Annotated in this window: 110 protein-coding genes and 1 riboswitch (2 of these 111 only partly in view); of the genes, 35 read left to right on the plus strand and 75 right to left on the minus strand. The window is 71.3% G+C overall.

The features are described 5' to 3' along the window. The 11 genes from lgt to hisI form a co-directional block, all read right to left on the minus strand. Positions 1–561 carry the 5' portion of a prolipoprotein diacylglyceryl transferase gene (lgt, locus tag IG99_RS01535; protein ID WP_037668764.1) on the minus strand. 432 nt of this gene lie to the left of the window's left edge, so only the first 561 of its 993 coding nucleotides appear in the window; the start codon lies at positions 559–561; the stop codon falls past the left edge of the window. Between the two features lie 84 nt (positions 562–645). Then, a complete protein-coding gene (locus IG99_RS01540; protein WP_037668765.1) occupies positions 646–1,422 on the minus strand; it encodes a DsbA family protein in 777 nt (258 codons plus the stop codon). An 88-nt stretch (positions 1,423–1,510) separates the two neighbouring features. After that, positions 1,511–2,326 carry a tryptophan synthase subunit alpha gene (trpA, locus tag IG99_RS01545; protein ID WP_037668767.1) on the minus strand — a complete coding sequence of 272 codons (816 nt, stop codon included), beginning with the start codon at positions 2,324–2,326 and terminating at the stop codon, positions 1,511–1,513. Continuing rightward, a complete protein-coding gene (gene trpB / locus IG99_RS01550) occupies positions 2,323–3,606 on the minus strand; it encodes a tryptophan synthase subunit beta (protein WP_037668769.1) in 1,284 nt (427 codons plus the stop codon). Before trpB ends, trpA begins: the two co-directional genes overlap by 4 nt. Positions 3,607–3,671: 65 nt before the next feature. Next, positions 3,672–3,905 (minus strand): tryptophan biosynthesis modulator TrpM, encoded by a 234-nt coding sequence (gene trpM / locus IG99_RS51890; protein ID WP_078947481.1) that lies wholly within the window; start codon positions 3,903–3,905, stop codon positions 3,672–3,674. 22 nt (positions 3,906–3,927) lie between these two features. Next, positions 3,928–4,737 (minus strand): indole-3-glycerol phosphate synthase TrpC, encoded by an 810-nt coding sequence (gene trpC / locus IG99_RS01555; RefSeq protein WP_037668771.1) that lies wholly within the window; start codon positions 4,735–4,737, stop codon positions 3,928–3,930. 143 nt (positions 4,738–4,880) lie between these two features. Next, positions 4,881–5,369 (minus strand): DUF2752 domain-containing protein, encoded by a 489-nt coding sequence (locus IG99_RS01560; protein WP_037668774.1) that lies wholly within the window; start codon positions 5,367–5,369, stop codon positions 4,881–4,883. An 85-nt stretch (positions 5,370–5,454) separates the two neighbouring features. Continuing rightward, positions 5,455–5,706, minus strand: a complete 252-nt coding sequence (locus IG99_RS01565; RefSeq protein WP_037668776.1) for an HGxxPAAW family protein — start codon at positions 5,704–5,706, stop codon at positions 5,455–5,457. A 174-nt stretch (positions 5,707–5,880) separates the two neighbouring features. Next, positions 5,881–6,531, minus strand: a complete 651-nt coding sequence (locus IG99_RS01570) for a TIGR02234 family membrane protein (RefSeq protein ID WP_037668778.1) — start codon at positions 6,529–6,531, stop codon at positions 5,881–5,883. Between the two features lie 80 nt (positions 6,532–6,611). Further along, entirely contained in the window at positions 6,612–8,090 is a 1,479-nt protein-coding gene (locus tag IG99_RS01575) for an anthranilate synthase component I (RefSeq protein ID WP_037668779.1), read from the minus strand. 11 nt (positions 8,091–8,101) lie between these two features. Next, the gene (gene hisI, locus IG99_RS01580) at positions 8,102–8,554 is read right to left on the minus strand and encodes a phosphoribosyl-AMP cyclohydrolase (protein WP_051864880.1); all 453 of its coding nucleotides are present in this window, start codon (positions 8,552–8,554) and stop codon (positions 8,102–8,104) included. Between the two features lie 84 nt (positions 8,555–8,638). Here hisI and IG99_RS01585 point away from each other — a divergent pair, with 84 nt between their 5' ends. Both IG99_RS01585 and IG99_RS01590 read left to right on the plus strand, forming a co-directional pair. After that, positions 8,639–9,274: a TIGR03085 family metal-binding protein gene (locus tag IG99_RS01585; protein WP_037668782.1), complete on the plus strand. Its 636-nt coding sequence runs from the start codon at positions 8,639–8,641 to the stop codon at positions 9,272–9,274. A gap of 29 nt (positions 9,275–9,303) precedes the next feature. Then, complete coding sequence (locus tag IG99_RS01590; RefSeq protein ID WP_037668786.1) at positions 9,304–9,702, plus strand: VOC family protein; 399 nt, start codon at positions 9,304–9,306, stop codon at positions 9,700–9,702. A 7-nt stretch (positions 9,703–9,709) separates the two neighbouring features. Here the strand turns inward: IG99_RS01590 and IG99_RS01595 are convergent, their stop codons facing one another. The 10 genes from IG99_RS01595 to hisD form a co-directional block, all read right to left on the minus strand. After that, positions 9,710–10,966, minus strand: a complete 1,257-nt coding sequence (locus tag IG99_RS01595) for an MFS transporter (protein ID WP_037668790.1) — start codon at positions 10,964–10,966, stop codon at positions 9,710–9,712. Positions 10,967–11,000: 34 nt separating this feature from the next. Continuing rightward, positions 11,001–11,591 (minus strand): ArsR/SmtB family transcription factor, encoded by a 591-nt coding sequence (locus tag IG99_RS01600; RefSeq protein WP_037668792.1) that lies wholly within the window; start codon positions 11,589–11,591, stop codon positions 11,001–11,003. A 132-nt stretch (positions 11,592–11,723) separates the two neighbouring features. Next, positions 11,724–12,479, minus strand: a complete 756-nt coding sequence (gene hisF / locus IG99_RS01605; RefSeq protein ID WP_037668794.1) for an imidazole glycerol phosphate synthase subunit HisF — start codon at positions 12,477–12,479, stop codon at positions 11,724–11,726. Next, positions 12,476–12,877, minus strand: coding sequence for a RidA family protein (locus IG99_RS01610; RefSeq protein ID WP_037668796.1), 402 nt, complete (start codon positions 12,875–12,877; stop codon positions 12,476–12,478). The genes hisF and IG99_RS01610 overlap by 4 nt, the downstream gene beginning before the upstream one ends. Then, positions 12,874–13,599, minus strand: a complete 726-nt coding sequence (gene priA, locus IG99_RS01615) for a bifunctional 1-(5-phosphoribosyl)-5-((5-phosphoribosylamino)methylideneamino)imidazole-4-carboxamide isomerase/phosphoribosylanthranilate isomerase PriA (RefSeq protein ID WP_037668797.1) — start codon at positions 13,597–13,599, stop codon at positions 12,874–12,876. The genes IG99_RS01610 and priA overlap by 4 nt, the downstream gene beginning before the upstream one ends. After that, complete coding sequence (gene hisH, locus IG99_RS01620; RefSeq protein ID WP_394297955.1) at positions 13,596–14,240, minus strand: imidazole glycerol phosphate synthase subunit HisH; 645 nt, start codon at positions 14,238–14,240, stop codon at positions 13,596–13,598. The genes priA and hisH overlap by 4 nt, the downstream gene beginning before the upstream one ends. Beyond that, complete coding sequence (locus tag IG99_RS49465; protein ID WP_037668799.1) at positions 14,231–14,395, minus strand: hypothetical protein; 165 nt, start codon at positions 14,393–14,395, stop codon at positions 14,231–14,233. Before IG99_RS49465 ends, hisH begins: the two co-directional genes overlap by 10 nt. Beyond that, a complete protein-coding gene (gene hisB, locus IG99_RS01630) occupies positions 14,392–14,994 on the minus strand; it encodes an imidazoleglycerol-phosphate dehydratase HisB (RefSeq protein WP_037668801.1) in 603 nt (200 codons plus the stop codon). Before hisB ends, IG99_RS49465 begins: the two co-directional genes overlap by 4 nt. Next, the gene (locus IG99_RS01635) at positions 14,991–16,100 is read right to left on the minus strand and encodes a histidinol-phosphate transaminase (protein ID WP_037668804.1); all 1,110 of its coding nucleotides are present in this window, start codon (positions 16,098–16,100) and stop codon (positions 14,991–14,993) included. The genes hisB and IG99_RS01635 overlap by 4 nt, the downstream gene beginning before the upstream one ends. Further along, positions 16,097–17,422: a histidinol dehydrogenase gene (gene hisD, locus IG99_RS01640; RefSeq protein WP_037668806.1), complete on the minus strand. Its 1,326-nt coding sequence runs from the start codon at positions 17,420–17,422 to the stop codon at positions 16,097–16,099. The genes IG99_RS01635 and hisD overlap by 4 nt, the downstream gene beginning before the upstream one ends. 168 nt (positions 17,423–17,590) lie before the next feature. On the opposite strand from hisD, the gene IG99_RS01645 reads away from it, so the two are divergent. The 4 genes from IG99_RS01645 (at position 17,591) to ybaK (ending at position 21,639) form a co-directional block, all read left to right on the plus strand. Further along, complete coding sequence (locus IG99_RS01645) at positions 17,591–19,168, plus strand: oxidoreductase (protein WP_037668808.1); 1,578 nt, start codon at positions 17,591–17,593, stop codon at positions 19,166–19,168. A 158-nt stretch (positions 19,169–19,326) separates the two neighbouring features. Beyond that, positions 19,327–20,370, plus strand: a complete 1,044-nt coding sequence (locus IG99_RS01650; protein WP_037668811.1) for a hypothetical protein — start codon at positions 19,327–19,329, stop codon at positions 20,368–20,370. A gap of 11 nt (positions 20,371–20,381) precedes the next feature. Next, a complete protein-coding gene (locus IG99_RS01655) occupies positions 20,382–21,122 on the plus strand; it encodes an LON peptidase substrate-binding domain-containing protein (RefSeq protein WP_037668813.1) in 741 nt (246 codons plus the stop codon). 16 nt (positions 21,123–21,138) lie between these two features. Further along, positions 21,139–21,639, plus strand: coding sequence for a Cys-tRNA(Pro) deacylase (gene ybaK, locus IG99_RS01660; RefSeq protein ID WP_037668815.1), 501 nt, complete (start codon positions 21,139–21,141; stop codon positions 21,637–21,639). Between the two features lie 147 nt (positions 21,640–21,786). Here the strand turns inward: ybaK and IG99_RS01665 are convergent, their stop codons facing one another. The 4 genes from IG99_RS01665 to IG99_RS01680 form a co-directional block, all read right to left on the minus strand. Continuing rightward, a complete protein-coding gene (locus IG99_RS01665) occupies positions 21,787–22,482 on the minus strand; it encodes a DUF2567 domain-containing protein (RefSeq protein ID WP_037668820.1) in 696 nt (231 codons plus the stop codon). 34 nt (positions 22,483–22,516) lie between these two features. Continuing rightward, positions 22,517–23,335, minus strand: a complete 819-nt coding sequence (locus tag IG99_RS01670) for an ABC transporter permease (RefSeq protein ID WP_037668823.1) — start codon at positions 23,333–23,335, stop codon at positions 22,517–22,519. A 76-nt stretch (positions 23,336–23,411) separates the two neighbouring features. Beyond that, positions 23,412–24,431, minus strand: coding sequence for an ABC transporter ATP-binding protein (locus tag IG99_RS01675; protein ID WP_051864834.1), 1,020 nt, complete (start codon positions 24,429–24,431; stop codon positions 23,412–23,414). Between the two features lie 143 nt (positions 24,432–24,574). After that, a complete protein-coding gene (locus IG99_RS01680) occupies positions 24,575–25,798 on the minus strand; it encodes an NYN domain-containing protein (protein WP_037668826.1) in 1,224 nt (407 codons plus the stop codon). 225 nt (positions 25,799–26,023) lie between these two features. Between IG99_RS01680 and IG99_RS49470 the strand changes: the two genes are divergently transcribed. After that, a complete protein-coding gene (locus tag IG99_RS49470; protein WP_199815434.1) occupies positions 26,024–26,185 on the plus strand; it encodes a hypothetical protein in 162 nt (53 codons plus the stop codon). A 95-nt stretch (positions 26,186–26,280) separates the two neighbouring features. Here the strand turns inward: IG99_RS49470 and dnaE are convergent, their stop codons facing one another. Then, the gene (dnaE, locus tag IG99_RS01685; RefSeq protein WP_037669589.1) at positions 26,281–29,820 is read right to left on the minus strand and encodes a DNA polymerase III subunit alpha; all 3,540 of its coding nucleotides are present in this window, start codon (positions 29,818–29,820) and stop codon (positions 26,281–26,283) included. Between the two features lie 180 nt (positions 29,821–30,000). On the opposite strand from dnaE, the gene IG99_RS01690 reads away from it, so the two are divergent. From IG99_RS01690 to IG99_RS01705, 4 genes are all read left to right on the plus strand, one after another. Beyond that, positions 30,001–31,326 carry a DUF2252 domain-containing protein gene (locus IG99_RS01690; protein WP_037668827.1) on the plus strand — a complete coding sequence of 442 codons (1,326 nt, stop codon included), beginning with the start codon at positions 30,001–30,003 and terminating at the stop codon, positions 31,324–31,326. 68 nt (positions 31,327–31,394) lie between these two features. Beyond that, on the plus strand, positions 31,395–32,087 hold the full coding sequence (locus IG99_RS01695; protein WP_037668828.1) for a hypothetical protein: 693 nt from the start codon (positions 31,395–31,397) through the stop codon (positions 32,085–32,087). A 75-nt stretch (positions 32,088–32,162) separates the two neighbouring features. Then, positions 32,163–32,975, plus strand: a complete 813-nt coding sequence (locus IG99_RS01700) for a thioredoxin domain-containing protein (RefSeq protein WP_037668830.1) — start codon at positions 32,163–32,165, stop codon at positions 32,973–32,975. Positions 32,976–33,066: 91 nt separating this feature from the next. Next, a complete protein-coding gene (locus IG99_RS01705; RefSeq protein ID WP_037668832.1) occupies positions 33,067–34,737 on the plus strand; it encodes an alkaline phosphatase D family protein in 1,671 nt (556 codons plus the stop codon). Positions 34,738–34,757: 20 nt separating this feature from the next. Here the strand turns inward: IG99_RS01705 and IG99_RS01710 are convergent, their stop codons facing one another. Next, positions 34,758–35,327 carry a dienelactone hydrolase family protein gene (locus IG99_RS01710; RefSeq protein ID WP_037669592.1) on the minus strand — a complete coding sequence of 190 codons (570 nt, stop codon included), beginning with the start codon at positions 35,325–35,327 and terminating at the stop codon, positions 34,758–34,760. Between the two features lie 116 nt (positions 35,328–35,443). Here IG99_RS01710 and IG99_RS01715 point away from each other — a divergent pair, with 116 nt between their 5' ends. Beyond that, on the plus strand, positions 35,444–36,625 hold the full coding sequence (locus IG99_RS01715) for a mechanosensitive ion channel family protein (protein ID WP_078947482.1): 1,182 nt from the start codon (positions 35,444–35,446) through the stop codon (positions 36,623–36,625). A 36-nt stretch (positions 36,626–36,661) separates the two neighbouring features. On the opposite strand, the gene IG99_RS01720 is transcribed toward IG99_RS01715, so the two are convergent. The 6 genes from IG99_RS01720 to IG99_RS44055 all read right to left on the minus strand — a co-directional run bounded on the left by IG99_RS01720 (position 36,662) and on the right by IG99_RS44055 (position 42,947). Next, on the minus strand, positions 36,662–37,402 hold the full coding sequence (locus IG99_RS01720) for an SDR family NAD(P)-dependent oxidoreductase (RefSeq protein WP_037668835.1): 741 nt from the start codon (positions 37,400–37,402) through the stop codon (positions 36,662–36,664). Between the two features lie 58 nt (positions 37,403–37,460). Continuing rightward, a complete protein-coding gene (locus IG99_RS01725) occupies positions 37,461–39,047 on the minus strand; it encodes a Na+/H+ antiporter (RefSeq protein WP_037668836.1) in 1,587 nt (528 codons plus the stop codon). Between the two features lie 73 nt (positions 39,048–39,120). Further along, positions 39,121–39,591, minus strand: a complete 471-nt coding sequence (locus tag IG99_RS01730) for a GNAT family N-acetyltransferase (protein ID WP_037668837.1) — start codon at positions 39,589–39,591, stop codon at positions 39,121–39,123. Next, positions 39,588–40,532, minus strand: coding sequence for an RluA family pseudouridine synthase (locus IG99_RS01735; RefSeq protein ID WP_037668838.1), 945 nt, complete (start codon positions 40,530–40,532; stop codon positions 39,588–39,590). Before IG99_RS01735 ends, IG99_RS01730 begins: the two co-directional genes overlap by 4 nt. Before the next feature lie 38 nt (positions 40,533–40,570). Continuing rightward, positions 40,571–41,275, minus strand: a complete 705-nt coding sequence (gene lspA / locus IG99_RS01740) for a signal peptidase II (RefSeq protein ID WP_037668840.1) — start codon at positions 41,273–41,275, stop codon at positions 40,571–40,573. 79 nt (positions 41,276–41,354) lie between these two features. Further along, positions 41,355–42,947, minus strand: a complete 1,593-nt coding sequence (locus IG99_RS44055) for a TraR/DksA family transcriptional regulator (RefSeq protein WP_078947483.1) — start codon at positions 42,945–42,947, stop codon at positions 41,355–41,357. 604 nt (positions 42,948–43,551) lie between these two features. On the opposite strand from IG99_RS44055, the gene ileS reads away from it, so the two are divergent. After that, the gene (gene ileS / locus IG99_RS01750) at positions 43,552–46,710 is read left to right on the plus strand and encodes an isoleucine--tRNA ligase (protein ID WP_037668841.1); all 3,159 of its coding nucleotides are present in this window, start codon (positions 43,552–43,554) and stop codon (positions 46,708–46,710) included. Positions 46,711–46,889: 179 nt separating this feature from the next. Here ileS and IG99_RS01755 read toward each other — a convergent pair whose 3' ends face one another. From IG99_RS01755 to rsmH, 16 genes are all read right to left on the minus strand, one after another. After that, positions 46,890–48,071, minus strand: coding sequence for a DivIVA domain-containing protein (locus IG99_RS01755; RefSeq protein WP_037668843.1), 1,182 nt, complete (start codon positions 48,069–48,071; stop codon positions 46,890–46,892). Positions 48,072–48,127: 56 nt separating this feature from the next. Continuing rightward, positions 48,128–48,412 carry a YggT family protein gene (locus IG99_RS01760; protein WP_037668845.1) on the minus strand — a complete coding sequence of 95 codons (285 nt, stop codon included), beginning with the start codon at positions 48,410–48,412 and terminating at the stop codon, positions 48,128–48,130. Between the two features lie 74 nt (positions 48,413–48,486). Beyond that, entirely contained in the window at positions 48,487–49,128 is a 642-nt protein-coding gene (locus tag IG99_RS01765; RefSeq protein ID WP_037668849.1) for a cell division protein SepF, read from the minus strand. A 126-nt stretch (positions 49,129–49,254) separates the two neighbouring features. Continuing rightward, complete coding sequence (locus IG99_RS01770; protein ID WP_037668853.1) at positions 49,255–49,974, minus strand: YggS family pyridoxal phosphate-dependent enzyme; 720 nt, start codon at positions 49,972–49,974, stop codon at positions 49,255–49,257. A gap of 6 nt (positions 49,975–49,980) precedes the next feature. Beyond that, positions 49,981–50,709, minus strand: a complete 729-nt coding sequence (gene pgeF / locus IG99_RS01775) for a peptidoglycan editing factor PgeF (protein ID WP_037668855.1) — start codon at positions 50,707–50,709, stop codon at positions 49,981–49,983. Further along, positions 50,706–51,899 carry a cell division protein FtsZ gene (ftsZ, locus tag IG99_RS01780; protein ID WP_037668857.1) on the minus strand — a complete coding sequence of 398 codons (1,194 nt, stop codon included), beginning with the start codon at positions 51,897–51,899 and terminating at the stop codon, positions 50,706–50,708. Before ftsZ ends, pgeF begins: the two co-directional genes overlap by 4 nt. A 288-nt stretch (positions 51,900–52,187) precedes the next feature. After that, positions 52,188–52,982, minus strand: coding sequence for a cell division protein FtsQ/DivIB (locus IG99_RS01785; protein WP_037668860.1), 795 nt, complete (start codon positions 52,980–52,982; stop codon positions 52,188–52,190). A 25-nt stretch (positions 52,983–53,007) separates the two neighbouring features. Next, entirely contained in the window at positions 53,008–54,096 is a 1,089-nt protein-coding gene (murG, locus tag IG99_RS01790) for an undecaprenyldiphospho-muramoylpentapeptide beta-N-acetylglucosaminyltransferase (RefSeq protein WP_037668862.1), read from the minus strand. A 6-nt stretch (positions 54,097–54,102) separates the two neighbouring features. Further along, positions 54,103–55,464, minus strand: a complete 1,362-nt coding sequence (gene ftsW, locus IG99_RS01795; RefSeq protein ID WP_037668864.1) for a putative lipid II flippase FtsW — start codon at positions 55,462–55,464, stop codon at positions 54,103–54,105. Between the two features lie 151 nt (positions 55,465–55,615). Further along, positions 55,616–57,040, minus strand: a complete 1,425-nt coding sequence (gene murD, locus IG99_RS01800) for a UDP-N-acetylmuramoyl-L-alanine--D-glutamate ligase (RefSeq protein ID WP_037668865.1) — start codon at positions 57,038–57,040, stop codon at positions 55,616–55,618. Beyond that, positions 57,022–58,095 (minus strand): phospho-N-acetylmuramoyl-pentapeptide-transferase, encoded by a 1,074-nt coding sequence (mraY, locus tag IG99_RS01805; RefSeq protein WP_037668867.1) that lies wholly within the window; start codon positions 58,093–58,095, stop codon positions 57,022–57,024. The genes murD and mraY overlap by 19 nt, the downstream gene beginning before the upstream one ends. Then, positions 58,092–59,507 carry a UDP-N-acetylmuramoyl-tripeptide--D-alanyl-D-alanine ligase gene (locus IG99_RS01810; RefSeq protein WP_037668868.1) on the minus strand — a complete coding sequence of 472 codons (1,416 nt, stop codon included), beginning with the start codon at positions 59,505–59,507 and terminating at the stop codon, positions 58,092–58,094. The genes mraY and IG99_RS01810 overlap by 4 nt, the downstream gene beginning before the upstream one ends. Before the next feature lie 4 nt (positions 59,508–59,511). Continuing rightward, complete coding sequence (locus tag IG99_RS01815; protein ID WP_037668869.1) at positions 59,512–61,182, minus strand: UDP-N-acetylmuramoyl-L-alanyl-D-glutamate--2,6-diaminopimelate ligase; 1,671 nt, start codon at positions 61,180–61,182, stop codon at positions 59,512–59,514. A gap of 26 nt (positions 61,183–61,208) precedes the next feature. Beyond that, the gene (locus tag IG99_RS01820; RefSeq protein WP_324606124.1) at positions 61,209–63,158 is read right to left on the minus strand and encodes a peptidoglycan D,D-transpeptidase FtsI family protein; all 1,950 of its coding nucleotides are present in this window, start codon (positions 63,156–63,158) and stop codon (positions 61,209–61,211) included. Between the two features lie 181 nt (positions 63,159–63,339). After that, complete coding sequence (gene ftsL / locus IG99_RS01825) at positions 63,340–63,828, minus strand: cell division protein FtsL (RefSeq protein ID WP_037668873.1); 489 nt, start codon at positions 63,826–63,828, stop codon at positions 63,340–63,342. 63 nt (positions 63,829–63,891) lie between these two features. Beyond that, positions 63,892–64,848, minus strand: a complete 957-nt coding sequence (gene rsmH, locus IG99_RS01830) for a 16S rRNA (cytosine(1402)-N(4))-methyltransferase RsmH (protein ID WP_078947484.1) — start codon at positions 64,846–64,848, stop codon at positions 63,892–63,894. A gap of 282 nt (positions 64,849–65,130) precedes the next feature. On the opposite strand from rsmH, the gene IG99_RS01835 reads away from it, so the two are divergent. The 4 genes from IG99_RS01835 to IG99_RS01850 all read left to right on the plus strand — a co-directional run bounded on the left by IG99_RS01835 (position 65,131) and on the right by IG99_RS01850 (position 70,871). Beyond that, complete coding sequence (locus IG99_RS01835) at positions 65,131–65,739, plus strand: beta-class carbonic anhydrase (protein ID WP_199815435.1); 609 nt, start codon at positions 65,131–65,133, stop codon at positions 65,737–65,739. Positions 65,740–65,974: 235 nt separating this feature from the next. Then, positions 65,975–67,009: an AAA family ATPase gene (locus IG99_RS01840; RefSeq protein WP_037668882.1), complete on the plus strand. Its 1,035-nt coding sequence runs from the start codon at positions 65,975–65,977 to the stop codon at positions 67,007–67,009. Continuing rightward, positions 67,009–68,370, plus strand: a complete 1,362-nt coding sequence (locus IG99_RS01845; RefSeq protein ID WP_037668885.1) for a DUF58 domain-containing protein — start codon at positions 67,009–67,011, stop codon at positions 68,368–68,370. Before IG99_RS01840 ends, IG99_RS01845 begins: the two co-directional genes overlap by 1 nt. Continuing rightward, complete coding sequence (locus tag IG99_RS01850; RefSeq protein WP_037668886.1) at positions 68,367–70,871, plus strand: transglutaminase TgpA family protein; 2,505 nt, start codon at positions 68,367–68,369, stop codon at positions 70,869–70,871. Before IG99_RS01845 ends, IG99_RS01850 begins: the two co-directional genes overlap by 4 nt. 263 nt (positions 70,872–71,134) lie before the next feature. Here IG99_RS01850 and IG99_RS01855 read toward each other — a convergent pair whose 3' ends face one another. The 3 genes from IG99_RS01855 to IG99_RS01865 form a co-directional block, all read right to left on the minus strand. After that, the gene (locus IG99_RS01855) at positions 71,135–71,524 is read right to left on the minus strand and encodes a DUF3040 domain-containing protein (RefSeq protein WP_037668887.1); all 390 of its coding nucleotides are present in this window, start codon (positions 71,522–71,524) and stop codon (positions 71,135–71,137) included. A gap of 277 nt (positions 71,525–71,801) precedes the next feature. Beyond that, the gene (locus IG99_RS01860; protein ID WP_037668888.1) at positions 71,802–72,572 is read right to left on the minus strand and encodes a methyltransferase; all 771 of its coding nucleotides are present in this window, start codon (positions 72,570–72,572) and stop codon (positions 71,802–71,804) included. Positions 72,573–72,783: 211 nt separating this feature from the next. Beyond that, positions 72,784–73,347, minus strand: a complete 564-nt coding sequence (locus IG99_RS01865) for an SAV_6107 family HEPN domain-containing protein (protein ID WP_037668890.1) — start codon at positions 73,345–73,347, stop codon at positions 72,784–72,786. A gap of 164 nt (positions 73,348–73,511) precedes the next feature. Here IG99_RS01865 and IG99_RS01870 point away from each other — a divergent pair, with 164 nt between their 5' ends. The 4 genes from IG99_RS01870 (at position 73,512) to IG99_RS01885 (ending at position 78,844) form a co-directional block, all read left to right on the plus strand. Beyond that, on the plus strand, positions 73,512–74,279 hold the full coding sequence (locus tag IG99_RS01870; RefSeq protein ID WP_037668892.1) for an ATP-binding cassette domain-containing protein: 768 nt from the start codon (positions 73,512–73,514) through the stop codon (positions 74,277–74,279). Further along, entirely contained in the window at positions 74,251–76,335 is a 2,085-nt protein-coding gene (locus IG99_RS01875) for a YhgE/Pip domain-containing protein (protein WP_037668894.1), read from the plus strand. The genes IG99_RS01870 and IG99_RS01875 overlap by 29 nt, the downstream gene beginning before the upstream one ends. A 44-nt stretch (positions 76,336–76,379) precedes the next feature. Continuing rightward, positions 76,380–77,009 carry a TetR/AcrR family transcriptional regulator gene (locus IG99_RS01880; RefSeq protein WP_037668896.1) on the plus strand — a complete coding sequence of 210 codons (630 nt, stop codon included), beginning with the start codon at positions 76,380–76,382 and terminating at the stop codon, positions 77,007–77,009. Positions 77,010–77,356: 347 nt separating this feature from the next. Next, on the plus strand, positions 77,357–78,844 hold the full coding sequence (locus IG99_RS01885; RefSeq protein WP_037668899.1) for a phytoene desaturase family protein: 1,488 nt from the start codon (positions 77,357–77,359) through the stop codon (positions 78,842–78,844). Positions 78,845–78,895: 51 nt separating this feature from the next. Here the strand turns inward: IG99_RS01885 and IG99_RS01890 are convergent, their stop codons facing one another. The 6 genes from IG99_RS01890 to IG99_RS01915 all read right to left on the minus strand — a co-directional run bounded on the left by IG99_RS01890 (position 78,896) and on the right by IG99_RS01915 (position 83,792). After that, positions 78,896–79,870 carry an SCO2102 family sporulation regulator gene (locus IG99_RS01890; RefSeq protein WP_037668901.1) on the minus strand — a complete coding sequence of 325 codons (975 nt, stop codon included), beginning with the start codon at positions 79,868–79,870 and terminating at the stop codon, positions 78,896–78,898. A gap of 56 nt (positions 79,871–79,926) precedes the next feature. Continuing rightward, a complete protein-coding gene (metF, locus tag IG99_RS01895; protein WP_037668902.1) occupies positions 79,927–80,850 on the minus strand; it encodes a methylenetetrahydrofolate reductase [NAD(P)H] in 924 nt (307 codons plus the stop codon). Between the two features lie 120 nt (positions 80,851–80,970). After that, positions 80,971–81,618 carry a thiamine phosphate synthase gene (gene thiE, locus IG99_RS01900; RefSeq protein ID WP_037668905.1) on the minus strand — a complete coding sequence of 216 codons (648 nt, stop codon included), beginning with the start codon at positions 81,616–81,618 and terminating at the stop codon, positions 80,971–80,973. Positions 81,619–81,690: 72 nt separating this feature from the next. Beyond that, positions 81,691–82,056, minus strand: coding sequence for an Rv2175c family DNA-binding protein (locus tag IG99_RS01905; protein WP_037668907.1), 366 nt, complete (start codon positions 82,054–82,056; stop codon positions 81,691–81,693). 70 nt (positions 82,057–82,126) lie between these two features. Then, positions 82,127–83,386, minus strand: coding sequence for an NAD(P)/FAD-dependent oxidoreductase (locus IG99_RS01910; protein ID WP_078947485.1), 1,260 nt, complete (start codon positions 83,384–83,386; stop codon positions 82,127–82,129). A gap of 43 nt (positions 83,387–83,429) precedes the next feature. Next, complete coding sequence (locus IG99_RS01915) at positions 83,430–83,792, minus strand: hypothetical protein (protein WP_037668912.1); 363 nt, start codon at positions 83,790–83,792, stop codon at positions 83,430–83,432. 51 nt (positions 83,793–83,843) lie between these two features. Next, positions 83,844–83,955: riboswitch (TPP riboswitch) on the plus strand. On the opposite strand from IG99_RS01915, the gene thiO reads away from it, so the two are divergent. The 6 genes from thiO (at position 83,953) to IG99_RS01945 (ending at position 89,698) form a co-directional block, all read left to right on the plus strand. Beyond that, entirely contained in the window at positions 83,953–85,122 is a 1,170-nt protein-coding gene (gene thiO, locus IG99_RS01920; protein WP_037668915.1) for a glycine oxidase ThiO, read from the plus strand. Its footprint overlaps the riboswitch before it by 3 nt. Next, positions 85,119–85,331: a sulfur carrier protein ThiS gene (thiS, locus tag IG99_RS01925; protein WP_037668918.1), complete on the plus strand. Its 213-nt coding sequence runs from the start codon at positions 85,119–85,121 to the stop codon at positions 85,329–85,331. Before thiO ends, thiS begins: the two co-directional genes overlap by 4 nt. A gap of 3 nt (positions 85,332–85,334) precedes the next feature. Next, on the plus strand, positions 85,335–86,129 hold the full coding sequence (locus IG99_RS01930) for a thiazole synthase (protein WP_037668919.1): 795 nt from the start codon (positions 85,335–85,337) through the stop codon (positions 86,127–86,129). Positions 86,130–86,231: 102 nt separating this feature from the next. Further along, complete coding sequence (gene pknB / locus IG99_RS01935; protein WP_037668922.1) at positions 86,232–88,163, plus strand: Stk1 family PASTA domain-containing Ser/Thr kinase; 1,932 nt, start codon at positions 86,232–86,234, stop codon at positions 88,161–88,163. Between the two features lie 56 nt (positions 88,164–88,219). Beyond that, positions 88,220–89,098 (plus strand): deoxyribonuclease IV, encoded by an 879-nt coding sequence (locus tag IG99_RS01940; RefSeq protein ID WP_037668924.1) that lies wholly within the window; start codon positions 88,220–88,222, stop codon positions 89,096–89,098. Between the two features lie 75 nt (positions 89,099–89,173). Beyond that, positions 89,174–89,698, plus strand: a complete 525-nt coding sequence (locus tag IG99_RS01945; RefSeq protein ID WP_037668926.1) for a DUF4396 domain-containing protein — start codon at positions 89,174–89,176, stop codon at positions 89,696–89,698. A gap of 10 nt (positions 89,699–89,708) precedes the next feature. On the opposite strand, the gene IG99_RS01950 is transcribed toward IG99_RS01945, so the two are convergent. Further along, positions 89,709–90,341, minus strand: a complete 633-nt coding sequence (locus tag IG99_RS01950; protein ID WP_037668929.1) for a sulfite oxidase-like oxidoreductase — start codon at positions 90,339–90,341, stop codon at positions 89,709–89,711. Between the two features lie 180 nt (positions 90,342–90,521). Here IG99_RS01950 and bfr point away from each other — a divergent pair, with 180 nt between their 5' ends. Further along, positions 90,522–91,001, plus strand: coding sequence for a bacterioferritin (gene bfr, locus IG99_RS01955; protein WP_037668932.1), 480 nt, complete (start codon positions 90,522–90,524; stop codon positions 90,999–91,001). Between the two features lie 12 nt (positions 91,002–91,013). Here the strand turns inward: bfr and IG99_RS01960 are convergent, their stop codons facing one another. Further along, positions 91,014–91,259, minus strand: a complete 246-nt coding sequence (locus tag IG99_RS01960; RefSeq protein WP_037668934.1) for a (2Fe-2S)-binding protein — start codon at positions 91,257–91,259, stop codon at positions 91,014–91,016. 134 nt (positions 91,260–91,393) lie between these two features. Next, positions 91,394–92,746, minus strand: a complete 1,353-nt coding sequence (locus IG99_RS01965) for a class II 3-deoxy-7-phosphoheptulonate synthase (RefSeq protein WP_037668937.1) — start codon at positions 92,744–92,746, stop codon at positions 91,394–91,396. Between the two features lie 93 nt (positions 92,747–92,839). On the opposite strand from IG99_RS01965, the gene IG99_RS51895 reads away from it, so the two are divergent. Together IG99_RS51895 and IG99_RS01970 are read left to right on the plus strand one after the other, a co-directional pair. After that, positions 92,840–92,905 carry a trp operon leader peptide gene (locus IG99_RS51895; protein WP_107055812.1) on the plus strand — a complete coding sequence of 22 codons (66 nt, stop codon included), beginning with the start codon at positions 92,840–92,842 and terminating at the stop codon, positions 92,903–92,905. Positions 92,906–93,019: 114 nt separating this feature from the next. After that, entirely contained in the window at positions 93,020–94,897 is a 1,878-nt protein-coding gene (locus tag IG99_RS01970) for an anthranilate synthase family protein (RefSeq protein WP_037668938.1), read from the plus strand. Positions 94,898–94,913: 16 nt separating this feature from the next. On the opposite strand, the gene IG99_RS01975 is transcribed toward IG99_RS01970, so the two are convergent. From IG99_RS01975 to IG99_RS01990, 4 genes are all read right to left on the minus strand, one after another. Further along, a complete protein-coding gene (locus IG99_RS01975) occupies positions 94,914–95,942 on the minus strand; it encodes a 6-phosphofructokinase (RefSeq protein ID WP_037668940.1) in 1,029 nt (342 codons plus the stop codon). Positions 95,943–96,059: 117 nt separating this feature from the next. After that, positions 96,060–96,737, minus strand: coding sequence for a response regulator (locus IG99_RS01980; RefSeq protein ID WP_037668942.1), 678 nt, complete (start codon positions 96,735–96,737; stop codon positions 96,060–96,062). Then, positions 96,734–97,978 (minus strand): MacS family sensor histidine kinase, encoded by a 1,245-nt coding sequence (macS, locus tag IG99_RS01985; protein WP_037668943.1) that lies wholly within the window; start codon positions 97,976–97,978, stop codon positions 96,734–96,736. The genes IG99_RS01980 and macS overlap by 4 nt, the downstream gene beginning before the upstream one ends. A gap of 34 nt (positions 97,979–98,012) precedes the next feature. Continuing rightward, the gene (locus IG99_RS01990) at positions 98,013–98,783 is read right to left on the minus strand and encodes a lysophospholipid acyltransferase family protein (RefSeq protein WP_037669600.1); all 771 of its coding nucleotides are present in this window, start codon (positions 98,781–98,783) and stop codon (positions 98,013–98,015) included. 146 nt (positions 98,784–98,929) lie between these two features. Between IG99_RS01990 and IG99_RS01995 the strand changes: the two genes are divergently transcribed. Together IG99_RS01995 and IG99_RS02000 are read left to right on the plus strand one after the other, a co-directional pair. Next, positions 98,930–99,709, plus strand: a complete 780-nt coding sequence (locus IG99_RS01995) for an alpha/beta hydrolase (protein WP_037668944.1) — start codon at positions 98,930–98,932, stop codon at positions 99,707–99,709. Continuing rightward, positions 99,702–100,304: a hypothetical protein gene (locus IG99_RS02000; RefSeq protein ID WP_037668946.1), complete on the plus strand. Its 603-nt coding sequence runs from the start codon at positions 99,702–99,704 to the stop codon at positions 100,302–100,304. Before IG99_RS01995 ends, IG99_RS02000 begins: the two co-directional genes overlap by 8 nt. A gap of 19 nt (positions 100,305–100,323) precedes the next feature. Here the strand turns inward: IG99_RS02000 and IG99_RS02005 are convergent, their stop codons facing one another. From IG99_RS02005 to IG99_RS02030, 6 genes are all read right to left on the minus strand, one after another. Further along, on the minus strand, positions 100,324–101,079 hold the full coding sequence (locus IG99_RS02005) for an endonuclease/exonuclease/phosphatase family protein (RefSeq protein ID WP_037668948.1): 756 nt from the start codon (positions 101,077–101,079) through the stop codon (positions 100,324–100,326). Positions 101,080–101,229: 150 nt separating this feature from the next. After that, complete coding sequence (locus tag IG99_RS02010) at positions 101,230–102,183, minus strand: ROK family glucokinase (RefSeq protein WP_037668950.1); 954 nt, start codon at positions 102,181–102,183, stop codon at positions 101,230–101,232. Between the two features lie 55 nt (positions 102,184–102,238). After that, positions 102,239–102,751 (minus strand): DUF5304 domain-containing protein, encoded by a 513-nt coding sequence (locus IG99_RS02015; protein ID WP_037668952.1) that lies wholly within the window; start codon positions 102,749–102,751, stop codon positions 102,239–102,241. A gap of 56 nt (positions 102,752–102,807) precedes the next feature. Continuing rightward, a complete protein-coding gene (locus tag IG99_RS02020; protein WP_037668954.1) occupies positions 102,808–103,980 on the minus strand; it encodes an ArsA family ATPase in 1,173 nt (390 codons plus the stop codon). A 280-nt stretch (positions 103,981–104,260) separates the two neighbouring features. Continuing rightward, a complete protein-coding gene (locus tag IG99_RS02025; RefSeq protein WP_037668955.1) occupies positions 104,261–104,701 on the minus strand; it encodes an SRPBCC family protein in 441 nt (146 codons plus the stop codon). A 109-nt stretch (positions 104,702–104,810) separates the two neighbouring features. After that, entirely contained in the window at positions 104,811–105,566 is a 756-nt protein-coding gene (locus IG99_RS02030) for a metallophosphoesterase family protein (RefSeq protein WP_037668958.1), read from the minus strand. Between the two features lie 357 nt (positions 105,567–105,923). On the opposite strand from IG99_RS02030, the gene IG99_RS02035 reads away from it, so the two are divergent. Beyond that, positions 105,924–107,720 (plus strand): AMP-dependent synthetase/ligase, encoded by a 1,797-nt coding sequence (locus IG99_RS02035; RefSeq protein WP_037668961.1) that lies wholly within the window; start codon positions 105,924–105,926, stop codon positions 107,718–107,720. Between the two features lie 19 nt (positions 107,721–107,739). Here IG99_RS02035 and IG99_RS02040 read toward each other — a convergent pair whose 3' ends face one another. Together IG99_RS02040 and IG99_RS02045 are read right to left on the minus strand one after the other, a co-directional pair. Continuing rightward, positions 107,740–109,356 (minus strand): GMC oxidoreductase, encoded by a 1,617-nt coding sequence (locus IG99_RS02040; RefSeq protein WP_463607301.1) that lies wholly within the window; start codon positions 109,354–109,356, stop codon positions 107,740–107,742. Positions 109,357–109,544: 188 nt separating this feature from the next. Further along, positions 109,545–110,687, minus strand: coding sequence for a glycosyltransferase family 4 protein (locus tag IG99_RS02045; protein WP_037668963.1), 1,143 nt, complete (start codon positions 110,685–110,687; stop codon positions 109,545–109,547). A 102-nt stretch (positions 110,688–110,789) separates the two neighbouring features. On the opposite strand from IG99_RS02045, the gene IG99_RS02050 reads away from it, so the two are divergent. Continuing rightward, positions 110,790–112,028, plus strand: a complete 1,239-nt coding sequence (locus IG99_RS02050) for a glycosyltransferase family 87 protein (RefSeq protein WP_037668965.1) — start codon at positions 110,790–110,792, stop codon at positions 112,026–112,028. Here the strand turns inward: IG99_RS02050 and IG99_RS02055 are convergent. Next, complete coding sequence (locus tag IG99_RS02055) at positions 111,989–113,311, minus strand: MATE family efflux transporter (RefSeq protein ID WP_037668967.1); 1,323 nt, start codon at positions 113,309–113,311, stop codon at positions 111,989–111,991. The two genes, IG99_RS02050 and IG99_RS02055, sit on opposite strands and share 40 nt — an antisense overlap. Positions 113,312–113,392: 81 nt before the next feature. Here IG99_RS02055 and IG99_RS02060 point away from each other — a divergent pair, with 81 nt between their 5' ends. Next, positions 113,393–113,923 (plus strand): PadR family transcriptional regulator, encoded by a 531-nt coding sequence (locus IG99_RS02060; RefSeq protein WP_037668969.1) that lies wholly within the window; start codon positions 113,393–113,395, stop codon positions 113,921–113,923. Here IG99_RS02060 and IG99_RS02065 read toward each other — a convergent pair. Next, positions 113,911–114,915, minus strand: the 3' portion of a protein-coding gene (locus IG99_RS02065; protein ID WP_037668970.1) for a lipoprotein. Its footprint extends 186 nt past the window's final position; 1,005 of the gene's 1,191 nt are visible here — the last part of the coding sequence; its start codon lies off the right edge, out of view; it ends in the stop codon at positions 113,911–113,913. The two genes, IG99_RS02060 and IG99_RS02065, sit on opposite strands and share 13 nt — an antisense overlap.

Raw genomic sequence — 114,915 nt, forward strand, 5'->3', positions numbered from 1 at the left:
GATGCACCACAGGGACTCGTAGAGGAAGGTCGGGTGGTAGTAGCCCGGCACCCGGCCGTCGGCCGAGGACGTGATGTGCAGCGCCCACGGGAGGTCGGTCGGCTTGCCGTACAACTCCTGGTTGAACCAGTTGCCCCAGCGGCCGATCGCCTGCGCGAGGGCGATACCGGGTGCGACGGCGTCGGCGTAGGCGGGCATCGGGATGCCACGGCGGCGGCAGCCGATCCACGCACCCAGCGCGCCGAGCGCGATCGCGCCCCAGATGCCGAGGCCGCCCTCCCAGATCTTGAAGGCGTCCACCCAGTCACGGCCCTCGCTGAAGTACAGCTCGTAGTCCGTGATCACGTGGTAGAGCCGACCGCCGAGCAGACCGAAGGGCACGGCCCAGACCGCGATGTCGGCCACCGTGCCGGTCCGCCCGCCCCGGGCGATCCAGCGCTTGTTGCCGAGCCAGACGGCAACGAAGACGCCGATGATGATGCAGAACGCATAGCCGCGCAGCGGAATGGGGCCGAGGTGGATCACCCCGCGCGACGGGCTGGGAATGTAGGCAAGTTCCATGGCAAGGTCGACGCTACCGTGCCGGGCCGGACGCACGGCAGGCAGCCCGGCTACGGCTCCATAACGGGCGGGTGAGAAACGGTCTCACCCGTTGTCGGCGTCCTCCACCATCTTCTTGAACTTCTGCGGCGTCATCGACTGGTCCTGGTAGATGTTCGCTCCGTTGAGCAGAACGGTCGGCGTGCCGTTGTACCCGCTGGTCCGGAAGGCCTGGGCGGACTTGTCGACCCAGCTGTCGTGCGTGCCGTTCTCGACGCAGGTGCGGAAGGCGGGGGTGACGAGTCCGTCGACCTTGCCGGCCAGCTCGATCAGCTTGGCGTTGTCGGCGTAGGCGTCGTCGGTCTCCTGGGGCTGGTTCTCGTACAGCACGTCGTGGTACGCCGGGAACTCGCCGGTGTCCTGGGCGCAGGCCGCGGCGTTGGCAGCCTTGCGGGAGCCGCTGCCGCCCATGTTGCCGTCGATGATCGTGGCCAGGTGGTAGTCCACCTTGAGCTTTCCGGCGGCGGTGAGCTCGTGGATCGTCGAGCGGTATCTGTCCTCGAAGCCCTTGCAGGCGGGGCAGCGGAAGTCCTCCCACACCGTGAGCGTGGACTTGGCGCTCTCCTTGCCGACGGGGATCGCGAGGGCGTCCTTGCCCTTCGCTCCGGAGGGCGCGACCACGGGGCCGGCCTTGTCGCCGCCCTGGTCCTTGCCGGCGTTCGCGGCGAGGACTCCGATGACCGCGGCCAGACCCAGCACACCCACCACGCTCGCGCCGACGATCAGCGTCCGGCGCCGCCGCTCCGCGCTCTTCTGCTTCTCGCGCTCGACCGCCAGCCGCTCCCGGGCGGTGCGCTTCCCATCACGATTCTTCTCGCTCACACCCCCAGAACGAACCGGGGAGGCGCAGCGCGCCTCCCCGGTCCCAGGTCCACCCGTACGAGGGACCCGCGGCGGTCCCCCCGCTCTCCTACGCCTGGCCGCGCACGCCCTTGGCCAGCTCACCGGCGAGTGCGCGGACCGCCTCGAGGCCGGCCGCGTGGTCCGGGGCGTCCAGCATCCGCTTGACGAACGCGGATCCGACGATCACGCCGTCGGCGAAGCCGGCGACCTCGGCGGCCTGCTCGGCGTTGGAGACGCCGAGGCCGACGCAGACGGGCAGGTCACCGGCGGCCCGGGTGCGCCGCACCAGGTCCTCCGCCTGTGCGCCCACCGACTCGCGGGTGCCGGTGACGCCCATGAGCGAGGCCGCGTAGACGAAGCCGCTGCCCGCCGCGGTGATCTCGCCGAGCCGCTGGTCCTTGCTGCTCGGTGCCACGACGAAGACCGTCGCGAGGCCGTGCTTCTCGGCGTGCTCCCTCCACAGCGCCGCCTCCTGCACGGGCAGGTCGGGCAGGATCGCCCCGGCCCCGCCCGCCTCGGCGAGCTCGGCGGTGAACCGCTCGACGCCGTAGCGGTCGATGGGGTTCCAGTACGTCATCACGAGCACCGGCTTCCCGGTGGCCCGGTGGGCCTCCCGGACCGTGCGCATCACGTCGGCGATCCTGACGCCGCCGCGCAGGGCGATGTCGTCGGCGGTCTGGATGACCGGGCCGTCGAGGACGGGGTCGCTGTGCGGCAGACCCACCTCGACGACGTCGGCGCCGCCGTCGAAGACGGCCTTGATCGCCTCGATGCCGCCGTCCACGGTCGGGAACCCGGCCGGGAGGTAGGCGATGAGCGCGGAGCGGCCCTCGGCCTTGGCGGCTGCGAGGGTGTCGGACAGCAGCTGAATGTTCCCGCTCACTTGGCGTCCCCCTCGATCTCGGCGGTGCCCGAGGCGTCCTCGGCGACCTCGGCGTCGGTGTCGTACAGCCCGAAGTAGCGGGCGGCGGTGTCCATGTCCTTGTCGCCGCGGCCGGACAGGTTGATCACGATCAGCCCGTCCTTGCCCAGTTCCCGGCCGACCTCCAGGGCGCCGGCGAGAGCGTGGGCGCTCTCGATGGCCGGGATGATGCCCTCGGTCTGCGACAGCAGGCGCAGGGCCTGCATGGCCGCGTCGTCGGTGACCGCGCGGTACTCGGCGCGGCCGCTGTCCTTGAGGTAGGAGTGCTCGGGGCCGATGCCCGGGTAGTCCAGACCGGCCGAGATCGAGTACGGCTCGGTGATCTGGCCCTCGTCGTCCTGGAGGACGTAGGAGCGCGAGCCGTGCAGGATGCCGGGCTCGCCGGCGGTGAGGGTGGCCGCGTGCTCGCCGGTCTCCACGCCGTGGCCGGCCGGTTCGCAGCCGACGAGGCGGACGGAGGCGTCCGGGATGAAGGCGTGGAAGAGGCCGATGGCGTTGGAGCCGCCGCCGACGCAGGCGACGGCCGCGTCGGGCAGTCGTCCGGCGCGCTCGAGGAGCTGGCGGCGGGTCTCGACGCCGATGACGCGGTGGAAGTCGCGGACCATCGCCGGGAAGGGGTGCGGGCCGGCCACGGTGCCGAACAGGTAGTGCGTGTGGTCGACGTTGGCGACCCAGTCGCGGAAGGCCTCGTTGATGGCGTCCTTCAGCGTCCGGCTGCCGGACTTCACGGCGACGACCTCGGCGCCGAGCATGCGCATGCGGGCGACGTTGAGGGCCTGGCGCTCGGTGTCGATCTCGCCCATGTAGATGGTGCACTCGAGACCGAACAGCGCGCAGGCGGTGGCGGTGGCGACGCCGTGCTGTCCCGCACCGGTCTCGGCGATCACGCGGGTCTTGCCCATGCGCTTGGTGAGCAGGGCCTGGCCGAGGACATTGTTGATCTTGTGGGACCCGGTGTGGTTGAGGTCCTCCCGCTTGAGGAAGACCCGGGCGCCGCCGGCGTGTTCGGCGAACCGGGGCACCTCGGTGAGGGCGCTGGGGCGGCCGGTGTAGTTGACGAGCAGGTCGTCGAGCTCGCGGGCGAACTCGGGGTCGGCCTTGGCCTTGTCGTACTCGACGGCGACCTCGTCGACGGCGGCGACGAGGGCCTCCGGGATGAACTTGCCACCGAACGCGCCGAAGTAGCCGGCGGGGTTGGGGGTCTGACCCTCGGGGTCAGGGATGAAGAACTCGCTGGGCATGCGGAAACCTCACGGTGAGTCTTGTTGAAAACCGATCGCCGTGGGGGGCGGGTAGTCGGACGACCTCAGGCCGTGGGTGGCTGGTCGCGCACACCCGGCGGTAGCCGCAAATCGAACAGAGTCCCGCGCCCCTGGGTGGGCCATCGCATGCCATTGACCTGCCCGGGTTCGTCTCCGATGACGTACCGGACCCTGCGGCCGTGCACCCGCCGGGCAGGCGCACGGCAGCCCCGCGGACGGCAGCCACGCGCGAGGCGGGCGTACCGGTCCGTGGCCGTCACTGGGGTCGTCGGTGTCATCGGGGGCAAGCCTAGCGAATGATCAGCCCCGGCCGTGCCGGAGTGCGGGGTGCTCGCCCGCGGCGACCAGGTCGGCGACCGCGGTCTTGGGGTCGCGGCCGGTGACGAGGGACTCGCCGACCAGGACGGCGTCGGCGCCGGCGTTGGCGTAGGCGATGAGGTCGTGCGGTCCTCGGACGCCGGACTCGGCGACCTTGACGACGTGTGCGGGGATCTCGGGGGCGACCCGGTCGAAGGTGCCCCGGTCGACCTCGAGCGTCTTGAGGTTGCGCGCGTTGACGCCGATCACCTTCGCGCCCGCGTCCACCGCGCGCTCGACCTCGTCCTCGTCGTGGACCTCGACGAGCGGGGTGAGGCCGATGGAGACGGCACGCTCGATGAGCGACTCCAGGGCGGGCTGTTCGAGGGCGGCCACGATCAGCAGCGCCAGGTCGGCGCCGTAGGCCCGGGCCTCCCACAGCTGGTACGCCGTGACGATGAAGTCCTTGCGCAGTACGGGGATGTCCACGCGCGCGCGGACGGCCTCCAGGTCGGCCAGCGAGCCGCCGAAGCGGCGCTGTTCGGTGAGGACGGAGATGACGGCGGCGCCGCCCGCCTCGTAGTCGGCGGCCAGGCCCGCGGGGTCGGCGATCGCGGCCAGCGCGCCCTTGGAGGGGCTGGAGCGCTTGACCTCGCAGATCACCTTGACGCCCTCGCCGCGCAGCGCGGCCACCCCGTCCTTGGCGGCGGGAGCCTTGGCCGCGCGCTCCTTGAGCTCGTCGAGGCTGACGCGCGCCTGCCGCTCCGCGAGGTCGGCACGGACTCCGTCGATGATCTCGTCGAGCACACTCACGCGAGCGGCCCCCTTCCAGACGGTTGACTGTTCAAGTGGTTCCGGCAGCCGAAACCCATGGTCACTGCGATGGTATCCGCAGGACGGCGCAGGCCTCGCATCAGGCCGAGGCCGGTCCCACTACCTGGACATTCCGGTCGCGATCAAGGATGAAGCCAGCCACCGAACGGCAGGTTCCGGACAACGGTGAAGACCAGCAGCAACGCTCCGACGGTCCACAGCCGCGCAGACCCGACATCGACGCGCAGCGGCCGTCCGCGCACCACGCGAACCACCCACACGGCCCACAGCACGGCGAAGCCCAGATAGGCGACCACGGCGGCCGCGTTGTCCTGGAGGGCGGTCAGGAAGTCCCCGTGGATGAAGGCATGGGCGCTGCGCAGGCCGCCGCAGCCGGGGCAGTAGATGCCCGTGTAGCGCAGGAGGGGGCAGACGGGGTAGTGGCCGGGTTGGTTGGGGTCGACGGCCCCGACGTAGGCGAAGGCGCCGGCGACGGCCGCGAGGACGCCGGCGGGGACGGCGAGGCGCGCCAGGGCGCTCCCGGTCGCCGGTGGCGGTGACTGCGGTGGGAGCGGTGGGAAGGGTGGTTGCGGGGGCACCACTCTCCGGCTGTCGGGGTTCACGCCTCGCATTGTGCCCCGCCCGGCTCCCGCACGCGCGCAGGGGCGGTCCGGCAACCGTGGTGCCGGACCGCCCCTGCGTACAGCGGTGCGGAGATCAGCTCTCGGCGCCGGCCGGCTCGGGCCTGGCCGCGACCTGGTGGACCGGGTGGGCCGTCTTCGGCTGGCCGAGGCCCATGGCGCGCATGACACCACCGACGACACCGCCGAGGGCCACGATCACCATGCCGGCCCAGAAGCCCAGCGGCTGGGCCATCACCATGAACGTGCCGGCGACGGCGAAACCGATGATGGCGATGGTGACACCGGTCCAGGCGGCCGGGGTGTGTCCGTGGCTGCTGCCCGCCATGACTTGCTCCTCGTTGCTGTGTACGTGTCGTACAGGTCTGAGCCGGCGTCTCGGAGCCGGACGTTCGCGGTCCATTGTCCCGTACGCGCGCGCGTGCCCGGAGCGGGGGTGCGTTCCGGTCGCGTCTGATTCACCACATCGGGACAGTTCATCGGATTCTCGGCTCCACGGGCCCTAGGCCGGGTCCATGCGCGTCGGGTCCTCGCCGCGGTCCAGGGCCTTCCAGAGGTCCTCGGGACGGTCGGGGTCGACGGCCGGGGCGGCGCGGCGCGGGCGGGGGGCGCCGCCCCGCTCGTAGCGGCCGGACATCGCGGGCCACAGGCGGCCGTAGCGCAGAGCGAGCAGGCCGGCCAGGAGGATCAGGACGCCGCCCGCCGCCGCGACGTACGGCCAGGCGGTGTGGCTGAAGGCGGACACGGTGGAGGCGGTGTCGCCGGAGGCCTTGGCCGCCTGATCGTCGAGCGCGGAGCGGTCCGAGGCACCGAGCAGGGCGGCGGCGACCGTCCCGACACCGGAGAGCGCGAGCACCGCGGCGACCAGGTGACGGCCGGCCCTGCGGACGGCGAAGACGGCGACGAGGGCGGCGAGGCCCACTATGGCGAGCGCCGCGGGGACGCCGGTGACGTCACTGCCCCTGGCGGTCAGGGGGAAGGATCCGCCGGCCACCGTCGCCGTGCCCTCGGACCAGCGCTGCCTGGTCGAGAGGAGGGCCACGGCCGCGCCCAGCGCGCCGCACAGCAGGGCGAGGGCGAGACTCCGGCGGCCGGACCGGGCGGGCGCGGCGGATTCGGAACGGGGGTCAGGTACGGCAGTCACGTACCCCACTATCGCCTGAACCCCGGGCGAACCGTCACCCGGGGCTCACGTGAGAAGCGCCCCACTTTTCCGCACGTGCCGCAAGCGCCCTACTTGCCCAGTCGGTTGGCCGTGTGGACCGCGCGCAGGACCGCCGCCGCCTTGTTGCGGCACTCGGTGTCCTCGGCGACCGGGTCGGAGTCGGCGACGATGCCGGCGCCGGCCTGCACGTAGGCGGTGCCGTCCCGCAGGAGGGCCGTGCGGATGGCGATGGCGGTGTCGGAGTCGCCCGCGAAGTCGAGGTAGCCGACACAGCCGCCGTACAGGCCGCGCCGGGAGGGCTCGAGTTCGTCGATGATCTGCATCGCGCGGGGCTTGGGCGCGCCGGAGAGGGTGCCCGCCGGGAAGCACGCGGTCAGCACGTCGAAGGCGGTGCGGCCCCGGGCGACCCTGCCGGTCACCGTCGAGACGATGTGCATGACGTGGGAGTACCGCTCGACGGACATGAAGTCGACGACCTCGACGGAGCCCGGCTCGCAGACCCGCCCCAGGTCGTTGCGGCCCAGGTCGACGAGCATGAGGTGCTCGGCGCGCTCCTTGGGATCGGCGAGGAGTTCGTCGGCGAGGGCCTGGTCCTCCTGCGGGGTGGCGCCGCGCCAGCGGGTGCCGGCGATGGGGTGCACCATCGCCTGCCCGTCCTCGACCTTCACCAGGGCCTCGGGGGACGAGCCGACGACGTCGAACCCCTCGAAACGGAAGAGGTACATGTACGGCGACGGGTTGGTGGCCCTGAGCACCCGGTAGACGTCCAGCGCGCTCGCGGTGCAGGGCGTCTCGAAGCGCTGGGAGGGGACGACCTGGAACGCCTCGCCCGCGCGGATCCGCTCCTTGATGTCCTCGACGGCCCGCCGGAAGTCGGGGCCGCCCCAGAGCGCGGAGTACTCGGGGAGCTCGGAGGGCGGGAGGACGGCCGGGGGCTGGGCGACGGCGCGGGAGAGGTCCGTCTCCATGGCGTCGAGGCGGGCGACCGCGTCGGCGTAGGCCTCGTCCACGCCGGTGTCGAGGTCGTTGTGGTTGATCGCGTTGGCGATCAACAGGACCGAGCCCTCCCAGTGGTCCATGACGGCGAGGTCACTGGTGAGGAGCATGGTCAGCTCGGGCAGCCTGAGGTCGTCGCGCTCACCGGGGCCGATCTTCTCCAGGCGGCGGACGATGTCGTAGCCGAGGTAGCCGACCATGCCGCCGGTGAAGGGCGGCATGTCCTCCTGGTGGGGGGTGTGCAGGGCTTCGATGGTGGCGCGCAGGGCGGCGAGCGGGTCACCGTCGACGGGGACGCCGACCGGCGGGACGCCGAGCCAGTGGGCCTGCCCGTCGCGCGCGGTGAGGGTGGCTGCCGACCGGACGCCCACGAAGGAGTACCGGGACCACGAGCGGCCGTTCTCGGCGGACTCCAGCAGGAATGTGCCGGGGCGTTCGGCGGCGAGCTTGCGGTACAGCGCGACCGGGGTGTCGCCGTCGGCGAGGAGCTTGCGGGTGACCGGGATGACCCGTCGGTCGGTGGCCAGCTTGCGGAACGTCTCGAGGTCCATGGCGGCTGACCTTACTGATCCGAGCCGGCGGCGTTGGAATCAGCGCCGTCCTTGAGCAATACGTCCTCGTCGAAGCAGGTCCGCGCGCCGGTGTGGCAGGCGGCACCGACCTGGTCGACCTTGACCAGGACGGTGTCCGCGTCGCAGTCGAGGGCGACGGACTTGACCCACTGGAAGTGCCCGGAGGTGTCGCCCTTGACCCAGTACTCCCGGCGGCTGCGCGACCAGTAGGTGCAGCGGCCGGTGGTGAGGGTGCGGTGCAGCGCCTCGTCGTCCATCCAGCCGAGCATCAGCACCTCACCGGTGTCGTACTGCTGGGCGATGGCGGGGAGGAGCCCGTCGGCGCTGCGCTTGAGGCGCACGGCGATCTCCGGGTCGAGGCGACTGGATTCAGCACTGTGGCGGGCAGCGCCTCGATGAGGGGCGGTGGCCGGGTGACGGGTGGGCGGGGGCGTGCTGGTCATGGGTGCCATTGTGCCGCGCGCCACTGACAGGTACGGCGTGGTGTCCACTGAGTGGATGGTCGGACAGGGTCGTAGGCTGGCCGCATGTCGACCTTCGCCAAGCGTGAACGGCTCCTTCTCGCCGACCTCTTGGAGACCGCCGGTCCCGATGCCCCCACCCTCTGCGAGGGCTGGCGGACCCGCGAGCTCGCCGCGCACGTGGTGGTGCGCGAGCGCCGCCCCGACGCGGCCGGCGGGATACTGATCAAGCAGCTCGCCTCCCGGCTGGACAAGGTGATGGAGGAGTTCGCGGCCAAGCCGTACGAGGAGCTGATCCAGCTGATCCGTACCGGCCCGCCGCGTTTCTCGCCCTTCTCCCTGAAGCAGGTGGACGAGGCGTCGAACATCGTCGAGTTCTACGTCCATACGGAGGACGTGCGCCGCGCCCAGCCGGACTGGACGTCGCGTGAGCTGGACCCGGTCTTCCAGGACTCCTTGTGGTCGCGCCTGGAGCGCACCGCCCGTCTGATGGGCCGTGGCTCTCCGACGGGCCTGGTGCTGCGCCGCCCGGACGGCCGTACGGCGGTCGCCCACCGCGGCACGCCGGTCGTGACGGTGACGGGTGAGCCGTCGGAGCTGGTGCTGTTCCTGTACGGCCGGCAGAACGCCGCGAAGGTGGGTCTGGACGGCGACGAGGACGCCATCGCCGCGGTGCACGAGGCGAAGCAGCTCGGGATCTGACGAATCCGAAGCGATCTGAGAGGCGCCACATGATCAAGGTCGCGATGACCAGTGTGTACGTCGACGACGTCACGAAGGCCCACGCCTTCTACACGGACGTCCTGGGCTTCGAGACCCGCACCCACATGGACCTCGGCGGCGGCACACTGTTCGTCACCGTCGGCGCGGCCGAGGGGGCCCAGCAGGACCTCCAACTGCTGCTGGAGCCCGGCCAGGGCCCCATCGCGGAGCCGTACCGCAGGGCGGTGCGCGAGGCGGGGCTGCCCTGCATCGTCTTCTCCGTGGACGACCTGGACGCGGAGTACGAGCGGCTGCGCGGCCTGGGGGTCCACTTCACGCAGGCCCCACAGGAGCAGGGGCCGGTCGTCACGGCCGTACTGGACGACACGGTGGGCAATCTGGTGCAGCTGGCGCAGCCGAAGGGGTAGGGAGCTTTCAGCTGGGCAGTTCCGCGCGGCGCAGTGGGCCGGAGGTCAGGGCCACGACGCCGCTCAGGGCGCAGACCGCGGCGCAGGCCGTGTAGACCGGGCCGGTGCCCCAGAGGGCGACCGCCCAGCCGACCAGCGGGAAGGTGAGCGGGGCGACGCCGAAGCCGACCAGTGTGGAGACCGAGGTGACGCGGCCGACGTAGGCGGTGCCCGCCCTGCCCTGGACCAGGGCTCCGGCCAGGGCGCCGGACAGCCCCGCGAGGAGTCCGATGAGCAGGGCCACGCAGATGGCGGCGGCGACGGAGGGCACCCGCGCGAGGGCGCCGATCGCCACGGCACCGGCGAGGGCCATCACCCCCATCACGCGTCCGGCGCGGGCCAGTCGCCCGCGCCAGGCGAGCACAAAGGACGCGGCCCCTGCGCCGACCCCGAACCCGGCGAGCACCCAGCCCATGCCGGACGAGCCCCAGCCGCGCTCCTGGGCGAGCAGCGTCAGTCCGAGGTTCATCGGCCCGACGAATCCCAGATCCCCGAGCGCGATGGCGAGAATGAGCGGCAGCAGCACCCGGTCCCGCCGAATGTGCCGCAGCCCGCCCCGCAACTCGTCGAGAACGGCGCCCCGCGCCTTCTGACCGCCGGACGCCCGTGCCGCTCTGCCGTCCCCGGCCCTGACGGTCAGCAGTACCGGCAGGGACACACCGATCAGGAGGGCGGCGAGGCCGAAGGCCGCCACCGTGCCGCCGAGGGTGACGGCGAGGCCGCCCAGAGGGGCGCCCAGGACGTTGGCGAGCCGGACGGCGAGCCCGCGCATGCCCTGGACACGGGCGAGCTGTCCGCGGCCGGTGATCCGGGCGGGCAGGGCACCGGCGGCGGGCAGGAAGACCGCGTCGACGACGCCGAAGAGCACGGCCACCGCGCCCAGCGCCCACAGGCCGGGGCTGGTGACGAGCAGGAGTAACGCCGCGGTGAGCACGAGGGCGCAGCGCACACCGGTGCTGCCGACGACGACCCGGCGCGGCCCGTAGCGGTCGGCGACCACTCCCCCGCCGAGCATGAGCAGGGCACGCGGCACGGCGCTCGCCGCGGTCACCAGGCCGGCCTGCGCGGGGGTGCCGGCCTGGACGGCGGCCCAGGACAGGGCGAGGTAGTAGACGTTGTCGCCGATCGCCGACGAGGTGTATCCGCCGAGCCAGCGCAGGACGTTGGGGTCCCGGTGGGCGGGGGTCTCGGCGACGGGGGGCGAGGGCAGCAGGGTCGACGGCATCGGGAGCCTCTCGGACCGGGAATCGGACAGGGAATCAGACACGGAACGGGAACGCGTACGTGTGCACCGCGACGTTCTCGCGGCCCTCGGTGTCGCCGGCTGCGTCGGCGGCCCGGCCCTGGTCCTCGTACCTGCGCAGGAGGGCGAGCATCTCCCGGTTCAGCTCGGTCAGTTCGTCGGCCGTCAGCCGCAGCGAGCTCTCGGAGGACTGCGCGGCCGCGTTCCACTGCTCACCCCAGTGGGTCCGCTCGTCGAGGAAGCGGCGGTACATGTCGGCGCGCTGCTCGAAGAAGAGCCGGCTGGCGGCGGTGTGCGCGGCGGCCTTCTCCGGTGCGTCGCGGAAGTCCTCGTCGCGGACGGTCACCCCGTCCGAGGCCGGCTGCCACCAGCGCTCCCGGCCGTCCGCGCTCTGTGCGGGCGCCTCCTCGATGAGCCCGTGCTCGGCGAGCTTGCGCAGGTGGTAGCTGACCAGCGAGACCGCCTCGTCAACCTGTTCGGCCAGCTGGGAGGCGGTGGCGACACGTGCGATGGTCAGCCCGCGCATGAGCTGCATCCGCAGGGGGTGGGCCAGCGCCTTGAGCGTGCCCAGGTCGGTGATGCGGCGGTCCCGCTCCTTCGATGACATGCCCCCACCGTAGATAGGAAAGGAAAATTGCACAATATATTTTGCGCAACTTACCTTTCGTATCTGGTCATGCGTGCGCCCCGGCCACCAAGTGGCCGGGGCTCACAAGGACTCACATCGGACCCGGACGCGTCACCGCACGGCGTGGCCCGCCTCGCGCAAGGTCTCCTTCACCTGGGCGATCCTCAGGTCGCCGAAGTGGAAGACCGAGGCCGCGAGCACCGCGTCCGCGCCCGCGCCGACGGCCGGTGGGAAGTCGGCGAGCTTGCCGGCGCCGCCGGAGGCGATCACCGGGACCGTCACGTGCTTGCGAACGGCGGCGATCATCTCCAGGTCGTAGCCGTCCTTGGTGCCGTCCGCGTCCATCGAGTTGAGCAGGATCTCCCCCGCCCCCAGCTCGGCGGCCCGGTGGGCCCACTCGACGGCGTCGATACCGGTACCCCGGCGGCCGCCGTGCGTGGTGACCTCGAAGGACCCGGACTCGGTGCGCCGGGCGTCGACCGACAGCACCAGCACCTGCCGGCCGAAGCGCTCCGCGATCTCCTTGATCAGCTCCGGACGGGCGATGGCGGCCGTGTTGACGCCCACCTTGTCGGCGCCCGCCCGCAGCAGCTTGTCGACGTCCTCGGACGCGCGCACACCGCCGCCGACCGTGAGCGGGATGAATACCTGCTCGGCCGTGCGGCGCACCACGTCGTACGTCGTCTCGCGGTTGCCGGACGAGGCGGTGATGTCCAGGAACGTCAGCTCGTCGGCGCCCTCGGCGTCGTACACCTTCGCCATCTCGACGGGGTCGCCCGCGTCGCGCAGGTTCTGGAAGTTGACGCCCTTGACGACCCGGCCGTTGTCCACGTCCAGGCAGGGGATGACTCGGACCGCCAGGGTCATGCGTTCACGGCTCCTCTGAATGCTTCCACTTCCACCGACACCAGCACGCGCGGGTCGATGAAGCCGTCCACGACCAGCACGGTCGTGGCCGGCCGCACGGAGTCGAACAGCTCCTTGTGCGCCCGCCCCACCTCTTCGACGTCCCGCGAATGCGCCAGGTACACGCGCGTGCGGATCACGGACTCGGCACCGAGCCCGAACTCACCGATCGCCTCGAGCGCGGTGGTGAAGGCCACCTTGGCCTGCTCGTAGGGGTCGCCCTCCCCATACAGCACGTCGCCCTTGAAGGCCGTCGTGCCCGCCACCACGACACGGTCGCCCGCCGCCACGGCTCGTGCGAAACCGAAGGACTCCTCCCAGGGACTTCCGCTCTGCACCCGCCGCACGGCATCGCTCATGAGGACACAACCTCCAAGGCCTCTTCAAGGGTGAACGCCTTCGCGTACAGCGCCTTCCCGACGATGGCGCCCTCGACACCGACTGGTACCAGTTCGGCGATGGCCCGCAGGTCGTCGAGCGACGACACGCCACCCGAGGCCACGACCGGGCGATCGGTCGCGGCGCAGACGTTCCTCAGCAGCTCCAGGTTGGGGCCCTGGAGCGTGCCGTCCTTGGCGATGTCCGTCACCACGTAGCGGGCGCAGCCCTCCTTGTCGAGACGGGTCAGCGTCTCGTAGAGGTCGCCGCCGTCGCGGGTCCAGCCGCGGCCGCGCAGGGTGGTGTCGCGGACGTCGAGACCGACGGCGATCTTGTCGCCGTGCTCGGCGATGACCTTGGCGACCCACTCGGGGGTCTCCAGGGCGGCCGTGCCGAGGTTCACGCGCTTGCAGCCGGTGGCCAGGGCCGCGGCGAGGGTGGCGTCGTCGCGGATGCCGCCGGACAGCTCCACCTTGATGTCCATCGCCTGGGTGACCTCGGCGATCAGGGCCCGGTTGTCACCGGTGCCGAACGCGGCGTCCAGGTCCACCAGGTGCAGCCACTCGGCGCCCGCCCGCTGCCAGGCGAGGGCGGCCTCCAGCGGGGAGCCGTAGGACGTCTCGGTCCCGGACTCGCCGTGCACGAGGCGGACGGCCTGGCCGTCGCGTACGTCGACGGCGGGGAGGAGTTCGAGCTTGCTCACAGTGTTCCGATCCAGTTGGTGAGGAGCTGGGCTCCGGCGTCGCCGGACTTCTCGGGGTGGAACTGCGTGGCCCACAGGGCGCCGTTCTCCACGGCGGCCACGAAGGGCTTGCCGTGGGTGGACCAGGTGACCTTGGGGGCGGCCATCGCCGCGTTGTGGGTCTCCAGGTTCCAGTCGTGGACCGCGTAGGAGTGCACGAAGTAGAAGCGCGCGTCCGCGTCCAGGCCGGCGAACAGCTGGGAGTCGGCGGGTGCCTCGACCGTGTTCCAGCCCATGTGGGGCACGACGTCGGCCTGGAGCGGCTCGACCGCGCCGGGCCACTCGTCGAGGCCCTCGGTCTCGACACCGTGCTCGATGCCGCGAGCGAACAGGATCTGCATGCCGACGCAGATGCCCATCACCGGGCGGCCGCCGGACAGCCTGCGGTCGATGATCCAGTCGCCACGGGCGTCGAGCAGTCCCCGCATGCAGGAGGCGAAGGCGCCGACGCCGGGCACCAGCAGCCCGTCGGCGTTCATGGCCTTGTCGTAGTCACGCGTGATCTCGACGTCGGCTCCCGCGCGCGCGAGGGCACGCTCGGCGGAGCGGACGTTGCCGAAGCCGTAGTCGAAGACGACGACGTTCTTGGCGCTCAATTCCACACCTCCAGCCTCAGGACACCCGCGACGAGACACATCGCGGCGCCGATCGAGAGCAGCACGATGAGGCTCTTGGGCATCTGCTGCTTGACGAAGGAGTAGATGCCGCCGGCCAGGAAGAGGCCGACGACGATCAGAAGGGTCGACAGCCCGTTCACAGCGCGCCCTTCGTGGAGGGGAGGATGCCGGCCGCGCGCGGGTCGCGCTCGGAGGCGTAGCGCAGGGCCCGCGCCAGGGCCTTGAACTGGCACTCCACGATGTGGTGCGCGTTGCGTCCGTAGGGCACGTGCACGTGCAGGGCGATCTGGGCCTGGGCGACGAAGGACTCCAGGATGTGCCGGGTCATCGTGGTGTCGTACTCGCCGATCATCGGCGCCATCTTCTCGGGCTCGGTGTGCACGAGGTAGGGGCGGCCGGAGAGGTCGACGGTGACCTGGGCGAGGGACTCGTCCAGCGGGACCGTGCAGTTGCCGAAGCGGTAGATCCCCACCTTGTCGCCGAGGGCCTGCTTGAAGGCGGCGCCGAGCGCGAGGGCGGTGTCCTCGATGGTGTGGTGCGAGTCGATGTGCAGATCGCCCTCGGTCTTCACGGTCAGGTCGAACAGACCGTGCCGGCCGAGCTGGTCGAGCATGTGGTCGTAGAAACCGACCCCCGTCGACACGTCGACCTTGCCGGACCCGTCGAGGTCGATCTCGACGAGGACGGACGTCTCCTTGGTGACTCGCTCGACTCTTCCAATGCGACCATCGCGAGTCATGTGCTCTGCTCCTTCTTGAGTTCACGTACCGCGTCGAGAAACGCGTCGTTCTCCTCCGGGGTTCCGGCGCTGACCCGCAGCCACCCCGGGATGCCGTTGTCCCGGACCAGGACGCCCTGGTCGAGGATCTTCTGCCAGGCCGTGTGGGAATCCTCGAAGAGGCCGAACTGCACGAAGTTCGCGTCCGACTCCACGACCTCGTAACCGGTCGCCCGCAGCTCGCTCACCAGCCGGTCCCGCTCGGCCTTCAGCTGCTCGACGTACTTGAGCAACGTGTCGGTGTGCTCCAGCGCGGCCAGCGCGGTCGCCTGGGTGACGGCCGACAGGTGGTAGGGCAGCCGTACGAGCTGGACGGCGTCCACGACCGCCGGGTGCGCGGCGAGATAGCCGAGGCGCAGGCCCGCCGCCCCGAACGCCTTCGACATCGTCCGTGAGACGACGAGGTGGGGGCGCCCCTCGATGAGCGGCAGCAGCGAGTCGCCGTGGCTGAACTCGACGTACGCCTCGTCGACCACGACCATCGAGGGCTTCGCCGCCTGCGCGGCCTCGTACAGCGCGAGGACCGTCTCGGGCGGGACCGCGTTGCCCGTGGGGTTGTTGGGGGTCGTGACGAAGACGACGTCGGGCTTGTTCTCGGCGATCGCCCGTTCGGCGGCCGCGAGGTCGATCGTGAAGTCCGCGTTGCGCGGACCGGAGATCCAGCCCGTGCCGGTGCCGCGCGCGATGAGTCCGTGCATCGAGTACGACGGCTCGAAGCCGATCGCGGTACGGCCCGGCCCGCCGAAGGTCTGCAGCAGTTGCTGGATGACCTCGTTGGAGCCGTTGGCGGCCCACACGTTGGCCGGCCCGACCTCGTACCCGGTGCTGTCGGTGAGGTACCGGGCGAGCTGGGTGCGCAGCTCGACGGCGTCGCGGTCCGGGTACCGGTTGAGGTCGCGGGCCGCCTCACGCACCCGCTCGGCGATCCGCTCGACCAGCGGCTCGGGCAGCGGGTAGGGGTTCTCGTTGGTGTTCAGCCGTACGGGGACGTCCAACTGGGGCGCGCCATAAGGGGACTTGCCGCGCAGCTCGTCCCGTACGGGGAGATCGTCGATTCCGAGGTTCACTTGCTCGTCGGTACCTTCCACCCGAACCGTGCCTTGATCGCCGCGCCGTGCGCGGGCAGGTCCTCCGCCTCCGCCAGCGTGACCACGTGGTGCGCGACCTCGGCCAGCGCGTCCTTCGTGTAGTCGACGATGTGGATGCCGCGCAGGAAGGACTGGACCGACAGGCCCGAGGAGTGGCAGGCGCAGCCGCCGGTGGGCAGCACGTGGTTGGAGCCGGCCGCGTAGTCGCCCAGCGAGACGGGCGCCCAGGGGCCGACGAAGACCGCGCCCGCGTTCTTCACCCGGTCGGCCACGGCGGCGGCGTCGGCGGTCTGGATCTCCAGGTGCTCCGCGCCGTAGGCGTCGACCACGCGGAGGCCCTCGTCGACGCCGTCGACCAGGACGATCGCGGACTGCCTGCCCTTGAGGGCCGGGACGATCCGGTCGTCGATGTGCTTGGTGGCCGCGACCTGCGGCTCCAACTCCTTCTCCACCGCGTCCGCCAGCTCCACGGAGTCGGTGACCAGCACGGCCGCCGCGAGCGGGTCGTGCTCGGCCTGGCTGATCAGGTCGGAGGCGACGTGCACCGGGTCGGCGGTGGAGTCCGCGAGGATCGCGATCTCGGTGGGGCCGGCCTCGGCGTCGATGCCGATCTTGCCGGTGAAGTAGCGCTTGGCGGCGGCGACCCAGATGTTGCCGGGGCCGGTGACCATGTTGGCGGGCGGGCAGGACTCGGTGCCGTACGCGAACATCGCGACGGCGGTGGCGCCACCGGCCGCGTACACCTCGTCGACGCCGAGCAGCGCGCACGCGGCCAGGATCGTCGGGTGGGGCAGCCCGTCGAACCCGGCCTGCGCGGGGGAGGCGAGCGCGATCGACTCCACGCCGGCCTCCTGCGCCGGTACGACGTTCATGATCACGGAGGACGGATAGACGGAACGGCCGCCGGGGGCGTAGAGCCCGACCCGCTCCACCGGCACCCACTTCTCGGTCACCGAACCGCCCGGGACGACCTGGGTCGTGTGGGTCGAACGGCGCTGTTCGCGGTGGACGAGACGGGCGCGGCGGATGGACTCCTCCAGGGCCGCGCGGACGGCGGGGTCGAGCTCGTCCAGGGCCTTGGCCAGGGCTTCGGCCGGAACCCGTACGGACTCCAGGCGCACTCCGTCGAACTTCTCGGCGAAGTCGATCAGCGCCGCGTCACCCCGATGATGCACGGCTTCGCAGATCGGACGCACCTTCTCGAGGGCGGCCGAGACGTCGAAGTCGGCTCGGGGCAGCAGGTCGCGCAGGGCGGGGCCTTCGGGAAGGGCGTCGCCGCGCAGATCGATTCGGGAGATCACATGCCCAATTCTCTCAGAACCCGAATGCGGGTCGTCCGCGCGTATCAATGGCTGATACAGAACATGGCCGGAACCCGGAAGATCCCCTTCACCTCTTGCGTTCGGGACGTCACTCAGTGGGCATGAACGAGTGTACGAACACGATGCGTGACTGGAGGGGCGTGAAAAGTGACTGAGGGTGCCGGCACCCGGGACGGGAACCTGCCGGAAGAACTGACCGCCACCGAGGCCGGCATGTGGCAGGCGTTCCGCAACGGCACGGTGTACGACCTGAGCAGCGGGGACACCGTCGTCGACGATCCGCACGGCGGGCACCCGTGGGGGCCGGCCCGGACCGTACGGGCCCGCATCGTGGCCTGGCTGCTGCTCGACGGCCCGCCCGCGCTCGCCGGGCGGGTGTCCTCGCTGAAGCTCACCGGCGTACAGATCAGCGGCACCCTGGACCTGGCGGGCGGCACGGTGGTGCCCTACGTCGAGCTGAAGCGCTGCCGGTTCGAGCGGGAGGTGCTGCTGCCGGAGGCCCGCTTCACCACCGTGCGCCTCGTGGACTGCTCGGTGCCGCGCCTGGAGGCGGCGCGGGTCCACACGGAGGGCGACCTGCACCTGCCGCGCTGCCGCTTCCACAACGGCGTACGGCTCACCGACGCCCACATAGGCACCGACCTGCTGCTCAACCAGGCGATCGTGTACCGCGACCGCAGCGGGCGTTCGATCGCCGCGGACGGCATGAACGTGGGCCAGGACCTCCAGGCCGAGCTCCTCGAGTCGCACGGCGAGCTGAGCCTGCGCGGCGCCACCGTCGGCGTCTCGCTGAGCCTGCGCGGCGCACGGCTCGCCAACCCGTACTCGCGACTCGCGCTGAACGCCCCGCAGCTCACCGTGGAGCGCACGCTGTACCTGACCCCGGCGGGCATCGGCGGCCAGACGCTCAGCGGGACGACGCCGGCACGCGGCACCCGCGTCCAGCGCTTCGAGTGCCAGGGCGGGGTGCGCCTGGACGACGGGCGGTTCGGGGACGCCGTCGACCTCCAGCAGGCCCGGTTCGCCTTCACCGACGAGCAGGAGCTGTCGCTGCGCCGGGTGCAGACGCCCGAGCTGCGCTTCCTCGGGGAGCGGCCGCCGCGCGGGCGGGTGGTGCTGTCGGGTGCGCGGGTGGTCAACCTCGTCGACCGGGCGAGCAGTTGGCCGGGCCCCGGAAACCTGCACATGGGCGGCTTCACGTACGAGGCCCTGGTGCCGAGGGGGCCGTTCCCGCTGGCGGAGCGGCTGGAGTGGGTGGCCGCGGCGACCGCCGAGTACAACCCGGAGCCGTACGAACGGCTCGCCGCCGTGCTGCGGGAGGGCGGTGAGGACGAGGACGCGCGCGAGGTGCTGCTCGCCAAGCAGCGCCGCCGCCGCGAGACGCTGCCACCGGCCGCGAAGCTGTGGGGGTACGTGCAGGACTGGACGGTGGCCTACGGGTACCGGCCGGGCCGGGCCGCGGTGTGGATGGCGGTGCTGTGGGCGGCGGGCTCACTGGCCTTCGCGCACGCCGCCCACCCTCCGCTCGACGGGAAGGGGCACCCGCCCTGGAACCCCGCCCTCTTCGCCCTCGACCTGCTCCTGCCGGTCATCGACCTGGGCCAGGTCGGCCAGTGGCAGCTGAGCGGCGGCTGGCAGTGGCTGGCCGCCGCACTGATCCTGCTCGGCTGGATCCTGGCGACGACGGTGGCGGCGGGGGCGACCCGGCTGCTGCGCCGCAGCTGACGGCCCACGAGCTTCGTGAAACCCCGGGAAAGTGAAGGGAACCAGGAGGGGTGAACACATGAAGAACACTCACCTTTTACCCTCCCTTGACTGGAGCACGTACAACTTTCGGCAGGTTCTGTGAACCCCCTGGCGCCTCCCGGACCTGCGGCTTTTCAATGGACGGCACCATGGCTCTGCTGCCCCCGTTCATCCGCGCCTCCCGGATGACCAGGATCCTCGCGCACTCCGCCGTCGTGCCCTCCCCGGCCGACGACGGGGCGCTCCTCGACGCGCCCGACGGCCGCCTCGGACCCGCCCTGGTGGCGGCCGGGCGGGGCGCGTACGAACCCGCCGCCGAGCTGCTCGCCGTCACCCGTGAGAGAGCCGAGTGGGAGGAGCGCGACCGGTACGCGACCCGGCTCGCCGCCTTCGCGCGCTCTCGTGCCGAGTGGCTGGACCGCTGGCGCGCCACCGCCCCGCGCGACCCCGACGCCCTGGTGGTCGCCGCCCAGCTGGCCGTGGACCGCGCCTGGGGGTCCCCGGCCCGGACCGAGCTGCTGCGCGAGGTGAGTCCGCTGATCACGGCGGCCGCCCAGGCCGACCACCGCGACCCCGTGCCGTGGCGGATCGCGCTGGACCACGCGCGCGGCAGCAAGGCGGGCCACCCGTACTTCGAGGAGCTGTGGGAGGCGGCGGTCCGCCGGGCCCCGCACCACTTCGGCTGTCATGTCGCGGCGTTGCGGTATCTGGCGACCGCCTGGCACGGCTCGCACCGCGAGTGCATGAACTTCGCCGACCGGGCCGCCCAGGACGCGCCCGCCGACTCCCTCCTGCAGGCGCTGCCGGCGCTGGCGGCCTTCTCCTACCTGGCCGACGGCTGCGGGCCGGGGGTGCCGCGCGCACGGCTGGACGAGGCGGTGGACCGGGCGATCGCGCTCTCCGCCCGGTTCCCGGCGGAGGACCCGTGGTCGGCCGAGCTGCGCAACCTGCTGGTGTACGTCCTGGTACGGCTGACCCGCTGGCCGGAGGCCCTGGAGCAGCTGCGTCTGACCGGGCCGTACGCCACGTCGTTCCCCTGGGCCTGGGAGTCCGACGACCCGCTGGGCCGTTTTCTGGCGGTCCACGATGAGGTGCGCGAGGCCGTCATGCACGGGCTCACACCCACCCCGTGGCATCCGAGGAGCGGGCACGGCGGACACGTGCGGTCCCTGGGCCATTAGGCTCTTGCGTCGTGACCACCGTCCGGCTGCCGCTCTTCCCCCTCGACTCGGTGTTGTTCCCGGGGCTCGTGCTTCCGCTCAACGTCTTCGAGGAGCGCTATCGCGCCATGATGCGCGAGCTCCTGAAGGCCCCCGAGGACGACCCACGCCGATTCGCCGTCGTGGCGATCCGCGACGGCCACGAGGTGGCCACCACCTCGCCGGGCATGCCGGACCAGACGGCGCTGCCCGAACGCGGGCCGGCCGCCGGGTTCGGCGCCGACCCGGCCAAGGCGTTCCACGGCATCGGCTGCGTCGCCGACGCGGCCACGATCCGGGAGCGCGCCGACGGCACCTTCGAGGTGCTGGCGACGGGGACGACCCGGGTGCGGCTGCTGTCGGTGGAGGCGTCGGGCCCGTTCCTCACGGCGGAGCTGGAGGAGCTGCCGGAGGAGCCGGGCGACGAGGCCGGGGCGATCGCGGAGGGCGTGCTGCGGGCGTTCCGCCAGTACCAGAAGCGGCTGGCGGGCGCACGGGAACGGTCACTGACGGGCGGTACGGAGCTGCCCGACGAGCCGTCCGTGGTGTCGTACCTGGTCGCGGCGGCGATGATGCTGGACACGCCGACCAAGCAGCGTCTGCTCCAGGCGCCGGACACCGCGTCCCGCCTGCGCGACGAGTTGAAACTCCTTCGCTCGGAGACGGCGATCATCCGTAATCTGCCGTCGTTGCCCGCGTCGGACCTGACGCGCGGCCCGACGAGTCTGAACTGAGGCCGGGGACCCCTCGATGGCGAAGAAGGCGAAGAGGCAGCAGCAGTCGGGCGGCACGCCCGCGACGGTGGCCCTGACGACAGCGGGCGTGGACTACACCGTCCACGCCTACGAGCACGATCCTGCCCACCCCTCCTACGGCGAGGAGGCGGCCGAGGCGATGGGTGTCTCCCCCGACCGCGTCTTCAAGACCCTGGTGGCGGACGTGGACGGCACTCTCACGGTGGCAGTCGTCCCGGTCGCGGGCTCCCTGGACCTCAAGGCGCTCGCCTCGGCGGTGGGCGGCAAGCGGGCGGCCATGGCCGACCCCACCCTCGCGGAACGCACCACCGGCTACGTCCGGGGCGGCATCTCCCCCCTGGGGCAGCGCAGGAAACTCCCCACGGTCCTGGACGCGTCGGCTTCGTCCCACGCCACGATCTGCGTCTCGGCGGGCCGCCGGGGCCTGGAGGTGGAACTCTCCCCGGACGCCCTGGCCAAGCTGACGAACGCGGTACTGGCCCCGATCGGCCGCTGAATCACCCCGTGGGGCACTCCAGCCCGTCCGGCGTCCGAGGACGAGGCCGCAGGCCGATGGGGTCCGGGGACGCGGCCCCCAGGGACGGGAAGGGCAGGGGCGGCGGGGGGCGAAGAACGCCTGCCCAGGGCCGCCGTGCCCGCACCCCTAGGCCGGCGGCGCCCCGTAGGGAACCTGCTCCGGCTCCGGATCCCGAGGCCCGAACAGCGCCGTCAGCCCCACGTGCACCAACAACCCCGCAAGCGACCACGCCAGCAACGCCCCCTTCGCCCCCAGCCGCAACGGCGCCGAGAACGTCACCCCCTTGCCCACCTGCTTGGCGTGCGCGATCACGTCCGACGTGGGCCCGAGCCACACCCCGACCCGCCATGCCAGCAACGACCCCAGCAGCCCCCCGACGGCCAGCGCCACCACCAGCGGCACTCCCCCACGACGCCGCCACAGGAACACGGCCACCGCACTCACGGCTCCGAACACCAGCGCCAGCAGAGTGAACGTTCCGTCGACGCCCACCGCCTGCTCGCCCTCGGTGTCCTTGACGAGCACGACCCAGCCGCCGTCCTCCAGCACCGCGCCGACCAGTGCCACGTGCGGCGCCAGCCACCACCACAGCACCCCGAGCAGCGCCCCGCAGAGCGCCACCACCACGGTCACCACGGCGGCCTCTCGCACTTCGGTCTTCATCCCGGGCCCGTCCTGTTCGTACACGGCGTCATGCGGCGCGGACGCCACACCCGTATACCCGGCGGGCGCCGGCGGCCACGCCTTTCCGGACGACGACTGCGCGGAGTGCGCGGTCTGCGAGGAGGGTTCGTGCGGAGGCGGAGTCAGTGGTGCGGTCACCCTGACATCGTGCCAGGCGCGCCTGTGCGGCGCGTCACCGGACGGCGGCCCGACGGTACGCCCAGGTCGCGACGGCCAGCGAGACGACCCCGACGCCGGCGCACACGGCGAGATCGCCGAGGACGTACGCCCAGTCGGGGTGCGGCCCGAAGGTGCGTGCCAGGGCCTCCACGCCGTACGTCGACGGCAGCAGGTCCCGCGCGAGGCGCACCACCTCCGGCATCCGGTCGGCCGGCAGCACCCCGAGGAGCAGCGCCGCCGACATGCCCAGCTGCCCGAGCAGCGTGGCCAGCTCCGGCCGGGGCGCGAGCAGCCCCAGGGCCGCGCCGAGCCCGGACAGCGCGGCGCCCGCGAGCGGGATCACCGCCAGGAGCACCCACAGGTGCGTCAGCGGCAGCCCGAACAGCACACACCCGAACACGGCGGTGACGACGGTCCCCGGCACGGTGAAGGAGGCGTACGCCCCCGCCGCGCCCAGCACGACCGCCGCCGGCGGCACGGGCAGGGTGGCGTAGTGGTCGAGGCCCCCGTTGGCCCGCAGCTGCCCGAAGTACTGGGCGAGCAGGTTCAGCGCGACGAAGGCGACGACGAGCACCGCCGACCCGGCCACCACCGACTCCGCCTCGCTCCCGCCGTCCACGACCCCGCGCATCATGATCAGGATGCCGACCGACTGGAAGGTCGCCACGAACAGCAGCGGGATGCGCGCCACCCGGGCCCGCGAGAGCTGCGCCCGGTACACGGCCACCAGCGACGGCCACAGCCGCGCCCGCGGCCCGAGCTCGGCGGCCGGGGCGGCGGACCGCCCGGCCCGCGCGCTGCCCGGCACAACCTCGGCGGGTACGACACTCACGTCGCGCAGCTCCTCTTCGCTTCGGCCTCAGGGCCTGTCGTAGCGCTGTTCCGTACGGATCCGGAGGCTCGCGTGCTCATGCCTTCACCAGCCCCTGTCGGGTGGCGCCGCCCAGCGCCAGGTAGACGTCCTCCAGGCTCGGCGTGGCCAGCGTGAAGTCGTCGAGCGCGGCGAACGCGGCGCCGCCGGTGACGGTCGCGACGACCGCGCGGGCCTCCTCGGGGGCCAGCCGCAGCGTCCAGCGGCGTCCGGAGGCGACGGCCCGGTCCCGCAGCACGGCGACCTCCGGCACCTCCAGCGGCGCCCGCTCGCGCCACACCAGCTCCACCCGTACCTCGTCGGCGACCTGCTCCTTGAGCCCGGCGGGCGTGTCGCAGGCGATGACGCGCCCCTGATCGAGGACGGCGACCCGGTCGAGGACGGTCTCCGCCTCGATGACGTTGTGGGTGACGAGCAGCACGGTCGTCCCGCGCTCCGCCCGTCGCCGGTCGACGGCGGCCCACACGGCCCGCCGTGCCACCGGGTCCATCCCGGTGGTGGGCTCGTCGAGCACGAGCAGCGGCCGCTCCCCGACCAGCGCGGTGGCGAAGCAGGCCAGCCGCCGCTGCCCGCCGGACAGTTTCTTCAGGGGCCGCCCGGCGATCGCCGTGAGGCCCAGTTCCTCCAGTACGGCGTCCCGCTCGGCGCGGGCCGGCCGGACGTCCAGGCCGCGCAGCCGCGCGGTCGTCTCGGCGGCGAGGGCCACGGTCAGCTCGTCGAGGGCGGAGGATTCCTGCCCGAGGTAGGCGAGGATCCGCGCGGCGCGCTCGGGGTGGCGCACGATGTCGTGCCCGAGGATCTCGACCGTGCCGGTGTCGGGCCGCATCAGGCCGGTGAGCTGGCGGACGAGGGTGGTCTTGCCCGCCCCGTTCGGACCGAGCAGCCCGAAGATCTCACCCCGCCGGACGTCCAGGGCCACGTCGTCGGTGGCCCGGATCTCGGGGGTCCCGGGAGCGCCGCGGCGGCCGCGTACCGCCGGATAGGTCTTCGTCAGCCCGCGCACGGCACACGCGACCTCGTCACTGTGCCGGATCACCGGTGCCGCGCGCGTACTCACAAGGGACGAGACTACGGGGTCCAGCGGCCCGGCCCGCTTTCGGGTGGGCCCCCGGCCGCGAATCCGCCGGTCACGACAAACCACCGCAACGCCGCTCAACCACGGCGTGGCGGCCCGGTGGTGCCGACGTCACCGCGAGCGGTTCACTGCTCCCCGGCCGGCACCCGCTCGGCGGCCGTGCGCACATCGACCTCCCGCCAGAACCCGGCCCGGATCGCATAGCGGTCGTGCTCGTCGATCTGGTCGTCCTTGTGGGCCAGCAGCCCGAACCGGGCCGCGTACCGGAGCAGCTCGCCATCGACGCGATGCGGGATCCGGGGGTACATGGTCGACAGCTTCTGGAGGTGGCTCTGGTCGCCGAGCCGCTCCATCCACCGGCGTGCGAAGACCTGTCCCACCTCGTACGGGTCCCCGCCCACGGTGGTGATGTCCTCCTCCCGGTCTGCCCACCGCTGCTCCGCCGTGGTCAGCTGCGCGAGCGTCGGCATGGAGGCGACCTCGGGCGGTTCCGCCGCGCCGCCGGGCCGGTCGACCCAGCCCTTGTCGGAGGACCAGCGCAGGGTCGCGGTCGCGGGGTGCTGCGCGGGGTGCGCTCCGTGCGAGCGCAGCGCGGCCAGGTCCTTGGGGGTGGGGACGCCCTTGGTGGCGTGCCCGCGCTCCTGGGTGCCGTTCTCGGAGGCGGTGGCAGCGGGGGTGTGCTCCCGCTCCTCGGCGGGCCGCTCGGCGGCGGGGGCGAGCGCGGAGTCGGGCAGCGGCGCGGAGAGGATCGCGGCGATCTCGGGGCGCGGCGCGGGCGGCGGCGCGCAGATGCCGCCCAGATCCTTGGCCCGTACGGCCTTGGTGATCCACGCGCGGTCGAGCACGCGCCGTTCGTCGGCCTCGGCGACGAGGTCCTCGGACTGGTTGTAGTCGCCGTCGGCGGCCTGCACGGCCCACAGGTGTACGGCCACCCCGTGTTCCTTGGCGGCCATCATGCCCGGCAGCAGGTCACCGTCGCCGGTGACGAGGACGACGTCGGAGCAGGCGCGGTTGCGGGCCAGCTCGGTGAGCTCGGCGTGCATGGCGGCGTCCACGCCCTTCTGCGCCCATCGGCCGTCGCTGCGGGTCAGGGCGCCCAGCCGGACGGTGACCCGGGGCATGACGCGCAGGCGTCGGTGTTCGGGCTGGGGGACGCGGTCGGGGGCGCCGTCGAACCAGTAGATGCGCAGCAGGGGGCGCTGCGTGTCCGATTCGGCCTGCTCGCGCAGCCCCTGGATCAGGGCGGCGTGCTCGACGGTGATGCGGGACCGCGAGGGCTCCCCTGCGAGGAGGCTGGCGGCGGCCCCCAGCAGATACCCGGCGTCCACCAGGACGATGCAGCGGTCCACACGACTCACCCTCTTCCCGGGAGGTTTGCTTCGGGCCTGCTTCGAGTCTGCCCGACGGCGCGGGGGTTAACGGCCGGAACTCGATCTTCGGCGTGGCGTTTCGGGGCCGCGCTCTCCGACCAAGGCCTGTCACACACGGTAATTATCCGAAATGCGTCACTTGCCAGCCTATGTGAATCTGGTCCCGGCCCTGGCCCCTAGATCACCCACAGGAGGCAGATCACCATGGCCAAGAACAAGAACCGTGACCGCAAGCAGTCGCAGTCCGACCGCGGGCAGCAGGCCCCGCAGTCCGTGATGGAGCCGCAGAACGAGCAGCACGCCGCCCAGGTGCCCCCTGGTGACCTGGCGCACAAGGGCCGTCAGAAGCGCTTCGGTCACAACTGATGTCTGCGTAAAGGGCTGTTGCAGCCCGAGCACCGTGAGGGGCGCATCCGGTCTCGGATGCGCCCCTTCGTGTGATCACTCCTCCGTGGAGGTCCTCAGCCGGCCAGGCAGGACGGGCCGAGCAGCACCTTCAGGTCGCCGAAGAGCGCCGGGTCGGGCTTGACCCGGTGCTTGTCCAGGCGCAGCACCGTGGTCTTCGTCGGGCCCTGGAGCTTGATGCGGACCTCGCTGTCGCCCCGGTGGTGGCTGAGGATCTCGCCGAGGCGGCTGACCATCGGTGGGGTGACCCGGGTGGCCGGGATGGTGAGGACGACGGGCGCGTTGGTGCCCGCGTTGGACAGGTCGGGGACCTGGAGCTCCATCGCGACGAGCCGCGGCACGTCCTCGCGCTTGTCGAGGCGGCCCTTGACGAACACGACGGCGTCCTCGACGAGTTGGGTCGAAACCAGCTGGTACGTCGCCGGGAAGAACATGCACTCGATGGAGCCCGCGAGGTCCTCGACCGTGGCGATCGCCCAGGCGTTGCCCTGCTTGGTCATCTTGCGCTGCAGGCCGGAGATGATGCCGCCGATCGTCACCACGGCTCCGTCGGCGTGCTCACCGCCGGTGAGCTGGGCGATGCCCGCGTCGGCCTTGTCGGACAGCACGTGCTCCAGGCCGAACAGCGGGTGGTCGGAGACGTAGAGGCCGAGCATCTCGCGCTCCTGCGCGAGCAGGTACGTCTTGTCCCACTCGTCGTCGGTGAAGGTCACGTCGAGTCCGAAGCCGGGCTCGCTGCTGGTCTCCTCCCCCATTCCGCCGAAGAGGTCGAACTGGCCCTCGGCCTCCTTCCGCTTGACCGCGACCACGTTGTCGATCATCGGCTCGTACTGTGCGGTGAGGCCCTTGCGGGTGTGGCCCATGGAGTCGAAGGCGCCGGCCTTGATCAGGGACTCCGTGGTGCGCTTGTTGCAGACGACCGCGTCGACCTTGTCGAGGTAGTCCGGGAAGGAGGTGTACTTCCCCTTGGCCTTGCGGCACTTGATGATCGACTCGACGACGTTGGTGCCGACGTTGCGGACGGCGGACAGGCCGAAGAGGATCACGTCGTCGCCCTGGGCGGCGAAGTTGGACATGGACTCGTTGACGTTCGGCGGGAGCACCTTGATGCCCATGCGGCGGCACTCGTTGAGGTAGACGGCCGACTTGTCCTTGTCGTCCTTGACGGACGTCAGCAGCGCCGCCATGTACTCGGCGGGGTAGTTCGCCTTCAGATAGGCGGTCCAGTACGAGACCAGGCCGTACGCGGCGGAGTGCGCCTTGTTGAAGGCGTAGCCCGCGAAGGGGACCAGCACGTCCCACAGCGCCTGGATGGCCTCGTCGCTGTAGCCCTTCTCGCGGGCGCCCTTCTGGAACAGGACGAAGTTCTTCGCCAGTTCCTCGGGCTTCTTCTTGCCCATCACACGGCGGAGGATGTCGGCCTCGCCGAGCGAGTAACCGGCGATGATCTGGGCGGCCTTCTGCACCTGCTCCTGGTAGACGATCAGGCCGTAGGTGACCGCCAGGACCTCTTCGAGGGGCTCCTCCAGCTCCTTGTGGATCGGGGTGATCTCCTGGAGCTTGTTCTTGCGGAGCGCGTAGTTGGTGTGCGAGTCCATGCCCATCGGGCCGGGACGGTAGAGCGCGGAGACGGCGGAGATGTCTTCGAAGTTGTCGGGCTTCATCAGCCGCAGCAGCGAGCGCATGGGGCCGCCGTCGAACTGGAAGACGCCGAGGGTGTCGCCGCGCTGGAGCAGTTCGAAGGTCTTGGGGTCGTCCAGCGGGAGGCTCAGCAGCTCCAGGTCGACGCCCTTGTTGGACTTCACCATCTTGACGGCGTCGTCCATGATCGTCAGGTTGCGCAGGCCGAGGAAGTCCATCTTCAGCAGGCCGAGCGACTCACAGCTCGGGTAGTCCCACTGGGTGATGGTCACGCCGTCGGTGTGCCTCACCCACACAGGAACGTGCTCGGTGATGGTCTCGCTGGACATGATCACGCCGGCGGCGTGCACGCCCATCTGCCGGACCAGGCCCTCGACGCCCTTGGCGGTGTCGATGACCTTCTTCACGTCCGGCTCGTTCTCGTACATCCCGCGGATCTCGCCCGCCTCGCCGTAGCGTGGGTGCGAGGGGTCGGTGATGCCGTTGAGGTCGATGCCCTTGCCGAGGACGTCGGCGGGCATCGCCTTGGTGAGACGGTCGCCCATCGCGTACGGGTAGCCCAGCACGCGCGCGGAGTCCTTGATCGCGTTCTTGGCCTTGATCTTGCCGTAGGTGCCGATCATGGCGACCTTGTCGGCGCCGTACTTCTCCGTCACGTACCGGATGACCTCGACGCGTCGGCGCTCGTCGAAGTCGATGTCGACATCGGGCATGGAGACGCGCTCGGGGTTGAGGAACCGCTCGAAGATCAGGCCGTGCGGGATCGGGTCGAGGTCGGTGATGCCCATGGCGTACGCGACGATCGAACCGGCCGCGGAGCCTCGCCCCGGGCCCACCGCGATGCCGTTGTTCTTGGCCCACATGATGAAGTCGGCGACGACGAGGAAGTACCCCGGGAACCCCATCTGGATGATGACGTCCATCTCGTACTCGACCTGCTTCTGCCGGTCGTCGGGGATGCCGCCGGGGAAGCGGCGCTCCATGCCGCGGCGGACCTCCTCCTTGAACCAGCTGACCTCGGTGTAGCCCTCCGGGATGTCGAACCTCGGCATGAGGTTCTTGGCCTCGAACATGCCGGTGGTGTCGATCTGCTCGGCTACCAGGAGGGTGTTGGCGCAGCCCTCCTGCCAGGCGTCCGAGGAGTCGATGGCGTACATCTCGTCCGTGGACTTCAGGTAGTAGCCGGTGCCGTCGAACCTGAAGCGGTCCGGGTCGGAGAGGTTCTTGCCGGTCTGGATGCACAGCAGCGCGTCGTGCGCGCTCGCCTCGTGCGCGTACGTGTAGTGCGAGTCGTTCGTCACCAGGGGCGGGATGCCGAGCTTCTTGCCGATCTCCAGCAGGCCGTCGCGGACCCGGTGCTCGATGTCGATGCCGTGGTCCATCAGCTCCAGGAAGTAGCGGTCCTTGCCGAAGATGTCCTGGTAGTCGGCGGCGGCCTTGAGGGCCTCGTCGAAGTGGCCGAGGCGCAGCCGGGTCTGGACCTCCCCGGAGGGGCAGCCGGTGGAGGCGATGAGCCCCTCGGACCACTGGGAGATGGTCTCCTTGTCCATCCGGGGCCACTTCTGCAGCCAGCCCTCGGCGTACGCGTCGGAGGAGAGCCGGAAGAGGTTGTGCAGGCCGGTCTTGTTCGCCGCCCAGATCGTCTTGTGGGTGTAGCCACCGGAACCGGAGACGTCATCCCGTTTCTGGTGCGGCTGGCCCCACTGGATCTTGCGCTTGTTGCGGCGCGACTCGGGCGCGACGTACGCCTCGATGCCGATGATGGGGGTGATTCCGGCCTTCTGCGCGGAGTGGAAGAAGTCGTACGCCCCGTGCAGGTTGCCGTGGTCGGACATGGCGATGTGTGTCATGCCCATCTCGTTGCAGGCGTTGAACATGTCCTTCAGCCGCGCGGCACCGTCCAGCAACGAGTACTGGGTGTGGACGTGCAGGTGCGTGAACGGCGGCTTCGACACGGTTTCGGCCTCCAAGGAAAACGTACTTTTACGGATGCCCGACCGGCGGCGGACGGTCCGGCGACAGCGTCGAAGTCTATGCCTCGACTCTGACACTCAGCGGGCACCTCCGCGTACCTTCGTGCGTTGGACACGGCAGAGACACTGTCGTGCACGTACCGCACCAGGAGGCACCCAGCGATGTCGGTTCCGCAGCTCAACGACGAGCACCGCGGCGAGGAGATCCTCGCCGTCTTCGACACCGCCTTCGGCGAGCTCCTGGCCGCCGACCCGGCCGCGTTCCGCGTGAAGTTCCGGAAGATGGCGGCCTCGGCCTTCGCGTTCTACCGGGGCACGGCCGCGCTCTTCTACCACGACCAGGACGCGGAGAAGCGGGGCGGCCCCTACCTGGACGAGCGCACCTCGCGCGTGTGGATCCACGGCGACCTGCACGCCGAGAACTTCGGCACCTACATGGACGCCAACGGCCGGCTGATCTTCAACGTCAACGACTTCGACGAGGCCTACGTCGGCCCCTTCACGTGGGACCTGAAGCGCCTGTCCGCCTCGATCGCCCTCATCGGGTACGCGAAGGCGCTCAGCGACGAGCAGATCACCGAACTGGTGCGGGTGTACGCGGGCGCGTACCGCGAGCGCATCCACGCCCTGTCCACCGGCGCCAAGAGCGACGAGGTCCCGCCCTTCACCCTGGACACCGCCCAGGGCCCCCTCCTGGACGCGCTGCGCGACGCCCGCTCGCTGACCCGCTTCGGGCTGCTGGACTCGATGACCGAGATCCGTGACTTCGAGCGCCGGTTCGCCGCGGGCGGCGGCTCCATCGAGCTGGACGCCGCCACGCGCTACAAGGTCCTCGCCGCCTTCGACGGCTATCTGGAGACCCTCCCGGAGACCTCTCTCGCCCGCCCGGACTCCTACCGGGTGAAGGACGTGGTGGGCCGCCGCGGCATCGGCATCGGCTCCGCGGGCCTGCCGTCGTACAACATCCTCCTGGAGGGCCACAGCGACGCCCTGGAGAACGACGTCGTGATCTACATCAAACAGGCCCAGACCCCGGCCGTCTCCCGGCACATCACGGACCCTGAGATCCGCGGCTACTTCCAGCACGAGGGCCACCGCACGGTGATCTCCCAGCGCGCCCTCCAGGCGCACGCGGACCCGTGGCTGGGCTGGACCGAGCTGGACGGCGCGGGCCAGCTGGTCGCCGAGGTCTCGCCGTACGCGGTCGACCTGGACTGGGGCGACATCGACGACCCGGAGGAGATCGCGGGCGTCGTCGCCGACCTGGGCCGGGCCACGGCCACGATGCACTCGGCCGCCGACGACCAGTCCGGCGAGTCCCTGGTGCCCTTCTCCACCGAGCGGGCCATCGACGCGGCGATCGCGGCCGACGAGGAGGGCTTCGCGCCGCTCCTGGTGGAGTTCGCGCACAGCTACGGCGCACGCGCGCGTGCCGACCACCAGATCTTCGTGGACCTGTTCCGCAACGGCCGGATTCCGGGTCTGTGACGGAACGGGTTCTCACAGGCACCCTTTAGGGGTCTCTTACAGGACCACGTGACACACTCTCCTCCGCTATGGACATATCCGGGACCCACCTCAGAGTCGTACGCGCGGCGCTGTTCACGGCACTCGTCGTGACGCTCAGCACCGCGTCGCACGTGCTGCTGTCGCGGGCCCCGCTGCCGCTGAACACGGTGGCCGCCGTCGCGGTCGCCGTGTTCGTGCTCGCGTACACCCTCGCGGGCCGCGAGCGCGGTTTCGGGCGGATCGCCGCCCTGCTGGTACCGCTGGAGCTGGCGGCCGACACCCTGTTCACCACCGGCCAGCACGTCTGTTACGGCCCCGCGGGCGGCCCGGTCGCCGGCCCCCTGCGCTCGGTCGGCTGGAACGTCCTGTGCGGCGGCGCCACCGACGTGGGCACCCCGCTGGCCCAGGTGCCCGGCGCCCACGGCGACCGGCTGGCCGCCCTGCTCGCCCACGCGGACCCGGCCACCGCCTGGCTGCTGCTCGGCGCGCACGTCGGCGTGGGCTTCCTGGCCGCCGCCTGGCTGCGCCGCGGCGAGCGGGCGCTGGCCCAGGTGCTGCGGGCGGTGACCGCGACGACCTTCCGGCCGCTGCTGCTGGCCTTCGCCTCCGTGGGCGTGCGGCTCACCCCGCAGGTCCGTCGCCTGCCGCGCCCGGTCCGCCGTACGGCGACCGCCCGCGAACTGATCCTCGTGCACTCCCTGGGACGGCGCGGACCGCCGTGCTCGGCCGCTGTCGCCTGACAGCTGCCCGAGCGCCACCAGTCCCCCATACGTACTCCGCACACGACGTGTGCGTCCCCTACGGAGATCACCACCATGAGCAAGCGGAACAGCCAGGCCTCGAAGAACGCCGCCCGTGAGCGGCTGCGCCAGGAGCGCGAGCGTCAGGCCAAGCGGAACAAGATCAAGCGGCAGGCCATCGTGGCCGGCTCCGTGGTCGGCGTCCTCGCGATAGCCGGCGGCATCAGCTACGCGGTCGTCCAGGGCAACAAGCCCAGCTACTGGGAGGCCGCGAAGGACGACAAGCTCGTCAAGCCGGCCAACACCACCGGCACCGACGGCACCACCGTCGTCTACGGCAAGAGCACCGCCAAGAAGACCCTCGTGATGTACGAGGACCCGCGCTGCCCGATCTGCGCCCAGTTCGAGCAGACCGTCGGTTCGACGGTCGAGAAGGACCTCGATGCCGGCAAGTTCAAGATCCAGTACGTGGGCGCCACCTTCCTCGACGGCAACCTGGGCGGCGAGGGCTCCAAGAACGCCCTCAGCGCCATGGGCGCGGCGCTCAACGTCAGCTCCGATGCCTTCAAGGAGTACAAGACCGCGCTGTACTCGGCGAAGTGGCACCCCAAAGAGGACGACGACAAGTTCAAGGACGACGCCTACCTGATCAAGGTGGCCGACACCGTCCCCGCGCTGAAGGGCAACGCGGCCTTCCAGAAGGCCGTGAAGGACGGCACCTACGACAAGTGGGCGCTGGACATGTCGAAGACCTTTGACAAGAGCGGTGTCCAGGGGACTCCGACGCTGATGATGGACGGCAAGAAGCTGACCGGCTCCGACGGCAAGAACGCGCCGATGACGGTGGCCGACTTCAACACCGCGATCGAGGCGGCGCTGAAGGGCTGACGCGGGCCTGAGCCGACCTCAAGCCGAAGAGCGGGCGAACTTTTCCAGTTCGCCCGCTCTTCGGCCGTACTGGTCAGTAATCTGATCGCCCGTGACCAGTCCTTACAGATCATCCGAGAGCGCCCACCCCGTCAACTCGCTTGCGCCGCGCCGCCGTACGGTCGTCAAGGCCGCGGCAGCCACCGCCGTCCTGGCAGGTCCCCTCACCGCCGCGCTGCCCGCCCGGGCCGCCACCGACGCACCCGCCTTCCTGCACGGTCTCGCCTCCGGCGACCCGCTGCCCGACGGCGTCCTGCTGTGGACCCGGGTGACGCCGACCACCGAGGCGATACCCGGCTCGGGGCTCGGCCCGGACACCGAGGTCAGCTGGACCGTCGCCACGGACAAGGCGCTGAAGAACATCGTCGCCAAGGGCTCCGTCACGGCGACCGCCGCATCCGACCACACCGTCAAGGCCGACGTCCGAGGCCTGGAACCGGCCACGGACTACTGGTTCCAGTTCTCGGCCGGCGGCACGGACTCACCGGTGGCGCGTACCCGCACCGCGCCGGCGGCGAACGCCTCCGTGGCGGGCCTGCGCTTCGGCGTGGTCTCCTGCGCCAACTGGGAGGCCGGCTACTTCTCCGCCTACCGCCATCTCGCCGCACGCGGCGACCTGGACGCATGGCTGCACCTCGGCGACTACATCTACGAGTACGGCACCGGTCAGTACGGGACGCGCGGCACCGTCGTACGGCAGCACGCGCCGGCCCACGAGATCCTCACGCTCGCCGACTACCGGACCCGGCACGCCAAGTACAAGACGGACCCGGACCTCCAGGCGCTGCACGTGAAGGCGCCGGTCATCGCGATCTGGGACGACCACGAGTTCGCCAACGACGCCTGGTCGGGCGGCGCGGAGAACCACACCGAGGGCACGGAGGGCACCTGGGCGGCGCGTCAGGCGGCTGCCAAGCAGGCGTACTTCGAGTGGATGCCGGTCCGCACGGCCGTCGCGGGCACCACCTACCGCCGGCTGCGCTTCGGCAAACTCGCCGACCTGTCGCTGCTCGACCTGCGTTCCTTCCGCTCGCAGCAGGTCGGCGTCGGCAACGGCTCGGTCGACGACCCGGACCGTACGCTCACCGGGCGCGCCCAGCTCGACTGGCTGAAGGCGGGTCTGAAGGCGTCCGACACCACCTGGCGGCTGGTGGGCAACTCGGTGATGATCTCGCCGTTCGCCATCGGCTCCCTCTCCGCGGACCTGCTCAAGCCGCTCGCCAAGCTGCTGGGGCTGCCGCAGGAGGGCCTGGCCCTCAACACCGACCAGTGGGACGGCTACACCGACGACCGCCGTGAACTGCTGGCCCACCTGCGCTCGAACGCCATCCGCAACACCGTCTTCCTGACCGGCGACATCCACATGGCGTGGGCCAACGACGTGCCGGTGGACGCCGGGACCTACCCGCTGTCGGCGTCCGCCGCCACCGAGTTCGTGGTCACCTCGGTGACCTCGGACAACCTCGACGACCTCGTGAAGGTCCCCGAGGGCACGGTCTCGGCGCTCGCCTCACCGGTCATCAAGGCCGCCAACCGGCATGTGCACTGGGTCGACACCGACCGCCACGGCTACGGGGTCCTGGACATCACCGCCGACCGAGCGCAGATGGACTACTACGTCCTGTCCGACCGCACGAAGGTTGACGCGGCCTCGGCCTGGACCCGCTCGTACCGCACGCGCAGCGGCACGCAGAAGGTGGAGCGGACGTACGACCCGGTCTAGGTATGACGACCCGCAACCTGTCAGAGGGTTTCGAGGAAGCCGAGTGCCACCCGCCAGGTGGCCTCGGCGGCCTCCTCGTCGTAGTCCGGCAGGTCGGGGTCGGTGTACAGGTGGCCGGCCCCGGCGTACCGGTACACCTCCACGTCGGCGCCCGCTCTGCCCATCTGGAGGTACCAGGCGCTGAGCCAGTCGTCCGTCTCGAACGGGTCCGGCTCGGCCACGTGCAGCTGGACCGGCAGTTCGTCGACGGACGTGTTCGGCGCGAGGTCCGAGGTGCCGTGCAGGAGCAGCAACCCGCGCGCCTTCTCGTCGCCGAGGGCGAGGGTCTGCGCGACGGAGGCGCCGAGCGAGAACCCCGCGTACACGAGCCCGCGCTCCGAGTAGGGGGCGGCCGCCAGCACCGCCCGCTTCAGCAGTTCGTCCTTGCCGATCTCGTCGTTGAAGGCCATGCCCTCCTCGACCGTGTCGAACGTGCGCCCCTCAAAGAGGTCCGGCGTCCACACCTGGTGCCCGGCGGCACGCAGCCGGTCCGCCGCCGCGCGCACCGCGGGACGCAGTCCGAAGGTCGAGTGGAAGAGCATGATGTTCATGAGGCCATGGTGCCAGCCGGTGTCGGCCGGGCCGGGCCGGGCCGGCGGCACGATCGTGTTCCTCTTCACAAAAGCCACATGTTCACGGCCCCGCTCGGCCGGTTACGTTCGAAGGCATGGAGATTCTACTCCGCCCCCTGATCGTGGTCGGCGGCTCGCTCGCCCTGACCCTGCTCATCGGCTGGGCCACCGACCGACTGCTGTGCAAGGCCGACACCCGGCACCCCGAGACGCCCCTGTGGGGGCTGTTGCGCCGCGGCCGCATCCCGTACCAGCTCGTGCTGTGCGCGGCGATGCTGAGAGGGTCGTACGACGAGGCGGAGCTGCTTCAGGAGCACCAGGTCGGCATCGGCCGGACGCTGACGCTGGTGCTGATCGGGTCGGCGGCGTGGCTGGTGATCCGGATCGCGGCGGCGATCGTCGAGACGTCGTACTCGCGCTACGCGCGCATGCACCACGACGCCGCCCGGGTCAGGCGTGTGCGGACCCAGGTGACGCTGATCATGCGCGTGGTCTCCGCCGTCGTCGGTGTGGTGGCGGGGGCTTCGATGCTGCTGACGTTCCCCGCGTTCCGCGCGGCGGGCGCCTCGCTGCTGGCCTCCGCCGGAATCCTCGGCATCGTCGCCGGTGTGGCCGCCCAGTCCACGCTGAGCAACCTGTTCGCCGGACTTCAGATCGCCTTCGGCGACATGGTGCGCATCGGCGACACGGTCGTGGTGGACGGCGAGTGGGGCACCGTCGAGGAGATCACGCTGACCTTCCTGACGGTTCGGACATGGGACGAGCGCCGGATCACCATGCCGGTCTCGTACTTCACCTCCAAGCCGTTCGAGAACTGGTCGCGCGGCACGCCGCAGATGACCGGCATCGTGTACTGGCACGTCGACCACACGGCACCGGTGGAGGCGATGCGCGACAAGCTGAAGGACATCCTGCGCGAGTGCCCGGCCTGGGACGGCCGCGCCTACGGTCTCGACGTCACGGACACCACGCCGAACACCATGCAGGTGCGTGCGCTGGTGACGGCCAAGGACGCGGACGACATCTGGACGGTCCGGGTGAAGGTCCGCGAAGGGATGATCCGCTGGCTGTCCCAGGAGCACCCGTACGCGCTGCCCCGCGTCAACACGGCGGACGCGGTACTGCCGCCGAGCCGGACCAACGGCGACCGGCCCAACGGCAGCAACGGCCACAGCGACGGTGGCTACGGCAACGGCGACCGGAGCAATGGCGACCGGTCCCGCGGCGGCTCGTCGCGCGACGGTTCCCGCGAGGGCGCGGTACCGCGTCGCGCGTAGGAGCCGCCGCGCACGGGGCGCCGGCGGAGAAGGCCGTCAGTGACCGCGCTCCGCGCCTCCGTTGACCTGGACGACCTGTGAGGTGATGTGCCCGGCGCCCGGGGACGCCAGCCAGTGCAGAGTGGCGGCGACGTCCCCGGGCGTACCGGCACGCCCGGTGGAGGTCTCGCCGACGAGCCGCTCCCGCCGGGCCTCGTCCATCCGGCCCCCGAAGAACTCGGTGTCCTCGATGTAGCCGGGCGCGACGACGTTCACGGTGATACCCCGCGGCCCCAACTGCCGCGCCAGGTCATGGGCGTACGGGTGCAGTGCGGCCTTGGCGGCGCCGTACGCCCCGCTGCCGGACCCTCGGTAGGCGGCGATGGAGCTGAGGAACAGCACCCGTCCCCCGGGCTCGGCGAGCCGTTCCTTCAGGGCTTCCGTGAGCAGCGCCGCGGTCAGGACGTTGAGCCGGAAGTTCACGGTCCACTGGTGGGCGACCGCCTCGAGCGGGTCCTCGTCGTCGGGCTGGGGCTCCAGCTGCCCGCTGCCTCCGGCGCTGTGGATGAGCACGTCCACGGCCCCGAGCTCCCGGGCCACGAAGTCGGCGACCCCGCGCACCCCGGCCGGATCGCTGAGGTCGGCGGCGTAGGTCAACACCCCCGGCACCCCGGCCTTCTCCAACACCTCGGCGCGCCGCCCGAGCAGCAGCACGCGATCCCCTTCCGCGGCGAACTCCCGCGCCGCCGCAAGCCCAATTCCTGTTCCACCGCCACTGATCACAACATTCCTAGCCATAACAACCCACCCTACAAAGGCCGGGCGGACAGCCCCGGGACCCGGGGGGGCATTTCCCTCACCGCAAGCTGCGCACGTCCAGATGCCGAAGCACCCGGTCCACCACCTCCGGGTCCGCTCCGGGCTCACTCCGCGCCGCCACCACCTCATGCCGCGCGGCGCTCAGCATCTCGCCCTGAATACGCCGGATCCGCTTCAGCCGCCGCACCCGGTGCTGGTGCCCCTCCCGGCGCTCGTCCTCGCCCATGTCCGGGCTGATCCGCAACCCGATGTCGAAGGCCCGCCGCACCATCTGCTCGGACAACTCCTCCGGCAGCTCCTCCTCCGCCTCGATCTCCCGCAGCCTGCGCTTCGCCGCCTTCGCCGCCCGTACCGCCAGCGCCTTCTCGAAGTCCTTCTCGCGGTCCGTGTCCGCCCGCACCCCGAGCCGCCGCACCAGCCAGGGCAGCGTGAGCCCCTGCAACACCAGCGTCACCATGATCACGCCGAACGCGATGAAGACGATCTCGTCGCGGTTGGGGAACGCCGTCCCGTCGTCGGTCTCCAGCGGAATCGCCAGCGCCAGCGCCACCGAGGCGACCCCCCGCATCCCCGACCACCACATCACGACGGTCTCCCGCCAGCCCATCGGGATGTCCTCGTCGTGGTCCTTGCGGGCATGCAGCCGCTTGGTCAGCCACGTCGCCGGCAGCAGCCAGGCCAGCCGTACGAACACCACCACGACCACGATCGTCGCCGCCCACCCGAGCATCTCGCCCCACCGCCCGGACGCCGTCCGGATCGCGTTGTGCAGCTCCAGACCGATCAGCCCGAACGCGACACCGGTGACGAGCGTGTCGACGATGTCCCAGAAGGTGTGCCCGGCGAGCCGCGTCATCACGTCGTCGGGATCGGTCGCGTACTCGGCGAGGAACAACGCGGTGGTGAGCACGGCGAGTACGCCGGACCCGTGGAACTCCTCCGCCATCACGTAGGAGGCGTACGGCACCAGCAGGGTAAGCCCGATCTGCAGGGTCGCGTCGCCCAGCAGGTCCATCAGCTTGTTGGCGCCCCAGCCCAGCCCGACCCCGACCGCCACGGCGACCACGGCGGACAGCACCAGGTCCAGCCCCGCCTTCCACGGCGAGAAGGAGCCGCTGACGGCGGCGGCGATCGCCACGTGGTACAGCACGATGGCCGTCACGTCGTTGAAGAGCCCCTCGCCCTCCAGTATCGACACCAGCCGGCGCGGCAGCCCGAGTTGCCCGGCGACGGCGGTCGCGGCCACCGGGTCGGGCGGCGCGACCAGCGCCCCGAGCGCCAGCGCGGCGGCGACGGGCAGCCCCGGCACGATCGCGCTCGCGACGGCGGCCACACAGCAGGTGGTGACGAACACCAGCGCCACGGCCAGCAGGAAGATCGGCCGTTTGTTGGCCGTGAACTGCCGCCAGGACGTGCGCCGTACGGCGGCGTACAGCAGCGGGGGCAGCAGCAGGGGCAGGATCAGATCAGGGGGGACGCTCACGTTCGGCACGAAGTCGAGCACCGCGAGCACGATCCCGAGCAACGTCATCAGCACCGGCGCCGGCAGCCCGAAGCGATCCCCCACCGGGACGCTCACCACGGCCCCGAGCAACAGGACGAACAACAGGGCCAGCTGATCCACGCTCAGCGCTCCACACGGTAGACGTCAACGGACAGACCTCAAGCCTGCCACGTCGCGCCCGTACGCCCTCGGCTCAGAGCACGCGCCGCATCGCCCGGTGCGGTATGCCCGCGTCCGGAAACTCGGGTCCGTACGCCTCGTACCCCAACCGCTCGTAGAAACCCAGCGCCTGCGTCTGCGCGTGCAGATCCACGGCGGTCAGGCCGCGCGCGCGGGCCGCCTCCTCGACGGCCCGCACCAGCGCCGCCCCGACACCGAGTCCGCGCGCCGCCCGCGCCACGGCGAGCCGCCCCAGCGACCCGACCGACGGGTCGCCGCCGGTCTTCGCGGCGGCGGCCTCCCCGAACAGCAGCCGTCCGGTCCCGAGGGACACCCCGTCCTCCCGGACCGCCAGCACATGCACCGCCTCGGCGTCGTACGCGTCGTACTCGATCTCCCGCGGGACGCCCTGCTCGGCGACGAAGACCTCCTTGCGCACCGCGAAGCACGCCTCCCGGTCGGCGGGATCCTCGGCGACGCGCACCTCGTACGCGGGCGGACTCACGCGTACGTCTCCTCACGGACCTGGTCGAGGGCCTTCTGGAGGTCGGCGGGGTAGTCGCTCTCGAACTCGGCCCACCGGCCGTCGCCGGGGTGCTCGAAGCCCAGCCGTACGGCGTGCAGCCACTGGCGGGTCAGGTGCAGCCGCTTGGCGAGGGTCGGGTCGGCGCCGTAGGTGAGGTCGCCGACGCAGGGGTGGCGGTGGGCCGCCATGTGCACGCGGATCTGGTGCGTGCGGCCGGTCTCCAGCTTCACGTCGAGCAGGGAGGCCGAGCGGAACGCCTCGATCAGGTCGTAGTGCGTGACGGACGGCTTGCCCTCGGCCGTGACCGCCCACTTGTAGTCGTGCTGGGGGTGGCGGCCGATGGGCGCGTCGATGGTGCCGCTGGTCGGGTCGGGGTGGCCCTGGACGAGCGTGTGGTAGCGCTTGTCGACCGTGCGCTCCTTGAACTGGCGCTTCAGCGACGTGTACGCGTACTCGGACTTGGCCACCACCATCAGGCCGGAGGTGCCCACGTCGAGGCGGTGCACGATGCCCTGGCGCTCGGCGGCGCCGGAGGTGGAGATGCGGTACCCGGCTGCGGCGAGGCCGCCGATGACGGTGGGGCCGCTCCAGCCGGGCGAGGGGTGGGCGGCGACGCCGACCGGCTTGACGATCACGACCACGTCGTCGTCGTCGTGCACGATCTCCATGCCCTCGACCGGCTCCGCGACGACCTGCACGGGGGCGGGCGCCTGCGGCATCTCGACCTCCAGCCAGGCCCCGCCGTGCACCCGCTCGGACTTCCCGACCACCGAGCCGTCGACCGTGACCTTCCCCGCCGCGGCGAGCTCGGCGGCCTTCGTACGGGAGAAGCCGAACATGCGGGAGATGGCGGCGTCGACGCGCTCGCCCTCCAGGCCGTCGGGCACGGGCAGGGTGCGGATCTCGGGAATCGTGCTCACCCGTCGAGTATGCCGGACGGGTCCGACTGCCCCGGCACTCAGTCCTTGTGGACGGTTCCGTCCGGGTCGAGGCCGCGGAAGGACAGCAGCACGATCAGGATGCCACCGCACACGATCGCCGAGTCGGCGAGGTTGAACACCGCGAAGTGCTTGGGCGCGATGAAGTCGACCACGGCGCCCTCGAAGACGCCCGGCGAGCGGAAGATCCGGTCGGTGAGGTTGCCGAGCGCCCCGCCCAGCAGCAGGCCGAGGGCGATCGCCCAGGGCAGGCTGTAGAGCTTGCGGGCGAGCCGGGCGATCACCACGATCACGGACGCGGCGATCACCGTGAAGATCACGGTGAAGGCCTCGCCGAAGCCGAACGCGGCGCCCGCGTTGCGGATCGCCTCGAACTTCAGCCAGTCCCCGATGATCTCGATCGGCGCGTGGTGCTCCAGCTTGGCGACCACGATCAGCTTGCTGACCAGGTCCAGGGCGTACGCGAAGGCCGCGACCGCGAAGAGCACGGCGACGCGCCGCCGGCCCCTGGGCCGCGCGCCGGCGTCGTCCCGCTCCTCGGCACCGGTCACCGTCGACGCCCCGCCGGTGCCGGAACCGCCGGTGCCGGAACCGCCGGCCGGGGACGCGGTCCCCTCGGCACCGGACCGCGCCTCCGACGCGGCCCCGTCGCCGGGCCGCTCCTGCTCGGCCCGTGCCGCGTCCGGGGTGTCCGGCGTACCGATGATGCGCTCCGCCTCTGCCACGTGAGTCCCTCAACCTAGGTACCTGACTGAGGACGAGGGTACGGCACGCCCCGCGCCAGGACCCGCCGGGCGCCGCAGGTCAGTACCGGCGCTCCTGCTTCTGCTTGCACTCGACGCACAGCGTGGCCCGCGGGAAGGCCTGCATGCGGGCCTTGCCGATGGGATTGCCGCAGCTCTCGCACAGGCCGTACGTGCCCGCGTCCAGCCGTTCCAGGGCGCGCTCGGTCTGGATCATCATCTCGCGCGCGTTGGCGGCCAGCGCCATCTCGTGCTCGCGCGTGATGTTCTTGGTGCCGGTGTCCGCCTGGTCGTCGCCCGCTCCGTCCCCGGAATCTCGCATGAGGCCCACCAGGGACGCCTCGGACGCCTCGATCTCCTCGCGCAGCCGTGTCGCCTCGGACTGCAACTCGGTGCGCGCCTCGTCGACCTCTTCCGTCGTCCAGGGGTCCTCACCGGGGCGCACCGCGAGCTCGCCCGGCTCCACCGCGCCGACGCGTGCCTTGGGTACGGCGGTCTGCGCCGCCGTGGCCGTGCCAGGAGTCTTCTTCGCAACCACGTCCGTGGCTCCCGTCTGCTCCGCGGCCTGGGCCGCGCCCACTCTCTTCGACGTTCTCTTCTTGGCCGCGCCCTTCGGGGCGCCGCCCTTGCCCGCGCCGCCCTTCCGCACGGCACCCTTCGCCTCGACTGCCGCACCCGCTGTCGCGACCTCTTCCCCGCCGGCCGCCTTCGAAGCACCGGTCTTCCTCCCGGCCGCCTTCGCCGCCGTGGCCCTCTTCCCGGCCCCCTCCTTCTCCCCCACGTCCACGACCTCCACGGCGGCCCGCTTCTCCGCGGCGGTGGCCTTCTTCCCGCCCGCCTTCTTCGCGGTCACCTTCTTCGCGGCGGCCTTCGAGGCGGCGGGGGTCTTCGAGGCGGCGGCGGTCTTGGTGGCGGCGGCAGTCTTGGTGGCGGCGGCAGTCTTGGTGGCGGCCTTCTTGGCAGCGGCCGTCTTCGGGGCAGCCGTCTCGCTCGCGGCCTTCTTGGCAGCGGCCGTCTTCTTCGCAGTGGTCTTGGTGACAGCGGCCTTCTTCGACACGGCCTTTGTGGAAGCTTCCTGCTTCGCGACGGCCGTGGTGGAGTCCGTCTCCTGCCCAGCCGTTCCCTGCCGGCCCGCCTTCTTCCCAGCCGTCTCCATCCCGGCCGTCTCCTGCCCAGCCGCCTCCAACCCGGCCGCTTCCTGCCGGGCCGTCTCCTGCCCAGCCGCCTCCAACCCGGCCGCTTCCTGCCGGGCCGTCTCCTGCCCAGCCGCCTCCATCCCGGCCGCTTCCTGCCGGACCGTCTCCTGCCCGGCCGCCCCCAGCCCGGCCGCCCCCAGCCCGGCTGCCTTCTTCCCTGCCGCCTTCTTCCCTGCCGCCTTCTTCCCGGCCGGGAAGCTCACCGCTGTCTCAGTGGCGACCGTCTTCACCGCCGCCGCCTTCGTGGCGGCCTTCTTCGCCGCCGTCCTCACCCGCTTCAGTGGCGAGGCCGAGGTCGTCGGCGTCGCCTCAGGAGCCACGCGTGTCCCATGAGCCACCTCGGCGGCCGCCTGAGTGCTCTTCTTCCCGCCGACGTCCTTGGCCGCACCGCCGGAGGCCTTGGCACGCGTGGACCTGCCCGACGCCGACTGCTCTACGGCGGTCTTCTTACCCACCATGCCGCGGCCCCTTCACATATTGTGATCTTGCACGCGAATCGTGCTGGGACGATAAATCGACTTGAGTCCCGCGGCAACGGGGCACGCCGCCCGATTCGCCCGCCCCGCGAGTACCACGCGACAAGCCTGCCTGCGTTGTGCCCAGCTCCCCGCCGGGTAATCCGCCGAGCTCACGCTCCTGGAATCCGGACAGACGCGCCGCTCCATCCGGGGCACCCCGGCCGCCCGCCCGGCCCGGCGACCAGGGCCCGGGAAAACCGGTCCGCCCCTGTCCGTCCGGCGCCGTACACTGGGCGGAGCGAAAAGCGTGGATGGGGACGAGTAGCGGCGTACGCAGCCCAGAGCGACCCGGGGACGGTGAGAGCCCGGGGGCGAGCGCGACGTGAAGATCACCCCGGAGCCGCCGGAAGAAAGCCCCAGCCGATCGGCCAGGGCCGGTAGAACCGGCATCGCGACCCCAATGAGGGGGCTCACCCGTGCACAGGAAGTACGGGCGGGCCAAGGAGGGTGGTACCGCGGGAGCGCGCCGCACACGGCGTCGACAGGAAGAACAGCTCTCGTCCCTCCGACGGAAGGCAGCAAGTCCGCCGGAGGAAGCTCGCTGATGACAACGCCGACGTACCGCCAGGTGCCCGCCCAGGTCGACCTGCCCGCGCTCGAGCACGCGGTGCTCGACTTCTGGCGCGAGCAGAAGATCTTCGCCAAGAGCCTGGAGCAGTCCGAGGGCCGCCCCGAGTGGGTGTTCTACGAGGGCCCGCCCACCGCCAACGGCATGCCCGGCGCCCACCACATCGAGGCCCGCGTCTTCAAGGACGTCTTCCCCCGCTTCCGCACCATGCGCGGCTACCACGTGGCCCGCAAAGCCGGCTGGGACTGCCACGGCCTCCCGGTGGAGCTGACGGTCGAGAAGGAGCTCGGCTTCAGCGGCAAGAAGGACATCGAGGCGTTCGGCATCGCCGAGTTCAACGCCAGGTGCCGCGAGTCCGTGCTGCGCCACACCGACGCCTTCGAAGAGCTCACGACCCGCATGGGCTACTGGGTCGACCTCAACGACGCCTACGTCACGATGGACCCCGAGTACATCGAGTCGGTCTGGTGGTCGCTCAAGGAGATCTTCAACAAGGGCCTGCTGGTCCAGGACCACCGTGTCGCCCCCTGGTGCCCGCGCTGCGGCACCGGCCTCTCCGACCACGAGCTGGCCCAGGGCTACGAGACGGTCGTCGACCCGTCCGTGTACGTCCGTTTCCCGCTCACCTCCGGTCCGCTCGCCGGCGAAGCCGCGCTCCTGGTGTGGACGACGACCCCCTGGACCCTGGTGTCCAACACGGCCGTCGCCGCGCACCCCGAGGTCACCTACGCCGTCGCGACCAACGGTGAGGAGAAGCTCGTCGTCGCCGAGCCGCTCCTCGAGAAGGCGCTCGGCGAGGGCTGGGAGACCACCGGGCAGACCTTCACCGGCGCCGAAATGGAGCGCTGGACCTATCAACGACCGTTCGAGCTCGTCGAGTTCCCGGCGGAAGCCCATTACGTCGTCAACGCCGAGTACGTCACCACCGAGGACGGCACGGGTCTGGTCCACCAGTCCCCCGCCTTCGGTGAGGACGACCTCAAGGTCTGCCGCGCCTACGGCCTGCCCGTGGTGAACCCGGTCCTCCCGGACGGCACCTTCGCCGCGGACGTCCCCCTCGTCGGCGGCGTCTTCTTCAAGAAGGCGGACGAGAAGCTCACCGAGGACCTCCAGCAGCGCGGCCTCCTCTTCAAGCACATCCCGTACGAGCACAGCTACCCGCACTGCTGGCGCTGCCACACCGCGCTCCTCTACTACGCGCAGCCGTCCTGGTACATCCGAACCACCGCGATCAAGGACCGCCTCCTCCAGGAGAACGAGAACACCAACTGGTTCCCGGAGAGCGTCAAGCACGGCCGGTACGGCGACTGGCTGAACAACAACATCGACTGGGCCCTTTCCCGCAACCGCTACTGGGGCACCCCGCTGCCGATCTGGCGCTGCGAGGACGACCACCTCACCTGCGTCGGCTCGCGCGCGGAGCTCACCGAGCTGACCGGCGCCGACCAGTCGGAGCTGGACCCGCACCGCCCGTTCATCGACGACGTCACCTTCGCCTGCCCCAAGGACGGCTGCGGCCGGACGGCCACGCGCGTGCCGGAGGTCATCGACGCCTGGTACGACTCGGGTTCGATGCCGTTCGCGCAGTGGGGCTACCCGTACAAGAACAAGGAACTCTTCGAGTCCCGCTACCCGGCACAGTTCATCAGCGAGGCCATCGACCAGACCCGCGGCTGGTTCTACACGCTGATGGCGGTCGGCACCCTGGTCTTCGACAAGACGTCGTACGAGAACGTCGTCTGCCTCGGCCACATCCTCGCCGAGGACGGCCGCAAGATGTCCAAGCACCTGGGCAACATCCTGCAGCCGATCCCGCTCATGGACCAGCACGGCGCCGACGCCGTGCGCTGGTTCATGGCGGCCGGCGGCTCCCCCTGGGCGGCCCGCCGCGTCGGTCACGGCACCATCCAGGAAGTCGTCCGCAAGACGCTCCTCACCTACTGGAACACCGTCGCCTTCCAGGCCCTCTACGCCCGCACCTCCGGCTGGGCCCCGTCCCAGGCCGACCCCGCCCCGGCCGACCGCCCGCTGCTCGACCGCTGGCTGCTGTCCGAACTGCACGCGCTCACCGACCAGGTCACCCAGTCCCTGGAGGCCTACGACACCCAGCGCGCCGGCAAGCTCCTCTCGGCGTTCGTCGACGACCTGTCGAACTGGTACGTCCGTCGCTCCCGGCGCCGTTTCTGGCAGGGCGACAAGGCGGCCCTGCGCACCCTGCACGAGGTCGTCGAGACGGTCACCCGGCTGATGGCCCCCTTGACCCCGTTCATCACCGAGCGGGTCTGGCAGGACATGATCGTGCCGGTCAGCCCGGGCGCTCCCGAGTCGGTGCACCTGTCCTCCTGGCCCGAGGCGGACCTGTCCGCGATCGACCCGGAACTGTCGCGGCAGATGGTGCTGGTGCGCCGCCTGGTGGAGCTGGGCCGTGCCACCCGCGCGGAGTCGGGGGTTAAGACCCGCCAGCCGCTGCGGCGCGCCCTGATCGCGGCCACCGGCTTCGGCACCCTCTCCCCCGAACTGCACACGCAGATCACCGAAGAGCTCAACGTCGAGTCACTGGCCTCCCTCTCGGAAGTCGGCGGCTCCCTGGTCGACACCACGGCGAAGGCGAACTTCCGCGCCCTGGGCAAGCGCTTCGGCAAGCGCGTCCAGGACGTGGCGAAGGCCGTCGCGAACGCCGACGCGGCGGCGCTGTCGCTGGCCCTGCGTGAGGGCACCGCCTCGGTGGAGGTCGACGGTGAGACGATCACCCTCGCCCCGGACGAGGTGATCATCACGGAGACCCCGCGCGAGGGCTGGTCGGTCGCCTCCGACTCCGGAGCGACCGTCGCCCTGGACCTGGAGATCACCGAGGACCTGCGCCGCGCCGGTCTCGCACGGGACGCGATCCGCCTGATCCAGGAGGCCCGCAAGAACAGCGGCCTCGACGTGGCGGACAGGATCGCCCTGCGCTGGACGGCGAGCGACCCGGCCGTCGCCGAGGCGCTGGCCGAACACGCGGGCCTCATCGCCGACGAGGTCCTGGCCACGGTCTTCTTGAATGAGCAGAGCGGCCAGGGCGAGGCGGACGACAGCTACGGCACCCCGTTCACCGACGAGGGCCTGACGCTGACCTTCCGCCTGCGCAAGGCGTAACCGGTAACCCGAAGGCCCGGCCCCCCGGAAGGGGGCCGGGCCTTCGTCGTACCCGTCCGTCATGCCTGGTGGACGCAACGCGCGTAAAAAGGGCGAGGCCCCGGAGAAATTCCGGGGCCTCGCCCTGAACGCTGCCGACGCCTACGGCGTACTACCAACCGTCAGTGGAACTCCAACCGTCAGTTGTCGTCCTCGTCGATCAGGAACCCACGCATCGGCGAGGGAGCCTGGCCCATCGGCGACGGACCCTGCGGCCGCACCGGCGCCATGGGCTGGGTCATGGCGGGCGTCATCTGCTGCTGACCGCCGTAGGACGGCGCGGCGGGAGACGGCGCGCCACCCATGCCCTGGTTGCCGCCGTACGACGGGGCGCTCGCGCCGGCCGGAGCCATGGAAGGCGCCGGGGACGGCGGGAGGGAGGCCGTGGCCGGGGTGCGCGGCGGGGCGAGCGAGTCGTCGGCCTGGGTCTCCAGCTGGCGCAGCTGCGACTCGAGGTACGACTTCAGGCGCGTGCGGTACTCGCGCTCGAAGCCGCGCAGGTCCTCGACCTTGCGCTCCAGCGTGGCGCGGGCGGACTCCAGGGAGCCCATGGCGACACGGTGCTTCTCCTGCGCGTCCCGCTCCAGGGCGTCGGCCTTGGCACGGGCGTCACGCTCGAGGCCCTCGGCACGCGAACGCGCCTCGCCCACGATCTTGTTGGCTTCGGAGCGGGCCTCGGCGATCGCCTGGTCGGCGGTCTGCTGGGCCAGCGAGAGGACACGGGCGGCGCTGTCGCCACCGGGGCCCTGACCGGGGCCGCCCATCGGACCGCCCATGGGGCCGCCCATCGGACCGCCCATCTGTTGCTGCATGGGGGGCTGGCCGCCCATCGGGCCCTGACCCATGGGGCCCTGACCCATCGGACCCTGGCCCATCGGACCGGGACCCTGGGGACCGCCCTGACCACCGCCGGGACCGGCGGGCAGCTGCGGGGCACCGCTCGGCAGCTGGGGCGGGCCACCCATGGGGCCACCCATCTGCTGCTGCGGCGGGCCCGATATGCCGGCGGGCACTGGAGCGCCGGGACCTCGCATGCCCTGCTGCGGCATGCCCTGCTGCGGCATACCGCCGCCCTGCTGAGGCATACCGCCGCCCTGCTGCTGATCCTGCTCCGGCGGCTTGCGCATGTTCTGCTGGTTCTGGGCAGCAGCGCGCGTGGCCGCGGCCAGTTTGGCGCGCAGGTCCTCGTTCTCACGGAGCAGGCGGGTCAGTTCGGCTTCGACCTCATCGAGGAAGGCATCGACCTCGTCCTCGTCATAGCCTTCTCGGAGGCGGACGGTCGTGAACTGCTTGTTCCGCACGTCCTCGGGGGTCAACGGCATCTCTTCACCTCAACGTAGTCGTCGGCATTCGGCAAGACGGTAGGTCACATCGCTCATCACAGCCGGCTCACGATCGAGATCAGGATGTAAACGATGATCATCAGTACGAAGAAGGACAGGTCGAGCGCCACGCCCCCGAGACGCAGCGGCGGGATGACCCGCCGCAGAAGCTTGAGCGGTGGATCGGTGACAGTGTAGGTGGCCTCCAGAACGACCACCATCGCCTTGCCGGGCTGCCATGAACGGGCGAACTGGAAGACGTAGTCCATGACCAACCGGAAGATGAGCACGATGAGGAACACCATCAGCGCGATGTAGATGACATCCAGGACCACGCTCATGATCGGTGCGTACCTCTCCCCTGCTCACATACTGCCGTCTTGCTGCCGTGTACTGCTGTTTCCGGTCGTGCGTCTCAGCTCTGGTTGAAGAACCCGCCCTCTGCGATGCGGGCCTTGTCCTCCGCCGTGACATCGACGTTAGCAGGCGACAACAGGAACACCTTCTGCGTCACCCGCTCGATACTGCCGTGAAGACCAAACACCAAACCGGCCGCAAAGTCGACAAGTCGCTTCGCATCTGTGTCGTCCATCTCAGTCAAATTCATGATCACCGGCGTGCCTTCACGGAAGTGTTCCCCGATGGTACGGGCCTCGTTGTAGGTCCGGGGGTGAAGTGTGGTGATCCGGTACGGCTCTCGTTCCGACACGACCTTGGGCATGATCACCGGTGCGTTCTTCTCCAGGCTTGCGCGTTCTTGTGTGATGGATGCCACGGGCGCGATGCGCGCCGGACGCCCGGATTCCGCGCCGAGCGAAGCGGAATGGGGCACGGGATCGCGCGGCGCCGGGGGCTGTACCACTCGCACCGGTTCGTCCCTTTGGGACTGGTGTGCACCGTGCGACTGGTGGGACGGCTCGTGCCGTCGGTGGTCCCGCTCGGGCTCCGGGTCCAGTTCGGGTTCGAAATCATCGTCGGGGTCGAATCCTCGGCCGTCGTACCCATCGTCCTCCACGAGGCCGAGGTAGACCGCCATCTTGCGCATCGCGCCGGCCATGCTCTTGGTCCTCCGCTCTGTGGTGGATCGGCTGACGACTGCCAAGTCCCGCGATCCACGTGGCCCTTGTCCGCCTTTAGACGGTAATGACCATATTTTCTGCTGTGGTCCGACTTCTTGGCGACGTTACCCGAGCCTGGCGCGGACTCCGAGTACCGCGGTGCCGATGCGCACATGTGTCGCTCCGGCCGCCACAGCCTGCTCGAGGTCCGCACTCATCCCTGCCGACACCATGTTGGCAGCCGGATGGGTCCGGCGCAGGTCAGTCGACAAATCCATCAACCGCTCGAAGGCCGCTTGTTGGCGTCCCGCATACTCGCCGGTCAACGGCGCGACCGTCATCAGTCCGTCGAGCCGCAGCCCCGGAGCCCCGGCCACCAGATCGGCCAACTCCGCGATGGCGCCGGGCGCCACGCCACCGCGCTCACCCCGCGCGCTCTCGCCGGCGTCGAGTGCGACCTGGAGGAGGCAGCCCACCTCGCGCCCGGTGCGTACGGCCTCCCTCGACAGGGCCGTGACCAGCTTGGAACGGTCGACGGACTGCACAAGACCGGCATAACCGACCACGGACCGCACCTTATTGGTCTGCAACTGACCCACGAAATGCCAGGTGAGGGGCAGATCCGAGCACTCGGCGGCCTTCGGCGCCGCGTCCTGGTCGCGGTTCTCGGCGACGTGCCGCACGCCGAGTTCGGACAGCAGCCGCACATCGCTCGCCGGGTAGGTCTTGGTGACCACGATCAGGGTCACCTCGTCACGCTCCCGCCCGGCGGCCGCGCACGCGGCGGCGATGCGCTGCTCGACCTTCGCCAGATTTGCGGCGAGTTCGCCCTTACGGTCCGTCATGTCCCATCAGCCCAGCCAGACATATCCCGCGAGTCGCCCCGTGGTGCGGTCGCGGCGGTACGAGAAGTGATCATCCGACTCCAGTGTGCACACCGGCGACTGCTCCCGGTCGCGCACCCCGAGCCGTTCGAGCTGGGCGTGCACTCCGGCGGCGACGTCCACGGCGGGCGTGCCCCAGCTGGTCTCGGCGTACGCCGCCGGCTCCACGTCGGCGACCTCGGTGCGCATCGCCTCCGGCACCTCGTAGCACCGGCCGCAGACGGCGGGCCCGGTGCGGGCGACGATCCGGGCGGGGTCGGCACCGAGTTTCACCATCGCCCGCACGGCGGCGGGGACGACCCCGGCGATCATGCCGGGCCGGCCGGCGTGGGCCGCGGCGGCCACCCCGGCGACCGGGTCGGCCAGCAGCACCGGCACACAGTCGGCGGTGAGCACGGCGAGGGCGACTCCACGCGTGGCCGTCACCACCGCGTCGACCCGGGGAACGGTCTCGCCCTGCCACGGTCCGTCGACCTCGGCGACGTCGTTGCCGTGCACCTGGTTCATCCACACGACGAGGCCCGGGTCGAGGCCGAGCGACTTGGCGGCCAGTTCCCGGTTGGTCCGGACGGCCTCGGGGTCGTCACCGACCGCGCCGCCGAGGTTGAGCTCCGCATACGGAGCGGCGCTCACCCCACCCCACCGGTCGGTGAAGGCGAAGTGCGCGCCGCTCGCGCCCTCGCGCTGTCCTATCACTTCAGGAAGTCCGGTACGTCCAGCTCCTCGGCGGCGCTGTCGTAGGTCCGCGACGGCGGGACCGGCGGGCCGGACGGGAGGTCGGCCACCGGCTCCGGCGCGGGCTCGGCCTCCTCCTTCGGGGTCACGCTGCCGAGCGAACCGAAGGACGGGCGGCTCTCGGGCTGCCGTACCGGAGTCGGCTCGTCGCGGCGGGCCGAGGCGGAGGACGAGCCGAGGACGGTGTCCCGCTTGGCGGGCGGCTGGCCCCCGTCGAAGCCGGCCGCGATCACGGTGACCCGGACCTCGTCGCCGAGGGCGTCGTCGATCACCGCGCCGAAGATGATGTTGGCCTCGGGGTGGGCGGCCTCGCTGACCAGCTGGGCGGCCTCGTTGATCTCGAACAGACCGAGGTCGGAGCCGCCGGAGATGGAGAGCAGCACGCCCCGGGCACCGTCGATGGACGCCTCGAGGAGCGGCGAGGAGATCGCCATCTCGGCCGCGGCCACCGCGCGGTCGTCGCCGCGGGCCGAGCCGATGCCCATGAGGGCCGAACCGGCCTCGGACATGACCGACTTGACGTCGGCGAAGTCGAGGTTGATCAGACCGGGGGTGGTGATCAGGTCGGTGATGCCCTGGACACCGGAGAGGAGGACCTGGTCGGCCGACTTGAACGCGTCGAGGACGGAGACCTGACGGTCCGAGATCGACAGCAGCCGGTCGTTCGGGATGACGATGAGGGTGTCGACCTCTTCGCGGAGCTCGGCGATGCCGTCCTCGGCCTGGTTCGCGCGCCGCCGTCCCTCGAACGTGAACGGGCGGGTGACCACGCCGATGGTGAGAGCGCCGAGGGAGCGGGCGATGTTCGCCACCACGGGCGCGCCGCCGGTGCCGGTGCCGCCGCCTTCACCGGCCGTCACGAAGACCATGTCGGCCCCCTTGAGGACCTCCTCGATCTCCTCGCGGTGGTCCTCGGCGGCCTTGCGGCCGACGGCCGGGTTCGCTCCGGCGCCGAGTCCGCGGGTGAGTTCACGGCCGACGTCGAGCTTGACGTCGGCGTCGCTCATCAACAGCGCCTGCGCGTCGGTGTTGATGGCGATGAACTCGACGCCCTTGAGACCGACCTCGATCATCCGGTTGATGGCATTGACACCACCGCCGCCGACACCGATGACTTTGATGACTGCGAGGTAGTTCTGCGGTGCTGCCACGTCGAAGGCCTCTCGCCTCGAGTTACGGGTCGTCGGATCACGGGAGCGCGCTGCGCTTCGCGATGCGACGACTGATGCCGAATGGGACGGTCCGTAGTGCCGACCCGAACCCTAACGCTGAAGTTTAGGGTTACCAGTGTGTCTGTTCCCTGGAGTCTTCTGAACAGGACACTAAGTCGACAAGTGGCGCCCGTTCAACGAACACGCCGAACCTCCCGTTTTTCTTTTCACCCTATGTGATCAGCCGTAGCCATGCCCAACCAGGGTGCTGGCCTGCGCGAATGTGCGTCAACTCATTGATGACGCCGGGGCGGTGGGAACGCTGACGTCGAAGTGCCGCGCATCCGGGGCGGCTTTCATGAGAGCGCCGAGCGTACGGGCCTTGGCGGCACCCTCCTCGCCGCTCCCCCAGTCGACGGTGCGTCCGCCGCTCAACTCCAGCGAGATGGCGTCGTAGGAACTCACCTTGACCACCCCGGTCTCGTGCGCGACGGCGGCCGGGAGGGCGCCGGCGACCCGGACGGCCTCGCGCACCAGCCGGTCCTCACCGAAGCGCCGCAGACTCGCCGTGGCGGAACCGGAGGAGGGGATGGCCAATTCCAGCGCGGGCACGCCTTTCGGAGCTTCGGAAACCGTGGCGAAACGGACGCCTGCCTTGTCCACTTCGATGAACTTTCCGGCTTTTTGGACAATCAGAACGGGAGTGCGCTCGACCACTTTCAGACCGATTCCATGAGGCCAGGAACGGGTGACCTCAACGGTGTCAATTCGGGGCAATTTCTGACGCAATCGTGCCTCGATCGCTCCGAGGTCGACGGAAATCAACGGTTCTCCGAGCGGTACCTCGGCGGCCTCGCGCACCTCCCCCAGGGTCAGCACGCGCGTACCGGAGACGGACACCCGCTCCACGCGGAACCACTGGGTGCCGTACAACGCACCCAAGCTGCCGGCGCCCAGGAAGACGAGAGCGATCGCAAGGATGATGATCACACGAAGTCGGCGTCGCCCCAGGCGCCGGACGAGGGGCGGGCCGGACGACTCCTGCTGGCGTTCCCCGCGCTCCGCGGTGGTCGGTCCGGCCACGTTCCTGCCCTCTCGTCACACGTGCCTAACGGCGCGAGGCGATCGCCTCGTACACCATGCCGACGAGCAGGTCGTCGGCGTCCCGGCGGCCGAACTCGCCCGCGGCGCGGGACATCTCGTACAGCCGGTGCGGGTCGGCGAGCACGGGCAGGACGTTCTCCCGAACCCAGTCGGGCGTCAGTTCCGCGTCGTCGACGAGGAGGCCGCCGCCGGCCTTCACCACCGGCTGGGCGTTCAGCCGCTGCTCGCCGTTGCCGATCGGCAGCGGGACGTAGGCGGCCGGCAGCCCGACGGCGGAGAGCTCGGCGACGGTCATCGCGCCCGCGCGGCAGAGCATCATGTCGGCCGCGGCGTACGCGAGGTCCATCCGGTCCAGGTACGGTACCGGGATGTAGGGGGGCATTCCCGGCATCTGCTGGACGTGCGGCAGTTCGTTCTTCGGGCCGACCGCGTGCAGGATCTGGATCCCGGCCTGCTGGAGCCAGGGGGCGACCTGCTGGACCACCTCGTTGAGGCGGCGGGCGCCCTGGGAGCCGCCGGAGACGAGCAGGGTCGGCAGGTTGGGGTCGAGGCCGAACATGTGCCGGGCCTCGGGGCGGGCCGCGGCGCGGTCCAGGGTGGCGATGGAGCGGCGCAGCGGGATGCCGATGTAGCGGGCGTCGCGCAGCTTGCTGTCCGGGGTGGAGACGGCGACCCGGGCGGCGTACCGCGAGCCGATCTTGTTGGCCAGGCCGGGGCGGGCGTTCGCCTCGTGGATCACGATCGGCACGCCGAGGCGCTTGGCGGCGAGGTAACCGGGCAGGGCGACGTACCCGCCGAAGCCGACGACGGCGTCCGCCTTGGTGCGCTCCAGGATCTGCTCGGCGGCCTTGATCGTCCCGCGCAGCCGGCCCGGGACGGTGATCAGCTCAGGGGTGGGCTTGCGCGGCAGCGGCACCGCGGGGATCAGCGCGAGCTCGTAGCCCCGCTCGGGGACGAGCCGGGTCTCCAGGCCGCGCTCCGTGCCCAGGGCCGTGATCCCCATGGTCGGATCCTGCCTGCGCAGGGCGTCCGCGAGGGCGAGCGCGGGCTCGATGTGGCCGGCGGTCCCTCCACCAGCGAGTACGACATGCACCGAAATTCACCGCTCTCCGGACGAGCGCGCCGCCGAGGCACGCCGTCGCATCGTGTTCCATCTCCGAGGCCCCCGGCCGAGCCCGGGACCTCCCGCCCGCTTTCTACCAAAGCGAGGTTGCCGCATCGCAAGCGCCGCCCGCGCAGCGGGTTCGTCGCGCGCGAAGGCGATCAGCAACCCGATGGCGAACATGGTCGGCAACAGGGCGGATCCTCCGTAGGAGAACAGCGGGAGGGGGACTCCGGCGATCGGCAGCAGGCCGAGCACCGCACCGACGTTGATCACGGCCTGGGCCGTGATCCAAGTGGTCACGCCTCCCGCGGCATACCTGACGAAGGGGTCCTCCGTGCGTCCGGCCACGCGGATACCCGCATAGCCTAGAGCCGCGAAGAGGGCGAGCACCGACAGCGTCCCCGCGAGGCCCAGTTCCTCACCGGTGACGGCGAAGATGAAGTCGGTGTGCGCTTCGGGGAGTTGGCCCCATTTTTCCACACTCGCGCCGAGCCCCGAGCCGAAGATCCCGCCGGAGGCCAGGGCGTAGATGCCGTGCACGGCCTGCCAGCAGTCGGCGGCGCCCGAGCGGGGCTCGGTGGCGCCGATGCAGGCGAGCCGGGCCATGCGGTTCGGGCTGGTCTTGATGAGGATCACACCGATCAGCGCGGCGACCGACAGCACCCCGGCGAACAGCCTGGTCGGGGCGCCGGCCAGCCACAGCAGGCCGAACAGGATCGCCGTGAGGATGATCGCCGTTCCCATGTCGCCGCCGAGCATGATCAGCCCGAGCAGCAGGAAGGAGACCGGTACGAGCGGCACCAGCATGTGCTTCCACTGGGTCAGCAGCTTCTTGTCCTGCTTGCGGGCGAGCAGGTCGGCGCTCCACAGCACGAGCGCGAGCTTGCCGAATTCGCTGGGCTGGATCTGGAAGGAGCCGCCGAGCGAGATCCAGTTCTGGTTGCCGTTGACCGCCATCCCTATCCCCGGCACCTGCACCAGGGCCATCAGGAAGACGGCCCCGGCGAGGATCGGGTAGGCCAGCGCCCGGTGCAGCTTCACCGGCATCCGGGAGGCGACCAGCAGCAGGACGGTGCCGATGGCGGCGGCCAGGAACTGCTTGCGGAAGAAGAACGAACCCGGCAGCGACATCTGCAGCGCGGTGATCTGGGAGGCCGAGTAGACCATCACCAGACCGAGCCCGGTGATCAGCAGACTGCCGCCGAGGATCAGGTAGTACGCGGTCAGCGGCCGGTCCCAGGCGCGCCGGGCCCGATGGTACAGGGTGATGAGTGGGTTCTCGCGCGGTGCGCGGGGGGCGGGGGGCCTGCTGACCCGCCGCTGAGCGGGCGGCCGCCCGGTACGGCTACCGGGCATCAGCGGCTCCCCGGCAGTCGTGTACCGCGTCGGGGAGAGGCCGGCACATCCCCGCGTCACCGGCGGACACCCGCCGGTGGCATCCGGACCACATCCGAGTCACGCGTCCCTCCAAGGGTCCCGATGCACCCGTCGTGGCGTAGACCCGCCGTCAGGTGCCCGCGCCGAGTTCGCGAACGGCCTCCGCGAACGCGTCACCGCGCTTGTTGTAGTTGGCGAACATGTCCATGGAGGCGCAGGCGGGGGCGAGAAGCACCGTGTCGCCCGCGACCGCGAGCCGCTGCGCCTCCTGGACGGCCTGGAGCATCGCCCCAGTGTCGGTCCGGTCGAGGTCGACGACGGGTACTTCGGGGGCGTGTCGCGCCAGGGCTTCCCGGATGAGCGCACGGTCGGCGCCGATGAGGACGACCCCGCGCAGCCGCTTCGCCGACTTGGCGACCAGCTCGTCGAATGTCGCGCCCTTGGCGAGTCCGCCCGCGATCCACACGATCGACTCGTAGGCCGCCAACGAGGCCTCCGCCGCGTGCGTGTTGGTGGCCTTGGAGTCGTCGACGTAGGCGACACCGTCCACGTCGGCCACGTGCGCGATGCGGTGGGCGTCCGGGGTGAAGGCCCGCAGGCCGTCCCGTACGGCCTTGGCGGGCACTCCGAAGGCCCGGGCGAGGGCCGCGGCGGCGAGGGCGTTGGCGATGTTGTGCGGGGCGGGCGGGTTGATGTCGGAGACCTCGGCGAGCTCCTGGGCGTTCTTCTGCCGGCTCTCGACGAAGGCGCGGTCGACCAGGAGGCCCTCCACGACGCCGAGTTGGGAGGGGCCCGGGGTGCCGAGGGTGAAACCGACGGCCCGGCAGCCCTCCTCGACGTCCGCCTCGCGCACCAGGTCCTCGGTGGCCTTGTCGGCCACGTTGTAGACGCAGGCGACCCGATTGCCCTCGTAGATACGGCCCTTGTCCTTGGCGTAAGCCTCCATGGAGCCGTGCCAGTCGAGGTGGTCCGGGGCGAGGTTGAGGACGGCGGCGGAGTGGGCGCGCAGGGAGGGTGCCCAGTGCAGCTGGTAGCTGGAGAGCTCCACGGCCAGGACGTCGTACTGCTCCTCGCCGAGGACCGCGTCGAGCAGGGAGACGCCGATGTTGCCGACGGCGGCCGTGCGCAGGCCCGCCGCCTTCAGGATGGAGGCGAGCATCTGGACGGTCGTGGTCTTGCCGTTGGTGCCGGTGACGGCCAGCCAGGGCGCGGCGTCCGGGCCGCGCAGCCGCCAGGCCAGCTCGACGTCGCCCCAGACCGGCACGCCGGCCTCGCGGGCCGCCGTGAACAGCGGCTTGTCCGGCTTCCAGCCGGGCGCGGTGACGATCAGGTCGGTGCCCTCGGGCAGGGTCGCCCCGTCGCCGAGGCGCACGGTGATGCCGAGCGCCTGGAGTTCGGCGGCCTGCTCACGCGCGCGTGTGTCGTCGCCGTCGTTGACGACGGTGACCTTCGCGCCGAGCCCGTGCAGCACCTTGGCCGCCGGGATCCCGGAGACGCCGAGCCCGGCGACGGTGACGTTCTTCCCCTGCCAGTCGGTCACTTGTCCGCTGCCCATCCCGCGTAGAAGAGGCCCAGTCCGACGATCACACAGATGCCCTGGATGATCCAGAAGCGGACCACCACAAGGACTTCGGACCAGCCCTTGAGTTCGAAGTGATGCTGAAGTGGCGCCATGCGGAAGACCCGCTTGCCGGTCAGGCGGAAGGAGCCGACCTGGATGACCACCGACATGGTGATGAGCACGAACAGGCCGCCGAGCAGCGCGAGCAGCAGCTCGGTGCGGGAGCAGATCGCGAGGCCGGCGAGCACACCGCCGAGCGCCAGCGAACCGGTGTCACCCATGAAGATCTTGGCCGGCGAGGTGTTCCACCACAGGAAGCCCAGGCAGGCGCCCATCAGCGCGGCGGAGACCACGGCGAGGTCGAGCGGGTCGCGCACTTCGTAACAGGCGTTCGGGTTGGTCAGCGTCTCGCCGTTGGCGCAGGACTCCTGGTACTGCCAGACGCCGATGAAGGTGTAGGCACCGAAGACCAGGACGGACGCGCCGGTGGCGAGGCCGTCGAGACCGTCGGTGAGGTTCACGCCGTTCGACATCGCGAGGATCATGAACAGCGCCCAGACCACGAACAGCACCGGGCCGATGGTCCAGCCGAAGTCCGTGATGAACGACAGCTTCGTCGACGCCGGGGTGTTGCCGCGCGCGTCCGCGAACTGCAGTGAGAGCACGGCGAACGCGATACCGCCGAGCAGCTGGCCGGCCATCTTCGCCTTGGCCCGCAGACCCAGCGAACGCCGCTTCACGATCTTGATGTAGTCGTCGAGGAAGCCGACCAGACCCATGCCGAACATCAGGCCGAGCACCAGCAGACCCGAGTAGGTCGGCGGCTTGCCCGTGATGAGCTTCGACAGGAAGTACGCGGCGATCGTCGCCATGATGAAGGCGATACCGCCCATCGTCGGCGTACCGCGCTTGCTGGCGTGCTCGCGCGGGCCGTCGTCGCGGATGTACTGGCCGTACCCCTTGCGCGCGAGCAGCTTGATCAGCAGCGGGGTGCCGACCAGGGTCAGGAACAGACCAATGACTCCTGCGAACAGGATCTGCTTCATCATCGGGCGGCAACCTCACCCTCGGTACCGGTCTCGACGAGCGCCTGCGCCACGCTCTCGAGCCCGACCGAACGGGACGCCTTCACGAGGACGACGTCTCCCGTGCGCAACTCGCTGCGCAACAGGTCGATCGCCGCCTGTGCGTCGGACACGTGCACCGACTCCTCACCCCACGAACCCTCGTTATATGCGCCCAGTTGCAGCCAGGAGGCTTCGATCCCCCCGACCGCGACGAGCTTGCTGACGTTGAGTCGGACGGCGAGCCGTCCGACCGCGTCGTGCTCGGCGAGCGCCTCGTCCCCGAGCTCGGCCATCTTGCCGAGCACCGCCCAGGTCCGCCGCCCCTGGCCCATGGCCGCGAGCGCGCGCAGAGCGGCCCGCATGGACTCGGGGTTGGCGTTGTAGGCGTCGTTGACGATGGTCACGCCGTCCGGGCGCTCGGTGACCTCCATCCGCCAGCGGGAGAGGGAGCCCGCCTCGGAGAGCGCGGTGGCGATCTCTTCCGCGGACATGCCCAGCTCATGGGCGACGGCGGCCGCGGCGAGCGCGTTCGACACGTGGTGCTCACCGTACAGGCGCATGGTCACATCGCTGCACCCGGAGGGTGTGTGAAGGCTGAACGCGGGCTGTCCAGTGTCCGTGAGTCGCACGTTCTCGGCGCGTACGTCCGCTTCGTCGGACTCTCCGAAAAGGACCACCTTCGCCTTCGTACGGGAGGCCATGGCCCGGACCAACGGGTCGTCGGCGTTGAGGATCGCGGCGCCGCCCTCCTCCGCCGGCGGAAGGGCCTCGACGAGTTCGCCCTTCGCCTGTGCGATCTGCTCGCGGCCGCCGAACTCACCGATGTGGGCGGTTCCGACGTTGAGGACGAGGCCGATCTTCGGGGGCGTGAGTTCGGCGAGATAGCGGATGTGGCCGATGCCGCGCGCGCCCATCTCCAGGACCAGGAACCGTGTCTCCTCGGTGGCGCTGAGGGCGGTCAGGGGCAGCCCGATCTCGTTGTTGAGGGAGCCGGGCGTCCACACCGTCGGGGCCTTGCGCTGGAGCACCTGCGCGATGAGGTCCTTGGTGCTGGTCTTGCCCGCCGAGCCGGTGAGGGCCACCAGGGTCGTGCCGAGGCGGGCCACGACGTGCCGGGCGAGGGCGCCGAGGGCCGTCTGGACGTCGTCGACGACGATCGCGGGCACGCCGACGGGGCGCGACGCCAGAACGGCTGCCGCGCCCGCCTCGACCACTGCCGGTGCGTAGTCGTGGCCGTCGACCCGCTCGCCGACGAAGGCGGCGAACAGGCTGCCGGGCACCACCTCACGGGAGTCCCGGACCACCGGCCCGGTGACCTGCACCGACGAATCCGGTATGTCGTGTGTCTGCCCGCCGACGGCTGCTGCGATCTCGGCGAGGGAGAGGGCGATCACAAGTTCATCCCTGGGTCTTCTGGATAGCTTCGCGAAGCACCTGGCGGTCGTCGAAGGGACGCACCACCCCGGCGATGTCCTGGCCCTGCTCGTGGCCCTTGCCCGCGATCAGCACGGTGTCCCCGGGCTGCGCGCGGCCGACGACGGCTTCGATCGCCGCGGCGCGGTCCTCGAACAGCAGCACCTCGCCACGCTCGTGCGAGGGCACGGACGCGGCGCCCTCGAGCATGGTGGCGAGGATCGCCAGCGGGTCCTCGGAGCGGGGATTGTCGGAGGTCAGTACGGCCGTGTCGGCGAGGCGGGCCGCGGCGGCGCCCATCGGGCCGCGCTTGGTGCGGTCCCGGTCGCCGCCGCAGCCGACCACGATGTGCACCCGGCCCTTGGTGACCTTGCGCAGGGCCCGCAGCACCGACTCGACGGCGTCCGTCTTGTGGGCGTAGTCGACGACCGCGAGGTAGGGCTGCCCGACGTCCACGCGCTCCAGGCGCCCCGGCACACCCGGCACGGCGGCGACGCCGTCGGCGGCGGTCTGCGGGTCGAACCCGGCGCAGGCGAGGGCGACGACGGCGGCGAGGCTGTTGGCGACGTTGAACGGGCCCGCCAGCGGCGACTTGGCGGAAACGCGCCGGCCGTCGGGGCCGACGATCGTGAACGTCGAGTCCAGCGGGCCCACCTCGACGTCCTCGGCGCGCCAGTCGGCGTCGGGGTGGCCCTCGGCCGAGTAGGTGACCACCGGGACGGTGGCCTCCCGCACCAGCCGCCGGCCGTAGTCGTCGTCGAAGTTGACCACGCCGAGTTTGCTGCGTTCGGGCGTGAACAGCTGTGCCTTGGCCTGGAAGTAGTCCTCCATGCCGGAGTGGAACTCCATGTGCTCCGGGCTGAGGTTGTTGAAGACGGCGATGTCGAAGACGCAGCCGTCGACCCGGCCGAGGACCAGAGCGTGGCTGGAGACCTCCATGGCGACCGCCTCGACGCCGCGCTCCCGCATGACCGCGAACAGGGCCTGCAGGTCGGTGGCTTCGGGGGTGGTGCGCTCGGACTTGATGCGCTCGTCGCCGACGCGCATCTCGACCGTGCCGATGAGGCCGGTGGCCCGTTCGGCCGCCCGCAGGCCGCCCTCGACGAGGTAGGCGGTGGTGGTCTTGCCCGAGGTTCCGGTGATGCCGATCTGGAGCAGGTCGCGGCCCGGGTGACCGTAGATCGTGGCGGCCAGCTCGCCCATCCGCGCGCGCGGGTCGTCGACGACCAGGACCGGCAGGCCGGTGGCCGCGGCGCGTTCGGCGCCCGTCGGGTCGGTGAGCACGGCGACCGCGCCGAGGCCCGCGGCCTGGGTCACGAAGTCTGCGCCGTGCAGGCGGGCGCCCGGCAGGGCGGCGTACAGGTCGCCGGGGCGGACGGCGCGCGAGTCATGGGTGATGCCCGTGACCTCGGCGGCGCTCCCCGGCTGCTCGGCACCCAGCTGATCGGCGAGCTCCGCGAGGGGTGCGGCGGAGACCCGGACCGGCCTGGGCGGTCCCGGATATGTCACGGGGTGGCCCTTCTGGGTGGTTTGGGACTGATCAGCGTGTGGCACGGCGGTGAGCGTACCGGGCGTACCCGCTCCGGAGCGAAGCGAGGGCGTGGGCGAGGGGGCGGACGGAGTGCGGTCCCCGGGATCGGGAGTGATCATGGTCACGGAGCGTTCCTGGCTGGTTGCGCTGATCAGGGTCGGTAGGAGACGGGCAGCTTGGCGGCCTTCGCACCGGTGGGCGGGATCTGGAGCGTCTTGAGCGCGAACTCCATCACCTGCTTGTAGACGGGGCCACAGATCTGGCCACCGAAGTAGCTGCCCGTGGTCGCGTTCTGGATGGCGCAGTAGACGGTGATGCGGGGCTTGTCGGCGGGGGCGAAGCCGGCGAAGGACGAGGTGTAGCCGTGGTACTTGCCGGTGGCCGGATCCACGCGGTTCGCCGTACCGGTCTTGCCCGCCACCCGATAGCCGGGGATGCGCGCCTTGGTTCCCGTTCCTTCCTCGTCGTCCACCACCGACTCCAGCATCTGGGCGAGCGTCTTCGCCGTCTTCGCGCTGACGACCCTTGTCTTCTTCGGCTTCGCGGCGGGATCGAAACGTCCGTCGGGTCCCTTCGTGCCGCGCACCAGCGTCGGTTCGACGCGTACGCCGCCGTTGGCGATCGTCGAGTAGACCGACGCCGCCTGCATCGCGTTGATGGACACACCCTGGCCGAAAGGAATCGTGTACTGCTGCGAGGTCGACCACTTGTCCGCCGGCGCGAGGATGCCCTTGGTCTCGCCGGGGAAGTCGAGTCCGGTGTAGCCGCCGATGCCGAACTTGCGCAGGTAGGAGTAGAGGACCTGGTTGGCCTGCTTCTGCGTCTTGCCGAGCTGGCCGGTCGCCAGGATGGTGCCGATGTTGCTGGACTTGGCGAGCACGCCGTTGAGCGTGAGGTACCAGGTCGGGTGGTCGATGTCGTCCTTGAAGAGCCGGTCGCCGCGGTGCAGCCGGTTGGGCACGACGACGTGGGTCAGCGGTGTCGCGGCGTCCTCCTCCAGCACGGCGGCCATCGACATGACCTTGGCGGTGGAGCCGGGCTCGTAGGCGTCCTGGAGCGCCGCGTTGCCCATGGCGGCCGAGTTGGCCTGGGAGAGGTCGTTGGGGTCGAAGCCGGGCGAGTTCGCCATGGCGAGGACCTCGCCGGTCCGGGTGTCCTGGACGACCACGTAGCCGCGGTCGGCCTTGGACTCCTTCACCTGGTCCGTGATGGCGTTCTGCGCGGCCCACTGGATGTCGCGGTCGATGGTGAGCTCGACGTCGGACCCGGGCACGGCGGGCGTCTCGGTGGAGCCCGCGGTGGGCACCTGGCGGCCGCCGGACTGGGCGTAGCGGATCTTGCCGTCCTTGCCGGCCAGCAGCCCGTTCAGCTGCTGTTCGACACCGCCGCCGCCCTTGCCCTCGTCGTTGACCCAGCCCAGTATCCCGGCGGCCAGGTCGCCGTTGGGGTAGACGCGTTTGCTGCTGGAGACGGAGAAGACGCCCGCGAGGACGTTCACGGTGGAGGGGTCGGTCTTGCCCTTGGCGACCAGTGCGGTGCGCAGGTCCTTGATCTGCTTCCAGACCTGCGGGGTCTGACGACGGGCCAGCATGACGTACTGGCCCTTCGTCTTCAGCTTCTTGGTCAGCGTCTCCTGGTCCTGGCCGAGGATCGGCGCCAGCAGGGCGGCCGCCTGCTCCGGCCCGTCGCCGACCTTGAGCTGCTTGCTCGTGAACATCGTGGGGTCGGCCGTGATGTCGTAGGCGTCGACGCTGGTGGCCAGCGCCACGCCGGAGCGGTCGGTGATCCCGCCGCGCTCGGCGGCCAGGACGTAGCCGACGTAGCGGTTGCGCTCGGCCTTGGCCGCGTACGTGCTCGCGTCGACCGCCTGGACCTGCAGCAGCCGTACGACGAAGGCGACCATCACCAGGGTCAGCGCCAGACCGACCAGGCGCAGCCGGGGGCGGGGACTGCCGAGCCGGATGAGGCGGGGGGCACCGGAGCGGGGCCGGCCCGGGCGGCGGGCCGGGCGGGCCCCGGGCCCGGGGCGCCGCTGGTTGCCGGGGCGGGCAGGCCGGGCGGGGCCGGGCACACGGCGGCGCGGCGGTTCCCTGTCGGACACTTCCGTCACCTGCCGGGGGTCGTGGTGGGCGGGGAGGGCGGGGCCGGCAAGCCCGGCGCGAGAGCCACGGCCACAGCCGGAGCCTTCACAGCGGACACGCCCGCGAACATGCGCCTGGCCACAGAGGCCACGGCGGAACACGACACGTGACCGCGCGGCGGTTCCCTGTCGGACACTTCCGTCACCTGCCGGGGGTCGTGGTGGGCGGGGAGGGCTGGGCCGTGGTGGAGGCGGCCGCGGTCAGCGCCTCGGGGGCGAGGACCAGCGGGGCGCTCATGGACGTCCGGGCACCGCCGGCGGCGGGGGCGGGGCTGGGGACGCCCTTGACGGTGCCGTCGGGGTCGAGGAACGCGGGGTCGCCGCCGGGCAGCATGCCGAGCTCGCGGGCGCGCCGCTGGAGGGCCTCGGGGGCGGAGTAGGCGTCGATGTCCCGCTGGAGTGCCTGTTCCTCGTCGGTGAGGTTCTTGGTGTCCTGCTGGAGGTCGTCCATCTTGAACGCGCCCTCGCTGAGCGCGGAGTTCAGCATCAGCAGCCCGATGAGGCCGCCGCCGAGGAGGAGGACGACGAGGAGGACGAAGGGCGTGCGGGCCGCCTGTCCGGGGCCCGTGGCCCCGGGGAAGAGCCGTGCGAGGCGGGCAGCTCTCCCCCTCAGTTCGGGTTTCCTACTCACCCGCCCTCCCTCGAGTTCGAGTTTCCCACCCGGCCGCCCGCCCCTTGGCCTGCGTCACGCTCGTCACTCGATGGACTCCCTGATGCGCTGGGCCCCGCGCAGCCGCGCGGGGGCCGCCCGCCGGTTCTCGGCGACCTCTTCCTCGGTGGGAAGTTCGGCACCGCGCGTGAGCAGCTTGAGCCGGGGCTGGTAGCGCTCGGGGACGACCGGCAGTCCGGGCGGGGCGGTGGAGGCGGCGCCGGCCGCGAAGACCTGCTTCACCAGGCGGTCCTCGAGCGAGTGGTACGACAGGACGGCGATCCGCCCGCCCACGTCGAGCGCCTTCACGGCGGCCGGGATCGCGCGCTCCAGGACGGTCAGCTCGCCGTTGACCTCGATGCGCAGCGCCTGGAAGGTGCGCTTGGCCGGGTTGCCGCCGGTGCGCTTGACGGCCTGCGGGAGCGCGTCCCGGATCAGCTCGACGAGCCGTGCGCTGTTGCTGAACGGCTCCTTCTCGCGCTCGCGCACGACGGCGGCCACGATCCGCTTGGCCTGCTTCTCCTCGCCGTAGGCGCGCAGGATCCGCACGAGTTCGCCTGGCGGGTAGGTGTTGAGGACCTCGGCCGCGCTGACACCGGCCGTCTGGTCCATCCGCATGTCGAGGGGAGCGTCCTGGGCGTAGGCGAAGCCGCGGTCGGCCTCGTCGAGTTGCATGGAGGAGACGCCGAGGTCGAACAGGACACCCTGCACGCGCGCGATGCCGAGCCGGTCGAGTACGTCGGGCAGCTCGTCGTAGACCGCGTGCACGAGCGTGGCGCGCTCCCCGTGGGGCGCCAGGCGCTCGCCGGACAGGCGCAGCGCCTCCTTGTCGCGGTCGAGGGCGACGAGCCGGGCCTCCGGGAAGCTCTCCAGCAGCGCCTCGCTGTGGCCGCCGAGGCCCAGCGTGCAGTCGACGACCACCGCTCCCGGCTCCTGCAGCGCGGGTGCCAGCAGGTCCAGGCACCGCTGGAGCATCACCGGGACGTGTCGACTCTGGCTCAAGGGGCCCTCTCAGGTCCGGCACGGGCCGTACGCGAGGCCGAGCCGTACGTACGCGCCGCGCACGTGGGGAGATCTCCGGCGGGCTCGCCGGGTCCCGGGGAATTCAGTCCAGCAGGGAGAGCCTCGCCTCCCGCTTCGCGTCACTTTAGTGCACCGTGTCACACGGTCAATCAACCGGCCCGCGCGTGGCGGACGGACCCGAGCACCACGTGACGAACCGGTCGGAAACACCCGTGTGGGCGCGCTCTCGCCACCCTTGTGGATTACCTCACACAGGCCGTCATGACGGACTTTTTCCCCTCTCACAACAGGACCGGAACGCCTGTGACCAGTACCGTCATGCTTATGACGACCTCCGCATCCGTTCCCACCACGTCCGAAGGCGCCATAACGACCGGCACCGTCACCGACCGTCTCGTCGAGGCGAACGAACGGTACGCCGCCGCGTTCACCGACCCCGGCATGGACGCCCGCCCCGTCCTCCGTGTCGCGGTCGTGGCCTGCATGGACGCCCGTATCGACCTGCACGCCGCGTTGGGCCTCGAACTCGGTGACTGCCACACCATCCGCAACGCGGGCGGAGTGGTCACCGACGACGTGATCCGCTCGCTCACCATCAGCCAGCGCAAGCTCGGCACCCGCAGCGTGGTCCTGATCCACCACACCGGCTGCGGCCTGGAGGCGATCACCGAGGACTTCCGCACGGAGCTGGAGATGGAGGTGGGCCAGCGCCCCGCGTGGGCGGTGGAGGCCTTCCGGGACGTCGACCAGGACGTGCGGCAGTCGATGCAGCGGGTGCGCACCTCGCCGTTCATGCTGCACACCGACGACGTGCGCGGCTTCGTCTTCGACGTGAGGACGGGCATGTTGCGCGAGGTCGACCCGGCGTAACCGTTCCACGTCACGCTCGTTTCCCGGCAACCTCCCGCCCCTCGCCCCGCATAAGGCGTTAAGACCGACATATCGCGGGCAGTTGTCCACAGGCGAGTGACACGAATCGGTAACGGCAGCAAGAATGCCGGTGTGACACCACTGAGTTTTTCTCGGCTGGTGTCCGTGATTCGGGGTGGGCCGGTCCGCAGAGCAAGGCGTCGGCCCGGAGAAAGAACGGGCCGAGGAGGGCCGGGTGACGACCTATGACGAGCGTGCGAGCCTTACAGATCTGACTGCCACCGTGGAGCGGGTCCGCAGTTCTGTGGAGCAGGTGATCGAGGGCAAGCCCGAGGTCGTACGGCTTTCGCTGACCGTGCTGCTCGCCGAGGGACATCTTCTGATCGAGGATGTCCCCGGCGTGGGCAAGACGATGCTCGCGAAGGCGCTGGCGCGGTCCATCGACTGCTCTGTGCGCCGGATCCAATTCACGCCCGACCTGCTCCCGTCGGACATCACGGGTGTGTCGATCTGGGACCAGCAGCGCCGGGACTTCGAGTTCAAGCCGGGCGCGATCTTCGCGCAGATCGTGATCGGCGACGAGATCAACCGGGCTTCGCCCAAGACACAGTCGGCGCTCCTGGAGTCCCTGGAGGAGCGCCAGGTCACCATCGACGGGGAGACCTACGAACTGCCCAGTCCGTTCATGGTGGTGGCCACGCAGAACCCCGTGGAGATGGAGGGTACCTACCCGCTGCCGGAGGCCCAGCGCGACCGCTTCATGGCGCGCGTCTCCATCGGGTACCCGAGCGCGGAGGCCGAGCTGCAGATGCTCGACGTCCACGGCGGCATCAGCCCCCTGGACGACCTCCAGCCGGTGGCGCACGCGCACGAGATCCAGAAACTGATCGACGCCGTCCGCGGCGTCCACGTGGCCGACGCGGTCCGGCGGTACGCGGTGGACCTGGTGGCCGCCACCCGCACCCATCCGGACCTCAGACTCGGCGCCTCGCCGCGCGCCACGTTGCACCTGCTGCGTGCGGCGAAGGCCTCCGCCGCCCTCACCGGCCGTGACTACGCGCTTCCGGACGATCTGCAAGCGCTTGCTGTCCCGGTTCTGGCGCACCGTCTGCTGCCCACCGCGCAGGCCCAGCTCAACCGCCGTACGGCCGAACAGGTCGTCCATGAGATCCTCCAGCAGACCCCCGTCCCCGCGGCCCCCCAGCAGCAGGGCTACGGCGGCCTGGGCACCGGTGCGCAGGCCTACGGCCGGCCGCCGCGGAGGCTGTGATGACCTCCGGCAGTACGGGGCAGGCGGAACCCGGCCGGGGGGAGAAGGGCGGTGTCCGCACGGCTCTGGCCGGCCTCACCACCCGCGGACGCTCCTTCCTGGCCGCCGGGGTCGCCGCCGCGATCTGCGCCTACGTCCTCGGCCAGGCCGACCTGCTCCGCGTCGGCCTGCTGCTCGCCGTGCTGCCCCTGGTCTGCGCGGCCGTCCTCTACCGCACCCGCTACCGGGTCGCCGGCAGCCGTCGGCTCTCCCCCGCGCGCGTCCCCGCGGGCAGCGAGGCCCGGGTCCACCTGCGGATGGACAACGTCTCCCGGCTGCCCACCGGCCTGCTGATGCTCCAGGACCGGGTGCCGTACGTCCTCGGCCCGCGCCCCCGCTTCGTCCTCGACCGGGTCGAGGCGGGCGGCCGCCGGGAGGTGTCCTACCGGGTCCGCTCCGACCTGCGCGGCCGCTACCCGCTGGGCCCGCTGCAACTGCGCCTGAACGACCCGTTCGGCCTGTGCGAGCTGACCCGCTCGTTCGCCACGTACGACACCCTGACGGTGATCCCGCGCGTGGAGGCGCTGACGCCGGTGCGCTTCGGCGGTGAGGCCAAGGGCTACGGCGACGGGCGGCAGCGCTCGCTCGCCCTGGCCGGCGACGACGACGTGATCCCGCGTGAGTACCGCCACGGCGACGACCTGCGCCGCGTGCACTGGCGCTCCACGGCGCGCTACGGCGAGCTGATGGTGCGCCGCGAGGAACAGCCGCAGCGCTCCCGCTGCACGGTGCTCCTCGACACCCGGGGCGTCGCCTTCCAGGGCGCCGGCCCCGACTCCGCCTTCGAGTGGGCGGTCGCGGGCGCCGCGTCCGTGCTGGTGCACATGCTGGAGCGGGGCTTCTCGGTACGGCTGCTCACCGACACCGGTGACTCGGTGCCCGGTGAGGGCGCCGACGGCTTCGCCGGCGCGAACCAGGAGTCGGCCGACGCGGCCGGCCTGATGATGGACACCCTCGCCGTGATCGACCACTCGGACGGCACCGGCCTGTCCCGCGCCTACGACGTCCTGCGCGGCGGCGGCGAGGGGTTGCTGGTGGCGTTCTTCGGCGACCTCGACGAGGAACAGGCCACGGTGGCGGCCAAGATGCGTCAGCGCAGCGGCGGTGCCCTCGCCCTCGTGCTGGACAGCGACACCTGGGTGCGTGAACCGAACGCCCCGGCCGGACCGATGGACAGGACGGAGGAGCGGCTGCGGATGCTGCGCGAGGCGGGCTGGACGGCCCTGAGCGTGCCGCGGGGCACTCCGCTGAACGATCTGTGGCGGCAGGCGGACCGAGAGCGTGCGGGCGTCGTGACGGCGAGTGGGGAGGCGGCTTCATGAGCGGGCGGGCACGACTGACGCTGTGCGCCTGGGCGGCCACCCTGATGGCCTCGTGCGCCCTGCTGCCCCTGGTCGACCCGATCACCTGGATCATGCAGGCGGCCGTCCTGCTCGGGATCCAGGCCGGGGTCGGCGCCGCCACCCGCCGCGTGCCGCTGGCCCGGCCGCTGACGGTGGCCGCGCAGGCCGTCGTCACACTGATGCTGCTGACCCTGACGTTCGCCCGGCAGCAGGCGCTCGCCGGGCTGATACCCGGCCCCGAGGCCTTCCGGCACCTCGCCGACCTGTTGCAGCAGGGCACGGACGACGTCGCGCGGTACGCGATCCCGGCGCCGCTGTCCGACGGCATCCGGCTGATGCTCATCGGCGGTGTACTGGTCATCGGCCTGCTGGTGGACACCCTCGCGGTGACCTTCCGCAGCGCCGCCCCGGCCGGTCTGCCGCTCCTCGCGCTGTACTCCGTCGCCGCGGGGCTGGCGGACGGCGCGGCCGACTGGCTGTGGTTCCTCGTAGCGGCGGGCGGATATCTGATGCTGCTGCTCGCCGAGGGGCGGGAGCGGCTCTCCCAGTGGGGCCGGGTCTTCGCCGGACCGGCGCGCCCCGGCGACGGCCGGCCCGGCCCGGTGGCGCCCGTGCGCACCGGGCGCCGCATCGGCGCGGTCGCGCTGGGCGTCGCCCTCGTGGTGCCTCTGATGCCGCTGCCCGCGATCGAAGGTGGCCTGCTGGACAGCGCCCGCACCGGCGTCGGGGTGGGGACGGGCGGCGGGGGCACCATCTCCGCGGTCAACCCGCTGGTGTCGCTGCGCGACAGCCTGAACGTGGACCAGGACCGCCAGGTGCTCTCCGTGCGGACCAGCACGTCCGACATCTCCGACCTCTATCTGCGGATCGTCTCGCTGGACGACTTTGACGGCACCACCTGGAAGCCGTCCAAGCGGCACATCGCCGCCGTGCCGGACGAACTGCCCACGCCCCCCGGGCTGGGGCCGGACGTCCGGCGCTCGAAGGTCCGCACCCAGATAGCGGCCGCCGACTGGTACGCGCAGGACTGGCTCCCGATGCCGTACCCGCCGAGCAGCGTGAAGATCAAGGGCAACTGGCGCTACGAGCCCGTCGGCATGACCCTCGTCGGCGACCACGGCCAGAAGACACGCGGCGCGACGTACGAGGTGACCAGCCTCGACGTGGAGCCGACGGCGGAGCAACTCGAGGCCGCGCCTGCGCCCCCGCAGACCTTGAAGAGCGAGTACACCAAGGTGCCGGGCTCGCTGCCCTCGGTGGTGGCCCGCACCGCCCGTGAGGTGACCAAGGGCTCGACGAACGACTACGAGCGCGCGGTCAAGCTCCAGGACTACTTCGCCGTGACCGGCGGCTTCACCTACGACACCGAGGTGCAGGTCGGCACCGGGCCAGACGCGATAGCCCGCTTTCTGCGGGACAAGCAGGGCTTCTGCGTCCACTTCTCCTTCGCGATGGCCGCGATGGCCCGCACGCTCGGCATACCGGCGCGGGTCGCCGTGGGCTTCGCGCCCGGCTCCCCGCAGGCGGACGGTTCCGTGTCGGTGGGCCTGAAAGACGCCCACGCCTGGCCCGAGTTGTACTTCGAAGGTGTGGGCTGGACCCGCTTCGAGCCGACCCCCAACCGCGGTACGACGCCGACGTACACGCTCCCGGACACCCCGGGCAGCACCGTCCCCGACCTGCCGCAGGCCTCGCGTCCGGCGGACGCGTCCCAGTCGGCGGCGCCGTCGGCGAGCTCCAGCTGCTCGGCCCAGCAGAAGAAGGTCGAGGGGTGCAGTGGCGCGTTGCCGCTTGACCCGACGCAGACGGACGACGCGGGCACGCCCTGGTACAAGATCCTGTGGTGGACGTTCCTGGGCGTCGCGGCGGTGGTCCTGCCGTTGCTGCCGATGCTGTGGCGCCTGAGAAGGCGCTCGGTGCGGCTGGCCTCGGCCCAGCACACGGCGTCCGCCACCGGGCCGGGCCGGGTGGGCGGCAAGGAACGCCGGGACGAGCAGTACACGGGTGAGATCTCGATGGAGGCGCCGCCCGGCGAGGTGGCATCGGGGCAGGTCACGCAGGTGGCCGTCGGGCACGTCCTGGCGGTCTGGCGCGAGCTCACCGACACGGCCTGGGACTACGGCATCCCGCCGGACGATGCCCTGACGCCGCGGAAGGCGGCGGCCCGGATCGTGCGGCTCGGAGAGCTCGACGAGCCGACGGCCACGTCGGTGCACCGGGTGGCCGGAGCCGTGGAGCAGGTACTGTTCGCGCCCCACCCACAGGCAGAGACGGGGCTGGCCGACGACGTGCGGCGGCTGCGGAGCGCACTGCGCGCCAAGGTCAGCTGGACCACGAGGCTGCGCGCCGTCGTGGCGCCCCGCTCGGCCGTGCGCGCCGTGTGGGACCTCTCCGACCGCTGGACGTCCTACAAGGCCCGCTGGGCCACCCGCTGGGCGAACCTGCTGCGCCGCCCCTCGGGGCAGCAGAGCGGCGGCTGAGTAAGGCGAGGCGCGGCCGACGGACGATACGGCGAGCGGCCCCACTCCGGGATTTCCCGGGGCGGGGGCCGCTCGGCGTGGCACCGAGCCCGAGCCGGTGTCGGTGGCTTCGGTGTCGGTGGTCTTGTCTTGGTGTCAGTGCTCTTGGTGTCAGTGCTCTTGGTGTCAGTGGTCTTGGTGCCGGTGCGTGCCAGAGGGGGTGACCACCTGGTGGTGGTCACCCCCTCACTGCGTCTGTGTGCAGGGAGCCGTGAGGCGGGCCGTTACTGGCCCTGCTCGTCTCGGCGGCGCTGCCAGCGCTGCTCGATGCGGTCCATCACGGAGCGCTTCGGGCGGCTCTGACGGCGGGCGTGCGGAGCGCCGGCAGGCTGTTCACCCGGCTTGGGAGCCTTGCGCCAGCCGGTCACGGCTAGCACGGCACAACCCAGCATGACCAGGAAGCCCACCACGCTGAGCCACACCTGCTTGGCGACCATGCCGGCCATGAGGAGCGCGATACCTACGAGGAAGCCCGCGACCGCCTGGTAGACCCGTCGCCGGGTGTACGTACGCAGCCCACTTCCCTCGAGCGCTGTCGCGAACTTGGGATCTTCGGCGTACAGCGCTCGCTCCATCTGCTCGAGCATGCGCTGCTCGTGCTCCGAGAGCGGCACGGAGTCCTCCTCATCGTGCAGTCGCCGGGGCGACCCGGGGGGTCCCTTCAGGATAGGCAGGGAATCGCCCCCGTGAAACCCGCCCCTCTACGCCAATTGGCCAACCGGAATCCGCCATGAACGTCCCGGCTCACTGAAGATTCCATTCCCCAGCAGCCGACCCGTCATGCCGGGTGGTCTCCCTCGATCATACGGCGCACAGCGCCCGAACGGGGGGCCTGTGGCGTACTCCATCCGCAGCCGAGGCGCTGATCAGCGCTACGCCACGGGAGGCGGCTCACGCCTCGGCGGCACCCCGCGTCTCACCGAGGACGTGGAGCTGCGTGGCCACGGAGTGGAACGCCGGGAGCTCGGCCGCGGCCTCCTCCAGCTTCAGCAGTGCCTCCAGGGCGCCGGGCTCGGTGTCCACGAGGACGCCGGGGACGAGGTCGGCGAAGACGCGCACACCGTGCACGGCGGCGACGGCCAGGCCCGCCCCCTCGACCAGCGCGGTGAGCTGGTCGGCGGTGAAGCGGCGGGGGACGGGGTCGCCCGTGCCCCAGCGGCCGTCGGGGTCGTCGAGGGCCTGCCTGGCCTCCTTGAAGTGACCGGCGAGGGCGCGCGCGAGCACGGCCCCGCCGAGACCGGAGGCGAGCAGGCTGAGGACGCCCTCGGAGCGCAGGGCGGCCACCACGTTGCCGATGCCCTCGGCCGGGTCGTCGACGTACTCCAGGACGCCATGGCACAGCACGACGTCGTACCGGCCGCGCTCGACCACCTCGAACAGGCCGTGGGCGTCGCCCTGGACGCCCTGCACACGGTCGGCGACGCCGGCCTCGGCGGCGCGGCGCTCCAGGGCGAACAGCGCGTTGGGGCTGGGGTCGACGACGGTGACCCGGTGGCCGAGGCGGGCGACGGGCACGGCGAAGTTGCCGCTGCCGCCCCCGGTGTCGAGGACGTCCAGCGACTCCCGGCCCGTGGCCTTGACCCGGCGGTCGATGGCCTCCTGGAGGACCTCCCAGACCACGGCGGTACGAAGGGCGGCGCGGGGTCGCATCGGGTCCGACACGGCAGTTGACTCCTCGGCGCGGCACCGCCTCTTGCGCGGCGGAGCGAACGGGCTGCCCTCCCCTCCCGGTCACACCGGCGAGGGGAGGCTTGGCTTCAGGCGCCCTCCACCCTATTGCCTCCGACGCCCGACCTGGTCACCCCCGCACCGCACACTCCCGAGCGTCTCGCACGACGGACCACGTCGCGATGCCCCACTGCCCCCAGGGCGGTCAGCCCGCGTCCGGCATCACCGTCCCGGCGTGCGGGTCGCCGCCCTCCCCCGGGTCCTGGCGTAGCTGCGGCAGGACCGGCTGGAGCACCAGCATCCGCTCGACCAGGCGCAGGAACATCGCCACGTCGCGTATGAGGTCGTCGGCGTCCCTACGGCTCGCCGCGCCCTCGATGCCCGCCTCGGCCCGGGCCCGGCGCCGGGCGCCGGAGGCGAACAGCGCGCTCCACTCGGTCAGTTCGGGCGCGATCTCGGGAAGCACTTCCCAGGCGCTCCGGATGCGGGCCCGGCGCCGGGACGTGGGTTCGGGCCGGCCCCGGGCGGCGAGCACGGCGGCCGCGGTGCGCAGGGCTGCCAGGTGTGCCGTCGCGTAGCGCTCGTTGGGCGTTTCGAGGACGGCCGCCTCGTGGAGTCCCGCCCGGGCCTGGGCGAGCAGGTCGAGGGCGGCGGGCGGGGCCGAGGACCGGCGCAGCACGGGATGTACGTCGCTCGCCGGTCCGGTCAGTGAGGGGGCAGGGCCGGTGGCGCGGCGCCGGCGGGCGGCGGCTGCGTGGTGGCTGGCCATGACGAACCTCCTGTCGTCTGGGTGACGGCACGCCCTGCTACGAGGTGCCGTATGTGCCCATCGTGAGGTATGGCACTGACAATCCGTTCTGACCTGGGCTTTTGCTTCGATCGAGTGTTCGCGTTAGTTTTTGCACTGACCAGTCAGTTCAATTTGTTCGAGGGATGGCCATGGGGGGAACCCAAGGCGGCCTGACCGTCGCTGCCCGGGACTTCGGGCTGAAAGGACCCCGCGGATGGGCGTTCCGCGGGGTCACCGTCGATGCGGAGCCCGGCTCGCTGATCGCGATCGAGGGGCCGTCGGGCTCGGGGCGCACGAGCCTGCTGCTCGCCCTGACCGGGCGGATGAGGCCCACGGAGGGGAGCGCGGCCGTCGGCGGCCATGAGCTGCCCCGGCGGATGGCGGCCGTGCGCCGCGTCAGCGCGCTCGCCCATGTCCCGGGTGTCACCGATCTCGACCCCGCCCTGACCGTGGGGGAGCACCTGCGCGAACGGGCCCTGCTGGAGCGGCGCTTCGGCGGCACCGTACGCGAACTGCTGCGGTCGCGCGCCGAGCGCGGGGCCGAGGCGGCGTTGCGCGTCGACGCCGCGCTGGCCGCGGCCGGCCTCGACCGGGAGGCGCTGCCCAAGGGACCCAGGACCGCCGTACGGGACCTGGAACGTGTGGAGGCCCTGCGCCTCTCCGTCGCCCTCGCTCTCGTCGGCCGCCCACGACTGATCGGCGTCGACGACACGGACCTCAAACTCTCCGACGCCGAACGGACCGAGGTCTGGGCCCTGTTGAGGTCGCTCACCGAGACCGGGACGACGGTCCTGGCGGTGTGCAGCGAAGCCCCGGACGGCACGGTCGTCGTACCGACCGGCGCGCCGCAGAAGTCCCCTGAGGAGAAGGAGGAGATCGCCGATGCGGTCGCCGAGACTGGCAGCGCTTGAGCTCAGGCGGTTCGGCCGGGGCAGGCTCCCGCGGGCGGCCCTGGTGGCGCTCCTCCTGCTGCCCCTGCTGTACGGCGCGTTGTACCTGTGGTCCTTCTGGGACCCGTACGGCCGTCTGGACCGTATCCCCGTGGCGCTGGTGAACGACGACAAGGGGGCGACGGCCGACGGGAAGGAGATCCGCGCGGGCGACGACATCACCCAAGGCCTGCGCGCCAGCGCGGTCTTCGACTGGCGCGAGGTGAGTGCCGCACAGGCGCGCGCGGGCCTGGAGGACGGCACGTACTACCTGTCGCTGACCATGCCGGCAGACTTCAGCGAGCGCGTCGCCTCCAGTGCGGGCGACTCCCCCGAGGCGGGCGCGCTCCAGGTGCGGACGAACGACGCGAACAACTACATCGTCGGGCAGATCTCCCGGACGGTCTTCAGCGAGGTGCGCACCGCGGCCTCCACTAAGACGTCGCGTACCTTCCTGGACAAGATCTTCGTCTCGTTCTCCGACATCCACGGCGAGACGGTGAAGGCGGCCGACGGGGCCGACAAGCTCAAGGGCGGTATCGGGAAGGCCGAGGAGGGCTCCAAGGACCTCGCGGACGGACTGAAGGACGCCGAGGACGGCAGCGGCAAGCTCTCCAAGGGCCTGAAGAAGCTCAACAAGGGCGCGGGCACCTTGCAGGACGGTTCCAAGAAGGTCGCACAGGGCACCCAGGCGCTCGCCGACAAGGTCAACGGGGTGGCCGGCAAGGTGGGGCCGTTCCTGAAGGACAACGAGAAGTCCATCGAGGACACCGCCCAGTTCGTCGCCGACTCGGCCGGGGCGATCCGCGACGGCCTGGACGACCTCGTGAAGCAGGCCCCCGTCGCCGCCGAGAACGCCCGCGCCGACTCCGACGACCTGAACGACGTCTACAAGACGCGCTGCGAGACCCCGGTGCTGCCGGACGCCGCCTGCTCCGACCTGAAGAAGGCGAAGGACGCGGCGGCCGACGTGGCGACCGTCGCCGAGGACCTCGACACACTGGTCACGGACCAGCGCGAGGACCTGAAGAAGCTCGACACCCACCTCGAAACGCTTCAGAAGCAGGCCCAGTCGCTCGCCGACCGCGCGCCGCACCTCTCCGCGGACCTCGACGACGCCGTCACGAAGATCAACGACCTGAACGACGGAGCCAAGAAGGTCGCCGCGGGCGCGAAGAAGCTGCACACCGGTCTGGGCACCGCCAAGACCGGAGCGGTCGACCTGGACGAGGGCGTCGGCAAGCTGAAGACCGGCGCAGACGACCTCAACGGCGGCATGTTCAAGCTGGTCGACGGCTCCGGCGAACTCGCCGGCGGCCTGCATGACGGGGCCGGGCAGATCCCCGACTACGACAAGAAGGACCGCGACCGGCGCACCGCCGTCATGGCCGACCCGGTCCAGCTCGCCTCCGAGGACGTCCACAAGGCGCCCAACTACGGCACCGGTTTCGCCCCGTACTTCATCCCGCTGTCCCTGTGGGTGGGCGCGATGGTGGCGTACATGCTGATCCCGCCGATGAACCGGCGGGCGCTGGCCGCGGGCGCCCCGGCGTGGCGGATCGCCCTGGCGGGCTGGCTGCCGGTGGTGGCGGTCGGCGTCCTGCAGACCTCGGCCCTGATGGCGGTGCTGCACTGGGCGATCGGCCTGGAGATGGCACGGGCGGCCGGGACGGTGGGCTTCCTGTTCCTGGTCACGGCGTGCTTCGCGGCGCTCGTGCAGTGGCTCAACGCCCGGTTCGGGGCGGCGGGCCGGATCCTCGTCCTGGCCCTGCTGATGCTCCAGCTGACGTCCGCGGGCGGCACGTATCCCGTGCAGACCAGCCCGGGCTTCTTCAACGCGCTGCACCCGTTCCTGCCGATGAGTTACGTCGTCGAGGCCCTGCGCAGGCTCATCACCGGCGGTGGCCTCGGCCCGGTGTGGACGGCGTGCGCGGTGCTGGCCGCATTCACCGCCGGCGCCCTCGCGCTGACCGCGCTGTCCGCGCGCCGCCGCCAGGTGTGGACGCTCGACCGGCTGCACCCGGAGCTGAGCCTGTGAGCGTGCGGATCTCCGGGGAGACGGTTCCTGTGACAATCGGGGCCATGGAAAGCAGCAGCACCACGCCGGGCGGCAGCTCGCGCCGTGAGGCCACCCGGCAGAAGCTCTACGAGGCAGCCGTCACGCTCATCGCCGAACAGGGCTTCTCCGCCACCACGGTGGACGAGATCGCCGAGCGGGCCGGTGTCGCGAAGGGCACCGTCTACTACAACTTCGCCAGCAAGTCAGTGCTCTTCGAGGAGCTGCTGCGGCACGGGGTGGGCCTCCTCACCGCCTCCCTCCGGGAGGCGGCCGAGCGGACGGCACGCGAGGGCGGCACCAGGGTGGACGCCCTGGACGCGATGATCCGCGCGGGTCTCGTCTTCATCGACCGCTATCCCGCCTTCACGCAGCTGTACGTGGCCGAGTTGTGGCGCACCAACCGGGCTTGGCAGTCCACGCTCATGGTGGTGCGGCAGGAGGCGGTGGCGGTCGTCGAGGGTGTCCTGCGCGAGGGCATCGAGGGCGGCGAGTTCAGTGACGAGATCGACGTCCCGCTGACCGCGGCCGCGCTGGTCGGCATGGTCCTGGTGGCCGCCCTGGACTGGCAGTCGTTCCAGCCGGAACGCTCCCTCGACGACGTCCACTCGGCGCTCTCCCGCCTGTTGCAGGGGCGGGTGAGCGGCAGGCCCTGAAGCCGAGGCTCGAACACGCGAAAGCGCCGGTCCGTTGTGGCCGCATCCCCCGTGGCCACCACCGAACCGGCGCTTCCGCGTGCTCCCCCGTGCCTCGCTCCCGCCGACCGTGCCGACGGAAGGAGCGGTCGAGGGCCGGCACCGTTCCGCCGCCCCGTGTCGGCGGTGCCGGAGCCGTGCCCCTTTCCGTGACTCCACTCTCTCGTTCACGCAGGTCGGGCCCCATCCGCGCGCGTACTCATCTCCGTGCCTGAGTACGGGTACTCAGGTCTGCGCACCGAGGCCCAGGAGGCACCTGCTCCCCCACCCGGACCGGGCTGTCGGTGACGGCCGATAAAGTCGCGGGCATGGCACGGATTGCGGTGATCGGCGCCGGGATGGGCGCGATGGCGGCCGCCGCCCGGCTGGCCGTCGCGGGCCACCGGGTGGCGGTGTACGAACGGACGGCGACGTACGGCGGTGCGGTGCGCCGTTTCGAGCGGGACGGTTTCTCCTTCGACACCGGACCCGGACTGCTCTCGCTGCCCGCGGTCCACCGCGACCTGTTCGTGAAGACGGGCAAGGAGCCGCTGGAGGCGTGCGTCGAACTGGTCCAGGTCGACCCGTCGTCGCACCACGTCTTCGCGGACGGCACACGCGTGTCCCTGCCGAACGCCTCCCGGGCGGGGGCCGTCTCCGCCCTCGACGAGGCGCTCGGGGCGGGCACCGGGCAGCGCTGGGGCGACTTCCTGGTCCGGGCCCGCGAGACCTGGGACCGCACCCGCAGACCGCTCCTCGAGGAGCCCCTGTGGCCGAACTGGTCGGTCCTCGCCGAGCGCGAGCCGTACCCGTCGGTCCCGCACAAGAGGCTGCTGCGCACCCGTCGCGCCGGGACCCTCGCCGAGGTCGGCGCCTGGGAACTGCGCGATCCTCGGCTCACCGCCCTGCTGGAGAGCCACGCGCTCGCGTACGGCCTGGACCCGCGCGTCACCCCGGCGAGCGCGGCCGTGCTGCCGTACATGGAGCACGCCTTCGGCGTCTGGTACGTCCGCGGGGGCGTCCGGGAGCTGGCGCGCGCGGTGTACGAGCGGTGTGTGGCCCGCAGGGTGGAGTTCGTCTTCGGCGCCGAGGTCGCGCGGGTCCTGGAGAAGGACGGCCGGGCGGCGGGTGTTGAACTCGCCGACGGCACCGTGGCGGAGGCGGACTTCGTGGTCACGGGTGTCGCCCCCGGCGCGGTGTCCACGGGCACGGCCGCCCCGGGAGCCGGCGAGGTCCCGCCGCAGCGCGGGCTGCCGAGCCGTCTGACGGTCCTGCTGGCCCTGCGCGGCGGACGTCCGGAGGGCGCGGCCCATCGGACGGTGGTGCACGCGGCGGACCGGGAGGGCGAGCTGGAGAGCCTGTTCGGTGAGCACCCCGGCCTGCCCGGGCACCCTACGGTCACGGTCCTACGGCCCGACGACACGGGGTCGGTCCCGGGCCCCGGCCACGAGGCGATCGCCCTCACCGCTCCCGTGCCCGCACAGTCCGGGCAGGGCTACGACGAGCAGGCCGAACGGATGATCACCACCGCCGAACGCGCCATACCCGATCTCCGCGCGCGCCTCCTCTGGCACGAGGTCCGCACCCCGGACGACATCGCGGAGGCCACCGGGGCGGAGGGCGGCGCGGTCCCGGCGCCCGCGCTGGCCGCGGCGGACGGCCGCCTGCTGCACCCGTCCAACAGCACCGGCGTGCCGAACCTGTTCGCCGTCGGCGGCTGGTCGCACCCCGGCGGAGGCCTTCCGCACGCGGGCATGTCGGGCGCGCTGGTGGCGGGGCTGATCGTGGAGGGGCCGGAGTTCAGGGGCTCTCAGTGACACCCCGGTAGCGGACTGCGGCCCGCACCGCGCCCCGCGCCGCCGACGCCTTCAGAACCGATACTGCTCGCCGAACCCGTGCCCCTGCTGCTGCCCGTCGCCCTGGTACGGGTACTGCTCCGGCGGGAGCTCGCCGCCGAGCGGGTCGTCGGTGTTGCGCTGCTGCGGAACCCAGACACCGCCGGGCGGGGTCTCGCCGTAGCCGCCGGTGGCGTACTGGTCCTGCCCGTAGCCCTGTTGGTCGTACTGCTGGCCGCCGTAGCCGGGGTCGTACGAGCCGCTGTAGGACTGGCCGCCGATGTACGGGTCGGAGTAGGCGGCGTACTGCTGCTGGCCGTTGGTGTCGTAGCCGTACTGCTGGCCGTAGTTTGAGTAGCCGTCGTAGGAATAGCTCTGGTCGGCCGTCGCGTACTGGTCCTGGGGCTGCGCGGCGGTGGCGAAGGAGGAGTCCGTGCCGTAGGCGGCGGAGTCGCTGTAGACGCCGTAGGAACCGGTGTCGTCGGGGATGGGCTGCGGCTCGTAGACGGCGGTCGTCTCGGCGGCCGCGGGCGCGGCCGCACGGGCGGGGGTGAAGACGTTGTCCTGGTCGTAGTCGTCGTCGTAGGAGGCCTTGTCCTGGCCGTAGGGCGCGTTGTCGCCGCCGTAGGCGCCCTCGGCGTCGGACCCGTAGGAGGAGTCGTAGCCCGGGTCGCCCGCCTCCAGGCCGGAGACCTCGAGGGTCGGCTCCTGGCGCTCCGCCTTGCCGCGGCGGCGCTTGGTGCCCTCGGCGCCGGGGCGGCTGACGGCCCAGCCGGCCGCGAAGCCGCGCCGGAACGACAGCGTGACGTAGGTCTGGCCGACCGCGAAGGCGGCCGCGCCCACGCCGATGACGACGACGGACGGGATCAGCGCACCGAGCACGACGCCGACGAAGCCGACGAAGGCGAGCAGCCGCCAGCGAAGCCGTGCCTTGTACTGCAGCAGGACCTCACCGAGCAGCCACAGTGCGACGATGCCGAACGCGATGTAGAGGACCGTCCAGCCCATGTACGCCCCTCTCAGAGTGGCCGCTACGCAGTGTGTCGTATGTCGGTGCGACCGGTCTAGGCCTGCGGCGGGTGGTGCAGACCCAGGTTTTCGTGGATTTCCAGCGTCGCCGTGGAGTTGTTGAGCGTGATGAAGTGCAGTCCGGGCACTCCCTCGGCCAGCAGCCGAGCGCAGAACTCCGTGGCGAATTCGATGCCAATGGAGCGTACAGCGGACGGATCGTCTTTTGCTGTGAGGATCCGCTCTTTCAGCGCCGCCGGGAAGGCGGCGTTGGTGAGCGACGGCACCCGCTGGAGCGTCTTCACGCTGGCGATCGGCATGACCTCGGGAATGATCGGGGTGTCACAGCCGGCCGCCGCGACCCGGTCCCGCAGGCGGAGGTAGTCCTCGGGCTGGAAAAACATCTGAGTGATGGCGTAGTCCGCGCCCGCGCGGCACTTGTCGACGAAGTGCCGGACGTCGGCGTCCCACTCGGTGGAGCGCGGATGCATCGCCGGGAAGGCCGCCACGCCCACGCAGAAGTCGCCGGACGCCTTGATCAGCTCGACGAGCTCGGCGGCGTACGCCAGGCCCTGCGGATGGGGCACCCACTCCCCCATCGGGTCCCCGGGCGGGTCGCCGCGCAGCGCCAGCATGTTGCGGATACCGGCGTCGGCGTACTGGCCGATGATGTTGCGCAGGTCGGCGACGGAGTGGTCGACGGCGGTGAGGTGGGCGATCGGCGTGAGGGTGGTGTCCGAGGCGATCGCCTCGGTCGCCTTGACCGTGCCCGCGCGGGTGGAGCCGCCCGCGCCGTAGGTCACGGAGACGAAGTCGGGCGCCACGGCCTCCACGCGGCGCAGCGCGTTCCACAGGTTCCGCTCGCCCTTCGGGGTCTTCGGGGCGTAGAACTCGAAGGAGAGCGTCGTTTTGCCGGTCGCGAGCATGTCACGAACGGTGCGCGCGTGGTCCGTCCTGGTGGATGCGGTTCCGAGGGCCATACCCGCAGGTTAGCCAGGGGGCGTCGGTCCCCCAACCGGACGGCGGAAATTTGGCCCGCTTTGTCAGCTTGTTGTCCGCTTGCTGTCCACCCCTCGGACAAAGAGCCGGGATCCACGGGCTCACACCTGTCGCAGCCGCTTGGCGAACTCGCTCGCCGCCGCCCCCGGATCGTCCGCCTCCGTGAGTGCGCGGACGACGACCACCCGCCGGGCGCCCGCCGCCAGCACCTCGTCGAGGTTGCCCAGGTCGATGCCGCCGATGGCGAACCAGGGACGGGCGGTGCCCAGGGCGGCCGTGTGACGGACCAGGCCGAGCCCGGGGGCGGGGCGGCCGGGCTTGGTGGGGGTGGGCCAGCAGGGGCCGGTGCAGAAGTAGTCCACGCCTTCCTGGACAGCGGCCGCGGCGGCCTCGGACTCGGAGTGCGTGGAGCGGCCTATGAGCACGTCGTCGCCGAGGACGGCGCGGGCGGCGGGCACCGGCAGGTCGCCCTGCCCGAGGTGCAGCACGTCCGCGGCGCAGGCGTGCGCGACGTCGGCGCGGTCGTTGACGGCCAGCAGCTTGCCGTGCCGGGCGCACGCGTCGGCCAGGACCGTCAGGTGCTCCAGCTCCTCGGCGGCCTCCATGCCCTTGTCGCGAAGCTGCACGATGTCGACACCGCCGGCCAGGACCGCGTCCAGGAACTCCGGCAGGTCGCCCTGGCGCCTGCGGGCGTCCGTGCACAGATAGAGGCGGGCGTCGGCGAGCCGGGCGCGGGCGGTGTCGGGCATGCGGGTGTCCCCCCGTGGTGTGGCGTACGGGCCCGCGGGCCCGTACGCCGGGTGGTTGTGCGGATCAGCAGGTCAGACGGCGAGCGCCTGGGCGCGGCGCTTCACCTCCGTGCCGCGATTCTCGCTCAGGGCCTGCGCGGGGGTGCCGGGCAGGGTGGGGTCGGGAGTGAAGAGCCACTCCAGCATCTCTTCGTCCGTGAAGCCGTCGTCCCGCAGGAGCGTCAGGGTGCCGTGCAGGCCCTTGACGACCTTGTCCCCGTCGATGAAAGCGGCGGGGACGTGCAGCGCGCGGTTCTCGCCACGTCGTACGGCGATGAACTGGCCCTCCTTGACCAGCTGCCGCACACGTGTCACCTCGACGTCGAGCATTTCGGCGATGTCGGGCAGGGTGAGCCAGGCGGGGACGAGAGCATCGATCTTTGCGTCAATCTCGGTCACGTCATCAAGACTGCCATCCCGGACTGACAGTGGGTAGCCGGGCAGGGCCCTCCGGGGGGCACGAGCCTCGTCAGGGCCTGTCCGACGGGCCCTGGGCCGTCGCGGCCTTCAGCGGGCGGGCCGGGTCCCGCAGCAGCTCGGGGTCCATCGGTGTGCCCGACTCGATCAGGCGTCTCCCCTGGGCCAGGTCCCTCGGGCGGCCCACCGCCAACAGGGCGACCAGGCGGCCCTCGCGCAGCCAGCAGACCGTCCAGGCCGGGCCGGAGGGGTCGCCGCGCCACAGGGTGGTGTCGGCGGACGGGTGGTGGCCGGCGTACTGCACGAAGCGGCCGAACTGCTCGGACCAGAAGTACGGGACCGGGTCGTAGACGGCCGGCGGCTCGCCGGTGGGGCCGCCGACGATGTTCGCGGCGACCGTGCGGGGGCCCTGGAGGGCGTTGTCCCAATGGTGGACCAGCAGCCGCTCGCCGTAGCGCGCCGAGGGGAAGGAGGCGCAGTCCCCGACCGCGTACACGTCCGGTGCGGAGGCACGCAGCCGCTCGTCGGCCACGACCTCGCCGTGCCGGCCGAGCTCGATGCCGGAGCCGGCCAGCCAGGCCGTGGCCGGCCGGGCGCCGATGCCGACCACGACGGCTCCCGCGGGCAGCCGGGTGCCGTCGTCGAGCACCACCGCGCCGGGTTCGACGCGCTCCACGCGCGCGTGCGTGCGCAGCACCGTCCCGCTGGCGGTGTACCAGGCGGCCATCGGCGCGGCGACTTCCGGGGGCAGGGCGCCCGCGAGCGGCCGGTCCGCGGCCTCGACGACGGTCACCGCGCAGCCGGCCTCGCGGGCGGCGGTGGCGAACTCCGCGCCGATCCAGCCCGCGCCGACGACCACGACGTCGTGCTGCCCGGCGAGCACGGGCCGCAGCCGTTCGGCGTCGTCCAGGGTGCGCAGCAGATGCACTCCGGGCACCCCCTCGGCGCCCGGCAGCCGGATCGGTTCGGCGCCGCCGGCGAGGACCAGGACGTCGTACGGCACCGGTCCGATGGCGGTGTCCAGCTCGTGGTCACCGGGGCGTACGCCGAGCACCTCGCGCCCGAGGCGCAGCTCGATGCCGAGCCCTTCGAAGTCGACGTCGAAGGCGGACCCCTCGGCCTTGCCGAGCAGGACGGCCTTGGACAGCGGCGGCCGGTCGTACGGCTGGTGGGGCTCGGCGCCGATCAGTGTCACCGTGCCGGTGAAGCCCTGCTCCCGCAGGGCGACCGCGGTCTGCACCCCGGCCATGCCCGCGCCGACGACGACCACGCGCCGCTCCGCCCCGCCCCGTTCCCGCGTCTGCTCGCTCACCTGATCACCATAGACAACTGACCATCCGTCAGTCAGCCGCCGGTCAGAGGTCGCGTTCCGTGGCCGGTTCCGCGACCTGTTCCACCACGCTCGTGCCCCGGCCGGGCTGCGACTCCCACTCCCAGGCCTCCTCCAGGCGCACCCGGCCGTCGGGCAGCTCCACGACGGCCGACGCACAGTGCCCCGAGGACGTCGTCCCGTCGTGCTTCAGCTGCACGTACCGGAAGTCCAGCCGGTCACCTTCCCGCCTACCCACGAGATACCCGCGTACGACGTCTCCGCCCGCGTACTCGGCCCAGATCTCGCCGTCCTTCTCGTGGTACGTGAACCGGGTGCGGGTACCCACCTGACCTGGGGCCTGATCGGCGACGGGGGCGAGGACGAGACCGTCCAGCGAGCGGGGCATGACGTGAGGCTCCCTACAAGTGCGCTGCTCCGGAGGCTAGGGTGGCCACCGTAAAGCACTCGCGGGAGCCCGGACGCACCGGGCTGAGAGGGAGGCTGGCGGCCTCCGACCGTACGAACCTGATCCGGGTCATGCCGGCGAAGGGAGGGGCTGGACGCCCATGTCGCGTACGTCCGACAGCTCAGACGTCCTGGTCGTCGGGGGCGGAATCATCGGTCTGGTCACCGCGTGGCGGGCCGCGCAGCGCGGTCTCGCCACGGCCGTCGTGGACCCCGAGCCGGGCGGTGGGGCCGCACAGGTGGCGGCCGGGATGCTGGCCGCGGTCACCGAACTGCACTACGGCGAGCAGACGCTGCTCGGCCTGAACCTGGAGTCGGCCCGCCGTTACCCCGACTTCGCGGCCGAGCTCACCGAACTCACCGGGCATGACCTCGGCTACCGCCGCAACGGCACCCTCGCCGTCGCGCTGGACGCCGACGACCGCGCCCACCTGCGAGAACTGCACGCGCTGCAACGGCAGTCGGGTCTTGAGTCGGAGTGGTTGTCCGGGCGGGACTGCCGACGTCTGGAGCCGATGCTGGCGCCGGGGGTGCGCGGCGGGCTGCGGGTGGACGGCGACCACCAGATCGACCCGCGGCGGCTCGCCGGGGCGCTGGTGGCCGCCTGCGAACGGGCGGGCGTGGTCTTCCACCGCACCTGGGCCGACCGGCTCACCGTCGCGGGGGGACGGGCGGCCGGCGTCGTCACGCGCGCGGGCGTCGCCCTGGGCGCGGGGCAGGTGGTCCTCGCGGCGGGCAGCCTCAGCGGTCGGCTCGCGGGGGTCCCGGACGATGTCCTGCCGCCGGTACGGCCCGTGAAGGGGCAGGTGCTGCGGCTGACCGTGCCGAAGCGGTACACGCCGTTCCTGAGCCGGACCGTGCGCGCGATGGTGCGCGGCAGCCATGTCTACCTGGTGCCGCGCGAGAACGGCGAGCTGGTCGTCGGTGCCACGAGCGAGGAGCTCGGGTGGGACACGACCGTGACCGCGGGCGGGGTGTACGAACTGCTGCGCGACGCCCACGAGCTGGTGCCGGGCATCACCGAGCTGCCGTTGACGGAGACGCGCGCGGGGCTGCGTCCCGGCTCGCCCGACAACGCGCCGCTGCTCGGTCCGACCGACCTGCCGGGACTGCTGCTGGCCACCGGTCACTACCGCAACGGCGTGCTGCTCACGCCGGTCACCGGTGACGCCATGGCGCATGTCCTGGCCACCGGTGAACTTCCCGACGAGGCCCGTCCCTTCACCGCCCGCCGCTTCGGCGCCGCCGCACTCACGGAGCAGCCCGCATGAGCGACCCGGTCATCATCTCGGTCAACGGCGAACGTCGCGAGGTCACCCGGGGCACCGCCCTCGACACGCTCGTGCGCTCCCTCACCGCGGCGCCCTCCGGGGTCGCGGCCGCGCTCAACGAAACCGTCGTACCGCGCGCGCAGTGGCCGTCCACGCCCCTCTCCGAGGGAGACCGCGTCGAAGTCCTCACCGCCGTCCAAGGAGGCTGACCCATGGCCGACGATCCGTTTGTCCTCGGGGGGACGTCCTTCACGTCCCGGCTCATCATGGGTACGGGCGGTGCGCCCAGTCTGGAGGTCCTGGAGCGGTCCCTGGTCGCCTCCGGGACCGAGCTGACGACCGTCGCCATGCGGCGGGTGGACCCGTCGGTGCACGGTTCGGTGCTGTCCGTCCTGGAGAAGCTCGGGATCCGGGTGCTGCCGAACACGGCGGGCTGCTTCACCGCGGGAGAGGCCGTGCTGACGGCCCGGCTGGCCCGGGAGGCGCTGGGCACCGCGCTGGTGAAGCTGGAGGTCATCGCCGACGAGCGCACGTTGCTGCCGGACCCGATCGAGTTGCTGGACGCGGCGGAGACGCTCGTCGACGACGGGTTCACGGTGCTGCCGTACACGAACGACGATCCGGTGCTGGCGCGGAAGCTGGAGGACGTGGGCTGTGCCGCGATCATGCCGCTCGGGTCACCGATCGGGTCGGGGCTCGGGATCCGCAACCCGCACAACTTCCAGCTGATCGTGGAGCACGCGCGGGTGCCGGTGATCCTGGACGCGGGGGCCGGTACGGCGTCGGACGCGGCGCTGGCGATGGAGCTGGGGTGTGCGGGGGTGATGCTCGCCTCGGCGGTGACGCGGGCTCAGGAGCCGGAACTGATGGCGTCGGCGATGAAGCACGCCGTGGAGGCGGGGCGGCTGGCCCGCCTCGCGGGCCGGATTCCCCGCCGCCACTTCGCGCAGGCGTCGTCGCCCGGGGAGGGACTGGCCGCGCTGGATCCGGAGCGGCCCGCCTTCTGACCCGCGCCGTCACGCCCGATTTGCGTCACAGCTCGGCTGCAGTCGTGGTGCGATGTGGGTGGAGCGGTGGGGGTGTCAGTCGTGACTCGTAGACTCGCCTGCGTGGATACGACCCTTCAGGACCCTCTCGTCGGGCAGGTGCTCGACGGCCGTTACCGCGTCGACGCGCGGATCGCGGTCGGTGGGATGGCCACGGTCTACCGGGCCCTGGACACCCGCCTCGACCGCGTCCTCGCGCTGAAGGTGATGCACCCGACGCTCGCGGCCGACGCCACCTTCGTCGAGCGGTTCATCCGGGAGGCGAAGTCGGTCGCCCGGCTCGCGCACCCCAACGTCGTGCAGGTCTTCGACCAGGGCACCGACGGGTCCTACGTCTACCTCGCCATGGAGTACGTCGCCGGCTGCACCCTGCGCGACGTACTGCGCGAGCGCGGGGCGCTGCAGCCGCGGGCCGCGCTGGACATCCTGGAGCCGGTGCTGGCCGCACTCGGCGCCGCGCACCGCGCGGGGTTCGTGCACCGGGACATGAAGCCGGAGAACGTGCTGATCGGGGACGACGGCCGGGTGAAGGTCGCCGACTTCGGGCTCGTGCGGTCCGTGGACACCGTCACCAGCACCACCGGCGCCGTGCTCGGCACCGTCTCCTACCTCGCTCCCGAACAGATCGAGAACCAGGGCCAGGCCGACCCCCGCGTCGATGTGTACGCGTGCGGTGTCGTCTTCTACGAGATGCTGACCGGCGGGAAGCCGCACGACGCGGACTCCGCCGCCGTGGTGCTCTACAAGCATCTCCACGAGGACGTCCCGCCGCCGTCGGCGGCCGTGCCGGGGCTGCCGTACGAACTGGACGAACTGGTCGCGTGGGCGACCGCCCGCAACCCGGACGTGCGCCCGTACGACGCCGTGGCGCTCCTCGCGCAGGCCCGTCAGACGCGCGAGGCGCTGAGCGCGGACCAGCTGGACGCGCTGCCTCCGCAGGCGCTGACCGCGGTGCACGACGGCGCCGAGGACCGTACGAGCGTGATCCCGCGTTCGCTGACGGTGCCACGGCCGCTGCCCGTCAACGAGGACGCCGAGCCCGAGGTGCACCGCACCAGCCGGCTGGAGACGCCGCCTCCTCCGCCGCCGGCGGCCCGGCGACGCCTGCCCCGGCGCGGGGTCGTCTCGATCGTGGCGGCCCTGCTGCTGGTCCTCGGCGTCGGAGCGGGCGTCTGGTACATCAACTCCGGGCAGTTCACCAAGGTCCCCCCGCTGCTGAGCAAGACCGAGGCGCAGGCGAGGGACCGGCTGGAGGCGGCCGGGCTGAAGGTCGGCAAGGTCAGCCACGCCTACAGCGACACCGTCAAGCGGGGCACGGTCATCAGCACCGACCCGGATACGGGCGCCCGCATCCGTGACAACGACTCGGTGGCGCTGACCGTCTCCGACGGCCCGGAGACGGTCAACGTGCCGGATGTGAAGGGCGCCCGGCTGGCCAAGGCGAAGGCCCTGCTGAAGTCGGACGGCCTGGAGCCCGGCATGGTCACACAGGCGTTCAGCGACGACGTCGACAAGGGCGAGGTGATCAGGACGAACCCCGCGGCCGGCACCGAGCGGCGGGCGGGGGCGGCGATCGCGATCGTCGTCAGCAAGGGCAGCCCGGTCGACATCCCGGACGTCACCGGCGAGAGCCTGGAGGACGCCCGTGCGGACCTCCAGGAGGCCGGCCTGAAGGTGAAGGTCTCCTCCGAGCAGGTCACCTCCGACGAGTTCGACAAGGGCCAGGTCGCGGCGCAGTCCCCGGACCCCGACCGCCAGGTCGCCGAGGGCGACACGGTGACGCTGACCCTGTCCAAGGGCCCGGAGATGATCGAGGTCCCGGACGTGGTCGGCGACAGTGTCGACGACGCCGAGCAACAGCTGGAGGACGCCGGCTTCCAGGTCAAGGAGGACCGCGGGCTGCTCGGGCTGTTCGGCGACACCGTCAAGAAGCAGTCCGTGGAGGGTGGCGACACCGCGCCCAAGGGGTCGACCGTCACCATCACCATCCGGTGAGGACGATCACGCCGGCGGGGGGCGGGGCGGGGCGAGCCGCATGACACCCTGAACGGGTGACATCGCAGCAGCACAGCCCCTCCCGCAACCCCGTCGGCGGCCACGTCCCCGTGGCCGGCGGACTGCACTCCGTGGGGCTGACGTACGCCCATGACCTCAAGGCGGAGACCGTGCAGGTCTTCGTCGCCAATCCGCGCGGCTGGGCCACACCCACCGGTGACCCCCGGCAGGACGAGGCGTTCCGGGAGACCTGCGCGACCGAGTCGATCCCGGCGTACGTGCACGCCCCCTATCTGATCAACTTCGGCTCGCACACCGAGGCGACCGTCGAGAAGTCCGTGGAGTCGCTGCGCCACTCGCTGCGGCGCGGGCGGGAGATCGGCGCGCTCGGGGTGGTCGTGCACACCGGGAGCGCGACCGGGGGCCGGGACCGGTCGGTGGCGCTCAAGCAGGTCCGGGAGCATCTGGTGCCGCTGCTCGACGAGCTCACTCACGACGACGACCCGTTCCTGCTGCTGGAGTCCACCGCCGGGCAGGGTTCCTCGCTCTGCTCGCGGACCTGGGACTTCGGGCCGTATTTCGAGGCGCTGGACGCGCATCCGAAGCTGGGCGTCTGCCTGGACACCTGTCACATCTTCGCCGCCGGCCACGACCTGACCGGGCCGGACGGCATGCACCGGATGCTCGACCTGCTGGTGGAGACGGTGGGCGAGGGGCGGCTGAAGCTGATCCACGCCAACGACTCCAAGGACGTGGTCGGCGCCCACAAGGACCGGCACGAGAACATCGGCTCCGGACACATCGGTGAGGACCCGTTCCGCGCGCTGATGACCCACCCGGCCACCGCGGGCGTACCCCTGATCATCGAGACGCCGGGCGGCAAGGAAGGGCACGCGGCGGACGTGGAGCGACTGAAGAAACTCCGGGACGGATAGCGCGTAGGAATACCCCCGAGGGGTATGTGGTCGGGGTACTCGACGCAGGAATCGACACCTGACTTGGGGGCCCGCATGGAGCACGAGGCACACACGGCAGACAGTGCCCGGCACGAGGCTCACCCGCACGACCCGCAGGCCCACCAGCACGGACCACAGGCCACCGCCACCTGGGCCATGGCCGTGCGGGCCACCCTGCACTGCCTCACCGGGTGCGCCATCGGCGAGGTGCTCGGCATGGTGATCGGCACCGCGTTCGGCTGGTCCAACCTGCCGACCACCGTGCTGGCGATCGTCCTGGCGTTCTTCTTCGGCTACTCACTCACGCTGCGCGGTGTACTGAAGGCAGGGGTCGGCCTGCACGCCGCCGTCCGGGTGGCGCTGGCCGCGGACACGCTGTCCATCGCGGTGATGGAGCTGATCGACAACGGCGTGCTCGTGCTGTGGCCGGGCGCGATGGACGCGGGCCTGGACACCGTCCTGTTCTGGGTGTCGCTGGCCATCTCCCTGGTGCTCGCCTTCCTGGTCACCACACCGGTCAACAAGTGGATGATCGGCCGCGGCAAGGGCCACGCGGTGGTGCACGAGTACCACCACTGACTGGACCGGCTCAGAGGTCGGGGCCCTCCCCGGGCGCCTCCTGGTAGGAGTAGCGCTGCTCCTTCCAGGGGTCGCCGACGTTGTGGTAGCCGCGCTCCTCCCAGAAGCCCCGGCGGTCGGCGGTCATGTACTCGACGCCTCGGACCCACTTCGGGCCCTTCCAGGCGTACAGGTGGGGGACGACAAGGCGGAGCGGGAAGCCGTGCTCGGCGGTGAGCAGCTCGCCGTCCTTGTGGGTGGCGAAGATCGTGCGCTCGGAGGCGAAGTCCGACAGGCGCAGATTGGAGCTGAACCCGTACTCCGCCCACACCATCACATGGGTGACATCGGGCGCGGGCGGGGCGATCTCCAGGATCGTACGAGCGGGGATCCCGCCCCACTCGGCGCCGAGCATGCTGAACTTCGTGACGCAGTGCAGATCGCCCACGACGGTGGTGTACGGCAGGGCCGTGAACTCCTCGTGGTTCCAGCAGCGCTTCTCACCGTCGGCGGTGGCGCCGAAGACCCTGAACTCCCAGCGCTCCGGCCGGAACTTGGGGACCGGCCCATAGTGCGTGACCGGCCAGCCCCGCTGAAGTCGCTGCCCCGGCGGAAGCTCGGACCGTGCCGCTTCTCCAGATTCGCGCTCCACCGGATGACCCATGACTCCATCCTGACAGACCCCGGACAGTGCACATGACCGGGCATATCCAGAAACGGGCAACTACTACTAAGCCAGGACTTACTTACTAAGTATGCACTTACTGGACGATCTTCTACGCCGGTGGAATCATGCGCCCCGAAGCCTCTCCCAGCTGTTTCCCACGTGGAAGGAGCCCATGCGATGCAGGGCGACCCCGAGGTCATCGAATTCCTCAATGAGCAGCTCACCGCCGAGCTCACGGCGATCAACCAGTACTTCCTGCACGCGAAGATGCAGGAGAACTTCGGCTGGACGAAGCTCGCCAAGTACACCCGGCACGAGTCGTTCGACGAGATGAAGCACGCCGAGGTGCTCACGGACCGGATTCTGTTCCTCGAGGGGCTGCCGAACTACCAGCGGCTGTTCCATGTGCGGGTCGGACAGACCGTCCGGGAGATGTTCGAGGCCGACCGGCTGATCGAGGTCGAGGCGATCGACCGGCTGCGGCGGGGGATCAGGGTGATGCGCGAGAAGGGGGACATCACCTCGGCGAACATCTTCGAGTCGATCCTGGCCGACGAGGAGCACCACATCGACTACCTCGACACCCAGCTGGAACTGCTGGAGAAGCTCGGCGAGGCGCTCTACATCGCGCAGCTCATCGAGCAGCCCGAGAGTTAGAGAGCCAGAGAGTCAGGCAGCCTCTTCGAGACCGGGCTCCAGGGCCGTGACCTTCGCCAGGACCGGCGTGCCCCGATCGGCGGACTCGCGGCGCGAGCAGGCGCCCCGGCCGAGGATCGCCTGGATCCGGCGGACGCAGGAGCCGCAGTCCGTGCCGGCCTTGCAGGCGGACGCCACCTGGCGGGGGGTGCAGGCACCGTCGTCCACGTGCTTCTGGACCTGCGCTTCAGTCACTCCGAAGCAGCTGCAGACGTACACGCGGACTCACCTCCCGCCGAGATCGATAAGGCTAACCTAACCTTACCTGGCGCTCGGGGGCCGCAAAAGTGGAGTGGGGCGCGGATCGTATGTGATCCGCGCCCCACTTCAGCTGCCTGCGGCAGAGGGTCCCGTCACTGGTCCCGGTACATCTCCGCCACCAGGAACGCCAGGTCGAGCGACTGGCTGCGGTTGAGCCGCGGGTCGCAGGCCGTCTCGTAGCGCTGGTGCAGGTCGTCGACGAAGATCTCGTCGCCGCCGCCCACGCACTCGGTGACGTCGTCACCGGTGAGCTCGACGTGGATGCCGCCCGGGTGGGTGCCCAGCGCCTTGTGGACCTCGAAGAAGCCCTTGACCTCGTCGAGCACGTCGTCGAAGCGGCGGGTCTTGTGGCCGGAGGCCGCCTCGAAGGTGTTGCCGTGCATCGGGTCGGTCACCCAGGCCACGGTGGCCCCGGAGGCGGTGACCTTCTCGACCAGCTCGGGGAGCTTGTCGCGGACCTTGTCGGCGCCCATCCGGACGATGAAGGTCAGCCGGCCCGGCTCGCGGTCGGGGTCGAGGCGCTCGATGTACTGCAGCGCGTCCTCGGCCGTCGTCGTCGGGCCCAGCTTGATCCCGATCGGGTTGCGGATCCGCGAGGCGAACTCGATGTGCGCGTGGTCCAGCTGCCGGGTGCGCTCACCGATCCACACCATGTGCCCGGAGACGTCGTACAGCTGCCCGGTGCGCGAGTCGACCCTGGTCAGCGCCGACTCGTAGTCCAGCAGCAGCGCCTCGTGCGAGGAGTAGAACTCGACGGTCTTGAACTCCTCCGGGTCGGTCCCGCAGGCGTGCATGAAGTTCAGCGCGTTGTCGATCTCGCGGGCGAGCTGCTCGTAGCGCTGGCCGGACGGGGACGACTTCACGAAGTCCTGGTTCCAGGCGTGCACCTGGCGCAGGTCGGCGTAACCGCCGGTGGTGAAGGCGCGCACCAGGTTCAGCGTCGAGGCCGAGGCGTGGTACATCCGCTTCAGCCGCTCGGGGTCCGGGATCCGGGAGGCCTCGGTGAAGTCGAAGCCGTTGACGGAGTCGCCCCGGTAGACGGGGAGCGTCACGCCGTCGCGGGTCTCGGTCGGCTTGGAGCGTGGCTTGGAGTACTGGCCGGCGATACGGCCGACCTTGACCACGGGTACGGACGCGGCGTACGTGAGCACGGCGCCCATCTGCAGGAGCGTCTTCAGCTTGTTGCGGATGTGGTCGGCCGAGACTCCGTCGAAGGCCTCGGCGCAGTCGCCGCCCTGGAGGAGGAACGCCTCTCCCTTGGCGACGGCCGCCATCCGGGCACGCAGCTGGTCGCACTCGCCCGCGAAGACGAGCGGCGGATACGACTCGAGCTCCGCGATCACCGCGCGCAGAGCCTCTTGGTCGGGGTACTCGGGCTGCTGCACGGCGGGCAGGTCTCGCCAGGTGTTGCCAGCACTCGGGCTGGTCTTAGCGTTCGCTGTCACGTCCCCAACATTACGGGGTCATGTCGGGCCTTCCGCGCCATGCCCACTGAATGAGACACCGGGTCCAGCCGGTGGTGCGGTAGGGTGCGGCGCATGTTCGCGCTTTCGACCCAGCAGATCCAGAACTGGTGGTGGACCGCTTCTCCGGCGGCCCACTGACTGCGCGTACGCAAGACTTCGCGAAGGCCGCCCGAGGGGCGGCCTTCGGCGTTTCCGGGGTCCGTTCCTCGCAAGTGAGCTCCCAGCGCACTCCCAGCGAGAAGGAAAACGGCTATGCATCTGCTCGACCTGATCGACGATCCCCGCCCGTTCGCCCTGCTGCGCCGCCGCACCCCCGGGCGCGAGCACGACACGGTCGAGCTGCTGCTCGGCCCGGTCGCCACCCACGACCGCCTCGCCGACCTCCCCGACGAGGGCCTCGCGCTCATCCCCTTCCGGCAGATCCGCGAGCGCGGCTTCGACGTCCGCGACGACGGCACCCCGCTGGCGGTGCTGGTCCCCGAGGAGCGGTACGAGATCCGGCTCGCCGAGGTCATGGACGCGCTGCCCACCCATGACGTGCGGGTCGAGGGCGGCGGCTTCGATGTAGGGGACGACGAGTACGCGGAGATCGTCGGACGCGTGCTGCGCGAAGAGATCGGGCGCGGCGAGGGCGCGAACTTCGTCATCCGAAGGACCTACGAGGGCGCGATCCCGGGGTTCGGACGGGCCGACGCGCTGGCGCTGTTCCGGCGGCTGCTGGAGGGCGAGCGGGGCGCGTACTGGACGTTCGTCGTGCACACAGGTGAGCGCACGCTGGTGGGGGCCAGCCCCGAGGTGCATGTGCGGATGTCCGGCGGCACGGTCGTGATGAACCCGATCAGCGGGACGTACCGATATCCGGCCGAGGGCCCCACCGCGGAGCACCTGCTCGCTTTCCTCGCCGACGGCAAGGAGATCGAGGAACTGTCGATGGTCGTCGACGAGGAGCTCAAGATGATGTGCACCGTCGGTGACATGGGCGGGGTGGTGGTCGGACCCCGGCTCAAGGAGATGGCGCACCTGGCGCACACCGAGTACGAGCTGCGGGGGAAGTCCTCGCTGGACGCGCGCGAGGTCCTGAGGGAGACGATGTTCGCCGCCACCGTCACCGGCTCGCCCGTGCAGAACGCGTGCCGGGTGATCGAGCGGCACGAAGTCGGTGGGCGTGGCTACTACGCGGGTGCGCTGGCCCTGCTCGGCCGGGACGCCGGCGGCGCTCAGACCCTCGACTCCCCCATCCTCATCCGCACCGCCGACCTCGACGCGGCCGGGCGGCTGCGGGTGCCGGTCGGCGCGACACTGGTGCGCGGCTCGGACCCGGCGAGCGAGGTCGCGGAGACCCATGCGAAGGCGGCGGGCGTGCTGGCGGCGCTGGGCGTGCGGGAGCAGCGGCCGCGCGGTGAGGGCGTACGGCCGGAGCTGGCCGACGATCCGCGGGTGCGGGCCGCGCTGGACGGGCGCCGGGGCTCGCTGGCGCCGTTCTGGCTGCGGATGCAGGAGCCGACCCGGGAGTTGTCCGGCCATGCCCTGGTCGTCGACGGCGAGGACACGTTCACGGCGATGCTGGCGCACGTCCTCAGGTCGAGCGGCCTGGAGGTGACCGTCCGGCGGTACGACGAGCCGGGGCTGCGGGAGGCGGTGCTCGCGCACGAGGGGCCGGTGGTGCTGGGGCCCGGACCGGGCGATCCGTCGGACACGGCCGACCCGAAGATGCGGTTCCTGCGGGCCCTGACCGCCGAGGTCGTCCGGGAGCACCGGCACGGCGTCCTGGGCGTCTGCCTCGGCCACGAGCTGATCGCGGCCGAGCTGGGGCTGGAGATCGTACGCAAGGAGGTGCCGTACCAGGGGGCGCAGACGGAGATCGACCTGTTCGGGCGGAGCGAGACCGTCGGTTTCTACAACAGCTTCGTGGCGCGCTGCGACGACGAGGCGGCCGCGGAGCTGGCCGCGCACGACGTGGGGGTGAGTCGCAGCGGGACCGGCGAGGTGCACGCCCTGCGCGGCCGCGGCTTCGCGGGCGTGCAGTTCCACCCCGAGTCGGTGCTGACGCTGAACGGTGCCGCCGTCGTCCGTGAGCTGGTCGGCGGGCTGCGCGACGCCGGCGCGGCCGAGCGGCGGCCCGTTCTGTAGTCGGGTCGGTCCGGGTTCAGCCGAAGAAGACGCCGACCTCTTCGTACAGCTTCAGGTCGACCGTCTTCAGCTTGGCCGTGGCGTCCGCGATCGGGACGCGGACGATGTCCGTTCCACGCAGCGCGACCATCTTGCCGTAGTCGCGCTCGTGGACGGCGTCGATGGCGTGCAGGCCGAAGCGGGTGGCGAGCCAGCGGTCGAAGGCGCTCGGGGTACCACCGCGCTGGACGTGTCCGAGGACGGTGGTGCGGGCCTCCTTGCCCGTGCGCCTCTCGATCTCCTTGGCCAGCCACTCGCCGACCCCGGACAGCCGGACGTGCCCGAAGGAGTCCAGCGACTCGTCCTTGAGCACCATCTGGCCGTCCTTCGGCATGGCCCCTTCGGCGACGACGACGATCGGGGCGTAGGACGCCTTGAAGCGGGAGGTGACCCAGGCGCACACCTGGTCCACGTCGAAGCGCTGTTCGGGGATGAGGATGACGTTGGCGCCGCCGGCCAGGCCGGAGTGGATGGCGATCCAGCCGGCGTGACGGCCCATCACCTCGCAGACCAGGACGCGCATGTGGGACTCGGCGGTGGTGTGCAGCCGGTCGATCGCCTCCGTCGCGATGCCGACGGCGGTGTCGAAGCCGAAGGTGTAGTCGGTGGCGGACAGGTCGTTGTCGATGGTCTTCGGCACACCGACCACGGGCACGCCGTACTCGTCGGTGAGGCGGGCGGCGACGCCCAGGGTGTCCTCGCCGCCGATCGCGACGAGCGCGTCGACCTCCAGCTTGGCGAGGTTCTCCTTGATCCGGCGGATGCCGTTCTCCACCTTCAGCGGATTGGTCCGTGAGGAGCCGAGGATGGTGCCGCCCCGGGGCAGGATGCCGCGCACCGCCGGGATGTCGAGGCGCACGGTGTCGCCTTCGAGGGGCCCCCGCCAGCCGTCCCGGAAGCCGACGAAGTCATGGCCGTACTCCTGCACGCCCTTGCGGACGATGCCCCGGATGACGGCGTTGAGCCCGGGGCAGTCGCCGCCTCCGGTCAGTACTCCGACCCGCATGGAAATGTCCCTTCGCCGAAGTTTCTGGTGAAGGCCACGCTAATGGTGATCCAGGTCACACAGGGATGGGCGCGAAGGGCATTCCGGTGAACTGTGCGGGAGTTGGCCCAGTGGTGCCTACTCGTCGTCGAGTCCGCGCTCTATCGCGTAGCGGACGAGCTCCACCCGGTTGTGCAACTGGAGCTTGCCGAGGGTGTTCTGAACGTGGTTCTGGACCGTGCGGTGGGAGATGACGAGGCGTTCGGCGATCTGCTTGTAGCTCAGGCCCTTGGCGACCAGCCGCAGCACCTCGGTCTCGCGTTCGGTCAGCCGCGGCGCCTTCGGCTCGTCGGTGTCCTGCGCCGGTCCGGGCTCCGAGGCCAGGCGCCGGTACTCGCCGAGGACCAGCCCGGCCAGGCCGGGCGTGAACACCGGGTCACCGACCGCCGTGCGGCGCACCGCGTCCACCAGCTCCTCCGTCGACGCCGACTTCAGCAGATAGCCGGTCGCGCCGGACTTCACCGCCTCCAGCACGTCCGCGTGCTCACCGCTCGCCGACAGCACCAGCACACGCAGCGCCGGGTTCGCCGCGACGACCTCCTTGCAGACCTGGACGCCCGGCTTCGCCGGCAGGTTCAGGTCCAGGACGAGGACGTCGGGCACGGCGGCCTTGGCGCGGCGTACCGCCTGCTCGCCGTCACCGGCGGTGGCGACCACCTCGAAGCCGGACTCGCCCAGGTCCCGGGCGACGGCGTCGCGCCACATGGGGTGGTCGTCGACCACCATGACCTTGATCGTGCCCTGCTGTTCGCTCATCGCCTGTCCGCCTTGTCTGCCTTTTCCCGCGAGACCTTCGGTACCGTCAGCTCCACTTCCGTGCCCTGCCCCGGAGTCGAGATCAACTCGGCGCTGCCGCCGAGGTCGCGCAGCCGCCCCCGGATCGACAGGGCCACGCCCAGCCGCCCCTCGCCCTCGGCCTGCGCGAGCCGCCCCTCCGCGATGCCGGGGCCGTCGTCCCGTACGGAGACGATCACCGCGTCGGGCTCGTCCTCGACCAGGATCCACGCCCGGGCGTCCTCGCCGACGTGCTCGCGTACGTTGTCCAGCGCGGCCCCGACGGCTGCGGCCAGCTCCTTCGCGGCGGGCCGGGGCAGCAGGACCGGGGCGCCCGGCTCGGCGAGGTTGACCCGGGCCGAGGCGTAGGGCGCGAGCAGCGCGCGCAGGTCGACGGGGCCGGCCACGGCGCCCGTCCGCTCCTCCTCCTCCGCCTCCTCCACGGCTCGTACCAGCGCGCCCTGGGCCGCGTCCTCCGACACCCGGGAGACCGGGACGAGTCCGCCGGAGACGAGGGTGCGCAGCGCCACCTCCTGCTCGCCGGCCAGCCGGCCCAGCTCGGCCGCCTCGCCGCCGATGACCGCGCCGCGCCGCTGCACCATGGCCAGGACCTGGAGCACGCTGTCGTGGATGTCCCGGGCGAGCCGCTCCCGCTCCCGGGTCGCGGCCTCGATCTCCAGGGCACGGGCGAGGGTGCGCTCGGAGGCGCGGGCGACCTCGACGACGTAGCCGATGGCGATGGAGGCGACCCAGACGAGGATCACGTTGTGGACGGTGTCGCGGGCCGGGGTACCGCGCTGCACGAGGTTGACGACGGCGACCGCGGAGGACGCGAACGCCGCCCAGCGCCAGCCGCCCTTGATGGCGAAGGCGAGCACGGAACCGGCGGTCCATATCGACGGCAGCGTCGGACCGCCCGACTGGATCCGCTCGTGGGCGTCGGCGACGGAGGTCAGCAGGATGCCGGTGAGGGCGATGGTGAGGTCGGCGGCGAGGAAGGGCTTGGTGCAGCTCGCCGCGTTGGCGACCTTGGGCAGGGTGGCCAGGGTCCAGACGAACAGGACGGCGTAGTACGCGACGGCGACCCAGGGGCGGACGAACCCGTCGTAGGCGGTGGCGAAGAAACCGACCGCGTACAGCATGGTGAGCACCCGGTAGCCGGCCAGCGCACGCCACAGCGGCTGCTCGACCGACATCCGCATCACGCGCTCGCGCTTGACCATCTCCCCCGCCCCCGATCGCCCCCGGACCGTGCGACTACTGGTCCTTCTCGGCCTGTTCGGCCTTCTCCTTCTGGTCCTTCTCCGCCTGCGCGAGGGCCGCCTTCGCCGCCTTCTCCGCGTCCTTCCCGGCCTTGGCCGCCTCCGCGATCTGCCGCTTGGCGGCGGTCGCGTACATGTCCACGTACTCCTGGCCGGAGAGCTTCATGATCTCGTACATGACCTCGTCGGTCAGCGCGCGCAGCACGAAGCGGTCGTGGTCCATGCCCTCGTAGCGGCTGAAGTCCAGCGGCTTCCCGATCCGGATGCCCGGCCGCATCACCTTCGGGACGACCTTCCCGGGCGGCTGGATCTTCTCCGTGTCGATCATGGCGACCGGGATCACGGGCGCGCCGGTGGCGAGTGCGACACGCGCGAGGCCACCCGGCTTGCCGCGGTAGAGGCGGCCGTCGGGCGAGCGCGTGCCCTCCGGGTAGATACCGAACAGCTCACCGCGCTCCAGGACGCCTATCCCGCTCTTGATGGCGGCCTCGCCCGCGCCGCGCCCTCCGGAGCGGTCCACGGGGAGCTGCCCCACGCCCTTGAAGAAGGCGGCCGTCAACCGTCCCTTCACCCCGGGCGTGGTGAAGTACTCGGCCTTCGCGATGAAGGTGACCTTGCGGTCGAGGACCGCGGGCAGGAAGAACGAGTCGGAGAAGGAGAGGTGATTGCTCGCCAGGATCGCGGGCCCCTCGGCCGGAACGTTCTCCAGGCCCTCCACCCAGGGCCTGAAGACGAGCTTCAGCGACCCCCCGACGGAAACCTTCATCGCGCCGTACAACAACCGAGTGCCTCCTGTGTCTGTCGTTCAGACCTTAACCCGGAGCGCCGTCAAAGAGACCGACGGCCCTGGTCGGTGTCAGTGTGGTCGCGTACGGTGAAGCAACGTCCACTCTCATGAACAGGAGACCGAAGGTGCCGGTCCTTCCTGGAGCCGAGCCGTACCGCCATGACGGCGGGGAGGTGGGGGTCCTCCTCTGTCACGGTTTCACCGGTTCCCCCCAGTCGCTGCGCCCCTGGGCGGAGCATCTCGCCGCGCGCGGACTGACCGTCTCGCTGCCCCTGCTGCCCGGGCACGGGACCCGTTGGGAGGACATGCAGCTCACCGGCTGGCAGGACTGGTACGCGGAGGTCGACCGCGAGCTGCGGTCCCTGCGCCGGACCTGCGGCCAGGTGTTCGTGGCCGGTCTGTCCATGGGCGGCGCCCTCGCGCTGCGGCTGGCGGCGAAGCACGGGGACGCGATCAGCGGCATCGCGGTCGTCAACCCGGCGAACAAGGTGCACGGCCTGTCCGCGTACGCCCTCCCGGTGGCCCGCCACCTGGTGCGGTCGACCCGGGGCATCACCAGCGACATCGCGAAGGAGGGCGGCGTGGAGATCGGGTACGACCGGGTGCCGTTGCACGCCGCGCACTCCCTGCGCACCTTCTTCCGCCAGGTCGACGGCGAGCTGCCGCAGGTCACGCAGCCGCTGCTGCTTCTGCGCAGCGCGCGTGACCATGTCGTGCCGGCGGCCGACTCGGCCCGGGTCCTGAGCCGGGTGTCGTCGACGGACGTACGGGAGGTCGTGCTGGAACAGAGCTACCACGTGGCGACGTTGGACCACGACGCGGACCGGATCTTCGAGGAGAGCTACGCGTTCATCGCCCGGCTCGCACCCAGTGTCGGCAAAGAAGGGACGACGGCAGGTGGCTGAGCACGACGCCGACCGCGAGGATCGCGAGGACGAGCACCGGGAGAACGGCGAGCCGGAGGAGCAGCACGTGCCCTTCGACGAGGAGGCCGCCTGGGCGGCGATCGTCGCGGGGTACGGCGAGGAGCCGGTGGATCCGCCGGGCGCCAAGCCGTTCAAGTCCGTGGAGGACCTGGCGCTGCTCGAGACCGAGCCGAACGACGAGGAGCCGAAGGAACCCAGGGAGTCGAAGGACCCGAAGGACAAGCCCGCCAAGCCGCTGGGCAGCTCCGTCGCCTTCGCGCCCGGCGTCGGCCCCCGCGATTACAGCACGGCCGAGCCGTCGGAGGACGACTTCGACGAGGACGACGAGGGACACTTCGTACCGCCGGAGCCGCCGCCACTGCCGGCCGCGGACGCCACCGCGAAGTTCGCCTGGCTGGGTGTGATCGGCGGCCCCGTCCTGCTCCTGCTGGCTGTACTGCTGGGCTGGGAGATGACGTGGTGGCTGACGACCGTCTGCATCGGCGGCTTCCTCGGCGGGTTCACCACCCTGGTCGTGCGGATGAAGACGGACGACGAGGACGGCGACGACCCGGGCCGGGGCGCGGTGGTCTGAGCGCCGTACCGGGCGGGGATCACGAGGCTGGGACTCGGAGGGCGGCCAGGACCGGAAGATGGTCGGTGGCCGCCCTCAGGTCTGTCGCGGTGATCCCCGGGAGATCGAGGGGCACCCCGCAGCCCAGGACTTCGACGCCCTTCGTCGCGAAGATCGCGTCGATGCGGTTGTACGGGCCGTTGCGCGTCCAGGTGGGTTCGCCGCCCCAGGGGGCGGTGGCCCAGCAGTCCTGGAGGCCGGCGGCGATACGGCGGAAGGTGCGGGAGCCGGGGCCTTCGTTGATGTCGCCGCCGGCGATGGCGTGCTCCACGCCCATCCCGGCGAGCCGGTCGAGGAGGAGTCCGCCCTGGTCGTAGCGCTCCTTCGCGTCCAGGCTGAGGTGACAGCTCAGGACGCCGAGCCGGGCGCCGCCGAAGCGGACGACGGCGGTGGCGAAGCCGCGGCGGTGCAGGCCCGGGGTGAGGGGCAGCAGGACGTCCTCGGTACGTTCGACGGTGGCGCGCAGGGAGGAGAGGATCGCCGGTCCGGCGGCCGTGGCGCCACCGGAGACGATCACCTGGCCGGAGTCGGCGGCGAGCCGGGCGAGTTTCTTGCGCCAGCGGAAGAAGCGGGGGGCTTCCTGGACCAGGACGAGGTCAGGGGCGCAGGCGGCGATCACTCGGGCGAGGGCGTCGGTGTCGTCGCGCATGGAGCGGATGTTGTAGCTGAGGACGCGGATGACGGCGGAGCCGTCGGGTTCCGTGCGGGAGCTTTCCAGCGGTGGGGGCGTCACCATGCCGTCACGATACGTGGTGAGGGTTTGTCGGTGGGGTCGGTTCGGGGCGTGTGGGGTGTTCGTCTTGTGCGGGTGCGTCGTGGTGATTCGCGCAGTTCCCCGCGCCCCTGAAGCGGCGCGGAGGAACCCGCGTTCACAGCGACGAACCCTCTACATGATCGGGTCGGGTTCTCTCGCCAGGTCCGCCGCGCCCACCAGGCCCGCCTCGTTGCCGAGTTGGGCGGCGATGACGTCGGCCACCGGGCGCCAGTTGCCGCCGACCAGCCAGCGCTTGTACGACTTGCGGATGGGGTCGAGCACCAGGTCGCCCTCGTCGGACAGGCCACCGCCGACGATGAAGGCGGAGGGGTCGAAGAGGGAGGCGAGGTCGGCGAGACCGGCGCCGGCCCAGCGGGCGAGCTCGCGGTAGGAGTCGACGGCGACCGGGTCGCCCTGACGGGCGGCCATGGAGATGTGCTTGCCCTCGATGCCGTCGGGGGTGCCGTCGCCGAGGTCGAGCAGCACCTCGGCACGCTCGGGGGTGGCGTTGGCGCGCTGCTTGGCGTACCGGACGAGGGCGCGGCCGGAGGCGTACTGCTCCCAGCAGCCCTGTGAGCCGCAGCCGCACAGCAGGCCGTCGGGGACCATACGGATGTGCCCGAACTCGGCGGCCACGCCGAAGTGTCCGCGGCGCAGCTTGTTGCCGATGATGATGCCGCCGCCGAGGCCGGTGCCGAGCGTGATGCAGATGACGTTGCGGTGGCCCTTGCCCGCGCCGAACTTGTACTCGCCCCAGGCGGCGGCGTTGGCGTCGTTCTCCACGACCACGGGGAGGCCCACGCGGGCCTCCACCTTCTCCTTCAGCGGCTCCTGACGCCAGTCGATGTTGGGCGCGAAGTAGACCGTGGAGCGCTGGCGGTTGACGTAGCCGGCCGCGCCGATGCCCACGCCGACGATCTCGTGCCCGGCGCGGGCGCCCTCCACCGCCGAGGCGATGGCGTCCACGATGCCTTCGGGCGTGCCCGGGGTCGGCACCTTGAAGGTCGAGAGGATGTTGCCTTCCTCATCGACCACGCCGGCCGCGATCTTCGTGCCGCCGATGTCGACGCCGATGGTGAGTCCCATGAATCCCTCAGTTTCGGTCGAGCCCCGCTACGGCCAACCGTACCCGAGGGGATGCTCAGTCCAAGTCGATGCGCTGGCCGGGGCCGGTGCCCTCGCCGTTGTCGCGATCGTCGCGGGGGTCGCTGGGGTCGTCGGCCGGCTTGTCGGGGCGCTTCGGGTCGCCTGCCCGGGCCGTCCAGCGTTGTTCCTGGGCCTGGACGGCGGACCGGTAGGCGGCGAGGAGTTCGTTGCCGGCCGCGGCGAGGTGGTCGAAGACGTCGGGGTTGCGTTCCATGACGGGTTCGACGGCGGCTTTGGCCTGCTCGACCACCTGGCGGACCACCTGCTGCGCGGCCGGGCCCGCGACCGCCCCGAGGAGCGGGGACTGCAGGCCGGACAGCTTGTCGGTGACGGTGTCGAAGAACTTGCGCAGCTCCTCGGCGGCCGAGCCGGGGGGCGGGCCGTACTCGGCGCGGCGCCGGGCCTTCTCCTCCGCCAGGTCCTCAGCACACGCGGTGGCCCAGGCGTCGTCGTCGGTGGCGCGAGTCCCCTGGTCGACCGCGTCCTGCTCGGGGCTCTCTTCGCTCATGACGGACTCCTGACTACGGTTCGTCTCTACGACGTTACCCGAACGGGGTGCGTGGTTCACCGGGCCTGCGGCCACAGCCGGGGATCCGGCGCGAACCGGACGCGCAGCTCGCCCTCGCGCAGGGCGGCGCCGTCGACGGTGCAGCGGCGCAGTGCCGACGGCAGCGGAACGATCCGGCGGAACTGGCCGGTGGTGACGACGAGCTCGTCGCCGCGCCGGACGAGGTCGATCTCCTCGCGTATGGCCCCGGGGAGCGGGACGTGCCAGATGAGGACGCCGTCGTCGGCGAGCCGGTCGGTGACGGGCCACTCGACCGGGGAGGCGCCCGGGTTGACGCCGGGGACCGTGAGCGCGGCGAGGTCGTCGGTGCCGCGGGGGTCGCGGCCGAGGTGGGTGACGGTACGGACGGCGCCGTGCTCCCCCTGCCACTCCGCGAGGACCTTGCGCTGCTGGGCGACGAGTCCGGCGAGCCAGGGCCCGGCCCCGTCCTCGGGCAGGACGCGGTTGGCGAAGAGGCTCTCGGTGCGCAGGCCGCGCAGGGCGAGGCCGAGACGGGCGGTGCGGACGGCGTCGGCACCGCCCGGGCCGGGTTCGGCGACCAGGCGTACGGCGGTGTTCCGGTCGGCGACGACGGCTTCCACGGCGCCCAGTTCGAGGTCCCAGCGGGCCGCGGTCTCGTACAGCCACTCCGAGGGCATGGGGACGCCGGCGAGACGGCCGAGCACCGGGCGCAGGGCGCGGGCCGCCTGCCGCTCGGGCGGGAGCAGGCGGCGCAGGTAGCGGCGGAGTTCCTCGGGGAGGGCGAGGAGGGTGAGGGCCTGCGGGGTGGGCGGCAGGTCCACGACGAGGAGGTCGTGCGCGTCGGAGAGCGCGGCGTCCCGGATCGCCCTCAGCAGGGCGAGTTCTTCCGCGCCGGGGAGGGGGGTGACCTCCTCCGGGTCGAGGCGGGAGGCGCCGAGCAGGTCGAGGACGGAGGTGGCGCGCTCCTGGAACGCGGCGAGGTCCTCGCGGAACGCGGCGGCGGCGTCGGGGCGCCAGGCGGTGAGGTTCGGGGCGACCGGCGTGGGGGTGGCCCCCGTCCCGGCCCCGAGCGCCACGCCCAGGGTGTCGGTGCGGTCGGCGCTCAGAACCAGCGTGCGGGTGCCCTCACCGGCGGCCCGGAGTGCGGTGGCTGCGGCGATGGTCGTACGACCACTGCCGCCGGGGCCGGTGATCAGGATGGTGCGCATGGGGGTGAACGGTAGTGGAGGTTGCCGTCGGCGCCGGTTGCCAGGTCCCCGGCGTTGCCGCTGGGCGGGGGCGAGTGGCGCACCCCGGCGCTCACGGGTTGCCGCCCGCGCTCACGGGTTGCCGCCCGCGCCCACCCGTGCCGCCCCCAGCGGCACGCCTGCCCGCGGCTGGGCGGGATGGGGGCGGGGGTGTCGACGGCCCCCTCTCAGCTGGTCGAACGGGTGGCTGGTGGGAGAGGTTGTGACGCCCGCCCCCACCCCACCCGCACCCGAAAACGAACTACCGCCCCGACTCCACCCGCTTCTTCAACCCCGCCAGCGCCCGGTCGATGATGACCTTCTCCGCCTTGCGCTTGATCATGCCCAGCATGGGGATCTTGACGTCGACGGTGAGCTGATAGGTCACCTCGGTTCCCCCCGTCCCCGCCGGCTTCAGGATGTACGAGCCGTCGAGCGACCGCAGCATCTGGGACTTGACCAGCGTCCAGGAGACCTCGTTCTCACCGGTCCACGTGTACGCCAGCGTCTGGTCGTCCTTGATCGCACCCGCGTCCATGACGAGCCGCACCTGCTCGGCGCGGCCGTGGTCGTCGGTCTTGAGGACCTCCGCCTCCTTCACCTCGCCGGTCCAGTCCGGGTAGCGGGCGAAGTCGGAGATCACCCCCATCACGTCGGCCGGTGCCGCCTCGATCGTGATGCTCGAGCTGGTGTATTCCGCCATCGCCGTGGCTCCTCCAGATGCGGGCCGCCAGTTGATCGTCGCGCACATGTGTGCAGCGTGAAGGCTACCGCGCGCAGCTCGCCCCGACGTCACCGCTACCTGCGCCGTCTCACCACTCCAGCGCCCACGGCCGCCCCGAACCGGCGAAGTGACCCACGTTCACGCACTCGGTCGCCCCGATCCGCATTCGCCGTACCAGCGGCTGGTGGACGTGACCGAACAGCGCGTACCGGGGCCGGGTACGCCGGATCGCGTCCAGCAGTGCCCGGCTGCCCCGCTCGAAGCGGCGCGCCACGGTGTCGTAGACCAGCTCCGGCACCTCCGGTGGGATGTGCGTGCACAGCACGTCCACCGCGCCCACCGCCTCGATCTTCGCCGCGTACTCCTCGTCGCTGATCTCGTACGGCGTGCGCATGGCGGTCCGCAGGCCGCCGCCGACGAAGCCGAAGACCCGGCCGCCGATCTCCACCCGCTCGCCGTCCAGCACGGTCGTGCCCGCTCCGGCGTACTCCCGCCAGAGGGGTGGCATATCGACATTGCCGTAGGTCGCGTACGTAGGTGTCGGGAACGCGGCGAACATTTCGGCGTACTGCTTACGTACCGCCCGCTCGATCACCGCGGCCCGGTCGCCGCCGACTCCGGCCCACAGCCGCGCCCCGAGTTCCCGCGCCTCCTCGAAGCGTCGGGCCGTGCGGAGTTCAACGATGCGGTCGGCGTTCTCGACCCCGAACAGGTCGGGGAAGATCCCGCGCGAGTGGTCGGCGTAGTCCAGGAACAGCACCAGGTCGCCGAGACATATCAGCGCGTCCGCACCCTCGCCCGCCCGGGCCAGGTCACTCGCGTTGCCGTGCACATCACTGACCACGTGGATACGTGTCCTGCTGTTTCCGGACGGTGTGGGCGCCATGACGATCAAGAGTAGGTGGAGCGGTGCACTTGTGAACAGTGGCGGTCGCACCTGCGGTTACTGGCTAGTCAGTAAGTGCGTCGACTACTGTGCGGCCAGGAACACCCATCTGTGTGACGCAGCGAACATCTCGCCGGACCCCCCTGTCGAAGAAGCCATACCGGCGGGTAACGTCCGGGCAGTCCAGTCGTGCTCAGGATTTCAACCAGTGGCCCAGCCGCCGCCGGCGAACTCCCCGAGCACCTGCCCGAGCCTTGGACCGACCGTCGCATCACACAACGTCGTGGCGCCGGCGCCCTATGAGGAGCAGCAGTCTTGCGCGAGTTCAGCCTTCCGGCTTTGTACGAGGTCCCTGCGGACGGCAACCTGACCGACATCGTCCGCAGAAACGCCGCGCAGCATCCCGACGTCGCCGTGATCGCCCGCAAGGCGGGCGGTGTCTGGCAGGACGTGTCGGCCGCCGCCTTCCTGGCCGAGGTGCACGCCGCCGCCAAGGGCCTCATCGCCTCCGGTGTCCAGCCCGGCGACCGGGTCGCCCTGATGTCCCGTACCCGCTACGAGTGGACGCTCCTCGACTTCGCGATCTGGAGCGCGGGCGCGGTCACCGTGCCGGTGTACGAGACCAGCTCGCCGGAGCAGGTGCAGTGGATCCTGTCCGACTCGGGCGCCACGGCCTGCATCGTCGAGCTGGACAGCCACACCGCCGCCGTCGAGTCGGTGCGCGACGCGCTGCCCGCCCTCAAGCACATCTGGCAGATCGAGGGCGGGGGCGTCGAGGAGCTGGGGCGGCTCGGCAGGGACGTGTCCGACGCGACCGTCGAGGAGCGCAGCTCCCTCGCCAAGGCCGACGACCCGGCGACCATCGTCTACACCTCCGGTACGACCGGCCGGCCCAAGGGCTGTGTGCTCACGCACCGCAACTTCTTCGCCGAGTGCGGCAACGTCGTGGAGCGGCTGCGCCCCCTGTTCCGCACGGGCGAGTGCTCAGTGCTGCTCTTCCTGCCGCTCGCGCACGTCTTCGGGCGGCTCGTGCAGGTCGCGCCGATGCTGGCGCCGATCAAGCTGGGCAACGTCCCGGACATCAAGAACCTCACCGACGAGCTGGCCTCGTTCCGCCCGACGCTGATCCTGGGCGTGCCGCGGGTCTTCGAGAAGGTCTACAACTCGGCGCGCGCCAAGGCGCAGGCGGACGGCAAGGGTGCGATCTTCGACAAGGCCGCGGACACGGCGATCGCGTACAGCAAGGCGCTGGACACCCCGTCGGGCCCGTCCATCGGTCTCAAGGTCAAGCACAAGGTCTTCGACCGGCTCGTCTACAGCAAGCTGCGCACGGTCCTGGGCGGCCGGGGCGAGGCGGCCATCTCCGGCGGCGCCCCGCTGGGCGAGCGGCTGGGGCACTTCTTCCGCGGCATCGGCTTCACGGTCCTGGAGGGCTACGGCCTGACCGAGTCCTGCGCCGCCACCGCGTTCAACCCGTGGGACCGGCAGAAGATCGGCACGGTCGGGCAGCCGCTGCCCGGCTCGGTGGTCCGCATCGCCGACGACGGCGAGGTGCTGCTGCACGGCGAGCACCTGTTCAAGGGCTACTGGAACAACGAGGCCGCGACCGCGGAGGCGCTGGCGGACGGCTGGTTCCACACCGGTGACATCGGCACCCTCGACGAGGACGGTTACCTCAGGATCACCGGCCGCAAGAAGGAGATCATCGTCACCGCGGGCGGCAAGAACGTGGCCCCGGCCGTGATCGAGGACCGTATCCGGGCACACGCGCTGGTCGCGGAGTGCATGGTGGTGGGCGACGGGCGGCCGTTCGTGGGCGCGCTGGTCACCATCGACGAGGAGTTCCTGGGCCGCTGGGCCGCCGAGCACGGCAAGCCGGTGGGTTGCACCGCGGCGTCGCTGCACGAGGACGCGGACCTGCTGGCCGCGATCCAGTCGGCGGTCGACGACGGCAACGCCGCGGTGTCGAAGGCGGAATCGGTGCGGAAGTTCCGCATTCTGTCCTCCCAGTTCACGGAGGAGACGGGCCACCTCACGCCGTCGCTGAAGCTCAAGCGCAACGTGGTGGCGAAGGACTACGCGGCCGAGATCGAGGCGATCTACCAGAAGTAGCGGGCCTGTTTTCGGGTCGTCATGGCGCGGTGTCCTCGGCGAGGACCCGTGCCATCGTCCGTTCGGCGAGCGCGGTGATCGTCACGAACGGGTTCACCCCGATCGAGCCGGGCACGAGCGAGCCGTCGGTGACGTACAGCTTCCGGTATCCCTTCACCCGGCCGTAGCCGTCGGTCGCCTTCCCCAGCACGCAGCCGCCCAGCGGGTGGTAGGTGAAGTCGTCGGCGAAGATCTTGTTGGACGAGCCGAAGAGGTCGTACCGGTAGATCGTGGAGTTGGCCGCGTTGATCCGGTCGAACAGCTTCTTCGCCATGCTCACGGAGACGGCGCTCTGCGCGGCGCTCCAGCCCAGCTTCAGCGAGCCGCCCGAGTAGGTGAAGGTCGCGCGTTCCGGGTTCTTGGTGATCGCCAGATAGAGGCTGACCCAGTGCTCCAGTCCCGTCGGCAGCGGGGCGATCTCGGCGAAGACGGGGTTGGCGGTGTTGGCCCAGTCGTCGATGCCCATGACCGGCATGGTCGACTGGTTCGCCCCCACGGTGTCCCACAGGTGGTTGGCCCGCCCGAGCATCACGTTGCCGTTGGTCCCCCAGCCGGTGCCGACGCTCGCGTCCAGGTCGGGCAGGGTGCCGGTCTCCCGCGCGCGGACGAGGAGTTCGGTGGTGCCGACGCTGCCGCCGCCGAGGAAGAGGTAGGTGCAGCCGTACTGCCGGGTCTCCACGACCTTGCCGGTGGTGTCGATCCGGTCGGCGGTCAGGACGTACGTCCCGTCGGCGGCCCGGCTGATCTCCCTGACCCGCTCCAGGGTGTGGACGGTGACGTTGCCGGTGCCGAGGGCGGCGGCGAGGTAGGTCTTGTCGAGGCTGCGCTTGCCCTGGTTGTTGCCGTAGATGACCTCCCCGGCGAGCGCGGACTTCGTGGCCGTGCCGGCGGCCTCGCGCTGCATGTACCCGAAGTCGTAGACATTGGGCACGAAGGTGGTCCTGAGGCCGGCCTTCTCGGCGTGCTTGCGGGAGACGCGGGCGAAGCGGTACCACTCCGTGGACTCGAACCAGGCCGGGTCGACGGTGTTGACGCCCAGCATGGAGCGGGCGCGCGGGAAGTACGTGCTGTACATCTCGTCGGTGTCGACGGTGGGGAACTGCTCCGCGAAGTACGACCGGAGGGGGGTGACGGCCATGCCGCCGTTGACCAGGGAGCCGCCGCCGACGCCGCGCCCGACGTACACCGACATGTGGTCGAAGTGGACGCGGTCGAGGACGCCGGGGGAGGAGCCGATGTCGCGGTTGACGACGTCGAGCCAGAGGAAGGTGGCGAGCGGGGCCTCGGTGCGGGTGCGGAACCACATGGACCGCTCGTCGGGTGCGGTGGTGGAGCAGAAGATCTTGCCGTCGGTGCCGGGGGTGTTCCAGAGACGGCCCATCTCCAGGACGAGGGTGCGGATGCCGGCCTGGCCGAGGCGGAGGGCGGCGACGGAGGCGCCGTAGCCGGAGCCTATGACGATCGCGGGCGCCTGTTCGACGAGGGTGGGCTCGACCGCTTGGGCGGACTGGAGGCCGATGCGGGTGAAGCCGAGGGCTGCCGCCGTCTGCAGGGCGGCCATGCCGAGGATCTGACGTCTTGTCAGCTGACGCTGCATCAGGTTTGCTGTCATTTTCGCAGCATGGGCGGATTTTTCGGTTCCGGCTAGGGGCTGCGCCTAGTTGGGGTGCCATCCGGGGTGCCGGGTACACGTCACTGGCGGCTGCGGGTTGTGGGTGGCTCGTCGCGCCCACGCGGCGGAGCCGCACATCGATACAGCCCCGCGCCCCTACCAGGTCCGCTGCTCTACAGCAGCGCTTTCAGGTGCTCCGCCAACAAGTCCCAGCGCCACTTCTCCTCGACCCACTGGCGGCCCCGCTCCCCCATCCTCCGGCGCAGCTCGGGGTCTCCCAGCAGGGTGATGATGCGCTCGGCGGCGTCTGCGGGGTCGCCGCCCCGCACCACCCAGCCCGTCTCGCCGTCGAGTACGGCGTCGGGGGCGCCGCCGGAGTCGCCGGCCACTACGGGGAGGCCGGTCGCGGAGGCTTCCAGGTAGACGATGCCCAGGCCTTCGACGTCGAGTCCGCCGCGGCGGGTGCGGCAGGGCATGGCGAAGACGTCCCCGGCGCCGTAGTGGGCGGGCAGTTCGGACCAGGGCACCGGGCCGGTGAAGCGGACGGAGTCGGCGACGCCGGTGTCGTGGGCGAGCCGGCGGAGGTCACCCTCGTAGGGGCCGCCCCCGACGATCAGCAGCACGGTGTCGGGCTCGGCGGCCAGGATCCTGGGCATGGCCCGGATCAGGGTGTCCTGGCCCTTGCGGCGGACCAGGCGGGAGACGCACACGACGACCGGACGGTCGGTGAGGCCGAGACGGGCCCGGACCTCGTCGCCGCCCGAGCCGGGGTGGAAGGTCTTCTCGTCCACGCCTGGCGGGAGCTGGACCATCCGGCGCGCGGCCTCGGGCGTCAGTGCGGTGGCGATCCGTGAGCGGGTGTACTCACCGAGGTAGGTGATCGTGTCGGTCGACTCGCCGATGCGGCGCAGCAGCTGCCGGGCGGCGGGAAGCTGGGCCCAGCCGGCCTCGTGGCCGTGGGTGGTGGCCACCAGCCGGGTCGCGCCCGCCCTGCGCAGCGCCGGGGCCATGAGGCCGAGCGGCGCCGCCGCTCCGAACCAGACCGAGCCGCACCCGTGCTCCCGCAGCAGGCCCACGGCCCGCCGGGTCGCACCCGGCGTCGGCAGCAGCATCGTCGTACGGTCGCGTACGACGGTGAAGGGCTGCTCGGCGTCGAAGGCGGCCGTCGCCTCGATGCCCTCGCGGCTCCGCTTCCAGGTGGACGCGTAGACGACGAACCGCTCGCGGTCGAGGCGCAGCGCCATGTTGTGCAGGAACGCCTGGATACCGCCGGGCCGGGGCGGGAAGTCGTTGGTCACGATCAGGGTCTTGTGCATCGCCGAGACCCTATCGAACCCGTGCCCGCCGCCTGTGGCACGCTCACAGCGGGGCAGGACATCATGTTCCCCTCAAGAGATGACCGGACGGCAGGGGATCACGTGAAGACGACGGGCACGAGGCGGTCACTGCCGTGGCTGCTGGGGACCTGGGGCGTGACCAGGCTGTTGCTGCTGCTCTTCGTCTTCAAGGTGTACCTCTTCCCCGGCCCGGACGTCACCAGCGACGTCTCGGTCATCTACCACGGCTGGTACGACGTCCTGAGCAGCGGAACGTTCCCTCAGAAGGACGTCACCTGGCAGTACCCGCCGGCCGCGGCGCTCGCGATCCTCTCCCCCGGTCTGCTGCCCTTCCTCGACTACGCGTCGGCGTTCTTCGTGCTGGCCTTCGTCGCCGACCTGGTCACCCTGTGCCTGCTGCTGTACACGGGCCTGCGCCCGGCGAAGTCGCCGCGGGGCGCCTGGGTGTGGGTGGTGGGTGTCCCCCTGCTCGGCCCGACGGTGTACGCGCGCTATGACGTGATGGTGACCGCCGTCGCGGTGGCGGCGCTGCTGGCCGGGGCCCGGCATCCGCGGCTGATGGGGGCGCTGGCCGGCTTCGGGGCCATGCTGAAGGTGTGGCCGGCGATGCTGCTGCTCGGGGCGGTGCGGCGGCGGGCGTGGGGCGCCGCGGTGGTGTCCGCCGGGGTGATCGCGGGGGCGTTCGCCCTGGCCATGCCCGGCGCGTTCGCGTTCCTCGCCTTCCAGCGCGAGCGGGGCACCGAGGTGGAGTCGCTGGGCTCGCTGGTCTTCCATGTCGCCCGGCACTTCGGCTGGGACGGCAAGGTGCTGCTGAACTACGGCTCGGTGGAATTCCTCGGCCCGTACGTGGACTGGGTGAGCACGGGGGCGCTGTTCCTCACCGGAGCGGCGTTCGGCTGGCTGGTGCTGTGGCGGCTGCTGGCGAAACGGTTCTTGACGCACACCCCGGCGGACGCGGCCTTCGTGGCGGTGCTGATGTTCACCGTGACCAGCCGGGTGATCAGCCCGCAGTACCTGGTGTGGCTGGTGGGCCTGGCCGCCGTGTGCCTGTGCTTCCGGACCAGCCGGATGGGGGTGCCCGCACTGCTGGTCCTGTCGGCCTGCTTCATGACGGTGCTGGAGTTCCCGGTCTACTTCGCGAACGTCGTCGCGAGCGACGGCCTCGGCATCACCCTGCTGGTCGTCCGCAACGGGCTGCTGGTCACCGCCTCGGTGATGGGCGCCGTACGGCTGTGGCGGGCGACGGTGCCGCCGGTCCCGGCCCCGCCGCCGCTGCCGCCTCAGACCGCCCGCGCCCAGGAGGCCCCCGTCTCCTCCTGACGCCGGGCCCTGCCCAGCAGCACGGCCACCGCCGCGCACTGCACCGCCATCGCGAGCGCCAGCGCCAGGCACACCCCTGGCAGACCGAGCCCGGACAGCGCCAGGGCGAGCGGGAGCTGGACGGCCGTGCCGAGCAGGGTCACGTGCAGCAGCGCCGGGGCCCCACCGTTGCCCTCGAAGACACCGCCGAGGGCGATGAAGCAGGACATCAGCAGCAGATACGGCCCGACGCAGCGCAGGAACACCGTGCCCGCGTGCGCCACGGCGGGTCCCGCACCGAAGGCGGCCATGATCCAGGGGGCGGTGGCCGCGAGGAGGACGGCCGCCGTCAGGCCGACGGTCCCGGAGACGAGTACGGCCTGCCGTCCGATCGGCCGGGCTTCGTCCCTGCCCTTCCCGCGCGTGTGGGCGGTGTGGATGGAGGCGGCCTGGCGCACCGCGTAGAAGGCCATCGTCGCCAGGTACAGGACCTTGTAGGCGATGGCGTACGCGGCCGCCGCCGTCATCCCGAGCCGCGCCACGACCGCGATCAGTGCCAGCGCCCCGGCCTGGCGCACGGTGAAGTCAGCGGACATCGGCAGGCCGGTGATCAGCGTCCGGCGCAGGGCGGCCCCGGTCCCGAGTGCGGGCCGGGTCCGTGAGGCGGCCATGAGCAGGGTGTTACGGCGCAGGGCGAGCAGGCCCACGGCGAGGGTCAGCGATCGGCACAGCACGGTGGAGGCGGCGGCGCCCCGGACACCGTAGAGGTGGATGAACAGCGGGTCGCAGACCAGGATCAGGCCGTTGGCGAAGAGCGCGAGGCGCATCGGGGTCCTGGTGTCGCCGATGCCCTTGAGGATGCCGTCGACGAGGTTCTGCGCGAAGAAGACGGTCAGGCCGGGCATGGAGAGGGCGAAGTAGCCGACGGCGAGCGGCAGCGCGGCTGTCTCGTCGCCGCCGAGGACCAGTCGGGCCAACGGCTCCCGCAGCAGGAACCCGGCCGCTGCCACCACGGGCGTGATCACCGCGCACAGGGCCCAGCCGCCGCGCACGGCCGCCCGCAGCGCCGCCGGGTCCCGGGCGCCCCTGGCGTGCGCGACCAGCACGGTTGTCCCGGAGGCGAAGACCAGGGCGACGCCGAGCAGCACGTTCTCGGTGTTCGTCGCCACGGCGACGGCCGTCACGGCCGGTCCGCCCAGCCGTGCCACCCAGACCGTGTTGATGATCCCGGCGGCCACGGAGGCGAGCAGCGAGAAGTAGACGGGGCGGGCGAGTGCGACGAGCCGGCTGCGGTGGGCGTTCACGGGGCCTCCTGTCTTGATACCTCTAAACGAGGTAACTCGATTAGAGGTATCATCGCCTCACGACCATCACAAGGGGGCTGGATGCTGGAGCTGTCGATCCTCGGCTTTCTCGCCGAACAACCGCTGCACGGCTACGAGTTGAAGGAGCGCATCAAGGCGCTCAGTGGCCATGTCCGCCCGGTCAGTGACGGCGCCCTCTACCCGGCGATCACCCGTCTCGTGACGGCCGGCAGCCTCGACCAGCACACCGAGCCGGGCGTCGCCGCCGCCCCGCGCCGAGTCCTGTCCCTCACCGACCGGGGCCGCGAGGACCTCCTGGAGCGGCTGCGCCATCCCAGACAGGCCGAGGTCACCGACCAGGTGCGCTTCAACACCGTCCTGGCGTTCCTGCGCCACCTGCCGGACCGCTCCGAGCAGGCCGCCGTACTACGCCGCCGTCTGGAGTTCCTGGAGACACCGGCGAGCTTCTTCTACCGGGACGGCGAGCCCGTACGGGCGGAGGAGGCGGACGACATGTTCCGGCAGGGCATGCTTCGGGTGGCCCGGGCGACGGGCGCGGCGGAGCGGGAGTGGCTGAGGGAAGCCGTCACGCGGTTGGATCAGCCCAGCTGAGCCTTCAGATACGCCTGCCACTGCGCGGTGAAGTCCGGCAGGGTGGTGCCGAGGACGTCCTTCAGCGCGCCCTCGACCGCCCCCGCCCGCTCCTTGTGCGTGCCGACGGCCTGGTAGAACTCACGGAGGCGGACCTCGCCCCAGCGGTCCGCGATCAGCCGGCAGGCCAGCCAGCCGCCCTCGTACGCCCGTGCCAGCCGGTTCGCGTCGCCGCCGAAGCCGAAGTCCCGGTCGGTCGGCAGCGTCGTCGGCGCGGTCCCCGCGGCCACCGCGCGCCCCAGTTCCGGCGCGGCCTGGGCCGCGGTGCGTCCGGTGCCCAGGTAGCCGACCCAGTCGGCGTACCCCTCGGACAGCCACAGCGGGGTGGCGGCGTTGGTGTGGGCGCGGGTGGCGACATGGGTGGTCTCGTGGGTGAGCACGACCTGCTTCCCGAGCGGGCCGAGCATGCTGTACGCGTCGGGGTTGACGATGACCCGGTCCGCGGGCGCCTTCGCCGGGGCGCCGGTCTCGCCGGTGGTGACCGCGGCGATGCCCCGGTAGGAGGAGGCGGGCGAGCCGAGCAGGGCCGCCATCCCGTCCACCGACTTCGGTACGAGCACCACGACGTGCCGCGACCAGTCCGTGCCCCACGCCTGCGCCACCGCGGGGACGGCACGGTCCGCCAGTCCGGCGAAGGAGCGCAGCCGCTCGGTGGACTGCCCGACGCCCATCACAAGGCTGTCTCCGCCCCGGACGACCGCCACCGTGCCCTGGTCCCACAACTGGTCGCCGGCCTTCTGCGCGGGGGCGTCGGAGGCCACCCGCCACGGGCCGTCCCCGGCACGGGTCAGGCGCAGTGTGCGGCCGGCCGTCACCGGGGCGCTGTCGTAGCCCCGGACGCGGTAGCGCAGTTCGGCGTCGGCGGTCGCGGTGTCGCCGTCGCCGTGCACGGCGGTGACCCGGTACGACCAGTCCGCGAACGGCACCGCGCGCAGCCGGGCGTACGGCGTGGC

The sequence above is a fragment of the Streptomyces griseus subsp. griseus genome (assembly GCF_000720255.1).
Taxonomy (GTDB): domain Bacteria; phylum Actinomycetota; class Actinomycetes; order Streptomycetales; family Streptomycetaceae; genus Streptomyces; species Streptomyces griseus_I.

Coding starts and splice junctions, on each gene's coding strand:
- trpB (WP_037668769.1), bottom strand. CDS start 3,606: ATGCCCAGCGAGTTCTTCATCCCTGACCCCGAGGGTCAGACCCCCAAC.
- IG99_RS01710 (WP_037669592.1), bottom strand. CDS start 35,327: ATGAACATCATGCTCTTCCACTCGACCTTCGGACTGCGTCCCGCGGTG.
- IG99_RS01585 (WP_037668782.1), top strand. CDS start 8,639: ATGTCGACCTTCGCCAAGCGTGAACGGCTCCTTCTCGCCGACCTCTTG.
- hisB (WP_037668801.1), bottom strand. CDS start 14,994: ATGACTCGCGATGGTCGCATTGGAAGAGTCGAGCGAGTCACCAAGGAG.
- IG99_RS01990 (WP_037669600.1), bottom strand. CDS start 98,783: ATGAAGGTTTCCGTCGGGGGGTCGCTGAAGCTCGTCTTCAGGCCCTGG.
- IG99_RS02005 (WP_037668948.1), bottom strand. CDS start 101,079: ATGGTGACGCCCCCACCGCTGGAAAGCTCCCGCACGGAACCCGACGGC.
- IG99_RS01765 (WP_037668849.1), bottom strand. CDS start 49,128: ATGGCCGGCGCGATGCGCAAGATGGCGGTCTACCTCGGCCTCGTGGAG.
- bfr (WP_037668932.1), top strand. CDS start 90,522: ATGCAGGGCGACCCCGAGGTCATCGAATTCCTCAATGAGCAGCTCACC.
- IG99_RS02045 (WP_037668963.1), bottom strand. CDS start 110,687: ATGCACAAGACCCTGATCGTGACCAACGACTTCCCGCCCCGGCCCGGC.
- IG99_RS01600 (WP_037668792.1), bottom strand. CDS start 11,591: ATGTCATCGAAGGAGCGGGACCGCCGCATCACCGACCTGGGCACGCTC.
- IG99_RS01865 (WP_037668890.1), bottom strand. CDS start 73,347: ATGGCCAGCCACCACGCAGCCGCCGCCCGCCGGCGCCGCGCCACCGGC.
- IG99_RS44055 (WP_078947483.1), bottom strand. CDS start 42,947: ATGGTGGGTAAGAAGACCGCCGTAGAGCAGTCGGCGTCGGGCAGGTCC.
- IG99_RS01945 (WP_037668926.1), top strand. CDS start 89,174: ATGGAGCACGAGGCACACACGGCAGACAGTGCCCGGCACGAGGCTCAC.
- trpM (WP_078947481.1), bottom strand. CDS start 3,905: ATGACACCGACGACCCCAGTGACGGCCACGGACCGGTACGCCCGCCTC.
- IG99_RS01870 (WP_037668892.1), top strand. CDS start 73,512: ATGGCCATGGGGGGAACCCAAGGCGGCCTGACCGTCGCTGCCCGGGAC.
- IG99_RS01970 (WP_037668938.1), top strand. CDS start 93,020: ATGCATCTGCTCGACCTGATCGACGATCCCCGCCCGTTCGCCCTGCTG.
- thiS (WP_037668918.1), top strand. CDS start 85,119: ATGAGCGACCCGGTCATCATCTCGGTCAACGGCGAACGTCGCGAGGTC.
- IG99_RS01695 (WP_037668828.1), top strand. CDS start 31,395: ATGGACATATCCGGGACCCACCTCAGAGTCGTACGCGCGGCGCTGTTC.
- IG99_RS02025 (WP_037668955.1), bottom strand. CDS start 104,701: ATGGCGGAATACACCAGCTCGAGCATCACGATCGAGGCGGCACCGGCC.
- hisF (WP_037668794.1), bottom strand. CDS start 12,479: ATGACCCTGGCGGTCCGAGTCATCCCCTGCCTGGACGTGGACAACGGC.
- IG99_RS01770 (WP_037668853.1), bottom strand. CDS start 49,974: ATGACGGACCGTAAGGGCGAACTCGCCGCAAATCTGGCGAAGGTCGAG.
- IG99_RS02040 (WP_463607301.1), bottom strand. CDS start 109,356: ATGCAGCGTCAGCTGACAAGACGTCAGATCCTCGGCATGGCCGCCCTG.
- IG99_RS01835 (WP_199815435.1), top strand. CDS start 65,131: ATGACGGACTTTTTCCCCTCTCACAACAGGACCGGAACGCCTGTGACC.
- murD (WP_037668865.1), bottom strand. CDS start 57,040: ATGGGCAGCGGACAAGTGACCGACTGGCAGGGGAAGAACGTCACCGTC.
- metF (WP_037668902.1), bottom strand. CDS start 80,850: ATGGCCCTCGGAACCGCATCCACCAGGACGGACCACGCGCGCACCGTT.
- IG99_RS01875 (WP_037668894.1), top strand. CDS start 74,251: ATGCGGTCGCCGAGACTGGCAGCGCTTGAGCTCAGGCGGTTCGGCCGG.
- thiE (WP_037668905.1), bottom strand. CDS start 81,618: ATGCCCGACACCGCCCGCGCCCGGCTCGCCGACGCCCGCCTCTATCTG.
- mraY (WP_037668867.1), bottom strand. CDS start 58,095: ATGATGAAGCAGATCCTGTTCGCAGGAGTCATTGGTCTGTTCCTGACC.
- IG99_RS01700 (WP_037668830.1), top strand. CDS start 32,163: ATGAGCAAGCGGAACAGCCAGGCCTCGAAGAACGCCGCCCGTGAGCGG.
- IG99_RS01715 (WP_078947482.1), top strand. CDS start 35,444: ATGGAGATTCTACTCCGCCCCCTGATCGTGGTCGGCGGCTCGCTCGCC.
- IG99_RS49470 (WP_199815434.1), top strand. CDS start 26,024: ATGGCCAAGAACAAGAACCGTGACCGCAAGCAGTCGCAGTCCGACCGC.
- IG99_RS01760 (WP_037668845.1), bottom strand. CDS start 48,412: ATGAGCGTGGTCCTGGATGTCATCTACATCGCGCTGATGGTGTTCCTC.
- IG99_RS01930 (WP_037668919.1), top strand. CDS start 85,335: ATGGCCGACGATCCGTTTGTCCTCGGGGGGACGTCCTTCACGTCCCGG.
- ileS (WP_037668841.1), top strand. CDS start 43,552: ATGACAACGCCGACGTACCGCCAGGTGCCCGCCCAGGTCGACCTGCCC.
- ybaK (WP_037668815.1), top strand. CDS start 21,139: ATGGCGAAGAAGGCGAAGAGGCAGCAGCAGTCGGGCGGCACGCCCGCG.
- IG99_RS01595 (WP_037668790.1), bottom strand. CDS start 10,966: ATGCCGTCGACCCTGCTGCCCTCGCCCCCCGTCGCCGAGACCCCCGCC.
- IG99_RS01610 (WP_037668796.1), bottom strand. CDS start 12,877: ATGAGCGATGCCGTGCGGCGGGTGCAGAGCGGAAGTCCCTGGGAGGAG.
- IG99_RS02020 (WP_037668954.1), bottom strand. CDS start 103,980: ATGCGCACCATCCTGATCACCGGCCCCGGCGGCAGTGGTCGTACGACC.
- IG99_RS01755 (WP_037668843.1), bottom strand. CDS start 48,071: ATGCCGTTGACCCCCGAGGACGTGCGGAACAAGCAGTTCACGACCGTC.
- IG99_RS02010 (WP_037668950.1), bottom strand. CDS start 102,183: ATGGGACTCACCATCGGCGTCGACATCGGCGGCACGAAGATCGCGGCC.
- IG99_RS01575 (WP_037668779.1), bottom strand. CDS start 8,090: ATGGACCTCGAGACGTTCCGCAAGCTGGCCACCGACCGACGGGTCATC.
- IG99_RS01560 (WP_037668774.1), bottom strand. CDS start 5,369: ATGCGAGGCGTGAACCCCGACAGCCGGAGAGTGGTGCCCCCGCAACCA.
- IG99_RS01590 (WP_037668786.1), top strand. CDS start 9,304: ATGATCAAGGTCGCGATGACCAGTGTGTACGTCGACGACGTCACGAAG.
- macS (WP_037668943.1), bottom strand. CDS start 97,978: ATGGTCAAGCGCGAGCGCGTGATGCGGATGTCGGTCGAGCAGCCGCTG.
- IG99_RS01980 (WP_037668942.1), bottom strand. CDS start 96,737: ATGAGCGAACAGCAGGGCACGATCAAGGTCATGGTGGTCGACGACCAC.
- IG99_RS01975 (WP_037668940.1), bottom strand. CDS start 95,942: ATGCGGGTCGGAGTACTGACCGGAGGCGGCGACTGCCCCGGGCTCAAC.
- IG99_RS01880 (WP_037668896.1), top strand. CDS start 76,380: ATGGAAAGCAGCAGCACCACGCCGGGCGGCAGCTCGCGCCGTGAGGCC.
- IG99_RS01565 (WP_037668776.1), bottom strand. CDS start 5,706: ATGGCGGGCAGCAGCCACGGACACACCCCGGCCGCCTGGACCGGTGTC.
- IG99_RS01850 (WP_037668886.1), top strand. CDS start 68,367: ATGAGCGGGCGGGCACGACTGACGCTGTGCGCCTGGGCGGCCACCCTG.
- ftsW (WP_037668864.1), bottom strand. CDS start 55,464: ATGCCCGGTAGCCGTACCGGGCGGCCGCCCGCTCAGCGGCGGGTCAGC.
- IG99_RS02060 (WP_037668969.1), top strand. CDS start 113,393: ATGCTGGAGCTGTCGATCCTCGGCTTTCTCGCCGAACAACCGCTGCAC.
- thiO (WP_037668915.1), top strand. CDS start 83,953: ATGTCGCGTACGTCCGACAGCTCAGACGTCCTGGTCGTCGGGGGCGGA.
- IG99_RS01885 (WP_037668899.1), top strand. CDS start 77,357: ATGGCACGGATTGCGGTGATCGGCGCCGGGATGGGCGCGATGGCGGCC.
- IG99_RS02015 (WP_037668952.1), bottom strand. CDS start 102,751: ATGAGCGAAGAGAGCCCCGAGCAGGACGCGGTCGACCAGGGGACTCGC.
- IG99_RS01845 (WP_037668885.1), top strand. CDS start 67,009: ATGACCTCCGGCAGTACGGGGCAGGCGGAACCCGGCCGGGGGGAGAAG.
- hisI (WP_051864880.1), bottom strand. CDS start 8,554: ATGACCAGCACGCCCCCGCCCACCCGTCACCCGGCCACCGCCCCTCAT.
- IG99_RS01890 (WP_037668901.1), bottom strand. CDS start 79,870: ATGGGCTGGACGGTCCTCTACATCGCGTTCGGCATCGTCGCACTGTGG.
- IG99_RS01915 (WP_037668912.1), bottom strand. CDS start 83,792: ATGCCCCGCTCGCTGGACGGTCTCGTCCTCGCCCCCGTCGCCGATCAG.
- IG99_RS01720 (WP_037668835.1), bottom strand. CDS start 37,402: ATGGCTAGGAATGTTGTGATCAGTGGCGGTGGAACAGGAATTGGGCTT.
- IG99_RS01650 (WP_037668811.1), top strand. CDS start 19,327: ATGGACGGCACCATGGCTCTGCTGCCCCCGTTCATCCGCGCCTCCCGG.
- IG99_RS01950 (WP_037668929.1), bottom strand. CDS start 90,341: ATGGGTCATCCGGTGGAGCGCGAATCTGGAGAAGCGGCACGGTCCGAG.
- IG99_RS01690 (WP_037668827.1), top strand. CDS start 30,001: ATGTCGGTTCCGCAGCTCAACGACGAGCACCGCGGCGAGGAGATCCTC.